The sequence below is a fragment of the Criibacterium bergeronii genome (assembly GCF_001693775.2).
Taxonomy (GTDB): Bacteria; Bacillota; Clostridia; order Peptostreptococcales; family Filifactoraceae; genus Peptoanaerobacter; species Peptoanaerobacter bergeronii.
The window spans coordinates 1-115,343 of the sequence record NZ_MBEW02000004.1; the positions used below are offsets into that span (position 1 = coordinate 1).

At 34.0% G+C, this 115,343-nt stretch carries 110 protein-coding genes, 2 tRNA genes, 1 other RNA gene, 1 pseudogene and 1 riboswitch (1 of these 115 running past the window's edge); of the genes and pseudogenes, 78 read left to right on the forward strand and 36 right to left on the reverse strand.

Annotated features, from left to right (window positions below; translation table 11 throughout):
- Window positions 1–220: 220 nt before the first annotated feature.
- Window positions 221–336: riboswitch (FMN riboswitch) on the reverse strand.
- 185 nt (window positions 337–521) lie between these two features.
- The 6 genes and pseudogenes from BBG48_RS02605 to BBG48_RS02630 all read left to right on the forward strand — a co-directional run bounded on the left by BBG48_RS02605 (window position 522) and on the right by BBG48_RS02630 (window position 6,793).
- Window positions 522–1,787 (forward strand): RNA-binding domain-containing protein, encoded by a 1,266-nt coding sequence (locus BBG48_RS02605; RefSeq protein ID WP_068912508.1) that lies wholly within the window; start codon window positions 522–524, stop codon window positions 1,785–1,787.
- Window positions 1,788–2,002: 215 nt separating this feature from the next.
- On the forward strand, window positions 2,003–3,433 hold the full coding sequence (locus tag BBG48_RS02610; RefSeq protein WP_158527894.1) for an MATE family efflux transporter: 1,431 nt from the start codon (window positions 2,003–2,005) through the stop codon (window positions 3,431–3,433).
- Window positions 3,434–3,459: 26 nt separating this feature from the next.
- Window positions 3,460–4,356, forward strand: a complete 897-nt coding sequence (locus BBG48_RS02615) for an alpha/beta hydrolase (RefSeq protein ID WP_068912510.1) — start codon at window positions 3,460–3,462, stop codon at window positions 4,354–4,356.
- A gap of 64 nt (window positions 4,357–4,420) precedes the next feature.
- Window positions 4,421–4,638, forward strand: a pseudogene (locus tag BBG48_RS11560) ((4Fe-4S)-binding protein).
- Between the two features lie 198 nt (window positions 4,639–4,836).
- On the forward strand, window positions 4,837–5,151 hold the full coding sequence (locus BBG48_RS02625) for a TIGR04076 family protein (RefSeq protein WP_068912511.1): 315 nt from the start codon (window positions 4,837–4,839) through the stop codon (window positions 5,149–5,151).
- Window positions 5,152–5,332: 181 nt separating this feature from the next.
- Window positions 5,333–6,793 carry an alanine/glycine:cation symporter family protein gene (locus tag BBG48_RS02630; protein WP_330410063.1) on the forward strand — a complete coding sequence of 487 codons (1,461 nt, stop codon included), beginning with the start codon at window positions 5,333–5,335 and terminating at the stop codon, window positions 6,791–6,793.
- Between the two features lie 88 nt (window positions 6,794–6,881).
- Here BBG48_RS02630 and BBG48_RS02635 read toward each other — a convergent pair whose 3' ends face one another.
- From BBG48_RS02635 to BBG48_RS02670, 8 genes are all read right to left on the reverse strand, one after another.
- The gene (locus tag BBG48_RS02635; protein WP_068912513.1) at window positions 6,882–7,826 is read right to left on the reverse strand and encodes a transketolase family protein; all 945 of its coding nucleotides are present in this window, start codon (window positions 7,824–7,826) and stop codon (window positions 6,882–6,884) included.
- On the reverse strand, window positions 7,819–8,664 hold the full coding sequence (locus BBG48_RS02640; protein WP_068912515.1) for a transketolase: 846 nt from the start codon (window positions 8,662–8,664) through the stop codon (window positions 7,819–7,821). The genes BBG48_RS02635 and BBG48_RS02640 overlap by 8 nt, the downstream gene beginning before the upstream one ends.
- A gap of 14 nt (window positions 8,665–8,678) precedes the next feature.
- Window positions 8,679–10,169: a xylulokinase gene (gene xylB / locus BBG48_RS02645; protein ID WP_068912517.1), complete on the reverse strand. Its 1,491-nt coding sequence runs from the start codon at window positions 10,167–10,169 to the stop codon at window positions 8,679–8,681.
- Window positions 10,170–10,171: 2 nt separating this feature from the next.
- Window positions 10,172–10,576 carry a VOC family protein gene (locus BBG48_RS02650; RefSeq protein WP_068912518.1) on the reverse strand — a complete coding sequence of 135 codons (405 nt, stop codon included), beginning with the start codon at window positions 10,574–10,576 and terminating at the stop codon, window positions 10,172–10,174.
- Window positions 10,577–10,583: 7 nt separating this feature from the next.
- Window positions 10,584–11,546 carry an ABC transporter permease gene (locus tag BBG48_RS02655; protein ID WP_068912520.1) on the reverse strand — a complete coding sequence of 321 codons (963 nt, stop codon included), beginning with the start codon at window positions 11,544–11,546 and terminating at the stop codon, window positions 10,584–10,586.
- A gap of 11 nt (window positions 11,547–11,557) precedes the next feature.
- On the reverse strand, window positions 11,558–13,084 hold the full coding sequence (locus tag BBG48_RS02660; RefSeq protein WP_068912522.1) for a sugar ABC transporter ATP-binding protein: 1,527 nt from the start codon (window positions 13,082–13,084) through the stop codon (window positions 11,558–11,560).
- A 9-nt stretch (window positions 13,085–13,093) separates the two neighbouring features.
- Window positions 13,094–14,125, reverse strand: coding sequence for an ABC transporter permease (locus BBG48_RS02665; RefSeq protein ID WP_068912523.1), 1,032 nt, complete (start codon window positions 14,123–14,125; stop codon window positions 13,094–13,096).
- Between the two features lie 70 nt (window positions 14,126–14,195).
- Window positions 14,196–15,311 (reverse strand): sugar ABC transporter substrate-binding protein, encoded by a 1,116-nt coding sequence (locus BBG48_RS02670; RefSeq protein WP_068912525.1) that lies wholly within the window; start codon window positions 15,309–15,311, stop codon window positions 14,196–14,198.
- Window positions 15,312–15,627: 316 nt separating this feature from the next.
- Here BBG48_RS02670 and BBG48_RS02675 point away from each other — a divergent pair, with 316 nt between their 5' ends.
- The 32 genes from BBG48_RS02675 (at window position 15,628) to rplQ (ending at window position 32,350) form a co-directional block, all read left to right on the forward strand.
- Window positions 15,628–16,818, forward strand: a complete 1,191-nt coding sequence (locus tag BBG48_RS02675) for an ROK family transcriptional regulator (protein WP_068912527.1) — start codon at window positions 15,628–15,630, stop codon at window positions 16,816–16,818.
- 646 nt (window positions 16,819–17,464) lie between these two features.
- Window positions 17,465–17,776 (forward strand): 30S ribosomal protein S10, encoded by a 312-nt coding sequence (gene rpsJ, locus BBG48_RS02680; RefSeq protein WP_068912529.1) that lies wholly within the window; start codon window positions 17,465–17,467, stop codon window positions 17,774–17,776.
- A gap of 74 nt (window positions 17,777–17,850) precedes the next feature.
- Window positions 17,851–18,474 carry a 50S ribosomal protein L3 gene (gene rplC, locus BBG48_RS02685; protein WP_068912530.1) on the forward strand — a complete coding sequence of 208 codons (624 nt, stop codon included), beginning with the start codon at window positions 17,851–17,853 and terminating at the stop codon, window positions 18,472–18,474.
- Between the two features lie 18 nt (window positions 18,475–18,492).
- Window positions 18,493–19,119 carry a 50S ribosomal protein L4 gene (gene rplD / locus BBG48_RS02690; RefSeq protein WP_068912532.1) on the forward strand — a complete coding sequence of 209 codons (627 nt, stop codon included), beginning with the start codon at window positions 18,493–18,495 and terminating at the stop codon, window positions 19,117–19,119.
- On the forward strand, window positions 19,119–19,403 hold the full coding sequence (gene rplW / locus BBG48_RS02695; protein ID WP_068912533.1) for a 50S ribosomal protein L23: 285 nt from the start codon (window positions 19,119–19,121) through the stop codon (window positions 19,401–19,403). Before rplD ends, rplW begins: the two co-directional genes overlap by 1 nt.
- A 27-nt stretch (window positions 19,404–19,430) precedes the next feature.
- On the forward strand, window positions 19,431–20,258 hold the full coding sequence (rplB, locus tag BBG48_RS02700; protein WP_068912535.1) for a 50S ribosomal protein L2: 828 nt from the start codon (window positions 19,431–19,433) through the stop codon (window positions 20,256–20,258).
- Between the two features lie 19 nt (window positions 20,259–20,277).
- A complete protein-coding gene (gene rpsS / locus BBG48_RS02705; protein WP_068912537.1) occupies window positions 20,278–20,559 on the forward strand; it encodes a 30S ribosomal protein S19 in 282 nt (93 codons plus the stop codon).
- A 37-nt stretch (window positions 20,560–20,596) separates the two neighbouring features.
- Window positions 20,597–20,941, forward strand: coding sequence for a 50S ribosomal protein L22 (gene rplV / locus BBG48_RS02710; protein WP_068912539.1), 345 nt, complete (start codon window positions 20,597–20,599; stop codon window positions 20,939–20,941).
- A gap of 19 nt (window positions 20,942–20,960) precedes the next feature.
- Complete coding sequence (gene rpsC, locus BBG48_RS02715; RefSeq protein WP_068912541.1) at window positions 20,961–21,788, forward strand: 30S ribosomal protein S3; 828 nt, start codon at window positions 20,961–20,963, stop codon at window positions 21,786–21,788.
- A 27-nt stretch (window positions 21,789–21,815) separates the two neighbouring features.
- Window positions 21,816–22,253: a 50S ribosomal protein L16 gene (rplP, locus tag BBG48_RS02720; RefSeq protein ID WP_068912542.1), complete on the forward strand. Its 438-nt coding sequence runs from the start codon at window positions 21,816–21,818 to the stop codon at window positions 22,251–22,253.
- Entirely contained in the window at window positions 22,243–22,437 is a 195-nt protein-coding gene (gene rpmC / locus BBG48_RS02725; RefSeq protein ID WP_068912544.1) for a 50S ribosomal protein L29, read from the forward strand. The genes rplP and rpmC overlap by 11 nt, the downstream gene beginning before the upstream one ends.
- Window positions 22,438–22,454: 17 nt before the next feature.
- A complete protein-coding gene (gene rpsQ, locus BBG48_RS02730; protein WP_068912545.1) occupies window positions 22,455–22,715 on the forward strand; it encodes a 30S ribosomal protein S17 in 261 nt (86 codons plus the stop codon).
- A 34-nt stretch (window positions 22,716–22,749) separates the two neighbouring features.
- The gene (gene rplN / locus BBG48_RS02735; RefSeq protein ID WP_068912547.1) at window positions 22,750–23,118 is read left to right on the forward strand and encodes a 50S ribosomal protein L14; all 369 of its coding nucleotides are present in this window, start codon (window positions 22,750–22,752) and stop codon (window positions 23,116–23,118) included.
- Between the two features lie 12 nt (window positions 23,119–23,130).
- Window positions 23,131–23,436 (forward strand): 50S ribosomal protein L24, encoded by a 306-nt coding sequence (gene rplX / locus BBG48_RS02740; protein ID WP_068912549.1) that lies wholly within the window; start codon window positions 23,131–23,133, stop codon window positions 23,434–23,436.
- A 17-nt stretch (window positions 23,437–23,453) separates the two neighbouring features.
- Window positions 23,454–23,996: a 50S ribosomal protein L5 gene (gene rplE, locus BBG48_RS02745; protein WP_068912550.1), complete on the forward strand. Its 543-nt coding sequence runs from the start codon at window positions 23,454–23,456 to the stop codon at window positions 23,994–23,996.
- Window positions 23,997–24,010: 14 nt separating this feature from the next.
- On the forward strand, window positions 24,011–24,196 hold the full coding sequence (locus BBG48_RS02750; RefSeq protein ID WP_068912552.1) for a type Z 30S ribosomal protein S14: 186 nt from the start codon (window positions 24,011–24,013) through the stop codon (window positions 24,194–24,196).
- A 27-nt stretch (window positions 24,197–24,223) separates the two neighbouring features.
- A complete protein-coding gene (gene rpsH / locus BBG48_RS02755) occupies window positions 24,224–24,622 on the forward strand; it encodes a 30S ribosomal protein S8 (RefSeq protein WP_068912554.1) in 399 nt (132 codons plus the stop codon).
- A 24-nt stretch (window positions 24,623–24,646) separates the two neighbouring features.
- The gene (gene rplF / locus BBG48_RS02760; RefSeq protein ID WP_068912555.1) at window positions 24,647–25,189 is read left to right on the forward strand and encodes a 50S ribosomal protein L6; all 543 of its coding nucleotides are present in this window, start codon (window positions 24,647–24,649) and stop codon (window positions 25,187–25,189) included.
- A 17-nt stretch (window positions 25,190–25,206) separates the two neighbouring features.
- Entirely contained in the window at window positions 25,207–25,575 is a 369-nt protein-coding gene (rplR, locus tag BBG48_RS02765; RefSeq protein ID WP_068912557.1) for a 50S ribosomal protein L18, read from the forward strand.
- A gap of 18 nt (window positions 25,576–25,593) precedes the next feature.
- The gene (rpsE, locus tag BBG48_RS02770) at window positions 25,594–26,097 is read left to right on the forward strand and encodes a 30S ribosomal protein S5 (protein WP_068912559.1); all 504 of its coding nucleotides are present in this window, start codon (window positions 25,594–25,596) and stop codon (window positions 26,095–26,097) included.
- A 13-nt stretch (window positions 26,098–26,110) separates the two neighbouring features.
- Window positions 26,111–26,290: a 50S ribosomal protein L30 gene (rpmD, locus tag BBG48_RS02775; RefSeq protein ID WP_068912560.1), complete on the forward strand. Its 180-nt coding sequence runs from the start codon at window positions 26,111–26,113 to the stop codon at window positions 26,288–26,290.
- 16 nt (window positions 26,291–26,306) lie between these two features.
- Window positions 26,307–26,753 (forward strand): 50S ribosomal protein L15, encoded by a 447-nt coding sequence (gene rplO / locus BBG48_RS02780; protein WP_068912562.1) that lies wholly within the window; start codon window positions 26,307–26,309, stop codon window positions 26,751–26,753.
- Window positions 26,753–28,027, forward strand: a complete 1,275-nt coding sequence (gene secY, locus BBG48_RS02785) for a preprotein translocase subunit SecY (RefSeq protein ID WP_068912564.1) — start codon at window positions 26,753–26,755, stop codon at window positions 28,025–28,027. Before rplO ends, secY begins: the two co-directional genes overlap by 1 nt.
- A gap of 97 nt (window positions 28,028–28,124) precedes the next feature.
- Window positions 28,125–28,775 (forward strand): adenylate kinase, encoded by a 651-nt coding sequence (locus BBG48_RS02790; protein WP_068912565.1) that lies wholly within the window; start codon window positions 28,125–28,127, stop codon window positions 28,773–28,775.
- Window positions 28,775–29,524 carry a type I methionyl aminopeptidase gene (gene map, locus BBG48_RS02795; RefSeq protein ID WP_068912567.1) on the forward strand — a complete coding sequence of 250 codons (750 nt, stop codon included), beginning with the start codon at window positions 28,775–28,777 and terminating at the stop codon, window positions 29,522–29,524. The genes BBG48_RS02790 and map overlap by 1 nt, the downstream gene beginning before the upstream one ends.
- Window positions 29,525–29,555: 31 nt before the next feature.
- Entirely contained in the window at window positions 29,556–29,822 is a 267-nt protein-coding gene (locus tag BBG48_RS02800; RefSeq protein WP_068912568.1) for a KOW domain-containing RNA-binding protein, read from the forward strand.
- Window positions 29,823–29,833: 11 nt separating this feature from the next.
- Complete coding sequence (gene infA, locus BBG48_RS02805; RefSeq protein ID WP_068912570.1) at window positions 29,834–30,052, forward strand: translation initiation factor IF-1; 219 nt, start codon at window positions 29,834–29,836, stop codon at window positions 30,050–30,052.
- A 29-nt stretch (window positions 30,053–30,081) separates the two neighbouring features.
- Complete coding sequence (rpmJ, locus tag BBG48_RS02810) at window positions 30,082–30,195, forward strand: 50S ribosomal protein L36 (protein WP_068912571.1); 114 nt, start codon at window positions 30,082–30,084, stop codon at window positions 30,193–30,195.
- Window positions 30,196–30,219: 24 nt separating this feature from the next.
- Window positions 30,220–30,582 carry a 30S ribosomal protein S13 gene (gene rpsM / locus BBG48_RS02815; protein WP_068912573.1) on the forward strand — a complete coding sequence of 121 codons (363 nt, stop codon included), beginning with the start codon at window positions 30,220–30,222 and terminating at the stop codon, window positions 30,580–30,582.
- Window positions 30,583–30,606: 24 nt separating this feature from the next.
- The gene (rpsK, locus tag BBG48_RS02820) at window positions 30,607–31,008 is read left to right on the forward strand and encodes a 30S ribosomal protein S11 (RefSeq protein ID WP_068912575.1); all 402 of its coding nucleotides are present in this window, start codon (window positions 30,607–30,609) and stop codon (window positions 31,006–31,008) included.
- Window positions 31,009–31,049: 41 nt separating this feature from the next.
- A complete protein-coding gene (locus BBG48_RS02825) occupies window positions 31,050–31,991 on the forward strand; it encodes a DNA-directed RNA polymerase subunit alpha (RefSeq protein WP_068912577.1) in 942 nt (313 codons plus the stop codon).
- A gap of 17 nt (window positions 31,992–32,008) precedes the next feature.
- Window positions 32,009–32,350 carry a 50S ribosomal protein L17 gene (gene rplQ / locus BBG48_RS02830; RefSeq protein WP_068912578.1) on the forward strand — a complete coding sequence of 114 codons (342 nt, stop codon included), beginning with the start codon at window positions 32,009–32,011 and terminating at the stop codon, window positions 32,348–32,350.
- Between the two features lie 485 nt (window positions 32,351–32,835).
- Here rplQ and BBG48_RS02835 read toward each other — a convergent pair whose 3' ends face one another.
- The 14 genes from BBG48_RS02835 to BBG48_RS02900 all read right to left on the reverse strand — a co-directional run bounded on the left by BBG48_RS02835 (window position 32,836) and on the right by BBG48_RS02900 (window position 47,336).
- Complete coding sequence (locus tag BBG48_RS02835) at window positions 32,836–33,087, reverse strand: transposase (RefSeq protein ID WP_408608347.1); 252 nt, start codon at window positions 33,085–33,087, stop codon at window positions 32,836–32,838.
- A gap of 226 nt (window positions 33,088–33,313) precedes the next feature.
- Window positions 33,314–33,748: a hypothetical protein gene (locus BBG48_RS02840; protein WP_068912580.1), complete on the reverse strand. Its 435-nt coding sequence runs from the start codon at window positions 33,746–33,748 to the stop codon at window positions 33,314–33,316.
- Between the two features lie 166 nt (window positions 33,749–33,914).
- Complete coding sequence (locus BBG48_RS02845; protein ID WP_199560374.1) at window positions 33,915–34,448, reverse strand: restriction endonuclease subunit S; 534 nt, start codon at window positions 34,446–34,448, stop codon at window positions 33,915–33,917.
- A 389-nt stretch (window positions 34,449–34,837) separates the two neighbouring features.
- On the reverse strand, window positions 34,838–37,174 hold the full coding sequence (locus BBG48_RS02850) for a stalk domain-containing protein (RefSeq protein WP_068912581.1): 2,337 nt from the start codon (window positions 37,172–37,174) through the stop codon (window positions 34,838–34,840).
- Window positions 37,174–37,644, reverse strand: a complete 471-nt coding sequence (locus BBG48_RS02855) for a hemoblobin-interacting domain-containing protein (protein WP_456297785.1) — start codon at window positions 37,642–37,644, stop codon at window positions 37,174–37,176. The genes BBG48_RS02850 and BBG48_RS02855 overlap by 1 nt, the downstream gene beginning before the upstream one ends.
- Before the next feature lie 489 nt (window positions 37,645–38,133).
- Window positions 38,134–39,027, reverse strand: coding sequence for a radical SAM protein (locus tag BBG48_RS02860; RefSeq protein ID WP_068912584.1), 894 nt, complete (start codon window positions 39,025–39,027; stop codon window positions 38,134–38,136).
- Between the two features lie 216 nt (window positions 39,028–39,243).
- Window positions 39,244–40,146: an RnfABCDGE type electron transport complex subunit B gene (locus BBG48_RS02865; RefSeq protein ID WP_068912586.1), complete on the reverse strand. Its 903-nt coding sequence runs from the start codon at window positions 40,144–40,146 to the stop codon at window positions 39,244–39,246.
- A gap of 9 nt (window positions 40,147–40,155) precedes the next feature.
- Window positions 40,156–40,731 carry an electron transport complex subunit RsxA gene (gene rsxA, locus BBG48_RS02870; protein ID WP_068912588.1) on the reverse strand — a complete coding sequence of 192 codons (576 nt, stop codon included), beginning with the start codon at window positions 40,729–40,731 and terminating at the stop codon, window positions 40,156–40,158.
- Window positions 40,732–40,741: 10 nt separating this feature from the next.
- Entirely contained in the window at window positions 40,742–41,347 is a 606-nt protein-coding gene (gene rsxE / locus BBG48_RS02875; protein WP_068912589.1) for an electron transport complex subunit RsxE, read from the reverse strand.
- 18 nt (window positions 41,348–41,365) lie between these two features.
- Window positions 41,366–41,944 carry an RnfABCDGE type electron transport complex subunit G gene (locus BBG48_RS02880; RefSeq protein WP_068912591.1) on the reverse strand — a complete coding sequence of 193 codons (579 nt, stop codon included), beginning with the start codon at window positions 41,942–41,944 and terminating at the stop codon, window positions 41,366–41,368.
- On the reverse strand, window positions 41,934–42,893 hold the full coding sequence (locus BBG48_RS02885) for an RnfABCDGE type electron transport complex subunit D (RefSeq protein ID WP_068912592.1): 960 nt from the start codon (window positions 42,891–42,893) through the stop codon (window positions 41,934–41,936). The genes BBG48_RS02880 and BBG48_RS02885 overlap by 11 nt, the downstream gene beginning before the upstream one ends.
- Before the next feature lie 14 nt (window positions 42,894–42,907).
- Window positions 42,908–44,260 (reverse strand): electron transport complex subunit RsxC, encoded by a 1,353-nt coding sequence (rsxC, locus tag BBG48_RS02890; protein WP_068912594.1) that lies wholly within the window; start codon window positions 44,258–44,260, stop codon window positions 42,908–42,910.
- A gap of 926 nt (window positions 44,261–45,186) precedes the next feature.
- On the reverse strand, window positions 45,187–46,650 hold the full coding sequence (locus tag BBG48_RS02895; protein WP_068912595.1) for a HAMP domain-containing sensor histidine kinase: 1,464 nt from the start codon (window positions 46,648–46,650) through the stop codon (window positions 45,187–45,189).
- Entirely contained in the window at window positions 46,647–47,336 is a 690-nt protein-coding gene (locus BBG48_RS02900) for a response regulator transcription factor (protein WP_068912597.1), read from the reverse strand. The genes BBG48_RS02895 and BBG48_RS02900 overlap by 4 nt, the downstream gene beginning before the upstream one ends.
- Window positions 47,337–47,691: 355 nt before the next feature.
- Here BBG48_RS02900 and BBG48_RS02905 point away from each other — a divergent pair, with 355 nt between their 5' ends.
- The 5 genes from BBG48_RS02905 (at window position 47,692) to BBG48_RS02925 (ending at window position 53,312) form a co-directional block, all read left to right on the forward strand.
- Window positions 47,692–49,233: an ABC transporter substrate-binding protein gene (locus BBG48_RS02905; RefSeq protein ID WP_068912598.1), complete on the forward strand. Its 1,542-nt coding sequence runs from the start codon at window positions 47,692–47,694 to the stop codon at window positions 49,231–49,233.
- A 304-nt stretch (window positions 49,234–49,537) separates the two neighbouring features.
- Window positions 49,538–50,473 carry an ABC transporter permease gene (locus BBG48_RS02910; protein WP_068912600.1) on the forward strand — a complete coding sequence of 312 codons (936 nt, stop codon included), beginning with the start codon at window positions 49,538–49,540 and terminating at the stop codon, window positions 50,471–50,473.
- 10 nt (window positions 50,474–50,483) lie between these two features.
- The gene (locus BBG48_RS02915) at window positions 50,484–51,353 is read left to right on the forward strand and encodes an ABC transporter permease (protein ID WP_068912601.1); all 870 of its coding nucleotides are present in this window, start codon (window positions 50,484–50,486) and stop codon (window positions 51,351–51,353) included.
- Between the two features lie 8 nt (window positions 51,354–51,361).
- The gene (locus tag BBG48_RS02920; RefSeq protein ID WP_068912603.1) at window positions 51,362–52,363 is read left to right on the forward strand and encodes an ABC transporter ATP-binding protein; all 1,002 of its coding nucleotides are present in this window, start codon (window positions 51,362–51,364) and stop codon (window positions 52,361–52,363) included.
- Window positions 52,356–53,312 (forward strand): ABC transporter ATP-binding protein, encoded by a 957-nt coding sequence (locus tag BBG48_RS02925; protein WP_094754394.1) that lies wholly within the window; start codon window positions 52,356–52,358, stop codon window positions 53,310–53,312. Before BBG48_RS02920 ends, BBG48_RS02925 begins: the two co-directional genes overlap by 8 nt.
- A 391-nt stretch (window positions 53,313–53,703) precedes the next feature.
- Here BBG48_RS02925 and nifJ read toward each other — a convergent pair whose 3' ends face one another.
- Window positions 53,704–57,252 (reverse strand): pyruvate:ferredoxin (flavodoxin) oxidoreductase, encoded by a 3,549-nt coding sequence (gene nifJ / locus BBG48_RS02930; protein ID WP_068912606.1) that lies wholly within the window; start codon window positions 57,250–57,252, stop codon window positions 53,704–53,706.
- 312 nt (window positions 57,253–57,564) lie between these two features.
- Here nifJ and glmL point away from each other — a divergent pair, with 312 nt between their 5' ends.
- On the forward strand, window positions 57,565–58,923 hold the full coding sequence (gene glmL, locus BBG48_RS02935) for a methylaspartate mutase accessory protein GlmL (protein WP_068912608.1): 1,359 nt from the start codon (window positions 57,565–57,567) through the stop codon (window positions 58,921–58,923).
- Between the two features lie 175 nt (window positions 58,924–59,098).
- Window positions 59,099–59,686, forward strand: a complete 588-nt coding sequence (locus BBG48_RS02940) for a HutD family protein (RefSeq protein ID WP_068912610.1) — start codon at window positions 59,099–59,101, stop codon at window positions 59,684–59,686.
- A 382-nt stretch (window positions 59,687–60,068) separates the two neighbouring features.
- Here the strand turns inward: BBG48_RS02940 and murC are convergent, their stop codons facing one another.
- Window positions 60,069–61,433, reverse strand: a complete 1,365-nt coding sequence (gene murC / locus BBG48_RS02945; protein WP_068912611.1) for a UDP-N-acetylmuramate--L-alanine ligase — start codon at window positions 61,431–61,433, stop codon at window positions 60,069–60,071.
- Between the two features lie 277 nt (window positions 61,434–61,710).
- Here murC and BBG48_RS02950 point away from each other — a divergent pair, with 277 nt between their 5' ends.
- From BBG48_RS02950 to BBG48_RS02960, 3 genes are read left to right on the forward strand one after another with little or no spacing between them, the layout of a single operon-like run.
- On the forward strand, window positions 61,711–62,949 hold the full coding sequence (locus tag BBG48_RS02950) for an efflux RND transporter periplasmic adaptor subunit (RefSeq protein WP_068912613.1): 1,239 nt from the start codon (window positions 61,711–61,713) through the stop codon (window positions 62,947–62,949).
- A gap of 1 nt (window position 62,950) precedes the next feature.
- Window positions 62,951–66,154, forward strand: coding sequence for an efflux RND transporter permease subunit (locus BBG48_RS02955; protein ID WP_068912615.1), 3,204 nt, complete (start codon window positions 62,951–62,953; stop codon window positions 66,152–66,154).
- A gap of 2 nt (window positions 66,155–66,156) precedes the next feature.
- Entirely contained in the window at window positions 66,157–66,945 is a 789-nt protein-coding gene (locus BBG48_RS02960; protein ID WP_068912616.1) for an MBL fold metallo-hydrolase, read from the forward strand.
- 77 nt (window positions 66,946–67,022) lie between these two features.
- On the opposite strand, the gene BBG48_RS02965 is transcribed toward BBG48_RS02960, so the two are convergent.
- The 3 genes from BBG48_RS02965 to BBG48_RS02975 all read right to left on the reverse strand — a co-directional run bounded on the left by BBG48_RS02965 (window position 67,023) and on the right by BBG48_RS02975 (window position 70,907).
- On the reverse strand, window positions 67,023–68,408 hold the full coding sequence (locus BBG48_RS02965; protein ID WP_068912618.1) for an LCP family protein: 1,386 nt from the start codon (window positions 68,406–68,408) through the stop codon (window positions 67,023–67,025).
- A gap of 317 nt (window positions 68,409–68,725) precedes the next feature.
- A complete protein-coding gene (locus tag BBG48_RS02970) occupies window positions 68,726–69,595 on the reverse strand; it encodes a stalk domain-containing protein (protein WP_068912625.1) in 870 nt (289 codons plus the stop codon).
- A 112-nt stretch (window positions 69,596–69,707) separates the two neighbouring features.
- Window positions 69,708–70,907 carry a metallophosphoesterase family protein gene (locus tag BBG48_RS02975; RefSeq protein ID WP_068912627.1) on the reverse strand — a complete coding sequence of 400 codons (1,200 nt, stop codon included), beginning with the start codon at window positions 70,905–70,907 and terminating at the stop codon, window positions 69,708–69,710.
- A 252-nt stretch (window positions 70,908–71,159) separates the two neighbouring features.
- On the opposite strand from BBG48_RS02975, the gene rbr reads away from it, so the two are divergent.
- From rbr to BBG48_RS02990, 3 genes are all read left to right on the forward strand, one after another.
- Entirely contained in the window at window positions 71,160–71,753 is a 594-nt protein-coding gene (rbr, locus tag BBG48_RS02980) for a rubrerythrin (RefSeq protein ID WP_068912628.1), read from the forward strand.
- A gap of 206 nt (window positions 71,754–71,959) precedes the next feature.
- On the forward strand, window positions 71,960–72,592 hold the full coding sequence (nth, locus tag BBG48_RS02985; protein ID WP_068912629.1) for an endonuclease III: 633 nt from the start codon (window positions 71,960–71,962) through the stop codon (window positions 72,590–72,592).
- A 50-nt stretch (window positions 72,593–72,642) separates the two neighbouring features.
- Complete coding sequence (locus BBG48_RS02990) at window positions 72,643–74,082, forward strand: VanW family protein (protein WP_068912631.1); 1,440 nt, start codon at window positions 72,643–72,645, stop codon at window positions 74,080–74,082.
- 307 nt (window positions 74,083–74,389) lie between these two features.
- Here BBG48_RS02990 and BBG48_RS02995 read toward each other — a convergent pair whose 3' ends face one another.
- A complete protein-coding gene (locus BBG48_RS02995) occupies window positions 74,390–75,700 on the reverse strand; it encodes a DUF1343 domain-containing protein (RefSeq protein WP_068912632.1) in 1,311 nt (436 codons plus the stop codon).
- 217 nt (window positions 75,701–75,917) lie between these two features.
- On the opposite strand from BBG48_RS02995, the gene mnmE reads away from it, so the two are divergent.
- Window positions 75,918–77,300 (forward strand): tRNA uridine-5-carboxymethylaminomethyl(34) synthesis GTPase MnmE, encoded by a 1,383-nt coding sequence (mnmE, locus tag BBG48_RS03000; RefSeq protein WP_068912634.1) that lies wholly within the window; start codon window positions 75,918–75,920, stop codon window positions 77,298–77,300.
- A gap of 61 nt (window positions 77,301–77,361) precedes the next feature.
- Here mnmE and BBG48_RS03005 read toward each other — a convergent pair whose 3' ends face one another.
- Window positions 77,362–79,416, reverse strand: a complete 2,055-nt coding sequence (locus BBG48_RS03005) for an N-acetylmuramoyl-L-alanine amidase (RefSeq protein WP_094754395.1) — start codon at window positions 79,414–79,416, stop codon at window positions 77,362–77,364.
- Between the two features lie 303 nt (window positions 79,417–79,719).
- Between BBG48_RS03005 and BBG48_RS03010 the strand changes: the two genes are divergently transcribed.
- From BBG48_RS03010 to BBG48_RS03060, 11 genes are all read left to right on the forward strand, one after another.
- Window positions 79,720–80,079 (forward strand): OadG family transporter subunit, encoded by a 360-nt coding sequence (locus tag BBG48_RS03010; protein WP_068912637.1) that lies wholly within the window; start codon window positions 79,720–79,722, stop codon window positions 80,077–80,079.
- Between the two features lie 90 nt (window positions 80,080–80,169).
- Entirely contained in the window at window positions 80,170–80,610 is a 441-nt protein-coding gene (locus tag BBG48_RS03015; RefSeq protein ID WP_068912638.1) for a biotin/lipoyl-containing protein, read from the forward strand.
- An 11-nt stretch (window positions 80,611–80,621) separates the two neighbouring features.
- Window positions 80,622–81,755 carry a sodium ion-translocating decarboxylase subunit beta gene (locus tag BBG48_RS03020; protein WP_068912640.1) on the forward strand — a complete coding sequence of 378 codons (1,134 nt, stop codon included), beginning with the start codon at window positions 80,622–80,624 and terminating at the stop codon, window positions 81,753–81,755.
- Window positions 81,756–81,859: 104 nt separating this feature from the next.
- Window positions 81,860–82,810: a glutaconate CoA-transferase subunit A gene (gctA, locus tag BBG48_RS03025; RefSeq protein ID WP_068912641.1), complete on the forward strand. Its 951-nt coding sequence runs from the start codon at window positions 81,860–81,862 to the stop codon at window positions 82,808–82,810.
- A gap of 14 nt (window positions 82,811–82,824) precedes the next feature.
- Complete coding sequence (gene gctB, locus BBG48_RS03030; protein ID WP_068912642.1) at window positions 82,825–83,625, forward strand: glutaconate CoA-transferase subunit B; 801 nt, start codon at window positions 82,825–82,827, stop codon at window positions 83,623–83,625.
- An 83-nt stretch (window positions 83,626–83,708) separates the two neighbouring features.
- A complete protein-coding gene (locus tag BBG48_RS03035; RefSeq protein ID WP_068912644.1) occupies window positions 83,709–85,475 on the forward strand; it encodes an acyl-CoA carboxylase subunit beta in 1,767 nt (588 codons plus the stop codon).
- A 151-nt stretch (window positions 85,476–85,626) separates the two neighbouring features.
- Window positions 85,627–86,325, forward strand: a complete 699-nt coding sequence (locus tag BBG48_RS03040) for an N-acetylmannosamine-6-phosphate 2-epimerase (RefSeq protein WP_068912645.1) — start codon at window positions 85,627–85,629, stop codon at window positions 86,323–86,325.
- Window positions 86,326–86,606: 281 nt separating this feature from the next.
- Window positions 86,607–87,092, forward strand: a complete 486-nt coding sequence (locus BBG48_RS03045) for a PTS sugar transporter subunit IIA (RefSeq protein ID WP_068912647.1) — start codon at window positions 86,607–86,609, stop codon at window positions 87,090–87,092.
- Window positions 87,093–87,096: 4 nt separating this feature from the next.
- Window positions 87,097–87,936: a PRD domain-containing protein gene (locus tag BBG48_RS03050; protein ID WP_068912649.1), complete on the forward strand. Its 840-nt coding sequence runs from the start codon at window positions 87,097–87,099 to the stop codon at window positions 87,934–87,936.
- Between the two features lie 115 nt (window positions 87,937–88,051).
- Window positions 88,052–89,551 (forward strand): PTS transporter subunit EIIC, encoded by a 1,500-nt coding sequence (locus tag BBG48_RS03055; protein ID WP_068912650.1) that lies wholly within the window; start codon window positions 88,052–88,054, stop codon window positions 89,549–89,551.
- 492 nt (window positions 89,552–90,043) lie between these two features.
- Complete coding sequence (locus BBG48_RS03060) at window positions 90,044–90,337, forward strand: hypothetical protein (protein ID WP_274541823.1); 294 nt, start codon at window positions 90,044–90,046, stop codon at window positions 90,335–90,337.
- A 217-nt stretch (window positions 90,338–90,554) separates the two neighbouring features.
- On the opposite strand, the gene BBG48_RS03065 is transcribed toward BBG48_RS03060, so the two are convergent.
- The 4 genes from BBG48_RS03065 to yajC all read right to left on the reverse strand — a co-directional run bounded on the left by BBG48_RS03065 (window position 90,555) and on the right by yajC (window position 94,061).
- Window positions 90,555–90,644: transfer RNA gene (locus BBG48_RS03065), tRNA-Ser, on the reverse strand.
- A gap of 113 nt (window positions 90,645–90,757) precedes the next feature.
- A tRNA-Ser gene (locus BBG48_RS03070) sits at window positions 90,758–90,847 on the reverse strand.
- 599 nt (window positions 90,848–91,446) lie between these two features.
- The gene (locus tag BBG48_RS03080; RefSeq protein WP_068912655.1) at window positions 91,447–93,645 is read right to left on the reverse strand and encodes a protein translocase subunit SecDF; all 2,199 of its coding nucleotides are present in this window, start codon (window positions 93,643–93,645) and stop codon (window positions 91,447–91,449) included.
- Between the two features lie 20 nt (window positions 93,646–93,665).
- Window positions 93,666–94,061 carry a preprotein translocase subunit YajC gene (yajC, locus tag BBG48_RS03085; protein WP_068912657.1) on the reverse strand — a complete coding sequence of 132 codons (396 nt, stop codon included), beginning with the start codon at window positions 94,059–94,061 and terminating at the stop codon, window positions 93,666–93,668.
- A gap of 233 nt (window positions 94,062–94,294) precedes the next feature.
- Here yajC and BBG48_RS03090 point away from each other — a divergent pair, with 233 nt between their 5' ends.
- The 14 genes from BBG48_RS03090 to BBG48_RS03155 all read left to right on the forward strand — a co-directional run bounded on the left by BBG48_RS03090 (window position 94,295) and on the right by BBG48_RS03155 (window position 111,533).
- A complete protein-coding gene (locus BBG48_RS03090; protein WP_068912658.1) occupies window positions 94,295–95,062 on the forward strand; it encodes a ParA family protein in 768 nt (255 codons plus the stop codon).
- On the forward strand, window positions 95,052–95,942 hold the full coding sequence (locus tag BBG48_RS03095; protein ID WP_068912660.1) for a ParB/RepB/Spo0J family partition protein: 891 nt from the start codon (window positions 95,052–95,054) through the stop codon (window positions 95,940–95,942). Before BBG48_RS03090 ends, BBG48_RS03095 begins: the two co-directional genes overlap by 11 nt.
- 227 nt (window positions 95,943–96,169) lie before the next feature.
- Window positions 96,170–97,318, forward strand: coding sequence for a glucose-1-phosphate adenylyltransferase (locus BBG48_RS03100; protein ID WP_068912661.1), 1,149 nt, complete (start codon window positions 96,170–96,172; stop codon window positions 97,316–97,318).
- Window positions 97,311–98,432, forward strand: coding sequence for a glucose-1-phosphate adenylyltransferase subunit GlgD (gene glgD, locus BBG48_RS03105; RefSeq protein ID WP_068912663.1), 1,122 nt, complete (start codon window positions 97,311–97,313; stop codon window positions 98,430–98,432). Before BBG48_RS03100 ends, glgD begins: the two co-directional genes overlap by 8 nt.
- Complete coding sequence (gene glgA, locus BBG48_RS03110) at window positions 98,429–99,838, forward strand: glycogen synthase GlgA (protein WP_068912665.1); 1,410 nt, start codon at window positions 98,429–98,431, stop codon at window positions 99,836–99,838. Before glgD ends, glgA begins: the two co-directional genes overlap by 4 nt.
- A 156-nt stretch (window positions 99,839–99,994) precedes the next feature.
- Window positions 99,995–101,587 (forward strand): copper amine oxidase N-terminal domain-containing protein, encoded by a 1,593-nt coding sequence (locus BBG48_RS03115; protein WP_068912666.1) that lies wholly within the window; start codon window positions 99,995–99,997, stop codon window positions 101,585–101,587.
- Window positions 101,588–101,785: 198 nt separating this feature from the next.
- Complete coding sequence (locus BBG48_RS03120) at window positions 101,786–102,784, forward strand: LacI family DNA-binding transcriptional regulator (protein ID WP_068912668.1); 999 nt, start codon at window positions 101,786–101,788, stop codon at window positions 102,782–102,784.
- A 43-nt stretch (window positions 102,785–102,827) separates the two neighbouring features.
- Window positions 102,828–103,019: non-coding RNA, 6S RNA (ssrS, locus tag BBG48_RS03125), on the forward strand.
- Window positions 103,020–103,330: 311 nt separating this feature from the next.
- A complete protein-coding gene (locus BBG48_RS03130; protein WP_068912669.1) occupies window positions 103,331–104,575 on the forward strand; it encodes a helix-turn-helix domain-containing protein in 1,245 nt (414 codons plus the stop codon).
- A 300-nt stretch (window positions 104,576–104,875) separates the two neighbouring features.
- Window positions 104,876–106,093, forward strand: coding sequence for an arginine deiminase (arcA, locus tag BBG48_RS03135; RefSeq protein ID WP_068912671.1), 1,218 nt, complete (start codon window positions 104,876–104,878; stop codon window positions 106,091–106,093).
- Window positions 106,094–106,205: 112 nt separating this feature from the next.
- Window positions 106,206–107,198, forward strand: coding sequence for an ornithine carbamoyltransferase (gene argF, locus BBG48_RS03140; protein WP_068912672.1), 993 nt, complete (start codon window positions 106,206–106,208; stop codon window positions 107,196–107,198).
- 14 nt (window positions 107,199–107,212) lie between these two features.
- The gene (gene arcC, locus BBG48_RS03145) at window positions 107,213–108,148 is read left to right on the forward strand and encodes a carbamate kinase (protein ID WP_068912674.1); all 936 of its coding nucleotides are present in this window, start codon (window positions 107,213–107,215) and stop codon (window positions 108,146–108,148) included.
- 192 nt (window positions 108,149–108,340) lie between these two features.
- Window positions 108,341–109,843 carry a YfcC family protein gene (locus BBG48_RS03150; RefSeq protein ID WP_068912675.1) on the forward strand — a complete coding sequence of 501 codons (1,503 nt, stop codon included), beginning with the start codon at window positions 108,341–108,343 and terminating at the stop codon, window positions 109,841–109,843.
- A gap of 199 nt (window positions 109,844–110,042) precedes the next feature.
- Complete coding sequence (locus BBG48_RS03155; protein ID WP_068912837.1) at window positions 110,043–111,533, forward strand: C69 family dipeptidase; 1,491 nt, start codon at window positions 110,043–110,045, stop codon at window positions 111,531–111,533.
- Window positions 111,534–111,621: 88 nt separating this feature from the next.
- Here BBG48_RS03155 and BBG48_RS03160 read toward each other — a convergent pair whose 3' ends face one another.
- The 3 genes from BBG48_RS03160 to BBG48_RS03170 all read right to left on the reverse strand — a co-directional run bounded on the left by BBG48_RS03160 (window position 111,622) and on the right by BBG48_RS03170 (window position 113,903).
- Window positions 111,622–112,680, reverse strand: coding sequence for an acyltransferase (locus BBG48_RS03160; RefSeq protein ID WP_068912677.1), 1,059 nt, complete (start codon window positions 112,678–112,680; stop codon window positions 111,622–111,624).
- A 162-nt stretch (window positions 112,681–112,842) separates the two neighbouring features.
- Window positions 112,843–113,247 (reverse strand): large-conductance mechanosensitive channel protein MscL, encoded by a 405-nt coding sequence (gene mscL, locus BBG48_RS03165; RefSeq protein ID WP_068912678.1) that lies wholly within the window; start codon window positions 113,245–113,247, stop codon window positions 112,843–112,845.
- 281 nt (window positions 113,248–113,528) lie between these two features.
- Window positions 113,529–113,903, reverse strand: coding sequence for a rhodanese-like domain-containing protein (locus BBG48_RS03170; protein ID WP_068912679.1), 375 nt, complete (start codon window positions 113,901–113,903; stop codon window positions 113,529–113,531).
- A gap of 260 nt (window positions 113,904–114,163) precedes the next feature.
- Here BBG48_RS03170 and BBG48_RS03175 point away from each other — a divergent pair, with 260 nt between their 5' ends.
- Window positions 114,164–115,343 carry the 5' portion of a helicase HerA-like domain-containing protein gene (locus tag BBG48_RS03175; protein WP_068912681.1) on the forward strand. It continues 260 nt past the right edge of the window, so 1,180 of the gene's 1,440 nt are visible here — the first part of the coding sequence; it begins with the start codon at window positions 114,164–114,166; the stop codon falls past the right edge of the window.

Genomic DNA, 115,343 nt, shown 5'->3' on the forward strand with positions numbered 1-115,343 from the left:
GTACTTCAAAAACATTACCACAGGAATGTTGATAAATACTACCATAATATATGATAGTGCAGAAAGCATAGCAAGCATTACTAATTTTTTAGTTTCGATTTTCATATCTATAATATCCTTAAATTATAAATAAAAAAACACCGGACAAGGAATTTTGTCTGGTGATAAGCAAAATAAAATTTTGCAATGCGAAATAAAGATATTAAAACTTTATCAGTTATAAAATCTTCTTCCGTCCAGACTTTACTGTTGGTTTTGGAATTTCACCAAATCGTGCCGATTAAGGCTCGCGGACTATACCGCCAGTTGGGAATAATACCCACCCTGAAGACTTATTTTTTACAAAGATATTATACCACTTGAGGGACAATATTACAACAATATAATTAAAAATTTAATAAAAACAATATCATAAAATATAAATGCAATTAATAATATATTTTCGCAGCAAAATGCAACGTAAAAAAATACGTTGCATTTTTGCGTTGCATTTGATACAATTTATATGCGGAGGTGAAACGATGAACCTTAGAGAAACATATAATTTAGAATTCAAATCCAAGTTAACTGATACCTTTTTAAAAACTGTAAGTGCATTTGCAAATTACAATGATGGTGCAATTATTTTTGGAGTAAATGATAATGGAGAAACCGCAAACTTACATGATTTAAAAAAAGTTGCGTTAGATATAGAAAATAAGATAAATGATAGCATAGAGCCAAGACCGGATTACAAGATAGATATTGACGAAGAAAATGGTAAAGTTATTTTAAAAGTATTTGAAAGCGAATTTAAACCATATTTATTAAAAAATAAAGCTTATATGAGAAGAGATTCATCAAGTTTACCTGTTGAAGACAGGGATGAATTAAAAAGACTTATATTAAGTGGCACTAGTCAAAGCTTTGAAGAATTGCCTGCAAAAACAGTAAATCTCACCTTTAATGTATTAGAAAATGCTCTAATAAAGAGCTTGAATATTGAGAAATTAAGTATGGACAATTTAAAAACCTTAGGTCTATATACAGACAAAAAAGGATATAATATAGCTGCGGAGTTAGTTGCAGACAAAAATTCTTTCAGATTGATTGACATTGTTAGGTTTGGAAGTGATATAAATGTACTCAAAGAAAGAGTTCAACTAGATGGAATTTCTATTTTATCAGCTTATGAGCAAGCTATTGAAGTGTATAGAAGATATTATCAATACGAAAAAATTGATGGGGTAATTAGGTCTAGGGTTGAAAAAATTCCGGAAGATGCCTTTAGAGAAGCTATAGCTAATGCACTTGTTCATAGAGATTGGAGCATACAAGCTGCTATTAGGATTTCAATGTTTGACGATTATATAGAAATAGCCTCACCTGGTGGTTTGCCTATTGGTATAAGTGAGCAAGAGTATGTAAATGGGCAAGTTTCTATTTTAAAAAATGAGAAAATTGGTAGCTTATTTAACAGATTAGGATTGATTGAAAGATTTGGAACAGGTATAAAAAGAATTAGATACACTTATAGAAATTCATTAAAAAAGCCAATTTTTAAGGTTTATCTCAATTCTATAATGATACATTTGCCAATAATTATGCAAGAAATAAGTGGACTTAGTAAAAACTCTTCATATTTATTAAATTTTATGAAAAATGATGAGCCGCTAACTAGGCTACAACTAGATAAACTGAGTGGATTTGAAAAAACAAAAACCTTGAGAGCTTTAGAAGAACTAATAAATGAAAGTTTTATCAGGAAAATCGGCAAAGGAAAAGGAACGAAATATATTAAGAATTAATTAAAAGTGCAACGTAAAAAAATACGTTGCATTTTTATGAAGCAAATGTATCGAAAAAATTGTTTTTAAAGCTATAAAACAATTACTGCACTTATAAATTAACACTTCATTAAAATTTTGTGCAGTGTTTTTTCTTTATGAAAATTAAAAAATTTAGTATAATAAAAAATCAAAGAGAAATTATAATTAATGTTGGAAAATTTTGGGGATTATATATGCTTTCAAGCTTTAATATAAAAAGTACAAATTTTTTATCACAAAGACCGGATGATTTTGTAGGGGGTCAATTTTTTAGGCAATCATTTCGCTTGATGATACCGGTGGTATTTCAGAACTTGATTTCTAATATGATAAATCTGCTAGACACTTTGATGATTGAGCGTTATGGACATGGACAGGTGACTATTGACGCTTTAGCGGCGGTGGGGTACAGTAACCAGCTATATTTTTTATTTTATATGGTCTGCTTTGGACTTTGCTCAGGGGGCGGAGTTTTTATTGCCCAGTATTATGGGGTAAAGGATATTAAAAGAATTCGTTCAACCTTTGGGTTTGTAAGTGCTATTGCAGTTATTTTGTCGTTAATATTTTTTGTAATTGCATTTTTCTTCCCGATGTCTTTTTTGCATATTTTTTCAGGTAATGATGAGACCTTTCAGATGGCTGAGGGTTATTTAAAAATAGTTGCTTTTTCATATTTGTTTAATGCGGTGTCAATTTCCATGAGTATTTCATCACGTTCGGTACAACAAGCCGCTATTCCTACTGTTGCCAGTTTGGTTGGACTTTTTGCTAATTTTTTCGGTAATTATATTTTTATTTTTGGAAATTTTGGTATGCCAAGTCTTGGTGTAAATGGAGCTGCCATAGCTACGCTAAGTGCAAGGATTTTGGAATTTTTAGTAATGCTTGCACTTGTATATTGGAAAAGGGAAATCCTAGCTGGAACTATTTCAGAGTTTAAAAATTTTACGAAAAATTTTATATCAGAGTATGTAAAAATCTCTGTACCGGTTGTACTAAATGAGTCTATTTGGAGTCTTGGAATGTTTATGTATAGCGTGGCTTACTCAAAACTGGGAGCATCGGCTGTTGCAAGCGTGCAGATTGCAACTGTTGTCACAAATTTATTGGCGATTTTTTTATTTGGGCTGGCTAATGCCTGCGGTGCTATGGTAGGGGAACAGCTTGGACGAAATCACAAGCATATGGCTGCTTATTATGCACTTATATTTGGCAGGCTTTCTTTTGTGACGGGTATAATTGTCAGCGTTTTGCTGGTGATACTATCTTTTTTCTTGGATTATTTTTTGCAGTTGGACGCTGATACGTTGAACTCTATTCAAAAAATATTATGGGCAAAAGCTTTTTGGCTACCACTTGTAGCATGGGATACTACACTAATAGTAGGAATACTTAGGTGTGGAGGAGATACAAGGTTTTCATTAATGCTGGATATAGGTGTGGTATGGATTGTAGGAGTGCCTTTGGCATTTGCAGGAGCGGCATTATTTAAGTTACCTATATACTTAGTTGTAATGATTGTTGGTATTGAGGATTTGTTTAGATTTATAATCGGGGTAAAAAGATTTTATTCTGAAAAATGGATTAAGAAAATCATTTCTAACAATGGAGAGTTTGTATAAAAAAGTTTATTGAACAGGAGGGAAGTTTGACGACGCCTATTCTTAATGACTATTTAAATACAAGGGATGGATTTAAGTTGTCCTATGCTTATTTCCCTAAAGAAAATGCTAAGGCAATAGTACAGCTAATTCCGGGAGCGTTGGAATACAAGGAAAGATACTTTGAGCTGATAGATGTGTTAAATGAAAACGGGTATACATGTATAATTAGTGACACAAGAGGGCATGGTCATTCTGTAAGCGACAAATATCCATTTGGTCATGTAGATAATGCAGGTGAGGTTTTGCAGGATTTGAACCTAGTGACTGATTATGCAAAAAATTTGCAACCAAATTTGCCAGTAGCTCTGCTGGGACATTCTCTTGGTTCGCTGTTGGCTCGTAATTATCTAATGCAAAATGATGATAAAATAGATTTACTACTTTTATTAGGTACAGTTGCTCCAGTTTCTATAATTAACATAGGAATAATTATAAGCAAGCTTGCGATGCTTTTTACAGGGGGAAATTATGGACATTCAAGGATTATCAGTGGACTTTCGCCAATGAATAAGCCACCGGAAAAGTGGATTGCATACAATAAGCAGTATTTATTGGATAGAAATAGTGAATACCTGATGAAATTTAACTTTGATAACGGAGCATGCTACTCAACGCTTGAGCTTGTAAGAAATCTTGCTCAGCCAAAACGTTACCAAGTAAAAAATCCATCTGTGCCTATTTATTCCTTTTCAGGTAAAGACGACCCAATAACAGGAGGAGAAAAGGGTCTTGAAAACACAAAAAATGCTCTTAGCAAAATAGGCTACAAAAATTTTTACAAAAAAGTCTACCCAAACATGATGCACGAAATTATCAAGGAGGAAAATAAAGCGGTGGTATTTCAAGATATAGTCAAGGTGTTGGATGAGCATTTTGTTTAAAATTTTTATTCTTGTATAATAAATGTATTGTAAAGTGATGTAAAAAAATTAAATGAGGTGTGCTATGTCAGACGAAACTAGAGTATATGAAAACGATGAAAGAAAAGTGCTTTGGAAGGCGGCAAAGTGCCAACATTCCGGCAACTGTGTAAATGGTAATCCGAAAGCGTTCAATCCGAAAAAAAGCCATGGATTGCTTTAGATGGCACAAGTGGTGAAAAAATAGCTAAAGTAATAGACAATTGCCAGTCAGGAGTTCTTAGCTACGAAATGAAAAGATAATGTTAATGGGCAAAGAAATTTATTATAAAAATCCAAATAAAAGTACGGCAGTTATAGAGGTAAATCTGTAACAGCCGTATTTTTGCGTAGGCTAAAAACAATTATAAACCTGTACTATATTTGCGTACAACTTTGTATTGAAATTTTAGAACTATAGTGATATAATACAATCTCGTAATATAAAAAATTGGAGACAAAATGAAAAAAGTAAAAATAACAGTAATGAAAAGAGCGGTGCATAAGGATTTAATTGATTTATATGAAAATCCAATAAGTAATCCATGTGATATGCAAATAGGGGCAGAATTTTTTTCAAATGGATATGAAAAACCTGTCGAGCTTTGTGAAAGTGCGTGGGAAAATCTTTCAAAATATGTTTTCGCATTATCTTCTGGCGGGCAAGATTTTTTTGACGGGTGGATGAAAGAACCAAAATCTGCAATGATATCATGTAATGATGGTTTTAGACCGGTATCATTTTTATTGGAAATAATGAACGGTGATTTATACTAACTTACATAAGAAAATGTAGTATTAGTTTTAATTATAAAAATTTTTGCATGAGGTAGTAGCATAAATTTCTTTTTAATATTTATGCTACAATTTTCAAAGTAATTTAGTATTAGATTAGATAATTTTTGTATTAATCAACTTTATATATTTTGATTTGCAGTTTTGCAAATAGGGGGAAATTTTGCAGGAGAAAATTTTAGCTATAGTAAAAAGTATAAATGAGTTGCTTTGGGGACCTCCAATGATGGTAGCATTGGTTGGGTTTGGTCTAGTATCCACTATCTACCTTGGCTTTGCACAGCTAAAACGAATAAAACTAGGCTGGAATGAGTCGTTTGGTAAGATTTTTCATAAAAAAGATAGCAAGGAGGGTTCTCTTTCATCGTTTCAGGCATTAGCTACATCCATTGCTGCCCAAGTGGGTACAGGTAATATTGGCGGTGTAGCTGCAGCTATTTCATCAGGTGGACCTGGTGCAATGTTTTGGATGTGGGTTACAGCACTTGTGGGTATGTCTACGATTTTTGTAGAGGCAACTCTTGCTCAAAAATATAGAAAAAAAGATAAAAACGGTCAACTTGTTGGAGGACCTGCATATTATATAAGCCAAGGTTTTGATAATAAAGGGATGAAAACTTTTGGGAAAGGTCTGGCAAAAATTTATGCAGTTTTAATTGTATTGGCACTTGGTTTTATAGGAAACATGGTTCAGTCTAATTCTATAGCTACTTCTGTAAATACAGCCTTTGGTATTCCAACTATTGCAGTTGGAGTAATTATTGCGATTGTATCTGCACTAATTTTTATTGGCGGAATGCAAAGGATAGGAAAATTTGCAGAATTAGTTGTACCGTTCATGGCTTTATTTTATATAATTGGGTCTTTGGTTGCTATGTTTATATTTAGAAGTCATATTATACCTACAATTTCTTTAATATTTAAAGAGGCTTTTACATTCCACGCTGTCGCAGGTGGAGCAGTGGGATATTCTATAAAAAGTGCTATAAGATATGGTGTTGCAAGAGGATTGTTTTCTAATGAGGCTGGACTTGGCTCTACTCCAAACTCTCACGCAGTAGCAGATGTATCTCACCCTGTAGTCCAAGGCTCAGTTGCCATGGTTGGAGTATTTATTGATACAATAATTATCTGTTCAGCTACAGGCTTGGTAGTAATAGCAACCGGAGCTTATCAATCAGGAGCACAGGGAGTTATGATTACAATGAACGCATTTTCTGAGATGTTTGGAAATTATGGCTCTAAATTCGTTGCGAGTGCATTAGTATTTTTTTCATTGACTACAGTGATTGGCTGGTACTATTTTGCGGAAAATAATATTAAATATTTATTTAAGTCAGACAATGTAGATAAAGTGTTTAAGGTCATGGTGGTAGTATTTATTTTATCAGGTTCAGTGCTAAAAGTGCCTCTTGTATGGGAGCTGGCAGATATGTTTAACGCAGCTATGGCTATACCAAATATAATAGGGCTAGTGGTATTGTTAAATGAAGTCAAGCAAATGAATGAAGATTATGAAAAACAATTAAACTTAGGAAAAATCCCTCAGTATCACTATGTATACGAACAAAAATATAAAAGGGCAAATGGAGTAAATGAAAAAGTTTTTGGAAAGATGATTTAATAATAAAACCTAAAATAACACAATAAAAACCACGCCAATTTGACGTGGTTTTTATCATATTTGTATTGGGAGGATGGTTTTACAAAATTTAATTAGATTTTAACAAATCTTTAACGTTTGAGACTATATTATCACAAGAAATTTGGTATTCCTTTTTTAGATATTCAAGCTTACCAACTTGCCCATATCTATTTTGTATGCCAACTCTTTTCATTTTTACGGGATACTTTTCACTTAGCAGTTCTGCTACTGCTGAACCAAGACCGTTTATAACGCTATGGTTTTCACAAGTCACTATCTTTCCTGTTTTTTTGGCAGAAGATAAAATTATATCTTCATTCAATGGTTTTATTCTAAAGGCATCGATTATTTGTGCATCTATTCCAATTTTTTTTAATAGTGCATGAGCTTTTAATGCCTCATTTACTTCTATACCTGCCGCTATAATTGTGACATCCTTGCCCTCTTTAAGCACCTTAGCTCCTGACTCAAATGTTTCTGTGACTTCATATATATAAGCCTCCGGCTCTTTTCTAGCTGTTCTTATATATGTCAGCTCTTTGTTTTCATAAGCCTTTGTAAGGAGATATTCAAATTGAACTGGGTCGCAGGTGTCATATATTTTCATATTTGGTATAACTCTAAATGTAGATACATCTTCAAATGTCATATGAGTACCGCCGTTATGCTCTGCTGTAACCCCTGCATCAGAGCCGACTAAGCACGCACTAAGCTGAGCGTAGCCAAGAGAAATGAAAACTTGGTCCATCGCTCTTCTTGTGATAAATTGTCCGAAGGAATGTGCAAAGGCATATCCGCCAGCCAAATTTATACCGCCGGCAACTCCAATCATATTTGCTTCCATAATGCCTAGGTCGACATAGTTTTTTCCCATCGTTTGTTTTAATTTTGATGTTGACATAGAGCTGCTCAAGTCAGCCTCTAAAGCGTATACGTTTTTATCTTTTTCGTATAATTTTTCTATGGTTTGGGCGTATACTTTTCTCATTTCAATTTTTTTAAAATTAGTCATTTAATAACCCCTTTTCCATAAGAGCTTGTTCAAGTTTTTTAACTGTTTCGTCCATTATTTTTTTGCCCTCATCGCTTAGTCTGACGTGATGATTGTCAAGCATATTTGCGATGTAGTCAACCTTTGCTCCTTTTATAGTATCAAGTATTATGCAAACCGGTTTGTCTGAGTTTTGTTTTTCGCATAATGCTTTTTTTATTTGCTCAACGTCATTTCCGTTTACTTTGCAGGTGTCAAAGCCAAAAGCTTTAAACTTTTCTTCCAAATCAAGCATATCACATATATCTTTAGTATAGCCGTCCAATTGTTTTTTGTTATCGTCAACAAAAACTGTCACATTATTTAATTTTTGATGAGACGCAAACATAAATGCCTCCCAGCACTGCCCTTCGTTTAGCTCTCCATCTCCTACTACTATATAAACTTTATTTTGCATATTTTTTGATTTTAAGTAATAGGCTACTCCCATGGCAACAGACACGCCTTGACCTAATGAGCCTGTAGTCATGTCAACGCCTTTTACCTTGTTTCTATCAGGATGTGAGGGCAGGTTTGTGCCGTTGGCATTTAGAGTCATCAATTCTTCTTTATCAAAAAATCCGGATAATGCCAATGTAGCATAGTAAGAAGGACCAGCGTGTCCTTTTGATAAGATAAAATAATCTCTGTCTGTACTATGTGGATTTTTAGGGTCGAATTTCATTACTTCACCATAAAGCACTGCTAATACCTCAACTATGGATAATGCTCCGCCGTAATGCCCATAGCCTAGGTTGCCAAGCTCCTTTAAGGTATAATATCTTATTAAATCAGCAAAATCGCTTAATTCTTTTTTCATCGTTGTTCTCCAATTTAGATTTGTAATTTTGGAAAAATATCCTTGTTTGTTTCATATACTTTTTTAAATAGGTTCACATTTTCTTCGTAATATTCAGCATTTTCTTTGATTGGATATACGGGAGAGTCATTGAGCTTGATTAACACCTCGCAAGCTTGTTTTATTGATGAGAAATATCCTTTGCCATATGCACCCATAATTGCAGCACCAAGACAAGCTTGTTCCGATACGTTTGTGGTGTATACAGGTAGATTAAGCATATCTGCTTGGATTTGTTTCCACGTCACTCCCCTAGAGCCGCCCCCTGAAGAAATGATTTTTTTGCAGCCTATATTCATTTCTTTGAAAATTTCCATGGAAAGTTTTAGATTATATATAATCCCTTCCATTACTGCTCTAATCATGTCATTTTTTGAGTGTTTCATACTAAAGCCTATAAACATAGCTCTAGCTGATGGGTTTACAAATGGGGTTCTTTCTCCTGCTAGGTACGGTAGACAAATTAAACCTTGAGAGCCCACTTTTGACAAGCCTGAGAGTTTATCCATTTGTTCATACGATAAACTGTTGTCTAGGATATTTTCTTTTAACCACTTTAAAACATTTCCACCATTTAGTGTGCCCGACTGCATATACCACAAGTCTTTTTCAACGTAGCACCAAGTCTGAAGGACCATATTTTTGTCTACTATGGGCTTTTTTAATGCTGTGGCTAGTTGAGAGGCTGTACCGATGTTGCAGGTAAAAATATATTCATCAATAATACCGTTTCCAAGTAGCTGCATTGCAGAGTCTCCGCCTCCAGCAGCAATGTAGACATTTTGTTTTAATTTGAGCTTATCTGCCAGCTCTTTTTTAAGATTACCGGCATTTTCATAAGGTCTTATTACTTTTGGCATTATTTTTTTTGGAAACTCCAATAGGTCAAGTAATGTTTCACTCCACACTCTATCTTTTATTGAATAGCATAATGTGGCGGATGCGTCAGTTTCATCAGCTAGGGTTTCGCCAGTGAGGTAATATCTTATATAGTCTTTTGGACTGATTACTTTGTTAATTTTATCAAAATTTTCTTTTTCATTTTCTTTCATCCAAAGTAGTGAGCAAACCAACATTCCTGCTGCTGGTTTGTTTAGCAGCTCTTGATATAAATCATTTACTCTAGCGATTTTTTGTATAAATAGACATTCTTGCTTGGTTCTTTGGTCCATCCAAATAATTGCAGGTCTTATTACATCTCCCTTTTCATCTAGGGGTACTAGACCGTGCATTTGACCGGAAAAGCCTATAGAGATAATTTCGTTTATATTACATTTTTTTGATATGTCAAATAGAGCATCTTCAAGGGCGTTGCACCAATCCTTCGGGTCTTGCTCGGCATATCCTATTTTTTCTATATTAACTTTATATTGTCTGTTAGCGACAGCTATTGTATCGCCTAGTTCATTTACAACAAGAACCTTTAGTGACGATGTGCCTAAATCTATTCCTGCAAAAAGTGGCATAGTTATTTCCCCTTTAAAGTCTTACTAAAAAATTCTATTTCTACAAGATTAGGGTCTTGTATAAGCATAGTATAGTATCCTAATTTTTTTACAAAAGAAGGTTGTTTGATTATGCTAATATCATTTTCAGTCAATTTTGATGTTAATTCATACATATTATCTGTCTCAAAACATATATGTCTATATGCTCCAACTTGTTGGTGTTGGTTGGCAAAAGCTATTTTATGTTGATACTCAATAAGCTCTAGTCTTATACCATTTCCCAAGTCGAAGTAAAATAGCTTGTGGTCATCCATGTCAATGAAGTCAAGCTTAGGCAGACCTAATATTTTTTCATAAAACCACAGGCTTTTTTCTATGTCTACCGTATTAATTGTAATGTGATTAATTGATTTTATATAATTCATATTGTGCCTACTTGACTATAATATCTGTATTAATTTTATCAGAGCTCATGAATATAGCTATTATAACTAAGCTGCCAAAGACGATTTGCTGCCAAAATGCACCGACACCAATTACGTTTAATCCGCTTTGTATTACTATAACTAACAAAACACCTATTAAAGATTTTAATACGCTGCCTGAGCCTCCGGCAAGTGATGTGCCACCAAGTGCGACAGCTGCTATACAAAGTAGACCTAGTGGGTCACCTATAGCTGGCAGACTACTTCTCAGTTTAACTGCATAGAAAAATCCTGATAATGCACTTAAAACACCACAAATAACAAAAGCGTACAATTTTGCCTTTTCTATTTTTAATCCCATCATTTTGGCAGCGGGTTCATTTGCACCGCAGGCAAAAATACTTCTTCCAAGCACTGTTCTTTTTTCAATGAAATAACATATAAGAAGTATTATTATGGCTATTATAAAATATATTGGGATTACTCCTAATTTAAATTTTGACCAAGCTAAAACTCCCCATTGTTTAATAGGTATACCTTTAGGTCTACCGCCGGAAAGAATAAGTGCAAAGCACTTAAATATAGCTGAAGTACAAAGTGTGGCAATAAATGAAGGCACTTTTAGTTTTGTAAATACAAGTCCGTTTACTAATCCGGCAAAAAGACCAAAAGCCACGACTGGGATTAAAACCATAAGCCCATAGTCGCCTATGTATAATCCTGTAATTACACAAGTACAAGTACAAATAGAGCCTGTCGATAAGTCTATAGAGCCTAAAAGAAGTACAAAAGTTATACCAATAGCCATTAGCAGCAATGGAGCAGTATCGGTAAGTATATTTGTTATGTTATTCATTGCTAAAAAATTAGGATTTAAAAACAAGAATACAATTATTAATACGATTAAGCTAACTATATTTAGATATTTATTTACACTTCCAAATTTATTTTTTAAGTCATTTGTATTCATACTTTCACCTCCTATAGCATACATTTAACAATATCTACTTGGTCAGGCTTATTATCGGCGGAGCAATCAAATACACCACTAATAAGACCATCTTTAAGAGCAATTATTTTGCTTGAAATGCCGATGCTTTCGTCCAATGTATCACCTAGTAAAATTACTGCCATACCTTTATTGGTGATAGTTCTAATAAGGTCATATATTTCTTCTTTTGAGCCGATATCCACACCACGGGTAGGGTGGTTAAGTATTAGTATCTCTGCCTCTGAATTGATAGCTCTTGCAAATACAACCTTTTGAGCATTTCCACCGCTAAGATGGAGCATCATTTCATTTGCACCGTTTGTTTTAATTGCTAGAGTATCAATCCATTTTTTAGCAACTTCATCTTGAGAGGATTTTGGTAAAATTCCAAATTTTGATATTTTGTTTAAGCTTGACAGCATCATGTTTTCTTTTACACAAAGAGTGCCTATCATACCCTGAGTTCTTCTTTCCTTTGGAATAGATAGGATGCCATTATTTAATGCGATTGACTGATTTTTTATATTGATATTTTGACCTTTTACAAATATTTCTCCGCTAGTGGCATGGTCTTCACCTACTAAGATGTCACACAGCTCCTCTTTTCCTGAGCCTTCTACTCCACATATTCCCAGCACTTCACCTGCGTGAAGAGAAAATGATATATCTTTAAATACTCCAAACTTGGCTAAATTTTCTACTTTTAATAATTCCTTATCCATATCAGGTACAGTCTGTTTGTTAACTTTGTAGTATTCTCCTGTGGTGTTTCTGCCTACCATTTTTTCGTATAGTATAGCTTCATTTGCATCCTTTTTTTCCATCATGCCAACTTGTTTTCCATCTTTGAAAATATAAATTCTGTCGGAGATTTCCATTACTTCGTCCAGTCTGTGAGATACAAATACCACTGAATTACCTTGAGATACAATTTTTCTTATTTGCTCAAAGAGCTGCTTTATTTCCGCATCGTTTAATACTGAGGTTGGTTCGTCCAACAAGATAATTGACTTTCCGGGAGATTTTGATACAATATTGAATATTTTTGCAATCTCAACCATTTGTCTAGCAGCAAAGCTTAAATTCATGACCAGTTCGCTTGGTTTAATATTATTTATACCAATCTCTTCTAAGACAGCCTTTGCATCATGCTCCATTTTTGACCAATTTACTATGCCAATGTGTCTATATTGGTATTCTTTTCCTAAGAAAATATTTTGTGCGACGGTAAGATTTCTTATCAAGGATTGCTCCTGAAAAACCATACCGATACCCATATTGTTTGCTATGACAGGACTGCCCCCTATGTATTGCTGAGAATTTATATACATATTGCCGGCACTGGCACGTTCCACACCTGATATTATCTTTAGCAAGGTAGATTTACCAGCTCCATTTTCGCCAATAAGTCCAATTATTTCTCCGGGATATATTTGCATATCAATGTCTTGTAAAACTGTATTAGTTCCATAGGTTTTGCCTATACCCTTTGTTTCAAACAAAACTTGCTTTTCCATATATCCCCCTTACTTAACTATGAACTTACTATCTCTTGAAATGGAAAGAGATACAGCAATTATAATGATTACACCTTTTACAGCCTCTTGTATAAAAGGATTAACTCCGATTAATATCATACAGTTTTGTATTACAGTGATGCTCAGCACCCCTACTAATGATTGGAACATACCGCCTTTGCCGCCGGATAGTGCTGCACCACCTACAACTAAGGCTGTGATAGTAGTAAATAAATTGTTTACTCCTATGCTAAACTCACCTCTTTGAAGTCTTATTGCTCCAAATATACCTGCAACGGATGCACAAAGAGCACACCAAGCAAATATCTTTATTTTTACCTTATCTATATTAATTCCATTTGCTCTAACTATTGACTCGTTATCACCTATTGCGTATACTGACGCACCAAAGGCAGTATATTTTTGCAAAAATACTCCAATAGCAAACACTACAAAGGCTATCCATGTAAGATATGGGATACCTAGCAAGCTACCGCTGGATAGCTTAGCAAACATTGGGTCGGTGATAGTAGCAGGCTTGCCCATATAAGACATTATTGCAAAACCTGTTGCAACACTACCCATACCAAAAGTTACAATAAATGAAGGAATTCTCATTTTAACGTGTAAAAAACCAGTAAGAGCACCGATTGACGCTCCTAATAAAAGAATAATTATAAAAGCTAAAATACCAAAATTATTTCCATTTTTATTGTTGAGTACCAATAAACTTACTACAGAACCGGCAAGACCCATCACACCCTCTAAGGATAAGTCTATACATCCAATCAATATTACAAAGGTTAAACCGGTCGCTAACACAAGAGGAATTGAAATTTGATTTAAAAGATTTACAACATTAGTTAATGAAAAAAATCCTTTTACAAATATAGAGGCTAAAACTATAATCGTAGCAAGTACAATTAAAGGAGCAGCTTTGGATAGCTTATCCTTTTTTTGCTGGCTCTTTATTTTCTCAGCAAACTCTTCAGCTATACTAAGATTTGAATTATTCTGTTTGTTAGTCTTTAGAGTATCCATTTGTATTTGCCCTTTCTATTTATAAAAAATCCGCTATAAATAGCGGATTTTTTATAATAATTGTAAATTACTATTTTATCTCCATAGGTCTTGCTACTACAAAGTCTAGGTCGTTAAAGTCGTAAGTTGGAGTGCTATCCACGAATGTAGATTTGAAATCTTTTAAATTTGTAGCATCTACGAAACTGCCATCTGTGTAGAATGCTCTAGTTTTTAATTCATCAACTTTAATTTTTCCAGCGTATGCTTGATATGCAAAAGACGCACCATATCCACCTTGTAGGTATCCATTGTTAGCAACTGTGCATACTATGTCTCCTGCCTCAATAGCATCTAATGCAGCTGAAACACCATCAACACCGCAAAGTTTAACTTTTCCGTTTAGACCCTTTGCCTTTAATGCTTGTAATGCACCTATAGCCATGTCATCATTTGCACACCAAATACCATCGATGTCTTCGCCATATTTTGCAAGCCAAGTTTCCGTTGTTTTAAGAGCCTCTTGAGAACTCCAGTTAGCAACCTGTGTGTCTAATAATTCAATGTCAGGATATTCTGCAAGAGCTTTGTTAAGACCTTCATATCTTTCTACTGCGGAGTCGTTTCCTAATTGACCTTGTAGAGCTAATATTTTACCCTTACCTTTTGTTTCAAAAGTATCGAAGATTGCTTTTGCAATATCATAACCTTGAGCAACACCGTCAACTGATTGGTGAGCTACATAATATTTGTAATCTGCTGGATTAAGACCTTCTGCTAAATGCCATACACTTGTCCAATAAACTCCTGCTTCTTCGCAAACTTCTGCGATAGCTGCGGTATTTGGAGCATTACTTGGGTCTACATAGAATATACAGTTTTTACCATGGCTGGCTATGAAAGCTTTAATACCATTTAATTGTTTTTCGTCATCACCATCGCAAGTTAATACTTCTACCTCCGCTGTGCCTTCAGGTAATGTTTTTGCAAACATTTTTACACCTTCAGCCTCTTGGTTCCAGTATTCGTTGTCTGTGGAGTGAATACAAGCAGCTATGTATAATTTGTCTTTGCTAGCTGTATCTTCTGTCTTTGTTTCTTCTTTTGCAGCATCTTTTGTTTCAGTCTTAGCCGGAGCTTGACCGCCACATGCAGCAAGAGTTGCCATCATTACAATGGCTACCATAATGCCTAAAAATTTTCTCATAGTACCCTCCTATAAAATTAATCTTTCTTAGTAATTCATTCTTGAATTATATAATCAATTAATTCATTGAATGAATTAATTATATTTAAATTATACTCTGTCTTTTTATATTGTCAATCGTTTTCTGCAAAGCTTATAAAATTTTTTAATCATTAATGTAAAATTTATAAAGCAAATCTGCTACAAATAAGCAAATAGTGTATTATTTATGATAATAACACAGTTTTTATGTACTTTTTTAAACTTGTAACGGATATGCTTTTTATGATATAATTTTTTAAAAATATGCGTATGACTTAACAAAGGGGGTGATTATTTGGACTACAAAAGAGGAAAAAACATATTTGATTTGCAATCTATGAACCGCTCATTAATATTAAATATAATTCGAAAATACCAAAATGTAAGTAGGGCACAAATTGCAAAAAAAACCGGGCTAAAACCATCTACAGTTACGAATATTGTCAATGATTTAATAGAAGATACTTTGGTTGTTGAAAAAGGGTATGTAGACAATGGCGTTGGGAGAAAGTCTATACAGTTGTCACTAAACACACAATTATATAGAATATTGGCGGTAAGGCTTACTAGGCATCATATACTATTTGGAATATTCGACCTTAATTTGAACGATTATGAAATCATAAAATATAGGATAGACTTGGACAACGACCCCTTCGCTATTTTAGAAGAATTGAAATTAAAAATTAAAGCTACTTTTGAAAAATATCAAAATTATAAATATATAGGTATAGGAGTGTCTGTGCCCGGACCATTTATAAAGGGTGAAAAAAATCTTATATATTTGTCAAATTTTTCTAAATGGAGAGAAATTGACATACAAGAGTATTTGCGGAAATGTTTTAATTTGCCGGTGAGAATGGTTCACGATGCAAAGGCTGGAGCATTATGCGAATGGTGGCTGGATACACCGTTTTTGGACAAGGGTAGTTTAATTTATTTAGCAGCAGGGCAAGGTATAGGTGCAGGACTGATAGTAGATGGAGAAGTGCTCAACGGAAGTCTGGGAATATTAGGGGAGATAGGGCATACTTCAATAAACTTTGATGGTAAAAAATGTAAGTGCGGTAATGTGGGCTGTTTAGAAACTTATGCGTCAACTATAGCTATTTTAGATAGAAAAGATGAGCTATTAAAAAACGGCAAATACAAAAATACACCTCTTACATTAAATTCAAATATAGATGATTATTTTAATGCTTTACTTTCAAAAGATAGATTGGCTGAGCGTATATTTAAAGAGGCTGTAGGCTATCTTGCTGTTGGCATAGTAAACATAATCAATTCATACAATCCGGATATAATTATTATAGGTGATGAATATTCTAAAGCCGGAGACAAATTGCTGAAACTGTTGTCACCTTTAATCAAGGATAGAGTCATACAGGAGGTGTTTGAAAAAACTCAGATTAGAATAAGTAAATTCAAGATGGATTCAGCATTAATTGGTGCAGCTGCATATTTTTTGGATAATACGGAGAATTGATTTGATATTTTTATCTAATAAAATGCTTAGTATATTCACATTTCGCTGCACGTTTACTTTGTTTACTCTTATGGCTTTCAATCTTCTTTGATGAACACACCTATAGTTATTGATGTTATAATTAGGTGTTAATAATGGCATTTGAATATAGATTGGGAATGTAAAAAGCTTTAGCGATTAAATTCACTAAAGCTTTTTTATTAAAAGATATTTTATAGAAGGTGGTTAGTTATTTATTTCATTATTAAAATATTCGAAAGCCTCTTTATCTGTAAATCCTTCATGAACTATTTTGTGTAAAAAAGTCAAAAATGGTTGACTTTATTACACAAAAAATAAAATTTTACACAAAAAACTATTGCAATTTACTTTAAGATGCTCTATAATATCAGGGTATGTTTAGAAAGAGCTGAAAACAAACGGCTATGAAGCAAAAGGTTGCCCACACCCAGCCAAGGCGTGAGGATATTTTTGTGGAGCAAGTAAACATCGATGAATGTTGCGACGAGGCTATTTTTTTATGCAAAGCAACTACAAAACACACGGGTCAGTTTACACAGAAACTATGTGTTAAAAAAAGTAGTTACAGCACAAAAAAACCTAGGCTCTGTTGTACGAAAAATGTACGATAGGAGGAAAAAAATTAATGGCAGCACAACAAAAAATCAGAATCAAATTAAAATCTTATGACCACTCTATACTTGATATGGCAGCTCAAAAAATAGTAGAAATAGCAAAATCTACTGGTGCAAAAGTAAGCGGACCAGTACCACTACCTACTAAAAAAGAAATCATAACAATAATAAGAGCAACACATAAGTACAAAGATTCTAGAGAGCAGTTCGAAATAAGAACTCACAAAAGACTCATTGATATTTTGGAGCCAAGCCCTAAGACAGTCGATTCTTTAATAAGATTAGACTTACCGGCTGGCATCGAAATAGAAATCAAAAAGTAGAAAATATTTTTATACGGCGTACCTGTTCTTAGGATGATTACAAAAGTAATCCGCTGTAAGTACAAGGAGGAAAAATGAAAGCAATAATGGGTAAAAAACTAGGCATGACCCAAGTCTTCAAAGAAGACGGAAGACTAGTGCCAGTTACAGTAATCGAAGCAGGACCAATGCTCGTTACACAAATCAAGACAAAAGAAACAGATGGTTATGAAGCAGTTCAGTTTGGCTATGGTACAGTCAAAGAACATAACGTAAACAAACCATTAAAAGGACATTTTAAAAAAGCAGGAATCGGTGCTAAAAAATATCTTAGAGAATTCAAAGTATCTGATATAAATGCTTACAAATTAGCAGACGAAGTAGGCGTAGACATATTTGAAGAAGGAACAACAGTAGACGCTACAGCAACTTCAAAAGGTAAGGGATTCCAAGGGCCAATAAAAAGACATGGACAATCAAGAGGACCTGAAACTCACGGCTCACATTATCACAGAGGTCCAGGGTCTATGGGTATGTGTTCAACACCATCTAGAGTATACAAAGGTAAAAAGTTGGCAGGTCACATGGGTGCAGTTCAAGTAACTGTTAAGAACCTTGAAGTTGTTCAAATAGATAAAGAAAACAATCTTATACTTATAAAAGGCTCAGTACCAGGACCTAAAAAAGGACTAGTGCTCATAAAAGAGTCAAATAGATAGTGAAAGGAGGAGTAAGATATGCCAAAAATTGACGTATATGATATAAACGGAAAAGTAATAGAACAAATGGATTTATCAGATGAACTTTTTGCAGCTGAAATAAGCGAATATTGCGTACACTCAGTAGTAAAAAATCATCTTGCAAATAAAAGACAAGGAACACAATCTGCAAAAACAAGAGCTGAAGTAAGCGGCGGAGGAAGAAAACCTTGGAGACAAAAAGGAACTGGTAGAGCAAGACAAGGTTCTACAAGGTCACCGCAATGGGTTGGCGGTGGTGTAGTATTTGCACCAAAACCAAGAGATTACAGCTATAAAATAAACAAAAAAATAAAGAGAATAGCTATAAAGAGCGTTTTAACAGATAAAGTGAACAACCAAAAATTGGTAGTATTAAATGAATTAAAATTTGATGCTCCTAAGACAAAACAGTTTGCTGAAACTATGAAAAACCTTAAAATAAACGACAAAAAGACACTTTTTGTTACAGCTGAAAACGACCAAAACGTAGTACGTTCTGGAAGAAACATCAAAGGCGTATCAATTGCATTTGCAGACGTAATAAACACTTATGACGTAATAAACAACGAAATCCTCGTTATGACTAAAGATGCAGTGTTAAGAGCTCAGGAGGTGTTTATATAATGATAGCATACGACATCATAAAAAGACCTGTAATCTCTGAAAAAAGCATGGGAATGACAGGAGATAAAAAATACACATTCATAGTAGATAAAAACGCTGATAAGTTGCAAATAAAAGCAGCTATCGAAGAAATCTTCGAAGTAGAAGTAGAAAAAGTAAATACTATGAACTATGATGGAAGAAAGAAAAGGGTTGGAAAGTATGTTGGTAAAACAGCATCTTTCAAAAAAGCGATAGTACAATTATCAGAATCAAGCAAAGAAATAGAAATATTTGGAGCGTAAGCTCATAAATAGATAAGGAGTGAAAAAATGGCTATAAAATCATTTAAACCTACTACTCCGTCAAGAAGACACATGACAGTTGTGTCAAGAGAAGGACTATCAAAAGTAGCTCCAGAAAAAAGTCTTCTAACAAATTTGAAAAAGAACGCCGGAAGAAATGCACAAGGTAAAATCACAGTAAGACATAAAGGCGGCGGAGTAAAGAGAAAATATAGAATAATAGACTTCAAAAGAGACAAAGACGGTATAGCTGCAACAGTAGCAACAATAGAGTATGATCCAAACAGAACAGCAAACATCGCACTACTTAACTATAAAGACGGAGAAAAAAGATATATCTTAGCTCCAGAAGGTTTGAAAGTAGGAGATGTAGTTTACTCAGGAGCCGGCTCAGATATAAAAGTAGGAAACTGCTTACAAATGAAAGATATGCCGGTTGGCACTCTTGTACACAACATTGAATTAAGTGTTGGGAAAGGTGCACAGCTAGTAAGGTCAGCAGGAGTATCAGCACAGCTAATGGCTAAAGAAGGCAAATATGTAACACTTAGACTCCCATCAGGAGAAATGAGATATGTAAATGCTAACTGCAAAGCAACAATAGGTGAAGTAGGAAACGAAGAACACCAAAACGTAAACATCGGTAAAGCTGGAAGAAAAAGACATATGGGTATAAGACCTACAGTAAGAGGTTCTGTAATGAACCCTAACGATCACCCACACGGTGGTGGTGAAGGTAGAGCACCTATAGGCAGACCAGGTCCAGTTACACCTTGGGGTAAACCAGCTCTAGGCTACAAGACAAGAGATAAGAAAAAACGTACTAACAAAATGATAGTTAAAGGAAGAAAATAGGAAATCACGGAGGAGATAAATGAGCAGATCATCTAAAAAAGGTGCATTCGTCCATGAAGGGCTATATAAGAAAATCCTCAAGATGAATGAAACGGGCGACAAACAAGTCATAAAGGTTTGGTCAAGATCTTCTACTATATATCCTGAATTTATAGGACACACACTAGCCATCCATGATGGAAGAAAACATGTGCCAGTATATATAACAGAAGATATGGTAGGACATAAACTTGGTGAATTTGTTCCTACAAGAACATTCAAAGGTCACAAGGACGACGATAGAACCTCAAAAACTAAATAGAACCCCCTTATAAAAGGGTAAGGAAAGGAGAATATAGATGGCAGATATAAAAGAAGCAAGAGCCATTGCCAAATATGTTAGGACATCACCTAGAAAAGCCGCAAAAATTTGTGACTTAGTAAGAGGCAAAAATATCGAAGAAGCCTTAGCAATACTAAAGTTTATGCCTAACAACGGAGCTGAAATAATAGCAAAAGTCGTTAAATCAGCAGCAGCAAACGCAGAAAACAACTTTGAAATGGATAAAAATAAACTCTATATATCTAAAGTATGGGCTAATCAAGGACCTACACTAAAAAGATTCATGCCAAGAGCAAGAGGAAGCGCGGCACCAATAAGAAAGAGGACAAGCCATATAGAAGTATTCGTACAAGAAAGATAAATAGAATGGAGGAGACTAAATGGGTCAAAAAGTAAGCCCTCATGGACTTAGAGTCGGTATCAACAAGAACTGGGACTCAAGATGGTTTGCCGGAAAAGACAAACTTGCTGAATATATCAAAGAAGATAACGAAATAAGAAAGTTCATGAAAAAGGAACTAAACCAAGCAGACCTTTCTAGAGTAGAAATCGAAAGAGTTGGCGACAAACTAAAACTTAACCTCTTCACTGCAAAACCAGGAATGGTAATCGGTAAAGGTGGAAAAGGAATAGACGAACTAAAAGAAAAAGTTGAGAAATTCACTCATAAGAATGTATTTATAAACATAGAAGAAATCAAAAACCCGGATGCAGATGCACAATTAGTTGCAGAAAAAATTGCAAACGCACTAGAAAGACGTATCGCATTCAGACGTGCAATGAAACAATCAATGCAAAGAACAATGAGAACAAGAGGCGTAAAAGGAATAAAAGTATCTACATCAGGCAGACTTGGTGGAGCAGAAATAGCTCGTTCAGAAGGATACGCAGAAGGTGTAGTACCACTACACACACTAAGAGCTGATATAGATTACGGATTTGCAGAAGCAGACACAACTTACGGGAAATTAGGCGTAAAAGTTTGGATATGCAAAGGCGAAATCTTAAAAGACAGAAACGGTGAAAAAAGAGACTTTGATGCCCTAATGGGAAATAAAGACGATAAGAAAAAGAAAGCAAGAAGAAGACCAGAAGGCGAAAACGGACAAAGAGAAAATAATCACAACAATAGAAAAAGAAATTACAACAATAACACAAACAATCAAGGAAGAACACAACAAAGAAGAAATCAGCCTAAAGAAGTGTAAAACAATTGGGAAGGAGGCAATATATAAATGTTAATGCCAAAAAGAGTGAAACATCGTAGAGTTCACAGAGGTAAAATGGCAGGCAAAGCAACAAAAGGAAACAAAATTGCTTATGGTGAATTTGGACTAGTTGCACAAGAACCTGCATGGATAACATCAAACCAAATAGAAGCAGCCCGTGTAGCTATAAATAGATCAATAAGAAGAGGCGGAAAAGTTTGGATAAATATATTCCCACACAAATCTGTAACTAAGAAACCAGCAGAAGTCAGAATGGGTTCCGGTAAAGGTGCTCCTGAATATTGGGTAGCAGTAGTTAAACCGGGAAGAGTGTTATTTGAAATGGCGGGAATACCAGAAGAAAGAGCAAGAGAAGCATTAAGACTAGCAATGCATAAATTGCCTATAAAATGCAAATTTGTGAAAAAAGAAGATATAGAAGGCGGTGATGTTGTTGAAGGCTAATGAACTAAGAGAAATGAATCTAACAGATTTAAATAACGCGCTTGTAAACAGCAAAAAAGAGCTTTTTAATCTACGTTTTCAACTTGCGACAGGACAATTAGAAAATCAAGTAAAAATAAGAAGCGTAAGAAGAGACATCGCAAGAATAAACACTATAATTACAGAAAAACAGGCTCTATCTTAGGATGAAAGGGAATAAAAATGCAAAAAGAAAAAAATAGAAAATTTAAAATAGGCTACGTTACATCTGACAAAATGGATAAAACAGTAGTTGTATCTATTGCACAGCTTGTTCGTCACCCTTTGTACTCCAAACCTGTAAAGAAAACAAGGAAATTCAAAGCGCATGACGAAAATAACGAGTGTAAAATAGGATATAAAGTAAGAATAGGCGAAACAAGACCCCTATCAAAAGACAAAAGATGGGAAGTAGTACAAATAATAGAAAAAGTCGAAGAGTAATTTTGACTAGAAAAGTTTTTAAGGAGGCAAAGTCATGATACAGCAAGAAACAAGACTTAAAGTTGCCGATAATTCTGGAGCAAAAGAACTTCTTTGCATAAGAGTACTCGGTGGCACTAATAGAAAAATAGCAAAAATTGGCGACGTAATAGTTTGTGCTGTTAAATCCGCAACACCAGGTGGCGTTGTGAAAAAAGGTAAAGTAGTTAAAGCCGTTGTAGTAAGAACAAAATCTCCATTAAAGAGAAAAGATGGCAGCTACGTTTCATTTGATGAAAATGCAGCAGTAATAATAAAAGACGATAAAACACCAGCAGGCACAAGAATATTTGGACCAGTAGCAAGAGAATTAAGAGATAAACAATTTATGAAAATAATCTCACTTGCTCCAGAAGTTCTGTAAGAGGAGGGTAAAATGCGTATCAAAAGCGGAGATACTGTAATAGTAATCGCAGGAAAAGATAAAGGCAAAAAAGGAAAAGTACTAGAAGCTTACCCTTCAAAAAACAAAGTGCTAGTTGAAGGCGTAAACATGGTAACAAAAAGTGAAAAACCTAGTCGTACAAATATGCAAGGTGGAATCACTCACAAAGAATCACCAATAGACGTATCAAACGTAATGTACTTTGACGCAAAAAGCGGAAAAGGAACAAAAATCGGATATAAAATAGAAGATGGCAAGAAAGTAAGAATCGCTAAAAAGACAGGCGAACAGATATAAAGTAAAGGAGGTAAGACATGAGCGCAAGACTTCAAGAAAAATATAATAATGAAGTTGTCAAAGCCTTAATGGACAAATTCAATTATAAAAATATCATGCAAGTACCAAAGCTTGAAAAAATCGTAATCAACATGGGCGTAGGAGAAGCAAAAGAAAACTCTAAATTCCTTGACTCTGCAGTAAGCGAATTAGAAACTATAACAGGACAAAAGCCAATAGTTACAAAATCAAGAAAATCTGTAGCAAACTTCAAAATAAGAGAAGGAATGCCAATAGGTACAAAAGTAACACTAAGAGGCGACAAAATGTTTTATTTTGCAGATAAGCTCTTCAATATATCACTCCCAAGAGTAAGAGACTTTAAAGGCGTAAACAAAAATTCCTTTGATGGTAGAGGAAACTATGCACTTGGTATAAAAGAGCAGTTGATATTCCCAGAAATAGAATTTGATAAAGTAGACAAAACAAGAGGAATGGACATTATATTTGTTACAACTGCACAAACAGACGAAGAAGCAAGAGAACTACTATCACTAATGGGAATGCCGTTTGCAAAATAAAGGAGGAATACAACGTGGCTAGAAAAGCTATGATTATTAAGCAACAGAGAAAACAAAAGTATCAAACACGTGAATATACAAGATGCTCAATATGCGGAAGACCACACTCAGTTTTGAAAAAATACGGAATTTGCCGTATATGCTTCAGAAACCTGGCTTATAAAGGTCAAATCCCAGGCGTTAAAAAAGCGTCTTGGTAAGAAAAAAAGCAAAAAGGAGGTAAAACAATGTCAATGTCAGATCCAATAGCGGATATGCTAACTAGGATAAGAAATGCAAACATGATAAAACACGATACAGTAGAAATACCAGCATCAAACATGAAAAAAGAAATAGCAAGAATCCTACTAGAACAGGGCTATATTAAAGCTTACAACGTTGTAGAAGATGACAAGCAAGGAATGATAAAAATCCGCTTGAAATACACAAAAGACGGACAAAAAGTAATCTCTGGTCTAAAGAAAATATCTAAACCAGGTATGAGAGTTTACGCAAGCAAAGATAATGTACCAAGAGTTTACAATGGTATAGGTATATCAATAATATCTACATCAAAAGGTATGCTAACAGACAAACAAGCAAGAGAAAATCAAGTAGGCGGAGAGGTAATCTGCTACGTTTGGTAAAATCAGTAAGAAGGAGGTGCTAAAGTGTCAAGAATTGGAAATAAAGAAATAACAGTGCCAGCAGGCGTTACAATAGACGTACAAGAAACAAATCTAGTACAAGTAAAAGGACCTAAAGGAACACTTCAAGAACAAATTTCTCCAGAAATGATTATAGAACAAGAAGCTGGAGTATTAAGAGTTAAAAGACCAAGTGAAGATAAAAAACACAGGTCACTACATGGACTTTCTAGAACACTTATAAATAACATGATAGTTGGCGTAACTGAAGGTTACCAAAAGAAACTAGAAATAGTTGGTGTAGGATATAAAGCTGCAAAACAAGGGAAAAAATTGGTGCTTAGCCTTGGATATTCTCATCCAGTAGAAATGGAAGACCCAGAAGGAATTGAAGTAGAAGTACAAGAAGCTACAAAAATAGTTGTTAAAGGCAACAATAAACAAGCAGTTGGCAACTATGCGGCTAAAATAAGAGACTGGAGAAAACCAGAACCTTACAAGGGTAAAGGAATAAGATACGAAGGCGAACACGTAAGAAGAAAAGAAGGAAAAACAGGTAAAAAGTAAAGGGGTGAGAACAAGTAATGTTTAATAAAACTAACAAAGCTGAAAATAGAAAAGCAAGACACTTGAGAGTCCGCAAAAATGTTTCTGGCACAGCAGCAAGACCTAGACTTTGCGTGTTTAAGAGTGCTAAAAATATGTATGCACAAATAATAGACGACGAGAACAGAGTAACACTTACCTCTGCATCTACCATAGATAAATCTATTGATCTCCAAGGCGAGTATGCAGGAAACAAAGCTGCAGCTAAAAAAGTTGGCGAACTAATCGCACAAAGAGCCCTTGAAAAAGGGATAGAAGAAGTTGTGTTTGATAGAGCTGGATACTTGTATCATGGAAGAGTAAAAGAACTTGCAGAAGGTGCAAGGGAAAAAGGACTTAAATTCTAAGGGAAAAGGAGGATACGCATGATAAATGCCAAGATAGATGCATCTAAGTTAGACATGGAAGAAAGAGTAGTTGAGATAAGAAGAGTAACAAAAGTTGTAAAAGGCGGAAGAAACATGAGATTTGCAGCTCTTGTTATCGTTGGAGATAGAAACGGTCATGTTGGATACGGTGCAGGAAAAGCAATGGAAGTACCAGATGCTATAAGAAAAGCAGTAGAAGCAGCTAAAAAGAACTTAATCACTGTACCTATAGTTGGAACAACAGTACCTCACAGAATAGAAGGCAAACATGGTTCTGGTAGCGTACTTATAATGCCAGCGACAGAAGGTACAGGAGTAATTGCAGGTGGAGCTGCACGTGCTATATTAGAACTAGCAGGATACAAAGACGTAAGGTCAAAATCACTAGGTTCAAAAAATGCCAGAAACGTAGTAAATGCTACAGTAGCTGGACTTGCAAACCTTAGAACAATGGAACAAGTTGCAGAGCTTAGAGAAAAAAAAGTAGAAGACCTTATTTAATAAGGAGGCAAAAGTGGCAAATTTAAAAATTACTCTTGAAAGAGGCGTAATCGGCACTAAACCAAGCCAAAGGGCAACAGTTGCTGCATTAGGACTAAAAAAGAGAGAACATTTCGTAATAAAAGAAGACACACCTCAACTAAGAGGCATGATAAATAAAGTAAAACACTTAGTAAAGGTAGAAGAACAATAATATAGGAGGTGACAAAATGCAACTACATGAATTAAGACCTGCAGAAGGCTCAACACATAAGAAAAAAAGAGTCGGAAGAGGTACAGGTTCAGGCTGGGGAAAAACAGCTGGTAGAGGACAAGATGGTCAAAAATCTAGATCTGGCGGCGGAGTAAGAATAGGCTTCGAAGGTGGTCAGATGCCTCTTTACAGAAGATTACCAAAAAGAGGATTTTCAAATTTTGACTTTGAAAAAAGATACACTTGCATAAATCTTGATAGATTACAAGACTTTGAAGATGGAGCTGAAATAACAGCTGAAATCTTAAAAGATGCAAGAATAATAAGCAAAATTGAAAAAGACGGACTAAAAATACTAGGAAATGGCGAAATCAATAAAAAACTTACAGTCAAGGCAAGTAAATTTACCAAGACTGCTATAGAAAAAATAGAGTCTGCGGGAGGAAAGGCAGAGGTGATCTAATGCTAAAAGCACTTGCAAATGCTTTTAAGATACCGGACCTCAAAAAAAGACTAGTATATACCCTTTTAATGCTTGTAGTATTTAGAGTAGGGACAGCAATACCAGTACCGGGTATAAAAGTTGATGTAATAAAAAGTATGGTACAACAACAAGCTGGGCTATTATCATTTTATGATATAGTTTCAGGGGGAGCACTTAGTAACTTTACAATATTTGCCCTATCAGTTGGACCATACATCACATCATCAATTATCATACAGCTACTAGCAGTAGCCATACCTGCACTAGAAGATATGCAAAAGAGTGGAGAAGAAGGCAGAAAAAAAATCATGCAAATCACAAGATGGACAACAGTAGGTTTAGCACTACTTCAGTCGTCAGCACTTGCAGTTGGATTTTTTAGGTCTGCTCTAGTGTCTCAAGACCCATTAAACGTAATATCAGTGCTGTTAACACTAACAGCCGGCTCAGCATTTTTGATGTGGCTTGGTGAACAAATAACAGAATTTGGTATAGGTAATGGGATATCAATACTAATCTTTGCCGGAATAGTATCAAGAATACCAGGTGGAGCTATAAGAGCCTATGAAATGACTAGAACAGGTGAACTTAATCCAGCTGAAATGATAATATTTTTAGCGGTATCAATAGCAATAATCGTAGGTGTAATAGAAGTATTAGAAGCCGTAAGGAAAGTACCAGTACAACACGCAAAAAGAGTTGTAGGAAGAAAAACTTATGGCGGACAAAGCACACATATACCTATAAAGATAAATCAAGCGGGTGTTATACCAGTAATCTTCGCATCATCAATAATGATGCTACCACAGATGCTCACAATGTTTATTAAAAATCCATCTTATGTGAGTTTCGTAAACAAGTACTTGTCAACTCAAAATCAAACAGGAGTGTATATATATATTCTGTTAGAATTTTTCTTAGTAATAGGATTTACTTACTTTTATGTTTCAATAATATTTAAGCCTGACGAAATAGCAGACAATCTAAAAAATTCAAATGGATTTATCCCAGGAGTTAGACCTGGTAGAAATACAGAAATTTATTTAGATACAGTATCAAATAGACTTACACTTGCAGGTGCAATCTTCCTAGCGATACTAAGTGCTATACCAAGACTTATATTAAGCTTAACACATGTACCATTTTATTTTGGTGGAACATCTCTAATAATCGTAGTTGGGGTTGCTCTAGAAACAATGAAAGCCATAGAAGCACAGATGGTAATGAGACATTATCAAGGATTTTTGAGATAAAAAGCAAGGGTATTTAAAAAAACTACAAAATATGATATAATCTTTGATTGCCAATATTAATTAAAACTTATGTCATATTAGAAGGGTATGGTGAAAAATGAGACTTATAATACTAGGAGCACCAGGAGCTGGTAAGGGTACTCAGGCATCATCAATTTCTGCAAAATACAATGTACCACATATATCCACAGGTGATATATTCAGACAAAACATAAAAGACGGTACAGAGCTTGGAAAAAAAGCAAAGGCTTGTATGGATAAAGGCGAATTAGTACCTGATGACCTAACCTGCGATTTGCTTTTTGACAGAATAGCTAAAGAAGATGCAAAAAATGGATTTTTACTTGATGGATTTCCAAGAAATCTTTATCAAGCAGAAAAACTTAGCGAAAATCTAAAAGCTACGGGTAAAAAACTTGATTTAGCGATAAACGTAGCAGTAGATGAAGATATATTAGTAGATAGAACTACTGGAAGACGTGTATGCAAAAACTGCGGGGCAACATACCATATAAGATATAACAAGCCAAAGCAAGACAGCATATGTGATGTTTGTGTACACGAATTAGTCCAAAGAGACGATGATAAAGAAGAAACAGTTGTAAACAGAATAAAAGTGTACAATGACAGCACAAAACCACTTTTAGACTATTACAAAAAAGAAAATATACTAGTTGACATTGACGGTCAGCAGGATATAGACAAAGTTTTTTCAGATATATCAAAAGCAATTGAAAGCGTAGAATAATGATTACAATAAAATCTGATTCAGAAATACAAAAATTGAGAGATGCCGGCAAAATAGTAGCTGAGACACACGAACTACTAAAAGAACACATAAGAGAAGGCATCTCAACTCATGAGCTTGACAGCATAGCTGAAAAGTTTATAAGAAAAAGTGGAGCAACTCCATCATTTTTGGGTTATGGAGGATTCAAAGGCTCTATATGTGCTTCTATAAATTCAGTAGTAGTACATGGAATACCATCTAAGAATACCATATTAAAAAATGGAGATATAATAAGCTTAGATGTAGGTGCATTTTTCAATGGTTATCATGGTGACGCTGCAAGAACTCATGCGGTAGGGGAAGTTGCTGAAATAGATAAAAAACTAATTGAAGTGACTCAAACCAGCTTTTATAAGGGCATAGAACAAGCGGTTATTGGAAATAGACTTTCTGATATAGGGCACGCAGTGCAAGTATATGTAGAAGAAAATGGATTTTCAGTAATAAGAGATTATGTGGGACACGGAGTAGGTACAAAATTGCACGAGGACCCACAGGTGCCTAATTATGGAGAACCTCATAAAGGACCAAGACTACAAAAAGGTATGGTACTAGCTGTAGAACCTATGGTTGCTCAGGGAACATACAAGATAAAAGTTTTAAAAGATGGCTGGACAGCCGTTATGATAGATAATAAAAACGCCGCTCACTACGAAAACACTTTTGCTATAACTGAAAACGGACCTCAGATATTGACTATTTTGTAATAAATATTTTAGTTTCTTGTAAGGATAGTATATGGATTTTGAAAAAGGACAATTGGTAAAAAGCAAGGCCGGAAGAGATAAAGGGGAGTACTTCCTTATATATGATATAGTAGACGACAAAAATGTGCTTATTGTGGACGGAAAAATAAGAAGACTTGAAAAACCCAAGCTTAAAAAAAAGATTCATTTATCAAAAGTAAACAAAAAATCCAACATTTTAGATACAATAGATAAAAATGATATGCAATCACAAAACAAGAAAATAAAAAGAGAAATAGATTCACTAATACAAGAGTAATAGGAGGTTATATGGCAAAAAGCGACGTCATTGAAATGGAAGGAACTATAGTAGACGCACTTCCTAATGCACGTTTCAAAGTGACTTTAGAAAACGGATTTGAAATTATAGCCCACATATCCGGAAAGCTAAGAATGAACTTTATAAGGATTTTACCTGGAGATAAGGTGACAGTTGAGCTTTCACCGTACGATTTGACCAAGGGAAGAATAACTTGGAGAAAAAAATAGTCTCCATTTTCAGTTAGGAGGTAATATAGATGAAGGTAAGACCATCGGTAAAACCAATGTGTGAAAAATGCAAGGTAATAAAAAGAAAAGGCAGAGTTATGGTCATTTGCGAAAACCCTAAACATAAGCAAAGACAAGGCTAAGCTAAGCATAATTAGGAGGAAAATATGGCACGTATTGCTGGTATAGATTTACCAAGAGACAAAAGAATAGTTATAGGACTAACTTATATCTACGGCATTGGCTCAAAGACTGCAGAAAATATCATTGCAGCCACTGGAATTGATGAAAATACAAGAGTCAAAGATTTGACACCAGAAGAAGAAAACTTACTTAGAAAAGAAATCGAAAACTACACAGTAGAAGGAGACCTTAGAAGAGAAGTTACTTTAAACATTAAAAGACTAAGAGACATCAGATGCTATAGAGGACTTAGACACATGAAAGGACTTCCAGTTAGAGGTCAAAAAACTAAAACAAATGCGAGAACAAGAAAAGGTCCAAAGAGATTAGTTGGTAGAAAGAAATAAAACGAAGGAGGGGAGTAAAAAAATATGGCAAAAGCAGGAGCTAAAAAAGTAGCAAGAGTCAGAAGAAAAGAACGTAAAAATATCGAAAAAGGACAGGCACATATCCAGTCTTCATTTAACAATACAATAGTAACATTATCTGACGTACAAGGTAACGCAATATCTTGGGCTAGTTCAGGACAATTAGGTTTCAAAGGTTCAAGAAAATCTACACCGTTTGCAGCACAACTAGCAGCAGAAACTGCTACAAAAGCAGCAATGGAACATGGATTAAAATCTGTAGATGTTTATGTAAAAGGACCAGGTTCAGGTAGAGAAGCAGCAATAAGAGCTCTTCAAGCAACAGGACTTGAAATAACTATGATAAAGGACGTAACACCAATACCTCATAACGGTTGCAGACCACCTAAGAGAAGAAGAGTCTAAGATAACCCCAAAAATTATTTAACCGCAAGGAGGGTTGTTACTTGTTAGAAATCGAAAAACCAAATGTCGAAGTCTTAACCTTAGAAGAAGATTACGGTAAATTTGTTTTAGCACCTCTAGAAAGAGGCTTTGCTATGACAATAGGTAACTCATTAAGAAGAACACTACTATCCTCATTACCAGGCTGTGCAGTAACAGCAATAAAAATTGATGGAGTAATGCATGAATTTTCAGCTATCAAAGGAGTAAAAGAGGACGTAGTAGAGCTGATATTGACATTTAAAGAATTAGCAATGAAGATGATAAGTGGCACAGAGGCAGTGCTAAAAATAGAAGCCAAAGGTGCTGGAGAAATCACAGCAGGAGACATAATATGTCCGGCTGAAGTTGAAATAGTAAATAAAGACCTTCACATAGCTACTTTAGATGAAGATGCAGACCTAAATATAGAAATATATGTAAATAAAGGCAGAGGCTATATTTCAGCAGACACAAACAAACAAAAAGGTCTGCCGCTAGGAGTATTACCTGTAGACTCAATCTATACACCAATCAAAAAAGTAAACTATACAACAGAAAAAATTGGTGTGATGGAAGACTCAGAAATTGAAAAACTAGAAATAGAAATATGGACTAACAAAGCAATAAACGTAAAAGATGCCTTGTCATTGTCGTCAAAGATTTTAGTAGAACACTTAAATCTGTTCATAGACATGACACAAAGCATAAACTCCATGGAAATCATGGTAGAAAAAGAAGAAGATGTAAAGGGCAAAGCCCTAGAGATGACAATAGAAGAACTCGATTTATCAGTAAGGTCATATAACTGTTTGAAACGTGCAGGAATAAACACACTAGAACAACTTACTGAAAAGACAGAAGATGAAATGATGAAAGTGAGAAACTTGGGAAAAAAATCTCTAGAAGAAGTCACCCAAAAACTCCACGAACTTGGATTTAATCTAAAATCGAGCTACGAATAAAATAATTAGGAGGAAATATGGCAACCTACAGAAAATTAGGCAGAGTGACATCTCATAGAAACCTTATGCTCAGAAACCTCACTACAGAAGTATTGAGACACGGCAAAATAACTACAACAGTTACAAGAGCAAAAGAAACTAGAAGAATGGTAGAAAAGATGATTACTCTTGGTAAAAAGGGTGATTTAGCAGCAAGAAGAAAGGCACTAGCGTATATCATGGATGAGGCAATAGTTTCAAAAGTATTTAACGAAACTGCTACTGAATACAAAGATAGAAACGGTGGCTACACTAGAATAACCAAGCTAGGAAATAGAAGAGGCGATGCAGCTCCAATGGCTATATTAGAATTAGTATAATTCTGATATAGTCCATAGATGCCAAATGGAGTTAAAATCTCATAAAAATTAATTATAACCGGTTAATGAGATTGGGCGTTGATTTTAAATATTTAAAAGCAAAAAAACCGCGAGGGCAACCTGCGGTTTTTTTGTGTATAGTGTAAATGAATAAACTTTTCGTTATTTGTATACAAAAATGGTTCTATAATATTTGTAACAGATATTATAGAACCATTTTAAATTATACCAATTATTTACCATCTTTTTTAGGTTCTTTGTCAATAGCAGGGTGAAAAATAATTAATACTAATATACCTTTAAAATCGTAGTATAATAAATTTATATCTCACTTATCCATTTTCTTAATGTTATACTTTTTACCATTTCATTCGTTAGCTTATTTATTGTTTTACATAATCTGTTAATTACATCTTTTAATGTTTTAAATACTTCATTCTTGAACCCCATAGAACAGATTTATTTCAATATCTGTTCTATGGGGCTCATTTCCGGTGTATATGGTGGTATATGTAGTATACATTATCAGGTATATCTAATCCTTTTGATTTATGCCACAGTGCTTTGTCACAAACCAATATAATCATATCTTCTTCATATTCTGATGATAACCGGTTTATAAATACATTCATACAATCTGTGTTGCAATTTGGCATTACTAAAAAGAAAATTTCTCCTGTCTTTGGTTCTACTGCTGCGTACACATATCTGCAATCTCTTATGTGATGGCATGGCACTGTTGGTCGGATTTACTCGTTACACCAACAATACCTTGGTTTGTTTATTCGTCCAAATCCTGCTTTGTCTTGAAACATTAGCCTTACTCTTTTATTAGGGTAATAGTTTTCTAAATTCTTTACTGTTTTTTTAATTTTTTTGAGGTTTCTATTGCCTCTTCACTTGCTTTGTTTGGATGCTTACTCCTTGGCATTATTTGACTATAAATTTAAAGGTATGTCAGTATTAGTTTCTATCTGCAACCTGTTTCGTTGTTTCTATTTTTTTATCTACCCATATAACAACATCTTTTATTACAAGTTTCTCCACAACCTTTATGAAATCTTCCATAAATCGAAAATCAATCTCACTATCAGCCATAGGCACCTTTATAATAGTATTTTTTAGTCCTATTTTTGTTGCTTTGGCATTATAGTTAAATCTTTCTTTAATTACTTTTTGTATTGCTCCCATAAGGTACAGTGCACTATGTTTATTCATCTTCTTATTTTGCAATACACTCGTTGCACCATGCCCATCTTTCAAGTAAAACAGTGTTTCTAAATAAACGATATTTTGATTATTAGAATGGATAAGAATGGTCGGCAAAGCATTTTGATTATTTAAAACGCTGTCTACTAAAGATATATGGCTAATAATTCCATTGTTTTCAATAGCCATAAAAAGGATACTTAGCACCATTGCAAGAAAGTTTATCTAAATGTAATGGATTAAGTTCTTTAATAGAAGTTTGCCAATCTAAAATATCCTCTAATCTAATCTTGTCTGTCTAAAGAAGCTTCGGACAATCCGTTAAACTTGTCAAGTATATTCTCATCATATTTAGTTAAATGATAATCTTTAAGTCCAGTTGCCACAAGATACGCTTCGAGTTCCCGATAAATTTTTCCATATAGGAAAAATTTATCTTACCCTTTAACAATGGTACTGATATTCTGAAATCCCATTCTTTTAGTTTAGAACTCGATAGTTGATTGCCATATCCAAATTTGTTTGCCAAACTTTTTTTGATAACCGATGCGAAATAAACACCCGTTTTATTATTAAAATCCATATCTTTTAGCTTTAATGTATGAATTTTCATCTCTACACTTGCACAATATGGGTGATAAAATACATCTCCAAAAAAATTAACAGATATAAAATTCTCAAAGTGCCTTGCCCTATCATTTGATTCAGTATCATATTCTCCAATAATACCATTATCAAATGATTTAGCTGAAACTCTTTTTATTTTTCCTGTCTTTAATTCTTCAGAAGATAATAAAGAACCTGTGCCTATTTTAAAAAGTTCTCCAATCCTAAATTCTTTCCATAAAATGGACCCAATGTCAAGGACAAAATAAAAAAACCTATGCACTTAAAAGCTGATTTGTGTATTGAGTAGGAGTCAGCTTTTTCATATTCCACTGACTTCTATGATTTATGTATTCTTTCTTTACCAAGTATTTGGGGATCTAGTCCAGCTTCACTAAATATCTGTGTTGCAGTTTTTCTTATATTTGTATGTTGATTTGCAATAATTATTGCAAATCAACATACAAAAAATGGACACAATTACTGCATCCATTTCCTGTAAAGTTTTAACTTTTTACTCTTTTTTCTTCTTTAAAGGGCTTTCATTTCCATAAAATTATTTGCCGCCAAGAGGGCAATCATGGAGATCGGTTCAACTCTGATAATACTTCCTTCTGGGCTAGAGTCCTTGTCCCCATGTGCCTAAATATTTTTCCTGCCTTTCTTCCAGGATTATTTTAAGATAGCTCTTTTAATGATTACTTCTTTTGTAACCCCATTCCAGATGATGTCCTTGCCATCTACTAGTCCTAGTGCTCTTGCAATGTTTGCGAATGGAAGCATTGTCCTACCGTTTTTAAGGATTGGTTTTACGTCACTTTCGAACACTGAACCATTTACAATTATTTGATTTGTATCCACTGGTATTTTAACTACTGTGTCTTTATCTGTTAAGATTACTGTTCTGTTTGTATTGTCCCATTCTACTTCAAACCCTAAGGCTTCTGCTATAAATCTAACAGGTAGCATAGTTCTATTGTTAGATATAAATGGGTCTACATCCATTACCACTTCTTTTTGAACACCATTTACTGTAACTACAAGAGTCTTTGAACCGATAACTAATTTAGAATCCATCTTTATTTCTACTGGAGCCTTTGTTTCGCTAGTTGGCTTAGATGGCTTAGTCTTCTCAGACCCACCATAGGCACTATATCTTCTATAGGAATTATTGCCAGCACTTGGCCTATCAGGACTTTCTCCACCAGGAGTAGCCGGATCTTCTTTTGGACTCACAAATACTAAGGTTCCATTCTCAAAATAAGTATTGTCTGCCAATTTAGCATAGACAATAGGCTTAATAATTTTCACACCTGCTGGTAGCTTATTTATTTTTATTTCATAGCCACCTTCTACAGACTTAACCTCATAGTCCTCCATAGGCATTTCTTGTTTTTTGTATTTTGGAGTAGGGGTGCTGATAGCATCTAGGCCTGTAGCTTGGTTTGCTGGCTTAAAGTCTTCTTCTTTAACATAATTTAACTTAAAGAAAAACTTGTCATTTTTTCCAATTTTACCTGCACCTTGTAAAGTGCTTGCAATTTTAATTGTATTGTCTTTCAATGCAGTATATTTTTTTCCATTATGAGGATTTACTTGGTCTTTTGTTCCTAAAACTTCATAGTTTACTAGGGCTTTCTTAGTAAAATCTCTAAATAAACCTGATTTTTTACCATTTACTTTTTTATATGGAATTTTTTCCATTTCCTCTAATTCGGCTTGATTTATATCTCCTTTTTTTAATAATTCCTTTGCCCTTGTAATGGCTTTTTTAATATCGCCCTTTACATTTTTATCTTGATATTCAATAGCAGAATTATCAACTACGTCTTCATTAAAAGACTTCATATAGGCATCTAATGCTTCTTTAGCCTTCTTTAGTCTTTCAGAATCCACTTTAGCATTGGCATCTTCCTTTTGTTTTGGATCTTCTGATTTTACAACTGTGTTTATAATTTTATCGCCTTCGTAATTAACCCTAAAAGTATATTTTACACCCTCTGATTCATATTCGAAGGGCTTATCTTGTTCAACGATTGAATCTTTAAATGCCTCTTTTGCAGTATAATTAAATTCAGTTCGATCGATATAATAAGTTGGCAAATCTTTAAACTCAGCAATTTTTGCACCATCTGAAACATTTACAAAATTTTCCTTTTGATCACCATTTGCATAGAGATGAACCTTTACAACTGGTTTTTGTTCCGGAAGCTTTGCATCACCTTCAGCTTTCCATTCGACAGTAAATTGCTTTGTTGTATAATATTTTTTAATATTAGCTTCACCTTCAACCAATTTTAATTTTGGTAATTCAGCCTTTATAACTTTAGTTTCTACAAATGCATCTTTACCAACAACCTCAAGCTTAGGTGCAATTAGAGTGATCTTCTTGTTGTTTGCCAACCCATTCCAACTAATAGCCTTAAGTTCAGGTAATTTAACCTCGCCCTCAATCATGTTGTTTTGGAAAGCATTAGTCTCAATAAGTTCAAGCTTCGGTGCATCAATACCAGTAATTTTGTTACTTTCAAACGCATAGCTATCTACCTTCCACACATTAGGAAGAGAAATTTTGCCAGATATTTCATTGCCTCGAAATGCATTTGATCCAATATATTGCAAGCTATTTGGAAATTTAACATCAGTCAGCCCCATGTTCTCAAAGCTACCGTCCATAATAGCTTCAACACCTTCAGGGATTATAATTTTTTCCGGTTTGTCATATCTGCTATTAAGGCAACTTCCCCTATCTGGACTCAAGGTTTTAAGGTTAACTGTTTCACCATAATTATAATATTTATAAGTCCCGTTCTCTTTCTTTACAAGACGAACCAAATCATATTCTCTATCAATAATAGAGTAATCGGCACCATAATATCCTTCTTTTAAAGTGTAATATCCGTCTTTATCTAGCTGTGGACCACCATATGCCAATACATTTGCGCTTAGTATCACATTGAAAAAAATAAGCGCCGCGACAAGAGTCGCAAAAAAATTCTTTTTATTCATTATTCTCCTCCAAATTCAAATCCAGAAATATCTGTTTCAAAATCTTGAACATATCCTATATTCACACCATCTTTTACATCGAAACTGTATCCCTCTGTTCTAGTTACTGAGCCATTTATATCTGAACATTCAATATAATACTTGTCTGATGAAACCCCATCAAAATTTGAAACAGGTATATCGACATTGTAGTATCCATCAAGTCCAGTTCCTCTATAAAATTTGTAGCCTTTAGATACAATTTCAATAGGATTGTCCTTTAGAACTAGTGCATGGTTTTCAATTATGATCTTTCCATTTTCTGTTCGAAATCTATAATTTTGATCGCCGGTAGTGGTGCCTTCTTTATAGTAATATTGTTTGTTTAATTGTATGGAATTTATATTTTCCATCCATTGTTTTTGTTTCTCAGTAGGCTCATTATTTTTAAATCTTATCTCTAAGTATCCTGATGAAAAATCAAAAGCAATTCCTTGGGTACTTCTTTTTGTCCATTTGCAAAAGCATTCCTAAATGGAATTGATGTAATTAGCAGACAAAATACTAATAGTAACGCCAAATGTATTTACATTTATTTTTCCTCCTTTATATTATATAACGCTAAACGATAGCGACTATCATTATTAGTATAGATAAATAGATAAGATTTGTCAATTTATTTTAAAATTTATTTTTGTTAATCAGGGTTAACCTTCTGGCCAAAATTACAATATTTTAAACTTTAAGCCTAGTTATCTTTATATAAATTTCAGTAAAAATTTACAAAGTATAAAATTTATATAAGGTTTTTTCATTATCTTAAATGATTTTTTATCTGCAGTAATATTTATTTTATTTAATTACAATATGTAAAGCACAAAATGTTGGTTTTTATTTTTGCATGATATGTTGTAAAATATATTTAACAAAGGGCTATATAAAAAATATATAACCCTTGATAATGTCACATATACATTTAATTAAAGACCGGTTTCTACAGCGTACATATCTCTTATTCGTTTGCTATATGCAAAATCATGTCTTTTTAAAGCGGCGTCAATTTGATTTAAAATTGATTTTTTATCTTTATTCAAAACACCTTTTATGTGGGCATAATTTGAAACGTGGTTGCTCCTAACAATTGTATTTTTAAGCTCCAGCTTTTCTATCAGTGCCTTTGTTTCAAAAAGTATTTCTATTGGAGTAAGCTCTTCAAATTCTTTATTTTGTACCTGTTCATATATTTCAGTGCCGGTTTTTACTAGTAGTGTCATTAGCCCAAGGTAAGTTGGGTTAATTTTATTTAAAACTTCTGCTGTAGCATTTATATGTTCTTTGCTATCATTTATCCCGCCAAGACCCATTATAACTGTAACAGATAGGTCAAAACCGGCATCTGTTAGCATATTACAGGCTTTTACTATCTGCTGAGAGGTAGCGTGCTTTTTGATGTCTTTTAAAACTTTATCTGAGCCTGACTCTATTCCTAGGTAGGCTAATTTCGCTCCATGGGTGACAAGATTTTTTAGCTGCTCAGGTGTTTTAGTCATAACTGATGCAGGTGAGGCATAAAAAGAAACTCTGTCTAATCTTGGAAATAATTTTTCAATATATAAAAGAATTTCCATTAAATCATCATATTTCATCACCAGTGCATCGCCATCGGCTAAAAATATTCTTTGCACCTGATTGCCGTAGTGATTTTTGCCATAGAGCAAATCTTCTTTAATTTCTTTGACAGATCTTATGCGGAATTTTTGCTCCTTATACATAGCACAAAAAGTGCATTCATTTTGTGAACAGCCGACTGTCGCCTGCACTATCAGACTATATGCCTCACTAGGTGGTCTATATACAGTTCCTTCGTATTTCATGTGTTCTCCTTTGATTTTTATAAAAAATGGAATGATTTTAAGTTTTGTATTAGTTCAAAATCTAAAAAAATATAATTAAAATTTTTAAAAGTTACAGTTGAACGAAGCTCGCCCCTACTATTTGTAAAAAATATAAATACATTATACATTAAAATATCTTTTTTATAAAGAAAAACGGATAAATCCTTTTGGGTTTATCCGTTTTTAAAAGTATAATTACATTTCTTTTTCTGCTACTGGTTCAGTTGCATCTGCTTTTGTTTCAGCAGCTATTACTTTATCTTCAGCAGTTGGCTTTTCGACAGCTACCGGCTGTTTTTTCTTTATTTCTTTACCTTTGATAGCGTGAGTTGGGCATTTATTTACACAGATGTTGCATTGTTTACATTTTTCGTAATCAATTACAGGTAAATTATTGAGCATTTCTATTGCACCAAATGGGCAACTTTTAGCACATATACCGCAACCTATGCAGCCTACTTTACAAAGAGAAGTTACATCTTTTCCTCTGTCATGAGAGCTACAGTTTATATATACCTTTTGAGTTTCAGGTTTAAGAGAAATTATTGCCTTAGGGCAAGCCTCTATACATTTTTTACATGATGTACATTTTGCCTCATCCACATGAGCTATGCCATCAGTACCAATGTATATAGCGTCAAATTTACATACTTTTGTACAAGTGCCAAGACCCATACATCCGTATCTGCAGCCTTTTGAGCCACCTTGAGCAATTACTGCGGCTCTACAGTCTGCTATACCGATATAGCTTGCTTTTTCGACTGCATTTTCACTTGTACCGTTACAATGTACAACAGCTACATTTCGCACTCCTGCTCCTGCCTCTACACCCATAATTGCAGCTACTTTTGCAGCTACTGCTGCACCACCTACGGGGCATCCGTTTACAGGAGCTTTGCCCTCTACTACGGCTGCTGCCAAACCGGCACATCCAGGAAAACCACACCCACCGCAGTTAGCTCCGGGTAATACTTCTGTAATTTTTTCTTGTCTTTCATCGATTTCTACAGCGAATTTTTTTGATGCAATAGCTAGACCGGCTGCAAATACAAATCCCATTAATGAAAGGCTCACTACAGAGTTTATAATTATGTCCATTTTATCCTCCTATTTGCCTAATCCGCTAAATCCTAAAAACGCTATTGCCATTAATGCCGCTGAAATCATTGCTATAGGGAAACCTTGGAACGACTTTGGTATGTCAGAAAGCTCCAATCTTTCTCTTATACCTGCAAAAAGCACTATAGCAAGGGTGAAACCTAGAGCACCACCTAGTCCGTTAAATATTGTTTCTATAAGATTATAGCCGTTAGAAATATTTAATATAGCAACACCAAGCACTGCACAGTTTGTAGTAATCAGTGGTAGATATACACCTAGTGACTGATAAAGTGTAGGCGAAGATTTTTGAATTACCATTTCAACAAACTGAACAAGTGCAGCTATAACTAGGATAAATGCAATTGTTTGTGTGAACTCTATATGTAGCTTAACAAGTAATAATTGAACAAGCCAAGTTATTATAGATGCTAATACCATAACGAATGTAACTGCCATACCCATTCCCAGTGCAGTTTCAACTTTTTTAGAGACACCTAAGAAAGGACATATTCCCAAAAACTTAGACATACAAAAGTTATCTACTAGGATTGAGATAAGCAGAATTGACATTATTTTTGCCATTTAGTCCTCCTTATGCTCTTTTTGTAATTTTGTTAAATGCTGCTATAAGACCACCAAAGACAAGGAATGCTCCTGGTGGAAGTATTGCTATTAAAGCAGGCTGATAACCAAATTGATTTAATATATCATGATTAAATATTGTACCGTTTCCGATTAATTCTCTGATTGAACCCATTATAGTAAGGGCAATTGTAAAGCCTATACCATTACCGATACCATCACCAAAAGATGGAAGAGGGGGATTTTTGTAAGCGTAGCCCTCAGCTCTTGCCAGTATGATACAGTTAACAACTATAAGTGGGATAAATAAGCCAAGGGCATCGTAGAGAGATGGCACAAAGGCTTGCAAGCAAAATTGAACTACAGTAACTAGTGATGCGATTAGTACAACGAAGATAGGTATTCTTATTTTACTTGGGATTATTTTTCTAAGAATAGATGTAAGTAGGTTTGCGAAAGCAAGTACAAATGTTGCTGACAATCCCATACCAAGACCATTTATAGCTGATGTAGTAGTAGCAAGCGTTGGGCAAGTACCAAGTACCTGGACAAAGGTTGGGTTTTCATCTATTATCCCATTTTTCAGGGCACCAAAGAAACTCTTCTTTTCTTCCATTAGTTCCTCCTTATTAGATTATTTAAGTTTGCTGTAAGTGTCTATAGCGATGTTAACGCCTTTTGTTACAGCATTAGATGTAATTGTTGCACCGGATATTGCTACTATGCTATTATCAGCAGTAGCAGTATTTTTTTCTACTTTCAGTTCTTCAGTTTTTTTGTCTGTATATTGACCATAAAATGGTTCTAAAGCGGCTTTTGCTCCAAGACCTGGGGTTTCACTCATAGAACCCATTCTTATACCGGCTATTTTGTCATCAGTTGCTATACCTGTAGTAACTTCTACGTCACCGCCGTAACCCTTTGTAGCAGTTTTTATTGTATAGCCGATTGTATTGCCGGAAGCATCTACAGCCTCATAGATTTCTTTTATAGCAGGGTCATATTTTTCATCAGCACCATTTGCTGCCTTGTATACTTCTTTAAAGTCTTTTGCTCCTGTAAGAAGAGCTTGTCTTGCCTCATTATCCTTTTGGATTTGCTGCTGTTTGATAATTGGGTCAGTAAGGGTAAATACATAAGCTACCAATGCAGTACATACTGCCGTTATAGCAAAAAGTATAAATCCAAATTTTACAACTTCATTATTTTTCATTTTTCTTTACCTCCCCAAAAACTCTAGGTCTTACTTGTCTTTCGATAAGAGGAGTACATACGTTCATAAGTAGGATTGAGTAAGAAACACCTTCAGGATATCCACCAAAGTACCTGATAACTGAGGTGAGCAGTCCACATCCAAATGCGTAAATAATCTGTCCTTTAACTGTAAGTGGTGAAGTAGCATAATCTGTAGCCATAAAAAATGCCCCAAGCATTAAGCCGCCACCAAATACGTTATACATTATCATGGAGGAATCAAATCCTGAGAACGCATAAGCTAATATTGCAACTGTAAGTATATATACAGCAGGTATTACATATGTTATAACGCCTCTATAAATTAGGTAAATTCCGCCTAATATTAGAAGTAAAGCACTTGTTTCTCCCAAGCTGCCAGGTATGTTTCCAAGGAACATATCCATGATACCGGTTCTTTGTACAACATCAGATTGTTTTATAAAAGCTAGTGGAGTAGATGTAGAAACTATATCTACAGATTTTGTAATAGGTAGTGTCCAAGCTGTCATTTGTACTGGCCAAGAAGCGAGTAATAATGCTCTTGCAACTAGTGCAGGGTTCATAAAATTCATACCCAAGCCGCCAAATAATTGCTTAGCTACAGCTATTGCAAAAAATCCGCCAACAAATGTCATCCACCATGGAGCAGATGCAGGTACGTTAAATGCAAGTAATAGACCTGTAACTACTGCTGATAAATCATTGATAGTAATCGGTTTTTTTAAAATTTTTTGCATTAAATACTCAGCTAAAACTGCACCAACAATACTAGATATAATATTTATGATTGCACCAGTTCTAAAAAAGTAAATGCTTGCAATTGCCGCAGGGGCAAGAGCAATAAGCACATCTCTCATTACGGACTGCACACTTTCACTAGACCTTATATGAGGAGATGAGGCTATGGTTAAATTTGGTTTTTCCATATTTTCCCCCTTATTTATTTTGCCTGAGCGGCTTGTTGTTTAGCTTGCTCTCTTCTGCGAGCTGCTTGTATCTGAGCCTTTGCTACTCTTATTGATTGTAATAAAGGTCTTTTTGATGGACATATAAATGAGCAAGAGCCACATTCTATACAGTCGATAGCATGATATTCTTCAGCTTTTTCAAAATTTTCTCTTAAAGAATATGCACTGATATATAATGGCTCTAAAGAAACAGGACATACACTAACACACTTTGCACATCTCATGCAGTTTTGTGTTTCTCCAATTTTTGCCTCTTCTGATGTGAAACATAGTATTCCTGATGTACCTTTATTAGCAGGAACATCAGTTCTAGCTAGAGCTACGCCCATCATCGGACCACCTGAAATTACTTTTGCTAAATCGTCTTTAAATCCGCCGGTCATTTCTACTATGTCACTATACAAAGTGCCAATTCTAAATCTAAAGTTTCCCGGATTGTTTACTCCGCCACCGGTAACTGTACATACTCTGTCTATAAGAGGCATACCTGTACGAAGAGATTTTGCAATCTGAGCGGCAGTTGCTACGTTATCCACAACAACACCTGCATCTGCTGGCAAGCCGCCTGATGGCACTTCCTTGCCGGTACATACATTGATAAGCTGTTTTTCTGCACCTTGAGGGTATTTAGTTTTTAGAGTGATGACCTTGATGTTTGGATATTTTTTCACCGCATCCGTCATTTTTGATATACATTCAGGCTTGTTGTCCTCAATACCTATGTAACCGTTTTGTATGCCTAGAATTTTTAATATAGCTCTTAGACCATCTACAACGTCCTGAGTTTCTTCTAGCATTAACCTATGGTCACAGGTTAAATATGGTTCACATTCTGCACCATTTAATATGGCTGTATCAACTGTCTTTCCTTCAGGAATTTTTAGCTTTACATGAGTAGGGAAAGTTGCCCCACCCATACCAACAAGACCAATTTCCTTTACAACCTCTAACAGTTTTTCAGCAGAAAGTTCATCGACAGTACCGTATGGCTTAATACTAGGGTCGACTTCGTAATTACCATCGTTTTCAATTACTACACATACAGCTCTATTTCCAGTGTTAACTACCATTTCCTTGACATCAATTACTTTGCCGGAAACTGATGAATGGATTGGTGCAGAAACAAACCCTAAAGGTTCGCCTATCCTTTGACCAACCTTGACAAAATCTCCTTTAGCTACTAGAGATTTGCATGGAGCACCAATATTTTGGATAAGTGGTATGTAAACAGTGGCAGGAGCATCGATAGTAACAACTTGTAAATTTTCTGTCTTTTCTTTGTTATGCTTTGGATGTATACCACCCTTAAAAGTTGTTAATTGCATGATTACCTCCGTGAATAAAAAAGTGTCGGTACAATTTATCTTTGCACTGTTTAGTAAAAATCCAGTAAAACAGTGTGAATAAAATGTCAAACAATACTAATACATTCTATATCAAAAGAGGAAAAAAAACAACAAATTTTGTAACTTTAAGCATTTTTTATTCAATTTTAATTGAAAATGATGTCGGAATGCAAAAATACTAAATTAAGACAAAAATAAAATAGACAAAATCTACCGTAGTCTTACAGTAAATTTTGTCTATTTTATTTTTATGATATCAATGTATAAATTTTAAAAATAAATATCTAAAATTCTTGAGTAATAAAATTATCTAGCAGATTTTGAGTCTTTAGCTATAGAGTAAACACCTGCAAATAATACTACATTTACAATAGCAGTAGCTAACATGATACGCCTCCAAAAAAATTTAAATTTAAAAATTTGATAAACTATTTAGAAAATTTTGAATTTTTTACTATAGAATAAATTCCAACAAACAATACTACATTTATAAGAGCTGTTAATAACATAATCAACCTCCAAAATTTCTTCAATTATTTCAAATTGATAATATATATAAAATGTGTTAAACAAACTAATTTTAAAACTGTACTTATTAAGTGCTGTTTTATATTGTATATATACACATTGATTTTAATAATAAACGAAAAAATATAAAAAAATGAAATTTTTCTGTCAAAATTTGATTATAACGTTGAAATATAAAAGAAAAAATTTTTTAAATTATGAAATATAAATTTCATTTTTGCTAAAATTTTTAAAAATTAAAATAAGTTATAGTGAAAATTTAAAAGCCCAATCCTAGTATTTAAATGATACGGATGGGCTTTTGAATTAAAAATTTTGGTTATAGATTTTTAATTTTTAAAATCCTTATGAACACTTTTTATAATTTTGTTCAATATTTATTTTTTAAATTCAAAATAAAAACTGGTTTTATCATTTTTATTGGACTTGGCGTAAATGTTTATGTCATGTTTTTTGGCTATATAGCTACATATTGCTAGACCAAGTCCAGTACCGGTAGAGTTTTGCCTATCTAGGCTCATATAGTATTCGTTAAATACATAGGGCAGGTCTTTTTCGTCTATTCCATCGCCGTAGTTTGTTATGCTGACTTTTATTATATCACTTAAATTTTGAGTTTTTATTGTTATGTCTGTATTTTCGTAGGAAAATTTTATTGCATTATCTAGTACGGTGATAAACATTTGTCTTATTCTGCTATAGTCAGCGTTTATTTCAAAATAGGCTATATCTTCTTCTAATTTAATAGTTCTATTTAGTTTTTTGGCTAGTGGTCTGCACATTCTAGCGGCGTCTTGTACCACTTGGCATAGGTCTATTTTATCTTTTACTATTTTATAATCAGGGCTTTGTAATCTTGACAGCTCCAGCAGGTCGTTGACCATGCTTTCCAAATGTATGCTCTCGTTTAGTGCGATTTGTTGATATTCTTCTATATTTTTTGGGTCTGTAATTACTTTGTCGCAAAGGGTTTCTAAGCTACCTCTTATAACAGATACCGGCGTTCTAAGCTCGTGGGATATATTTGTGATGTATCTTTTTCTCGTTAATTCTGCCTGATTTGAGTCATTTTGAGCCTGCAATAGTATATAGGAGAGTTCATCAATATTTTTTGCAAGTACGCCCACTTCATTTTGTTGCTCTACGCCCGTTGTCGCACTATAGTCTCCATCAATAATGGTATCAGTTGCTTTTTTTATTTTTTTCAGTGGTAATACTATTATATTTGAGAAAAATAGCGATGGTATCAAGGCGATGGGTAGTGAACCGCAGATTGCAAGTAATAGTATGGCTGAGGACTCTTTTATATAGCTGTTTATTGATACTGCTCTTTTGAATACTAAGGTTACTCCGTATATTGTCTGATTTGTGTCTTTTATAGGCGATGCAATGACTAGGCTTTCTTGAAAAATGGATTGACTATGTTTTTCTAAAAATTCTGTTTTGCCGTCTTTATAGCATTTATCTATGAGCTGTCTTAAATCTTTTGGTATAGAGGAATAGGAAATGTTAAATTTTCCAAATTCTACATGGATTGTCTTGTTGTAATCGTCTACTATCCAAATGTTGCTAAGAGGGATTTCTTCTATAAATTTTACATATTTGCCCAAGCCTAGGTTTTCTTCGTAGGTCAGATGGTCATTTTCTCCTGAACGCAGATTTCTAAAAAAAGGCAATAGGGTGTAGGAAATGGCGTCAGCCTTTTGTATGAAATGCCTTCTGCTGGCATCTCTTGAGTTTTTGTCATAAATGACAATAAACATCATGTATAGCACCAAGGAAAATATTATCAATATTATATAAATTCTAGTAAATATTTGGTAAAAAAGGCTTTTTTTCATTTTAACTCCTCAAATTTATAACCCTTTCCCCATACGGTGCTTATCTGCCAGCTTGGGTGTGGTACAGCGTCAAGCTTGGAACGTAGCCTTTTTATATGAGAGTCGATTATCCTCATATCTCCAAAATATTCAGAGCCCCAAATCAAGTCAAGTAGATTATCCCTAGTAAATACTCTGCCGGCTCTGCTTGCCATTACATATAAAAGCTCTATTTCTTTTTTTGTAAGATTTATATTTGTGTCATTGATTTTTACGCTGAATTTTTTGATGGAAATTTTTAAATCATCATGTATAAAATCTTTTTGTGACTCAAATTCTTTGTTGGAGTCAAGTCTCCTCAGTACAGCTCTTACTCTTGCCATAACCTCTGCTGGCGAAAATGGTTTTACTATATAATCGTCAGCACCCAAGTCCAAGCCCATAATCTTTTCAAAATCTTCGCCTTTGGCTGTAATCATAATTATTGGTATGTTGGAGTGTTGTCTAATGAGTTTACAGACTTGGAAACCGTCTTTTTTTGGCATTGCAATATCCAAGAGTATCACACTTATATCGTTGTTTTCAAATATATCAAGAGCCTGTTGACCTTCAAAGGCTTTATATACTTTGTAACCCTCTTTGCAAGAGTATTCGCTTAATATATTTACTAATTGTAAATTGTCGTCTGCTATTAATATGGATGTCATTTTCCCTCCTTGGCAAAATTTTTCGCAGTTTTAATTATATTATATAGAATAGAAAAATATTTACAATAAAATATGGCAATATTAACCATAATATGAAAAAAAACTCAAAGCAAAATTCAAAAAAATTTATAAACAAAGTAATTGTATATCTCTAAATAGCCTTATAAAGAAATTATAATTTATTTATGTTTTAGCACAACTAATTCATACTGAATTAAAATTTTACAAGAAATTCAAAATGTATTTACAAAAAATTGTAAAAAAAGACATACTTTTGACATAATTTTATATTATCATTTAATTAAGCTTATGAAAAGGATATCATAAACCTAATTTTTAATCTAGGAGGTTCAGTATGAAAAAATTTTTAATGCTGGCACTTTCTGCAACCCTATTATTGACTGGTTGCTTTGGTGCAGGAGAAAAAAAGGACAGCGGTACAAAAGACTCTTCAAAAACAGAAACTACAGCCACATCCGGCGGTCACAAAGAAGAACTTATCATAGGTACATCTGCCGACATCAACAACTTAGACCTACAAAAACAGCAAGACGCAGTAAACAACATAGTGTTAAAACTTACACACGAAACCTTGGTATTTTTCACAAATGAAGGTACATTTGAGCCAAGACTATGTACATCTTGGGAGTTTGAAGACGACACACACATTGTATTTAAATTACACGATGGCATGAAATTCTCTGATGGGTCACCACTTACAGCAGAAGATATCAAATTTACATACGATATGGGACTCAAAAACGAATTAAGCGTATTAAAAGGACTAAAACAAGTAGACGTAGTAGACCCACTTACAATTAAACTTACAATAGACAGCTACTCTAACGAATTTGTTCAATCACTATCCTCAGTACCAGTAAGCATCCAATCTAAAAAAGCTTACGAATCCGGTATGAAAGAGCCTTACCTAATCGGCTCAGGACCATACAAACTTGAAAAATGGGAACCTGACGAATATGTTACATTCGTTAAAAACGAAAATTATTGGGGCGATAAACCTGGCGTTAGCGAAAGAATTACATTCAAACCTATAAAAGAGGCATCCACAAGAGCAATTGCACTTCAAAATGGCGAAATAGATGTATGTATTGACCCATCAATGGACAACCTACCTGATTTGGAAAAGGACGAAAACGTAACAGTATTCACAAAACCGGGTACAAGATTATTCTACCTAGGCTTTAACGTTACAAAAGCACCTTGGGACAACCTAAAACTAAGACAAGCAGTAGCTCACGCAATAGACAGAAAAGGTATAATCGATGTAGTATTACAGGGCAAAGGCTTACCACAGACAACTGTATTAAATAGAGGACTATGGAGTTTCTACGATGATATGCCTGGTTTCCCTTACGATGTTGAAAAAGCAAAAGCAGCATTAAAAGAGTCAGGATATACACCAGGAGAAAAACTTCCTCTATTAATAAGCAACGAAACTGATTACTCACAAGTAGCACAATTTATCCAAGCTAACCTAAAAGAAATAGGCTTAGATATAGAAATTCAGACAGTAGAACCTGCTACACTTAAAACCGAATGTGTAAACTTAACTCAAGGCTTATACCTATGGAGATGGAACGAAGACAGTAAAGTAGACTTTGTATTCAGAGATTTATTCTACACAGGCTCTAAGAGTAACTACAGTCATTTCTCTGACCCTAAAGCAGATGAGCTTACAGATTTAGTTCTTACAGAAAAAGACTCTCAAAAACGTCTTGAGGACTCTAAACAATTACAAGAATACTTGGTAGAACAAGTGCCACAAGTACCACTTTATATCAAAGATTTGTTAATAGCTTACAACAAAAATCTAAAAGGCACTTACCTATATGGCGGAGGAAATCACGACTGGAGATTTGCTTACGTAGAACAGTAAAACTTAATAGATAAATTTTGCTAAATAAAATAAATTATAACAACCATCCTATCTTAATAAATTTAAAAAAGTGGCATTTAAAACTAAATATAAATTTAAGTTTTAAATGCTGCTTTTAATTTTAAAATTAAATTAATCCATTTCTAATTAATTAAGAAATTGCAAAAGCAAAGCTTATATATTAGGCTTGATTTTAAACAAAATAAAATACGAAAATAATGAAATTTTTGAATATAATTACATTAATTTGATAATTCACGATAAAAACGTTTATAAATAGACGATTGCGAATAGAGGTTTGACAATGGGACGCTATTTTTTAAAAAGATTACTTTTAATGATACCGGTTATCTTTGTAACGTCTTTTTTGATATACGCTGCAATGAATATGACCAGCGGAGATGTAGCACTATCTCTTGCACCTGAAAATGCCAGCGATGCTCAAATAGAGCTTATTAGAAAAGACTTAGGCTTGGACCAGCCATTTATTGTGAGATATGTAAAATATATGACCGGTATGCTAAAAGGGGATTTGGGCGTATCATACATAACTGGTAAGGATGTTTTCAAAACATATATGCAAAGATTGCCAGCTACTATGGAGCTTGCGATTACATCTGTATTGGTTTCTGTATTTATTGCTATACCCCTTGGTATTTATACAGCTATACATCAAAATACTTGGAAAGATAACTTAGGTATGGTATTTGCACTTTTTGGAGTATCAATGCCAAACTTTTGGCTAGGGCTTATGCTTATGCTGTTTTTTTCACTTAACCTCGGCTGGCTTCCGTCCAGCGGTAGACATGGGTTTACATCTGTAATCCTGCCTGCACTCACAGTTGGTTTAGGCTTAGCTGCCTTAATCACTAGGACAACACGTTCTTCGATGCTGGATGTGCTTAGACAAGACTATATGACCACAGCAAGAGCTAAGGGAGCAAATGAAAAAAGAGTAATTTTTAACCATGGACTAAAAAATGCACTTATACCTATAATTACAGTTATAGGAATGCAGCTTAGTAATGTACTTACTGGTTCAGTATTGGCAGAAACAGTATTTTCTTGGCCGGGTGTAGGCAGACTAATTTTTGACTCAATATCAAAAAGGGATACACCTATGGTAACCGGTGCTATTATAATGTCTTGTGTACTTATGAGCATAGTAAATCTATTGGTTGATTTTGTGTATGCCTTTTTTGACCCTAGAATAAAAGCTCAATACGTTAAGAAGAAATAGGGAGGAATATATGGAAACTAAAAAAATTAAAAGCCGTTCCCAGCTTCAAGAGGTATGGAGAAGATTAAAGAAAAATAAAGGTGCTATGCTTGGACTATTCTTTTTGATAGCACTTGCCTTGATAGCTATTAGTGGAGGCATTGTATTTGATTATGAAACAGATGTCATAGGCATAAATCCTGCACAAAAGTTGCAAGGACCATCTATGCAGCATCTATTTGGTACAGATAATTTGGGCAGAGATATATTTGCAAGAGTTATGTATGGCTCAAGATATTCTCTAGCTATTGGTATAGGAAGTGTGTTTATTGGTTTAGTAATCGGCATAATTTGTGGCAGCTTAGCAGGGTACTATGGCGGAGTTGTTGACCAGTTCATAATGAGAACAAACGACATTTTATATGCTATACCAAATATAATGATAGCAGTAGTAATAGTATCACTTTTTGGTACAAGTACAGTAAACCTACTTCTTGCACTTTGTGTAACAGTAGCAACAGCCTTTACTAGGATAGCAAGGGCGGCAGTTATGACAGTAAAAGGGCAAGAATATGTTGAGGCAGCCTTTGCTATGGGACTTCCAACTTGGAAAGTTATACTAAAACACATTTTACCAAACTGTCTATCTCCAATAATAGTGCAAGTAACACTATCAATAGGAACTACAATAATTGCAGCTTCATCACTTAGCTTTTTGGGCATAGGTATACCATCGCCTGCACCTGAATGGGGAGCAATGCTTTCTGAGGGTAGAAACTACATCAGAAACTCTGCTTATATCTGCGTAATACCGGGCTTGGCAATAATGTTTACAGTGCTGGCTCTTAATTTACTTGGAGACGGACTAAGAGATGCCCTTGACCCAAAACTTAAAAAGTAGGTGAAAACATGAATAAAGAAATAATATTAGATATAAAAGATTTGGTTGTATACTATGAGACAGACGATGGAGTAGTAAAAGCAATCAATGGACTTGATTTACAAATAGAGAAAAAATCCACCTTGGGGCTAGTGGGAGAAACAGGAGCAGGAAAAACAACTACAGCTTTATCAATTTTAAATCTTGTGCCTAATCCTCCGGGAGTAATAAAAAGTGGAGAAATATTTTTGGACGGTGAAGATGTACTAAAAAAATCCAAGGAAGAGCTGGAGAAAATGCGTGGCAACGAGGTTGCTATGATTTTCCAAGACCCTATGACAGCACTAAATCCGGTTATGACTGTAGGAGAGCAAATAGCAGAAAGCTTACTTCTTCACAATGAAATATCCAAAGAAGAGGCAATGACTAGAGCAAAAAAAATGCTAAACCTAGTCGGTATAGCAGATAGCAGAGCCAATGACTATCCTCACCAGTTTTCAGGCGGTATGAGACAAAGAGTAGTAATAGCTATAGCTCTTGCCTGTAGTCCAAAGCTGCTAATAGCTGATGAACCTACAACAGCACTTGATGTTACTATACAAGCTCAGGTACTTGAGCTTATGAAGGAATTAATAGTAGATACAGATATGTCAATGTTATTAATCACTCACGACCTTGGAGTAGTGGCGGAGGTATGTGATGATGTGGCAGTAATCTATTCAGGCAAAGTAGTAGAAATAGGCACAAGCGATGATATTTTTAATCATACTCTTCACCCATACACAGAAGGACTATTTAACTCAATGCCTAATTTAAAACAGCAAGGAGAGGACTTAGAGCCTATCAAAGGTATGATGCCTGACCCAATGTTTTTACCTGAAGGCTGCTGTTTTGAGCCAAGATGTCCTTATGCCTTTGAAAGATGTAAAAGAGAAATGCCACAGCTAAAAAAATATTCTGAAACGCATCATTGTGCGTGCTTTGCCTATGAAAATCCGGACTTTAAACTAAGGAGGGGAAATAATGAGTAAAACTTTATTAGAAGTCGAAAATTTAACAAAATATTTCAACACACCCTCAGGCTTACTACACGCTGTTGACAAAATCAGTTTCACCCTACAAGAGGGTAAAACACTTGGTATAGTAGGAGAGTCCGGCTGCGGAAAATCTACCACTGGACGCACAATATTAAAATTAATTGAGCCTACCGGTGGCAAAATAGTCTTTGACGGAGAGGACATCACAAACTATTCACCAGCTAAGATGAGAAAATATAGAACACAAATGCAGATGATTTTCCAAGACCCATTTTCGTCTTTAAATCCACGTCAAAGTATAATGCAGCTAATAAGTGAACCAATTATAGAGCACAAAATTCTAAGAGATAAAAAAGAAATAGAAAAAAGAACCCTAGAGCTTATGGAGACAGTAGGGCTTGCTCAAAGATATGTAAACTCTTACCCTCACGAACTAGATGGTGGTAGGAGACAAAGAATAGGTATAGCTAGAGCTTTAGCAGTAAATCCAAAGCTAATAGTATGTGACGAACCGGTCTCAGCACTAGATGTATCTATACAAGCACAGATATTAAATCTTCTTAAAAAACTGCAAAAGGAAAGAGGCTTTTCCTATATATTTATCACTCACGATTTATCAGTAGTAAAATATTTCTCTGACGATATAGCGGTTATGTACCTAGGTGAGATGGTGGAAAAGGCAAGTGCAACAGATTTATTTAAAAATCCTATCCACCCATATACAAAGGCACTGCTTGAGGCAGTACCAAAGCCTGTAGTTACAAAAGACAAACCAAAAAGGAAACTTATAAAAGGAGAAATAACATCTCCGGTAAATCTGCCTGATGAATGTAGATTTGCCTCAAGATGTGAGCTGACCAGTGACATATGCAAAGCTGCAAATCCAAAACTAAGGGAAATAGACCCAAACCATTTTGTGGCTTGCTCAAGGGTAGGGGAGTAGTATAGTAAAACTTTAATAAGGCTGGATATATTAATCTTAGAGCACTATCAAAGTAAAAAGCACTCTGAGATTAATGTACCCAGCCTTTTATTAGAAAATAGTATTATACAAAATTTCTTTTCAATATGTATGCTAAAACTTTCAAAGGGAGTAAGTATTAGCAGAGATAAAAAGTAGGGGAGAACTTTGTTCGCCCACATTAATACTAATACTAAATTACATAAGAAAATGTAGCATTAGTTTTCATTGTAAAAATTTTTGCATAAGGTAGTAGCATAAATTTCTTTTCAAGATATATGCTACAATTTTCAAAGTAATATAGTATTAGAAAGTATTTTAAAAGAGTCGCGGATATTCTGCGACTCTTTTAATTTATTGATTATTTTGAAAATTATATATTTTCATTTCCTACTTCTGCAAGATGTTTATATTTTTCATATTTTTCTTTAGCATCTTGTTCTGACCTAGCATAAAGCTCTTCTGCTATTTCAGGGAAAGACCTCTTTAATGAAGAAAATCTTGTTTGTTTATCTATAAATTCTCTAAATGATGCTTTTGGCTCTTTGCTGTCTAGTGTGAATGGGTTTTTGCCTTCTTGAGCAAGTAGAGGGTTGTATCTGTATAAGTGCCAGTAACCGGCATCTACTGCTTTTCCTTCGTTAGCTATACTTCTTCCCATACCTTCTTTTAATCCATGGCTTATACATGGAGCGTAAGCAATGATTAGAGATGGTCCATGATAGCTTTCAGCCTCTTTTAATACTTTTAAGAAGTGGTTTTTGTTAGCACCGATAGCTACTTGAGCTACATATACATAGCCATAAGTTGCCGCCATCATACCTAAGTCTTTTTTCTTAACTCTCTTGCCTGATGCAGCGAATTTTGCTACTGCAGATGTAGGAGTAGATTTTGAAGATTGTCCACCTGTGTTGGAGTAGATTTCTGTATCGAATACCATTACGTTGATGTCTTCACCTGATGCAAGTACATGGTCAAGACCACCGTAACCTATATCATATGCCCAGCCGTCACCGCCGAATATCCATACAGATTTTTTATCAAGGTAATCTTTGTGGTCAAGTATGCTTTGTGCAAGCTCTTTGCCTTCGCCGGAAATTTTTTCTGCTGCAGCTATAACTGCATCTTTCTTAGCAAATGTATCTTCAGCACTGTTCATGCCATCTATCCAAGCGTTGAATGCGTCTTTAGCGTCTTGAGCGATATCCATATCAAGAAGCTGTTTCATTTCAGATGCAATTCTGTTTCTCATAGCTTTTACGCCCATAGCCATACCATATCCGTATTCAGCGTTGTCTTCAAATAGGGAGTTAGCCCATGCCGGACCTCTGCCGTCTTTGTTCTTAGTGTATACAGATACAGGAGCAGAACCACCCCAAATTGATGAGCAGCCTGTAGCGTTAGCTATCATCATTCTGTCACCAAATAATTGAGTGATTGTCTTAGCATAAGGAGTTTCTCCGCAACCTGCACAAGCTCCTGAGAACTCAAGAAGTGGTTGCATGAACTGGCTGCCTTTTACAGAGAACCTATCCATTATATCATCCTTGTATCCGATAACGTCATTACCATACTGGAATAATGGAGTGTATTCGTCTTTCACTTTTTCAAATGAAGTCATTACTACTGCTTTTTGGTCTTTCTTTCCTGGACATACATCTGCGCAGTTTCCACAACCTGTACAATCCATAGGGCTTACTTGTATTCTGTATTCCATGCCTTCTAAGCCTTTACCGATAGCTTTTAATGTAGTAAAGTCAGCAGGTGCATTTTTCTTTTCTTCTTCTGTTAATAAGAATGGTCTAATTGCAGCATGAGGACATACGAATGAACATTGGTTACATTGGATACAGTTTTCATCAACCCAAACTGGAACGTGAACAGCTATACCACGTTTTTCGTAAGCAGATGCACCTGATGGTACTGCACCGTCTTCTCTACCTACAAAGGTTGATACTGGAAGTGAGTCTCCTTCTTGAGCATTTACAGGTCTTAATATATTTTTGATGTATTCAGGGTCGTCAGCTTTTGTTGTATCAATTTTTAAATCTTCAAGACTTGCCCAAGCAGCAGGTACGTCTACTTTGTGTAGTCCATCAGAACCCATGTCAACAGCTTTGTAGTTCATGTCTACAACGCTTTGACCTTTTTTACCGTATGATTTTACAATAGACTCTTTTAAATATTTAACTGCATCGTCATATGGGATTACGTCAGCTAATTTGAAAAATCCTGACTGCATTATCATGTTTATTCTTGAGCCAAGACCTATTTCATCAGCTAATTTGTTAGCACTGATAGTATAGAAATCTATATCATTTTCTGCAATATATTTTTTAAGATGTGCAGGTAATTCTTCTTCTAATTGAGCGTCTGACCAAGGGCAGTTAAGCACAAATTTTCCGCCTTTTTTAAGACCTTTTATAACATCGTACTGTTTTACATAAGATGGAACGTGACACGCGATAAAGTCAGCCTCATCTATTAGGTAAGTTGATTTTATTGGAGTAGAACCAAATCTAAGGTGAGAAGTTGTTACACCACCGGATTTTTTGGAGTCATAAGCAAAATATCCTTGAGCATACATATCTGTATGGTCGCCGATTATTTTTATAGCCTGTTTGTTAGCACCAACTGTACCATCTGAACCAAGTCCCCAGAATTTGCATCTGATAGTGCCTTCTTGACCTACAGATATTCTATGTTTAACCGGTAATGATAGGTTAGTTACGTCATCTTTTATAGAAATTGTAAAGTTGTTCTTTGGTTTGTCTAATTCTAAGTTTTCAAATACTGTAAGGATATCAGTAGGAGTAACGTCCTTAGAACCAAGACCATATCTACCGCCAACTATTACAGGTTGTTTTTCTTCATCGTAGAATACTGATTGAACATCTAAGTGAAGTGGTTCTGCTGGAGCACCAGGTTCTTTAGTTCTGTCTAGTACAGCAATCTTTTTAACAGTCTTAGGCATAGCATCTAAGAAGTATTCTTTTACCCAAGGTCTGTATAGATGTACCTTTATGATACCTACTTTTTTACCTTGTTTTGTCAAGTAATCTATAACTTCTTCAGTAGCCTCTGTTACAGAACCCATAGCTACGATTATGTTTTCAGCATCAGGAGCACCATAGTAGTTGAATGGGTGATATTCTCTGCCGGTAATATTTGAGATTTCTTTCATGTAATCTACAACTATTTGCGGTACAGCATTGTAGAATTTATTTGATGCCTCTCTCATTTGGAAGAATATATCAGGGTTTTGAGCAGTACCCTTTGTGATTGGCTTGTTAGGGTCAAGAGCTCTACTTCTGAAATCTGCTAGGGCATCCTTGTCAAGTAATTTTCCAAGAACATCGAAATCAAGAACTTCTATTTTTTGTATTTCGTGAGATGTTCTGAAACCATCAAAGAAATGTAGGAAAGGAACTTTTGATTTTATAGCTGCTAAGTGAGCTATACCACCTAAATCCATAACTTCTTGTACTGAGCCGGAGCAAAGTAGAGCAAAACCGGTTTGTCTTGCTGACATTACATCTGAGTGATCGCCAAATATTGAAAGAGCGTGTGATGCTAGTGCTCTTGCAGATACATGGAATACTCCAGGTAATAATTCTCCGGAAATTTTGTACATATTAGGAATCATAAGTAAAAGACCTTGTGACGCTGTGTAAGTAGTAGTAAGTATACCTGCAGATAGTGAACCGTGAACTGCACCGGATGCTCCACCTTCAGATTGTAATTCCGTAACTGTTACTTTTTGTCCAAAAATATTTTTTAGACCATTTGCAGACCATTCGTCAACAACTTCTGCCATAGGTGAAGATGGTGTGATAGGGAATATCGCAGCAACTTCGGTAAAAGCATATGATACGTGGGCAGCAGCAGTGTTACCGTCCATAGTTTTCATGTGTTTGGTCATGAATTACCCTCCATAAAATATATAAAATATAAAATTAATAAATTATAACAGCCATTTTTGTAAGTTTTATTAAAAAAGGACTGATGATCCATTTCACTTCAAAACAGTATTTCCATGTCAATTAACAAAAACTTACAATTAATATTATAACAAAATACCCATTTATTATCAATTAAAATATGAAAAATTATTGACGATTTGTAGTCTCAAGGTGCGTATGTTTGATTTATGCAAATAAAAAAACAAATGGTTAAATAAATATAAGAAATTGATCAGTAAAAATTTGAAATTATTTAGAAGGGAAATGTCAAAATGAAATATTTATTGGTCGATGTGGGTTCAACATATACAAAATTAAATTTGGTAGATTTGGATAAGCTTGAGCTAATTGGTTCAGCAGCATCTTATACAACAGTGGATACAGATGTAATGCTTGGGTTTAACAACGCATTAAATGCTCTATCAAAAAAATGTGATGCAAGCTATGATAAGATGCTGGGTTGCTCCTCAGCATCAGGCGGATTAAAAGTTGTAGCAATAGGATTTAGCGAAACGCTGACTACAAAGGCTGCGAAACTAGCATCACTAAATTCAGGTGCAAGAGTGATAAACACCTATTCCTATGAAATGACAGAAAAAGACTTGCAGGAGCTCAATCACACAAATGCTGATATGATAGTGCTTTGTGGAGGTACAGATGGAGGAAATGAGCTAAATATCTTACACAACGCAAAAATAATCTCCAATATGACAAATGACATACCTGTAGTGATTTGTGGAAATACCTTCGCCAATGAAAAAGTCAAAAAAATATTAGACGAAAAAAATATAAGCTCAGTTATAACTGAAAATGTTATGCCAAATACAAATGTAGTAAATTACAAGCCACTTAGAAAAGTAATCAGCGACATATTTATAAAGCAAATAGCTTATGCAAAAGGCATAAATAAGCTCAGCGAACAAGTTGACATTTTTATACCAACACCGGTATCGGTGCAGTATGCAGTCTCTGCCTTTGCAAAATTTGAGGACAAATATGCAATGTCAATCGATATAGGAGGGGCGACTACTGACATATTTTCAGTGTCTAAATCATATCTAGGCAAGGAAAATATCTTGCCACCTGTTTTGGAAGAACCCTATGAAAAAAGAACAGTTGAGGGTGATATGGGCATGAGGTATTCCGCTATGTCATTATATGAAAGTGTAGGGCAAGAGGAATTTGATAAATATGACATTAAAGACGCTATACAAAAATGTGAGCATAGATTTAACCATACGGATTATCTGCCTGATAATGACGAAGAAAAGAATTTTGATAAAACATTGGCGATAATAGCTGCAAAAACAGCTCAAAATCGTCACATAGGCTATCTTAAAAAAGAACTCACTAAAACAAGATACATATACAGACAAACAGGCAAAGACCTGACAGAAGTAAAATATGTAATAGCAACAGGAGGTGTGCTGGTAAATAGTCCATATACCAAGGATATACTGGAAAAATCCTTGGAGCTTGATGAGATGTACCTAGCTCCAAAAAATCCGACATTATTGCTGGATAAGGCATATATATTATCAGCCTCGGGATTACTATCCAAGGTTGACGAAGAAAAAGCATATAAATTTATGAAAAAATATTTGCAGGAGATTAAAGTGGGAAATAAATAAGATATATTAATTTTAAGTAAAATAAAGTATAATTTAATTAAATATTTCTAATGTATTTTTTTGCTATATTGTAGGGGCGAACTTTGTTTGCCTAGAAATTTTCAAGATTAATCGTATTTTAATCAAAGCATTTTATGAGGAGTTAGCATTAATTAAATTTTTAATAGGAGGACTAATGAAAATTACAATTATAGAACCAAAAGCTTTTGTCAAAAATGAATGGTCAGGCGGAGCTACTACCCAGCTATATATCTATCCTAAGAATTCAGAACTTGCAAAAAGAAATTTTAAGTTCAGGATTTCATCAGCTACATTCACCGATACATCTTCCACATTTAGTGATTTTACCGAATATCAAAGATTTTTATTGCCATTAAAAGGGCATATCTACTTATCCCATAAGCAAAAGTACGAAACCACAATCCAGCCTTATGAAGTAGAATATTTTAAGGGCGATTGGTCAACCTATTCCGAAAATACTCTTGATACAGTTGATTTTAATTTAATTGTAAAGGAAAATATACAGTGTAATTTGTCGGTGCTGAATGTAGGAGAGGTCTACATACCAAAAAGAGCCGGCAAACTGATGATATTTAGCACATCTGATTGCACTATAGAGGCGTATGCATCTGAAAAAGAAGAGGTGCAGTTAAAAGGCTGGAGTTTGCTGGTAATAGATGAGGAAGAACAACTATTTAAGCTTACTGTAAAAAAATCAGAAAAAGCAGGTGAAAAAGTGATTTTTTGCGAAGTGAATGAATAGAAAATCTTAGATAAAAAATGTGGGCGTGAATGACAAAAAATGTCAATAACGCCTGGTGCTACACTATAAAAGTAGACAAATAATAAGACAAGATGTATCATAAAAATAAACACAAAAACAAGGAGGTTTTATGCCAAACAAAGGAATAAGATATGACGAAGATTTAAAAAAAACTATTGTAGATTTGCACCAAAATGGAAAAACACAAGCTTCTTTGTCCACATGAGCAAAAACAGCTCAATTTGAAAAAAATTCAAATGGAGCTGTTTTTGGTTTGTAAATTAGTTATTATTGTTAGAGTTTTTGGAGTATATATCTTTTTTAAAAGGGTTATATTTTTTACCAAAAATAATGAACAGGCTATTACTTGTTAATTTGCACATTATTTTTCCTCAGGCAGTCCTAGATAATTTCTGCCTATTTTATATGCTAGACCTGCTCCTAGTGTTAATACTAGGTCGCCTGAGGTTGCGTTTTTGTCCAAAAATTCTTTTGCGGCGTCAAAGCTTGGCATATAATGAGCGTCTTTGCCACTCTCGTTTATTGAATTTGCAAGCATTTTTGAGCTGACAGTGCCGTCGTCTATTTCTCTAGCGGCGTAAATGTCAACTAATAAAATAATATCTGCATTTTTTAGTGCCTCAACGAAGTCGTTATAAAGGCTTTTTGTCCTGCTGTAGGTATGGGGCTGGAACACTGCTATTAATCTATTTTTTGCAACTTTTTTTGCAGTTTGTAGCACTGCTCTTACTTCTGTCGGATGGTGTCCGTAGTCGTCATAGACTTTTACACCGTTTTTTTCACCTAAATATTCAAATCTTCTGTCAACACCGCCAAAGCTTTCTATGGCGGATTTTATTTTTTCTGTAGGCACATTGGATAAATATGCACAACAAATCGATGCGACTGCATTGTATACATTGTATTCGCCTTTGACTTGCAATTTATATTCACCAATTAGTTTTTCGCCTTGATAAACGCTAAAGCTTGGTGCGGCATCGTTATCGTATGAAATATTTTTTATTACAAAGTCATTGTCAGTATTAAATCCATAGTAATAAACTTTTCTATCCAAATCTTTTAAAGCGTCTTTTACATTTTCATAGTCACCGCAGGCGATTATATATCCACCATATTTTACTTGTGTGGCAAATTTTCTAAAGGATTGTTTTATTTGTGCCAAGTCTTTGAAATAGTCGGGGTGGTCGTGCTCTAAATTAGTAATTATACCAATTTTAGGATAAAATCTCAAAAAGCTGTCCACATATTCGCAAGCCTCTGCTATAAAGACTTGAGAGTCGCCCAGCTCAACATTACCGCCGATACTGTTAAATTTACCTCCTATTAACGCTGTAGGTTTATCATCGGAGGCGTTAAAAATCTGAGTAATCATAGCTGTAGTTGTAGTTTTACCATGAGTACCTGCGATTGCTATGGAATGTTCATACTTTTTCATTAATTCGCCTAAATAATCAGCTCTTTCCAGTATTTTTAGACCTAGATTTTGTGCCTCTACCAGCTCTTCATTGTCCTTTGATATAGCGGCTGTATATACGACAAGGTCTAAATCCTTTGTTATGTGCTCTTTTTTATGTCCTTTATATACTTTAATGTCTTTATTGATAAGGCTATGTATCAAAGGGGTTTCATCTTTGTCTGAACCGCTTACTGTATATCCTAAATTTTTACATATTATAGCAAGTCCGCTCATGGATATGCCGCCAATACCGATAAAAAATACGTTCATTTAATCACCCTTCACAATTTATAAAAAAGTTAAGCTAATGTCTATAAAATTCAAAAATTTATATAACTATAATTATGTAATATCAAGGATAATTTACACAAATTTTAGTTAGACAAACATTTATATAAGATATATAATACTATCGTATATATTAACACAACCATGTTTTGTAGTAAATAATTAATTTTTGTGCAAATTTGTTATTTATGAATAATTTTGAATAAATGTATTTACAATTATTTTCATGTTGAAATAGTATTTATTAGGAAGGTATAAATTGAAAACAAAATCCAAAATATTAGCGATGGCACTAATAACGTCAATAATTTTATCGGGTTGTCTAGGCAAAGAGCAAGAACAAAAACAGGAAGAACCGAAGGTTGCAGTACAGACAATTAAAATAGAAACATCTTCTATAAAAAAATATTCAGATGTTTCATCAAAAATAATTTCACAAAATAATGTCAATGTTACGCCAAAGGCATCCGGCACAATCAAAAAATTATATGTAAAAATCGGACAAAAAGTAAATAAGGGAGATATAATTGCAAAAATCGATGATACAGATTTAACAGTGCAATTACAGCAGGCAGATGCAGCGATAGAGCTTGCAAAAGCAAATGCGTCATTAAGTACAAATGGTAGTTTACAAAACAGTATAAATCAAATGAAAGCACAAGTGGACAGCCTACAGATACAATTAAATGACGCTCAGACAAATTTAAATAGAATGAAAGAGCTTTTTGCTGCGGGAGCAGTAGCTCAAGCAGATTTGGAAAAAGCACAAATGGGAGTTGATACTCTCACAACACAGCTACAAAATGCTCAAAGCACACTTAATCTAAATCAAACAACAGTAACTCAGGCTACGCAAAGTGTGGGAGAGTCAGCCATAAAACAGGCAGAGGCGGCAAGAGCAAATATAAAAAATATGATAAATAACACTACAGTAAAAGCAGAAGGAAATGGTACTATTACAAATTTAATGGTTTCTGAGGGAAATGCGGTAGGAGCAGGCACACCGATTGCGACAATAGCAGATGGAGAAAATTTAAAAGTATCATTACAGGTTAGCCAAGAGCTGATTGACAAAATTGGTGTTGGCACACCGGTAGAAATAATATTAGATGGGCAAGGTACTAGCGTAAATGCAGTAGTAAGCAATTTATCAAAATCTGCTGACGCTCAGACAGCACTTTATCCGGTAGAAATAAACCTAAGAAATGATACAGGCAATTTATACTCAGGAATGTTTGTTACAGCAAGAATTATATCCGACAGCAAGGATTTAGTTATAACCCTGCCACTTAATTCAGTTTTAGAGGATAATGACAAAAAATATGTATATGTCATAAAGGGCGATGGAGTAGTAAAGACAACAGTTGCTACAGGAATACAAAATGTAGAAAAAATTGAAATTATAGATGGACTTAAAATAGGTGATGAAGTAGTAGTAAAAGGTCAAGATTTCTTATCAGAGACTTCCAAGATAAATATTGTAAACGAGGTAAAATAAGATGGATATAGTAAAGACCTCTATAAAACGCCCCATTACTATAATTATGGGTATGCTTATAATATTAATCCTTGGCGGTGTGTCAGTTAGCAAAATGAAAATGTCTTTGATGCCGGAGTTTAAACTGCCTTATGTGATTGTATACTCAACCTATGAGGGAGCAGGACCTAACGAAGTCGAAAATTTACTGTCAAAGCCACTTGAGCAGGCGGTGTCAAGTGTGCATGGTGTAAATAAAATCACATCTCAAAGCTCTAATGGTATGAGCCTTTTGGAGATAGAATTATCCTATGGTACGAATATGGATAAGGCTGTTAGCGATATTGGCGAAGCCATTAACATGATACAGGATTTCTTGCCTGATGAAGCATCAAAGCCGCTGGCTATGAAGTTAAACCTAGATATGATGCCAATTGCCTTTGTGGTAGCATCATCAGGCAAGATGGACGATTACCAGCTAAGAGATTTTGTAGACAGGAATATAAAAAATAGGATAGAAAGGCTGGACGGGGTAGCCTCTGTCACAATTTCAGGGGGTACGGAAAAGGAGATTAGAGTTTTTCTGGATGAAAATAAATTAAACGGGTTAAAGTTAGATGTAAATACAATCTCTCAGCTAATTATGTCAGAAAATACTGACCTTGCCGGAGGTAATATTGATTTTGGCGAAAAAAGTTTTTCGGTAAGCTCAAAATTGCAGATGGACAGCGTTGAAGATATCAAAAACACACCAATAATTTTGCGTACCGGTAACGTCATAAAGCTGCAAGAAATAGCAGATGTAGCTTTAGTAGATAAAAAGCTTACAACAAAGAGCAGATACAACAAAAACAGTGCTGTAATGCTGACAATCAGTAAGTCAAGTGATGGAAATACTGTAGATACGGTAAAAAATTTAAGAGAAGAAATAAAAAATATAAATAAGTCCTATGATAATTTAAATGTGGTAATATCTCAAGAGTCTGCAAAGCTTATTGAAAATTCAATCAGCTCAGTTGTGCAAAATATTTTTGTCGGAGCATTTTTATCAATATTGATCTTGATGGTATTTTTGAAAAATATAGGCTTGACTACCATAATTGCTCTGTCAATGCCATTTTCAATCATAGGCACGTTTGTATTTTTATATTTTTCCGGCACAACGTTAAACATGGTTTCCCTTGGAGGACTTTCCATTGGGGTTGGTATGCTTGTTGATAACTCTATAGTTGTGCTTGAAAACATATACAGATATAGAACCACGCTTAAATTTGACAAGGTAAGAGGCACATATCTTGCCACAAGTGAGGTAAAAACAGCTATAATCGCATCTACATTGACGACCTTGGTCGTGTTTTTACCATTTGTATTTGCAACAGGTATAGTAATACAGCTAATGAAGGATTTGGCGTTGGCGGTAGTGTTTTCGCTTACAATGTCATTAATAACGGCACTAACGATAGTACCAATGATGTCGGCAAACTATGTAAACAGCGTGCATAGAAATAAAGCGAAAAAATTATTATTTATAAATAAATTACTTGACGCATTTGACAGATTTATAAAGTGGCTAACATTTAAATATGACAAAGTGTTAGCTTGGTGCTTAGACAGAAAGAAAAGGACTTTATTATTTGCACTTGGATTTTTTATATTCTCTTTATTTTTAACACCATTTATTGGTAAAGAATTTTTACCGGGCACTGACGAAGGTGAGTTTTCAATCACAATAGAGCCTCCAAAGGGTAGCAATATTGAGTATATTGATAATGTAGCAAAACAAGTGGAGGACATACTTTATAGCTACAAAGAGGTAGTAAATGTAAACACTACAGTGTCCGCAGGGCAGTCCAGCCTAGCAAGTATATTTTCAGGAGGCTCAGGCATTGGCACTATAAAGGTTACATTGGTAAATAAAAATAAAAGAGCAAAAGGCATAGACGATATTATTGAAGAAATAAGACAAAAAACAAATAATATTGCCGGTGCAAAAATCAAAGCACAAAAAAGTCAAAGTATTATGGGCGGAGCAACTGCAAATTCATACGATATTTCTATGTATATACACGGAGATGACCAGCAAATTTTACAGCAGTTGTCGGACGAAATAACAGGAAAACTAAAAAAAGTAAATGGACTTAGACAAGTGACCAGCTCTTTGGATGCTAAGGAAAGTCAGGTATCGGTAAAAATAAACAAAGAAAAAACTAGATTTTATGGCTTGACTGGTGTGCAGGTAGCAAATCAAGTCAGGAATAACGTATCAGGAACGGTAGCTACAAAACTTAAACACTCCGGCACTGAAACAGATGTAAGGCTGGCACTGCCTATGACTACTAAGGCGAATTTTGACTCACTGTCAAACATAAAAATTACAACTCCTATTGGCACGACTATTCCTCTTGTTGAAGTTTCAGATATTACTACAGAAAAAGTTCCGTCTGATGTATTTAGAGCTGACTCCACAAGATTTACACTGATAAGTGCGGGTATATATGGTATTGATTTTGGTACAGCGACAGCTGAGTTTCAAAAGGTAATAGACGATACAAAGTTTCCAAGTGGATATTATGCTACAATGGGAGAAGAAACTAAAATGATGACTGATACATTTTCATCATTGGCGTTAGTTGTTTTATTAGCTATAGTATTGGTATATATGGTTATGGCATCTCAGTTTGAGTCTTTAATAAATCCATTTGTGATTATGTTTACAGTACCACTTGCCTTTAGTGGTGGTATAATATTACTGTTCTTGTTTAGAGCGACCATGTCGGTTATGAGTATAATCGGAGGCTTGGTATTAGTCGGAATAGTTGTAAACAACGGTATAGTGCTGATAGATTACATCAATACACTCAGGTTTAGAGATGGACTTGATATAAAAACAGCAGTACAAAAAGCCTGCCCTACAAGGCTAAGACCGATACTTATGACAGCCTTAACCACTATACTTGGACAAGTGCCACTAGTTTTTTCAAACAGTGCAAATAGCGAAACTATGAAGGGGATGGGGTTGGTAATAGCCGGAGGACTTGCCACTTCAACTGTTCTAACGCTAGTAATAGTACCAATAATATATATGATTTTTGACAATATAACTGAGAAATTTAAATCCAAATTTAACCTCAGGGGAAGAGAAAATTCTTTTGAAATAGAAGAACTTGTTAGACCGATAACTAAAGAGGAAATAGATAAGATGGAAGGCAGAGGAAAGGAAGTATAAATTTGAAGTATGTATCACTGGCATCAGGTAGCAAAGGGAATTGCCATTTTGTAAAAGAAAAACACACATCAGTGATTGTAGATGCTGGTATAGCACTTAAAAATATCAATAAGCACCTAGAGTCTCACGACATAGATTTAAAAAGTATAAACGCAATCTTAGTAACCCATGAGCATACAGACCATGCAAAATCTGTCGGAGCATTGTCTAGAAAATTAGATATACCTATTTATGCTACAGAAGGAACTTTTATTGGAATGGAAAAGTCTCTTGGTAAAGTGAGCGATAAAAATATAAAAATAATAAAAGCTGAGGATGAGTTTGGTATAGGAGATATCATAGTAAAAAGTCATGGAGTAGACCACGATGCAAAAGACCCGGTGTGCTACAGGCTGGAGGCGAATAGAAAAAATATATCTTTTTTGACGGACTTGGGTGTAATCAGAAGAAGTATTTTGGATTTTATCGTAGGCTCTAATGCTGTAATATTGGAGTCAAATCACGATATAAATATGCTGGATGCCGGACCGTACCCTTATGAGCTAAAAATGAGAATAAAGTCAAATTTTGGTCATATAAGTAACGATACAGCCGGTAAAATGGCGTCTGAACTTGTAAAGACCGGCACTACGAAAATTATGCTTGCACATATATCAGAGCAAAATAATATGCCGATATTAGCATATCAAAGCGTTGCAAGTATACTAAAAAAGAATGAGATTGAAATTGGTTGTGATTTAGAGCTTAAAGTATTAGAACAACATTTTGCATCAGAGAGCATGGAAATATAGTAAACAAATTTAAAATAAAAAGTTCCAAGTATATCAGCTTTTGGCGATATACTTGGAACTTTTTTAATTGATATTTTTTAGAAAATAGGTGAACCTTCTGTATTTGTAGGAGGTTCTTGAGGCTCAGGAGCAGGGACAGGCTCTGTAACAACAGGAGCAGGTGTCGGTGCAGGCTCTTGAGTCTCAGGAGCAATTACTGTGCTTGGGTCAGGCTGAGGAGTATTTGTCTGAGGTGTATCCTGATTTGAAGAATTATTTGAGGAGTCAGGTGAACCGTTTGTGACAGAGTTATTTATTTGTTCATCTGTAGGGGCACTGTTTTTAGGGTTATTATTGAAAATCACGTCATTATTAGAATTATTTTTTGTAGTACCGCTAACGTCATTGATTTTTATAGTAGTATCATCATAGTATGAGGAGTTATTTTGAGATTTAGTAGTTTTAGTGCTGTTATAACTTCTTTTTAGCTTTATTTCTGCAAGGAAATTAGTAGATGGTTTTAAATCTTCTTCTGTAATAGTCATATCGTTAATAGCTTTTTGGAACAAAGCTCTGTTGGACTCTTTATCAGACATGAAGTATGACAAACTATGGAAATAAGTTGCCTCTCCTATTTGACTGTAAAAATGCACATTTGTTTTATCCATAGTAGCAGCGTTTGTGCCAAGGGCTACTGCTGAATTAAAGTCTACACTGGTTTTTACGTTTTTAAGTGCAACGTCAATAACCTTAGGCAATATTACAGGGTCAATGGCTTTATCCAATAGCTTTTGCATAAATTCATGCTGTCTTTTAACTCTGCCTAAATCTCCCTCTTGTCCGTGAGCACCGCCGTTATTTTGTCTCCAACGAAGATATTTTACAGCATTTTCACCATTTAGGTGATTAAGACCTTTAGGAATATGGATATGAGTTGCAGGCTTAGACCATACATCATCGTAGTTCATAGCAAATGGCAAGTCTACATCTACGCCACCGACAGCGTCTACTATTTTTGCGACTGCATCATAATCTACCATGATGTATTCGTTTATAGGTAGACCTGTGATGGAGGATGCCTCTTTTGCAACTCTTTTCACCCCGTCATCTTCAGACGGATAAGAATACAAAGAGTTTAATTTATATAGAGCGGGGTCTTTATATAGACCTTCTCTGCTGGATACATAGGTGTCTCTGTGAAGTGACATTACATCAAGTCTTTTTATTTGAGTGTCATAGGTTGCTACCATTATAGCATCTGAACGGGAATGCTCCATGCCTAGGATTAAAAAGTTTATCTTTGTTTTATCTATTTTTACATCTTTATTTTCATCGGACGTTATGGTATCAAATTCTTTGTAAACTGTATCGTTGTACGCTTTGCTAAATTTGAAATAAACTACTCCAAAGAGCACTAGCAATAATGCGAGTACGATTAAAAAAATATACCTTTTTTTTAATCGTTTTTTATTATTATTTTGCAACTAAAATCCTCCTGAATTGCCAAGTATAAATTTTTGGCATATAAACAAATATGTGTAACTTTTTTGTGATATATAAAAGGTCTAAAGCTTTTAAAATGGTAAATATATCATTATAAAGTTTATTTTAATTTAAAATAATGTAATTAAGCTTAAATAGTTTTTAATTATGTATTTATTATTAAAATTTATTTTTCATTGAAAAATATCGCTTAGGTTTTACATTTTAGCACATTTAAACTATAATTACAACAAAAAAAAGTTTTGCATATGTGCCATACATCAGTGCGCATATGCAAAACTTTTATATTAAGATTTTATTATAATTGTACCGCCATGGTAACTCTTGTGATGTTTTTTTCGTCTCCAACTTTATAATAGTTGAAAGTCAACACACCCTTTTTAGCATCTTCAGGAATTTGGTCTAAAGCCATATAAAATCTATCGTCAAAATCCGCAGGGAAACTTGATAAAACTGCCTTGCCTTGCTCTGATAATAATACATTATCGTGACCAAGCTGTCTAGTATTTCCTCTAGCATCTACATAAGTAAATACTGCAGAAAATACATCTATCATTATAGGTGATTGAGTTTGATTTTTTAGATAGATATAGAAGTTGCTATTACTATTGGCATCTTTTCTAACTATTTGATTTAATTCTAAAGATAAACCATCCTTAGTAAAATATATTGGGAGCTGTTTGTAAGCGACATCACCGATTTTCACATCTTCTTTTCTTGCGTCTGTTGGGTTGTCTGAGCTTAGTTTAGTAGCACTTGCAGACGAAAGAGCGGTAGAATTGTCTTTTGCTTTTAAATTAGCCTCTTTTGCAGCTTTTAATTGAGCAATAGTATCCTCTAATTCCTTCTTGGTCTGCTCTTGCTGTTTTTTAAGAGCCTCTATTTGCTCTTTTAAATCTTTGACTTGAGCATTTTTTACATCAATGGTTCTGTAGCTTTTGTCATAATCTATAGACAATCCCATATTTTCACTTACAAATCTAAGTGGTACATATACTCTGTTTTCGTAGTTTATAAGGTCGGCATCTTTTCTTGTACCATCTAAGAAAATTTTGTGAGTGTTGTCCTTTATAGCAGTGATATTTAGGTTTGCAGCCAACGAATTTGCAGCAAGCCCTAAAGTTAGTCCAAGTGCTATAAGAGATGCGTTTTTAACTATTTTTTTCATACATCCTCCAAATATATTTTAATAATATTACTAACCAATTTGCCTTTGGCTATTTACAATATCATTATAACATATTATTTTTTTGAGACTAGAGTTTTGATAAAAAGTAATTTTAATGTAACAAAATCTCCATATACCTTTTTATCAAATTATCATCAGGCTCGGTGTTATATCTGTCTTTGTAAAACTCGATAAATTTTTGCTCTTCAGTTTTTTCCAGCATATTATCCTTGATGGAAATAAACTTTTTTGTGCTCAAAATTGGTCGTATTTCAACAATATCTTTTTTGTAGCTTTTTATTTGTCTGATATCTAAAGAACTTAGCGGGGTGTCGGTCTTTACATTTAAATACACAAAGCTTTCCTCGTCTTTTTTATCTTTGCTCATTTGGATAGCCTCTGCCGGAGAGTTGGCATACCAAATGTCAATTTTTTTAAATACGGGGATATTAACTTTTTGGACAGACAATTTTTTTTCTTCGTCTATATCTACACATAAAAAAGATTTTTCTTCGGTTTTTGTTTCACTCTTGTTGTAATGTATAGGAGAGCCACTATAAAATATTTTACCTGTATCTCCAGCAGCTTGATGTTTGTGTAGATGACCTAGGGCGATGTAATCCAATTTATCGGCAGGCAAGATTGAGCAGTTTACAATGTATGCTCCGCCTAGGCTGTAGCCGGTTTTGGAGTCATCAATTTTTGAGTTGAGAGTAAACAGGTGAGCAATTAAAATGTTATATTCATTATTAGAAATATATGAAAGTTTGGGGTTTATTATGCTGGATAATTTTTCTTCAAAGGACAAGGCATTTTTGTCATCGCCCTGTGAAAGGTTAAATATGGATTTATTTAGACGTACTTCGCTTATATAGGGTAGAGCGATTATATTTACAACATTATTATTAATTTTAAGTTTTATAACTCCGTTTTCAGAAGATAAAATTTCAACATTTTTATAAAAACCAGTGGTAAAAGAGTCATCATGGTTTTCATATATTATTATTCCGTGGGATTTGACAAGTGGTCTTATACCGGCAAGTCTTTTTGGACTGTCGTGGTTTCCGGGGATAATGATGATTGCAGAGTTGGTCTTATCAGATAAATTTTTTAAAAAATCGTAAAAATATTCTTCTGCAATGGCAGGGGGATTTGGGCTGTCGTAAATATCTCCTGCGATTATGATTATGTCAGCGAACATCTTAGATGCCTTGGATATAAAAAAGTCTAAAAATTTTTTTTGCTCGTCTAATCTTGAAAAGCCTTCAAGTGATTTTCCAAGGTGAAAATCTGAAGTATGTAAAATTTTCATTCATAAAGCTCCAAATAATTTTGTGTTTAATAATTAAATCAGTATTATTATATCTAATATATTTAAAAATTGGAATGTCAAAAAATATTTATACAAAATTTAAAATTTTTTATATAAAAAATAAAATATGGATATATTTATATATATAGTGTCATGATAAAAATTATTTAAATGGTTTGTTTTAGTTTTTTCATTATGCTATAATATTGTAACACTAAATTAATATTAATTATATTATTATTGGGAGGCAATATGGCTAATTCTTTAAAAGGTACACAAACTCTAAAAAATCTTATGGGTTCATTTGCTGGGGAATCTCAGGCTAGAGGAAGATATACAATGTTCGCAAAAATCGCTAAAAAAGAAGGATTTGAACATATAGCAGCAATATTCCAAGAAACTGCAGACAATGAATATGAACATAGCTCAGTTTTCTATAAGTATGTAGTAGAAAAAATGCAAGGCGAAAAAATGCCTGTACTAACAGAAATTTCAGGTACATTCCCAGCAATCAAATCAACTACTTATGACAACCTTATGGCAGCAGCAGCAGGCGAAAATGAAGAATGGACTTTACTTTACAAAGAAGCTGCTGATGTAGCTGAAAAAGAAGGTTTCTCAGATATTGCAGCATCTTTTAGAAATATAGCTAAAGTTGAAAAAGCTCACGAAGAAAGATATCTTCAGTTAGCTAAAGATGTTAAAGAAGGAACAGTATTTAAGAAAGACGAAGTGGTAGTATGGAAATGTAGAAACTGCGGATTTCTAATCGAAGCTAAAGAAGCTCCAAAGATGTGCCCAGCATGTAAACATCCACAAGCTTACTTCGAAATTAAAGAAGGTTAGTTTATATAAAGTAATATTTTGTCGATAAATAAAGGTAGAGCATTCTACCTTTATTTTTTTGGGTTTAAATGCCTGCCTAAAATGGTATAAATTATAAAATAATAATTTTTTTAAAATAAAGTCTAGACTTCGTTATTAAATTTTAATATGCAATTTTATGTAAATTGATATATAATATTTTTTGTAATTTAAATGAGGAAATTGCAATGACGCTTTACCAAAAAATAATAAATAAATTAAAACAGATGTATCCTGAGGCACACTGTGAGCTAGATTTTTCTTCAGAATATGAGTTACTGGTAGCTACAATTTTATCTGCACAATCTACAGATAAAAGGGTAAATATAGTTACAAAGGAATTATTTAAAGTTGCGAATTCTCCTCAAAAAATGCTTGAGCTTGGGGAAGAAAAATTAAAAGAATATATTAGGACAATTGGATTTTACAATGCCAAGTCAAAAAATATAATAAAAATGTCTGAGCAATTGGTTGAAGATTTTAATTCCAAAGTACCCTCTACAATGGAGGAGCTGACAACACTTGCCGGAGTAGGCAGAAAAACAGCAAATGTGGTATTGTCAAATTGCTTTGGAGTGCAGGCGATTGCTGTAGATACACACGTATTTAGGCTAGCCCATAGGCTTGGATTTAGCGATGAAAATGATGTGTATAAGGTAGAGCTTGATTTAAACTCCAAAATTAAAAAATCTGAGTGGTCATTGGCTCACCATCTATTAATTTTTCATGGCAGGAGAGTTTGTAAAGCGAAAAATCCGCTTTGTGAACAATGTGGAGTGAATATGTACTGTAGGTATTATAAAAGTAGCGTGCAACAATAAATGTGTAGCTATTATTTTAATTATATATATCTTACTTAAGAGGTGATTTCTTGAATAAAAAAACACGAAAAAAAAATCGCTTGCAGATTTTGCCTATAATTATTTTGGTTTTGCTTGCATTAGTATCACTACCTTTTATATATATGAACAATATAGTAAAAGGTGATAAAATATTAAACAATGTAAGCATAGGCAAAATGAATGTATCTAACCTCACTAAAGAAGAGGCAAAGCAAGCGTTAGGACAAAAATTTTCTTTTGGTAATGTAACCTTAAATGATGCAGGGGTAACTTACGACTACAATCTAAGCGAAAATGGATTTAATTATGATATAGATAAATCCGTAGAGGACGCTTTTAATGTGGGAAGAGACGGCAACGTAATTCAAAATGCCTTAGTTGCATTTGGGCATAGTACAGGTAAAAAAACAGATATTCCTTTAGATTATAATGATGACTATGCCGGCTTAGAAAATTGGTTTAACGAAATAGCACAAAAAGCCAATATAGACCCGGTCAATCCTACTATAAGTGTTAGCGGTGCAGGAATAGTGGTAGTGCCTGGTGTTAAGGGCAAGATAGTAGACGTTGAGGCATTAAAAGCTAATGTTAAGCAAGAAATAGAAAAAAACAGCGATGGTCAAGATATACTGTTGGATTTACCTGTAAAGACAGTTGAACCATATATAAAGGAAGAACAATTATCTAAGATAAATGGTATTATTGGAAAATATTCTACAAAATATCCAACTACAGATGTAGCTAGGTCTATGAACGTAGCAGTAACAGCTAAAAAGATGAATGGAATACTCCTTATGCCGGGAGACCAAGGCAGTTTTATGTCACATCTAGGTCCGGTAAATGAAAAAGCTGGTTTTAAAGCTGCAAAAATTATAATAAATAACGAATATGTAGATGGTATTGGCGGCGGAGTATGTCAAGTAAGCTCGACCATGTATAATGCACTTTTAAGGTCAGGACTTGATATCACTGCAAGAAGTAATCATACATTTCCGATAGGTTATGTACCGCTTGGACTTGATGCTACAGTGGCAGACCCGGCACCTGATATGAAATATAAAAATAATTATCCATTCCCTATATATATAACAAATTCTGCCGGCGGTGGATATATGACCACAACTATTTATGGAAACAGAGAACTTGCTAAAAAAGTTGACATAACAACAGAAGTGCTCGAAACAATACCGTCAGATGTAGTATATAAAGACGACCCAACACTACCTGAGGGCAAAGAAGTAGTTGATGACAATGGGCATATAGGCTACAAAGTAGTAAGCTATAAAACTATTGACGGCAAAAAAACAGTGATTGCTCGTTCAAACTATAAAATGACACCAAAAATCATTCTTCGAGGAACTAAAAAAGCAGAACCTGGTACAGAACAGGCGCAACAACCTCAAGCAATGCAGGCAACTTCAAATGACCCTAACTCTGAATTGCATCAAAGTGCTCTACCAATTTTCTAGAAATTTGATAAATATAAAAGACTTATTCCGTTTGGGATAAGTCTTTTTGAATAGGATTAAATTTTTAATATTAAATAGAAATATTAAAACACTTATAATTAATGTATTTTGTCATATCATAGGGGTGAACCTTGTTCTCTTAAAGTTTTTGAGGATTAATTGTATTTTATACTAAAAACTAATTGAAAGTGCAGTTGCATTTTCCTTTTGTCACTTTTGTTCGCTCCGCTCACAGCGTTAGAAATAGCACTCACCAAGCACAAATGCACTTTTTTAAATATAGTGATTTTTTAAATAGATAATAGCATTAATTATATAAATGATACCTTTGAGTTTCAGCTTTAAAATTTTCGCAGGCTTGTCTATACATCGACTCTATTTCCATAGGAGATTTAAATTGTAGTAGTGCATTTGCAAGAGCCTTATCACCGCTAATTTTATAAAACATGGTTGGCTTACCCTTAGCCGTGTATACTTGAAAACGAAGAGTTTTAAGCTTATTTGCAGTAGCCATTAGATAATATCCGGTTCTTGCTGGATTAAATGTATGATAATCGGTTACGTTTAGTCTTACACCGCCTCTTGTGCCTTTATTTTCTGGGATAAATCTAACTCCCGGCAGATTGTATAAATTCATTTGCTCAGCAAAAGCCTTTGAGTTAAGTCCTGACATACCACTCCAAGAAAAATAATCAGCCATACCAAGACCAGTGCCATCGCTCATACCGGTTGCCATATATCCAAAAGCAGCCTCTATAGTTGGTATGTTTGGAGAAGTCTGCATGAAAGTAAGTCCCGTATCTTGCCAAATCATATCTCTTGTATAATTTTTCATAGGAACAACAGCTAAATCGCAACCGATTTTGCGATTGAAAAATTGTGCCAGCTCTCCAGCTGTAAGTCCATGAGCCATCGGAGTGTTGTCTATACCTACAAAAGAAAGTGCCTCGTCAGTATTTATAAACCCTTGTGTATATTTACAAGACACAGGGTTAGGTCTGTCTAACACAACCATTTTCACACCGTACTTTTTGCAGGCTATCATACATTTGTTCATTGTCGAAGTGTAGGTATAAGTACGAGAGCCGATGTCTTGTAGGTCAAACAACATTACATCTATATTTTTCATCATATCGTATGACGGCTCACGAGTGGCTTGATACAGGGAATATATTGTCTTACCGGTGGCAGTATCCTTTGTGCTTGAAATATATGCACCGGCTTTTATAGTGCCGTCTATGCCATGCTCAGGTGCGTATAGAGCCACAAGGTTTGCCTTTTTATAATTATTTAATGTGACCTTTAGATTTTCCCCTAGAGAATTTACAGAGGTTTGATTTACAACAGCACCTACATTTTTTCCATCTATAAGATAACTAAATTCACTTGTAAAAATCCTCTCATCACCTAAGATTACTTGACCATTGTCCTTCGTAGCATTTATTAAATCAGGCTTGTAGCTAATATTTTGAGTAACCGGCGTGTGTTGAACAGCAGCCGGATTTTTAAAATTTATAAAGCTATCAAGCACAGAAAAATCTGCAGCAAAAGTGGGTGAGGCTGATAAAAATAGTAAAAATGAAAATTCTAGAGTAAATAAAAATAGATTTTTTTTCATTTTGTATCCTTATATATTTAGAAATTTAAAAAAATATTCAATTATGATAAAATACCTTTGAGTAAATTATAATATAAAAAATTTTAATTTGCCATAAAATCAAATAGAAAACAGAATATTTAATATAAAAGTAATGTATAAACCACTTACTTGTAAAAAATTATAATACTAGTATAATTTAAGCTAAACAACCAAAAGATATAAAAACGGAGGAACAATGCAAATAACAGATACAATCGTAGCACCTGCAACAGCTACAGGCAAATCAAGCGTAAGCATAATAAGAATAAGCGGAGCAGATGCACTTAATATAGCCAAGCAAATATTTGTGCCAAAGACAGAGGGCAAAAAAATACAAGACAGCAAAAGAACACTAATATACGGACACATAGTTGAAGACGGGCAAATAGTGGATGAAGTCTTGCTATCATATATGAAAGCACCACACACCTTTACCTGCGAGGACATAATAGAGATAAACTGTCATGGAGGAAATAAGAGTACAGAAAAAATAATCTCCCTTGTGCTGTCAAAAGGAGCAAGAGTAGCAGAAAAAGGAGAATTTACCAAAAGAGCTTTTTTAAATGGCAGGATAGACTTATCACAGGCAGAGTCGGTTATGGATATAATAAATGCCAAAACCTCAAAATCCTTTGAAAATGCTCAAAAACAATTATCAGGTAAGCTTGGAAAAACAGTGGACGAAATGTATAAAAAAATAGAAATGTCCCTTGCACAAATAACAGTGGCTATAGATTTCCCTGATGAAATAGACGAGGAAGTGACAAAAAAAGAGTTAATAACTGACCTAGAAGAGATAATATCAAATCTAACTAAAATAAAAGCTACATTTAAAAGTGGAAAAATTTTGACAGACGGCATAAACATAGCCATAGTCGGAAAACCAAACGTGGGCAAATCTTCGCTGTTAAACGAGCTTTTAGAAGAAAATAGAGCCATAGTCACAGATGTAGCAGGCACTACAAGAGACGTTATTACAGAAAGTCTTGATATTAACGGACTTATTGTAAATATAATGGATACAGCAGGTATAAGAGAAACAGAAGATACCGTTGAAAAAATAGGTATAGAAAGGTCAATTTCTTCCATAGAAAATTCCGACATGGCATTATTTATGGTGGACGCATCATCAGCACTTGAAAAAGAGGATATGGAGCTTTATTCAAGGGTAAAAGATAAGGAACACATAGTTATAATAAATAAAACTGACCTAGATAATAAATTATATTTAGAAGATATACTAAAAAATGAAGATAGTAAAAACATCATTTATGTATCAGTAAAAAACAAACAAGGCATAGAAAATATAAAAAATCGAATATATGAACAGGCACTTTCATACGAAACAGGAGACAGTGTAGATAGCGTAATCATAACAAATGCTAGACACGACTCCTTGCTTGCAAAAACTATAAAGAGTTTGCAAGATGCAAAAACAGCTCTAGAAGGCTTAGTACCATTTGAAATACTTGAGACAGATTATTATGACGCTTTACAATACCTAGGAGAAATCACAGGCAAAAGCGTTACAGAAAATCTTTTGGACACAGTATTTGATAAGTTCTGTATAGGCAAGTAGTATAAAAAAAGATGCAAATAAGTTTTAGAATTTAACTTAGTTTGCATCTTTTTTTTATTGCTTATCTATTAAAGTAATTATCTACACCATCTGCAATGGCATTTGTTAAAATTTCTTGGTAAGAATCAGTTGCAAGTTTTGGTGCCTCAGCATAATTAGAAATAAATCCAACTTCAATCAGTATAGCAGGGGAAGAACTATGCTTAATGACAACAAAAGGTGCTGTTCTTACCCCTCTGTCAAAAGCTCCGGATTGGCTAATCAATTTGGTGTGTATAGACTTTGCTAAAGGTTGACTATCGTTTGATGGCTTGTAGTAATAGGTTTCAAGTCCATAAGGAGTAGAGGTTTTTGCTGAATTTTGGTGTATAGAAATAAATATATCAGGGTCATACGAATTACCTATCCTTGGTATTTCCATCAGCTCAAGGAAATTATCCTCAGTCCTAGTGTATTGCACATTATATCCCCTTTGAGAAAGCTTTGCACCAAGCTTTAAAATCATTTGAAGATTTAAATCCTTCTCTCTAAGACCAAGCGTGCTGTTTACTGCACCGGCATCCTTACCGCCATGCCCTGCATCCAGCACAATGATAGGAGTTGTTCTTGCGACTTTGTTGAGGGAAATTATGGTGCTAGAAGAAGTTTTAGAAACATTGTAGGTAACTCTGTCGTTAAGCTCTATAGTGACAACGTAGTTAGTCGCATCTTGCTCAACATAAGCGGATTTTACAACAGAGCCACTCACATTCATATATCCAGTTGATAGAGTTAAATCGGATTTTGGTATTTTAAGCTTAATACGGTTGGAGCTTGAAGTGTCGGCTTTTACATTTTTTGAATTAATATTAATTGTACCGGTTTTACGGTCTATGTTAAAGCTGAAAGATTTATTGGATACGTTGCCGTTATTTGAGGTAACTCCGGCTTTTTCGTTAACTGATAAAGTGTTTTTAGTTGTAGTAATGTTTAGGTTATCAGTGTTTACATCTTTTTTTATAAATAAGTTCAAGGTTACTGTTTGCTCACTTTGACTGACAGAAAGAAAATCAAAATATTTTGAATTAATTAGTCTGTTCCTTTTAGAAAATTCCTGCTCGTCCTCCGGCTTTAGCTTAGCATATTTTGCTTTTATGACAAGTCTTTTTGGGTCGGAAAGATAATAATATTCGTAGTTCATTTCACCTGAAGAAGATAGCTCAATCTTATCAGAACCATCAGATGTAGCTATATTTAGTAAATATATTGTTATGTTTTCAGGCTTAGTAGCTGATGGAGTATTATTTTTTGTTGAAGAACTGCTGTCTGTAGTGGTATTTTTTACCTCAGGTATTTTAACCTTTTCCACTTTTGGTACTGTAGGTACAGTAGGAGCTGTAGGCTTAGAAATTACAGGAGTATTTGCATTATTGGAGTTAGTAGTGCTTGTAAATTGTTCGACATCTACAGGTTCCCAAGGGTTAGCAGGCGATTGGGTGCTGGATGTGGGTATATTATCCAAAATCGGTGAATGTGCAGTCGGATTAGAAGGTGAATTATTTGTTTCATTATTTAAAATGGTTTGGTCGGTGCTGTTAAATAACAAATTATCAATGGAGTTTGATTTAGCTACACTTGTGCTGTCTAAAGAGTTTAGAGTTGTTTTATTCAGTTTAGCGTTGTAAGAAATGTTAAGACCTAAATTTTCGGTTACAAATCTGATTGGAACATAAGTTGAGGAGTTTATAATTCTTGCAGGTACAGCATCGGTAATAGCGGTCGGTCTGTCATTGATGTATGCAATTTTTGAGCCAATCACCAATTCAATTTTTTTATCATTGGACTCAATTTTGACTTTTTGAGCTGCATCAAGCCATGAGACTTTATAGCCAAGCTTTTCCGATAAGGCTCTTACCGGCACTAAAGTGCGTGAGTTTATAGTGACAGGGTCTACTCCGGCTGTAGATTTATTTATAGGAGTACCGTTTATTTCGACCTCAGCTATTGCAAGCCTTTGAGTTTTGCCGTTTATTGTAAAGTTATCATATTGTATTGGTAATTTTGCGTATGAATTTCCAAAAGAAATTGCAAAAATTGCAGTAGCTGAGATAAATATCTTGTTGAGATTTTTGAGCATAATATTAATCCTATTTTAAAATTTAAAATTCATTTTAGGCTATTATTATATGCAAGGTGAGAAAAATTATCAAGTTTTCATAAAAAAATGTAATTGATTTGTATTATCTAAAAATGAAAAAAAACTTTCATAATTATGAATTACATCTTGAAAAAATATATTATATCTGATAAAATTAATTCAATTCGTTAGAAAAACGTTATTATTTATTCACGAAAAGTGTTTCATTTAAGATGACAATATATTTTATACAAAAAATGAAATATTTTATTCAATTCTATTTTTAAAGTAGGAGGTGTAAATATGCAACATCAGGCTATTTGGCCAGCAGACAAGGTTATGACAGTTCCAGATGCTCTAATTGTTTCATTATCTGGGATGGCTACAGTATTTGTAACCTTAATAGTATTAGCTTTATTGATTGTGTTGTTAGGCAAGGTGTTAAATGCACTTGGTGTAGGCGAAAAGAGTACTAAAAAAGCTCCAGCTAAGGCTCAGACTTCTCAGGCAGCCAAGACAGCTTCAGGGGGAAGTGCTGCTGTACAGGCTAAACCACAACAAAGTGAAGAAGAAATAGCTGCAATAATTGCAGCAGTTAGTGATTTTTCTAGAGTACCAATTGAAAGACTAAAAATTAATTCAATTACAGAAATAAAAAAATAAATATCAAACCTAATCTATAACATAATAGTATCTTAATGATTTAATTATTAATTTTATTTAATCATACGAAAATGAAAGGAAGAAATGATAATGAGATATGTGGTAAATGTGAACGGCAAACAGTATGACGTTGAGGTTGAAAAATTAGGCGGTACATATCAATCTTTAACTAGAACTACTTCTTATATGCAGCAAGTAGCTCCAGTAGCTCCAGTAGCTCCAGCAGCTCCTGCACCTGCACCAGTAGCGGCAGCTCCAGTAGCGCCTGCACCTGCACCTGCACCAGCTCCTGCTCCAGCGGCAGCAGCACCAGCTGGAGATTCTGACGTTGTTTCTCCAATGCCAGGAAAAATATTTAAAATTTTAGTTAACCCTGGTGATGCAGTAACAGAAGCACAACCGGTTATTATATTAGAAGCTATGAAGATGGAAAACGAAATAGTAGCTCCATCAGCCGGCACAATAGACAAAATATTAGTAAATATCGGTGATATGGTAAATACAGACGACGTCCTCGTTACAATGAAATAAGGGGGAAAGATATGTTTTTTGAAGTTATCCAGCAGACAATTCAGCAGTCTGGATTCATGGCACTTGATTGGAGAAATGCAACGATGATTGTGATTTCTTTTGTGCTCATGTATATGGCTGTTGCTAAAGGATTTGAACCACTTTTGTTATTACCTATTGCCTTTGGTATGTTCTTAGCTAATATACCACTTGCAGGTTTAATGACAGAATCCGAACCTTGGTATACATCTGGGATATTGCGTATAATTTATAGCGGGGTTAAAAGCTCACTGTTCCCATGCTTGATATTTATGGGCGTTGGAGCAATGACAGACTTTGGCCCACTTATTGCCAACCCAGCAAGCTTGCTTCTTGGAGCAGCAGCTCAGTTTGGTATATTTGTTGCATTTACAGTAGCTATAGCTATGGGATTCACTCCTCAAGAAGCAGCGTCTATAGGTATAATAGGCGGAGCAGACGGCCCTACAGCAATATATACTGCTAACAACTTAGCTCAGCATCTTACAGCACCTATAGCAGTAGCAGCGTATTCATATATGGCGTTGATACCACTTATTCAACCACCTATAATGAAAGCATTAACTACTCCTGAAGAAAGAAAAGTAAAAATGGGTCAGCTTAGAAAAGTAAGCAAAGCTGAAAAGGTTATATTCCCAGCAATGGTTGTACTTTTCTGCGCTCTTTTATTACCATCTGTTGCACCGCTACTTGGTATGTTGATGCTTGGTAATATATTTAAAGAGTCCGGAGTTACAGACAGATTATCCAGTACAGCTCAAAATGAACTATGTAATATAGTTACAATAATGCTTGGTACTACAGTTGGTGCTACAGCAAATGGAGAAATATTCCTTAGTCCTCAAACATTAATGATAGTAGCTCTTGGTCTTACAGCATTTGCATTTGCAACAGCAGGCGGTGTTATTTTAGGTAAGATTATGTATAGAGTTACAGGAGGAAAGATTAACCCACTTATAGGTTCAGCAGGTGTGTCAGCAGTACCTATGGCAGCTAGAGTATCTCAGGTTGAAGGGGCAAAATACAACCCTACAAACTTCCTATTAATGCACGCCATGGGACCAAACGTTGCAGGGGTTATAGGTTCAGCAGTAGCAGCAGGGTTCTTCCTGTTGATGTTTAAATAAGTTTATTTATAAATTTTAAAAATTTATTATTTATAATTATTTTAGATTATGTGGCGTTTATAAACTCCACATAATCCACCCAATTTAATAAGGAGGTAATTATTTTGAGTAAAGTAATGAGCTTACAAGAAGCTGTATCACAATTTGTCAAAGATGGAGATGCTATATCCTTTGGCGGATTCACAACTAATAGAAAGCCTTATGCTGCAGTGCATGAAATTTTACGTCAAGGTCAAAAAGATTTTATAGCTTATGCAGGTCCAGCAGGTGGTGACTGGGATATGTTAATAGGTGAAGGCAGAGTAAAAGCGTACATAAACTGCTACACAGCTAACTCCGGTTACACTAATGTATCAAGAAGATTCAGAAAAAAAATTGAAGCAGGAGAATTAATATTCGAAGATTATTCTCAAGATGCTATAATGCTTATGCTACACGCTGCATCTCTTGGACTTCCATTTTTACCAGTAAGATTGATGCTTGGTTCTGACGTTGCTGATAAATGGGGTATCACTAAAGAAGTAAGAGCAACTATAGATAAATTACCTAACGATAAATTAGTTGAAATTGACAATCCTCTAAAACCAGGCGAAAAAGTATTGGCACTTCCAGTTCCAGAGCTTGATTGTGCAGTTATTCACGTTCAAAAAGCATCTCCTGATGGCACTTGCTCAATAGAAGGGGACGAATTCCATGATGTAGATATAGCTGTAGCTGCAAAGAGAGTAATAGTTACTTGTGAAGAGTTAGTTACTGATGAACAAATTAGACTTGACCCTGCTAAAAACTCTATTCCTGGTTTTTGCGTAAACGCAGTTGTGCATTGCCCTCATGGTGCACATCCATCTCAGGTTTATAACTATTATGATTACGATAAAGAATGGTATATAAACTATGATAAGGTAAGTAAAACTGAAGAAGACTTTAAAGCCTTCCTTGATGAATGGGTATATGGTACTAAAACACATGAAGAGTATCTTGACAAACTTGGTGTAGCACGTTTGTTAAAATATAAAAATGTTATTGGTTACGGATACGCAACTGAAGTTAAATAAGGGAGGAGAGTAAAATGGCTAATTATAAAAATTATACTAACAAAGAAATGCAGGCTATAACAATAGCTAAAATTATAGAAGATGGACAAATAGTTATAGTTGGAACTGGTTTGCCGCTTATAGGTGCATCTCTTGCAAAAAGAGTTTTTGCTCCTAACTGTAGACTTATAGTTGAAAGTGGATTAATAGATTGCTCTCCAATAGAAGTTCCAAGGTCAGTTGGGGACAACAGATTTATGGCTCATTGTGCCGTACAATGGCCTAATATTAGATTTATAGGCTTTGAAAGCAACGAATGGCTACATGATGAAAATAGAATGATAGCTTTCATTGGCGGAGCTGAAATCGACCCATATGGTAACGTAAACTCTACAAGCATGGGAGATTACAACAATCCTAAGACTAGATTTACAGGCTCAGGTGGTGCAAATGGTATCGCTACATTTGTTAACACAGTAATCATGATGCAGCATGAAAAAAGAAGATTTACAGACAAAATAGATTATATAACAAGCCCAGGCTGGATAGATGGACCAGATGGCAGAGCTAAAAAAGGACTTCCTACAAATAGAGGACCAATAGCTGTTGTTACAGACAGAGGCGTTCTTAAATTTGATGAAAAGACTAAGAGAATGTATCTATGGGGATATTATCCAACATCTTCTCCAGAAGATATCAAAGAAAATACAGGCTTTGACATTGATGTATCAAAAGCTATAGCTCTTGAAGCACCAAATGAAGAAGTAATAAGAATAATAAGAGAAGAAGTTGACCCAGGTCAAGCCTTCATCAAAGTTCCTAAAGAAGAAGAATAATAAAAATAATAAATACGGTTGATTATTTAGTTAATATCAAGTTTCGTATTTATAAAAAGAACCAATATATATAAGGAGAAAACATGGGCAATTACTCAATGAAATCATATTTTCAGAATATGCCTCAAATCGGTAAACCTGTAAAAGCACCTAATGCTGAAAACAGACAATTACTGCAAGAAATGGAGCAACAAATCCATGCTACAATTGAAGCAGCTGTAAAATATGGTAAATCTGATGAAGACGTAAATAAATCAGGACAATTAACAGCACAACAAAGAATAGAAGAATTAATAGACGAAGGCACTTGGTGTCCGCTAAACACTATTTTCAACCCTGAAAATAATAAAGATGGAGACACTGGTATATTAAAAGGACTTGCTAAAATCGAAGGCAAATGGGCAGTAGTTATCGCGTCTGATAACAAAAAGCTTGCTGGAGCATGGATACCAGGACAAGCGGAAAATCTATTAAGAGGCTCTGATACAGCTAAAAGGTTAGGAATACCACTAGTGTATCTATTAAACTGCTCAGGTGTTAAGCTTGATGTGCAAGATAAAGTATACCCTAACAGACGTGGTGGCGGTACACCATTTTACAGAAATGCTGAACTAGAACAACTAGGTATACCGGTAATAGTTGGTATCTATGGTACTAACCCAGCTGGTGGTGGGTATCACTCAATTTCGCCAACAATACTAATAGCTCACAAAGATGCCAACATGGCAGTTGGCGGAGCAGGTATCCTTGGCGGTATGAACCCAAAAGGATTTATAGACGAAGAGTCAGCAGAAGAAATAATCCAAGCTAATCTAAACGCTAAAAATAATCATATAGCTCCTCCAGGCTCAGTAGGTGTTCACTATGAACAGACAGGTTTCTTCAGAGAAGTATATGAAAGTGAAGAAGGCGTTATAGAGGCGATGAGAAAATATATAAGCTTTTTACCAGCTTATAACCTTGAATTCTTCAGAGTAGACGAACCAAAACTACCAGCAATGCTACAAGATGAATTATATGACATAGTTCCTATGAATAAAAAGAGAAGCTATGATATGTATGAAGTTATAGCAAGATTATTTGACAATTCTGAATTCATGGAATATAAAAAATCTTATGGTCCTGAAATGATTACAGGTCTTGCAAAAGTTAATGGACTTCTTGTAGGTGTAGTAGCAAACGCTCAAGGTATATTAATGAAATACCCTGAATACATCGAAAACGGCATAGGTGTAGGCGGAAAACTTTATAGACAAGGTCTAATAAAAATGAACGAATTTGTTACACTTTGTGCTAGAGATAGAATACCAATGGTTTGGATACAGGATACTACAGGTATAGACGTTGGTGACCCTGCTGAAAAAGCAGAACTTTTAGGTCTTGGACAATCACTGATTTATTCTATCCAAAATTCTAATATTCCACAAATGGAAATCACACTAAGAAAAGGTACAGCAGCAGCTCACTATGTACTTGGTGGACCTCAAGGAAATGATACAAATGTCTTCTCAATAGGTACAGCAGCTACAGAAATCAACGTTATGACTGGTGAAACAGCAGCGGTTGCTATGTACTCCCGTAGATTGGTTAAAGATAAAAAAGCGGGAGAAAGCCTACAACCTACAATAGATAAAATGAACAAGCTTATCGATGACTACAATGACAAATCACTTCCTCAAGGTTGTGCAAAATATGGTTTTGTAGATGAAATAGTAGATATGATAGCGCTTAGAAATTATGTAGAAGCATTTACAGAAAGCTCATATCAAAATCCTAAGTCATTCTGCCCATTCCATCAAATGCTTACACCAAGAGTATTAAGAGATTTTGATAATCTTTACAGAAAATAAAAATGATTTAATATTAAAAGAGACCGCAAGGTCTCTTTTAAGTTTTTATACTAAACTTGACAAAAACTATTTGTGTGTGATATTTTTATGTTACACGTTTAAAGCTTTATTTTTTTGATTTTTAATTTTTAAAATTAAAAGGGATGCAAAATTGAAAAAAGAAGATTTTATAAACAAAATAAAGGGTGGATTGATTGTTTCATGTCAAGCTTTGCCGGGAGAACCTCTATATTCTGAAAAAGGGGGCATTATGCCACTTATGGCATTGGCTGCTCAGCAGGCGGGAGCAGTAGGCATTAGAGCAAACACTGTAAGGGATATTACTGAAATAAGACAAGTGACGGATTTACCGATTATTGGTATAATCAAAAGAGACTATCCACCGGAAGAACCATATATTACTCCTACTATCAGAGAAGTGGATGAGTTGGTTGAGATAGGAACAGACGTAATAGCTCTTGACCTTACTTATAGAAAAAGGCACGATGGATTAAGTGTGAATGATTTTATAAAAAAAATTAAAGAAAAATATCCTAATCAACTTTATATGGCTGACATCAGCACGTTAGAAGAGGGATTGAACGCTTTTAACAAAGGGATTGATTTTGTGGGGACTACTTTATCCGGCTATACATCTTATAGTAATAAATTTGATGGACCTGATTTTGAATTGATAAAAGAATTAGTGGACGCTGGAGTTAGTGTAATAGCTGAGGGAAAAATTCACAGTCCACAGCAGGCTGTAGAGGTTTTAAAATTAAATCCTGTTGGTATAGTTGTAGGTGGTGCAATTACAAGACCAAAGGAAATAGCACAAAGATTTATTAAGAGTATGAATGAGGCTAGATAAATAGTATTTTATTTTAAAAAACACAATTAAAGTAGCTCTTGTATCTTAATTACAAATTTTAAAATCCTTGTTGACAACGATATATTTTTATATTAATATGATAGTAATAAAAGCGTGTAACTGGAAACAGGCATTAGCTCATTTAAGTAGATTACTTAGTGAGCTTTTTTTGTGCAAATTTTTTAAAAATCAAAAATAATCTATGTAAGCTTTATTATATTAATTGTTTGTTTGTTGTAAATATTTCAAAAATTTTGGATTTTAAGGTATAGGGGGTAAGAATGTTATTTGATTTTTTAAAAAAATCTAATAAAATTAGTGTCAATTCACCGGTTTCAGGTACGGTAAAAAATCTTAGTGCTGTTAAGGATGAGGCTTTTTCAAAAGGACTATTAGGAAATGGCTTGGCTGTTATACCAAGCTCAGGTGAAATTTATTGTCCGGTAGATGGTACGCTCGTATCAGTTTTTTCCACTGGGCACGCATTTGGTATTAGGCAAGAAAATGGAGTGGAATTAATATTGCATATTGGGGTTGACACAGTAAGGTTAAAAGGAAAGGGATTTAATTCCAAGGTTAAGCAAGACCAAAGCGTAAAAAAAGGTGACCTTTTAACAATATGTGATTTTCAGCTAATTAGAGATAGTGGCTATGAAACGGATGTGATTTTAGTGGTATCTAATTGTTCAGAGGATAAAATGAATTTCTTAGTTTCTGAAAATGATAAAGTTGATAAAACTACTGATATTCTTGAAATAAGTGAGTAAAAAAATGAATGTTTATGTTATTAAAAAGGCACTAAACAACAATATAGTTCTTTGCAGTGATGAAAAAAATGAAAATGAATTTATAGTTTTAGGCAAAGGCATTGGCTTTAATAAAAAGCCAAATGAAACAGTAGAAGAGGATAAGGTCGAAAAGATTTATTTTAATAAAAATACAGAGCATATAAATCAGTACCAAAAGCTATTACCTAAGTGCAGTGATGAAATTATCACTGTTGTTGAAGAGGTAATAGATATGATTGAGAAGAAGTTTAATACGGACTATGATGAGTATATTCATATAGCTTTACTTGACCATCTAAACTTTTCAGTTTATAGGTATGAAAATAATATAAATATTAGCAATATATTTTTAGAAGAAATAAATGTTATGTATGATAAAATATATGACTTTTCTAAAACTCTGTTGACTTATATTAACAAAAGGCTGAATGTAAATCTTCCTGAAACAGAGATTGCGTTTATAACCCTTCATATTCACAGTGCATTAAACAAACAAAGCTCACAAAAGTCTGTAGCTTATGCTCAAATAATTAATCAAAGTATTAATTACATAGAGCAGGAGCTTAATTTTAAAATCAAGGATAAAAGTATTGAAAAAATAAGGCTGATAACCCATTTGAAGTTTGCATTGAAAAGAGCGGAGGAAAAAATCCAAATTAGTGATGAGGTTATAGGAGTTTTATCTCAAAAGTATCCGGTAGCCCATAATATAGCCAAGGGTATAGCGAAGATAGTCAACGATAACTATAAAATTAAAATTGAAAAAGGTGAAGTAAGTTATCTTACAATTCACATTCAAAATATTATAAATTCAGTGCAATAATGAAATGCTATGAGTTTTCAAATATTTTATCAGTGTATTTAAAAGTGACTATAAATTTATCTAATATAGTCATCAGTTTATATTAAATTTTTTATATTTTATGTGGAGGGGACAAATGTTTAAAACTTTGCAAAAAATTGGTAAAGCATTTATGCTGCCGATTGCGATTTTACCGGCGGCAGGTCTTTTGCTGGGTATAGGGGGAGCACTGTCTAATCCGACAACTGTTGCCACATATCCGGTATTAAATCAGCCTTTTTTACAAGTGATATTCAAGATCATGAGTGGTGCGGGTAACGTAATATTTGGGAACTTGTCATTACTACTTTGTATTGGTCTATGTATTGGGCTTGCAAGAAAAGATAAAGGCACAGCAGCACTAGCTGGTACTGTAGGATACTTCGTAATGACAGGGACTATTGCAACTTTGCTGTCAATATTTAATCCTGAAGGGAAAGCCATAGATACAGGAGTTGTAGGTGCAATAGTTGTAGGAGCTGTAGCAGTAAAATTACACAACAAATATCAAAATATCCAATTACCTCAGGTTTTAGGTTTCTTTGGGGGTTCACGCTTTGTACCGATAGTTACATCTTTTGCAGCTATATTTATAGGCTGTATATTCTATATAATTTGGCCGCCTGTTCAAAATTTACTAGTTAGCTCAGGAGAGCTTATTTCTAAAGCAGGCCCAGTTGGTACATTTTTTTATGGATTTTTGATGAGACTTTGTGGTGCGGTAGGACTACACCATATGATTTACCCTATGTTTTGGTATTCAGCCTTAGGAGGTACGGAAGTAGTTGCAGGGCAGACTATAGAGGGTGCTCAAAAAATATTTTTTGCTCAATTAGCTGACCCTAATCACCAAGGCTTATTTACAGAGGGAACAAGATATTTTGCAGGAAGATTTTCTACCATGATGTTTGGTCTGCCAGCAGCGTGTCTTGCTATGTATCATTGTGTACCAAAAGAAAGAAGAGAAAAATATAAGGGTTTATTTTTAGGTGTTGCCTTGACAAGCTTTATAACCGGTATTACAGAGCCGATAGAGTTTATGTTTTTGTTTGTAGCACCTTGGTTATATGTAATACACGCTTTCTTAGATGGAGTATCATTTTTCATAGCTGATATACTAAATATTTCTATAGGTAACACTTTTTCAGGAGGCGTAATAGACTTTACGCTGTTTGGTATTCTTCAAGGTAATGCAAAAACAAATTGGATGCTAGAAATACCATTTGGTGCGGTATGGGCAGTATTGTATTACTTTGTATTTAGATTTTTAATAGTGAAATTTAATGTAGCAACTCCGGGCAGATTTGAAGAAACAGACGATGATGAAATCAAAGTAACTACGAAATCTTCCTTAAAAGATGAGTCAATTGAAATAATAGATGCTTTAGGCGGACAGGAAAATATAGAAGACGTAGACGCTTGTATAACTAGATTGAGAGTATCGGTAAAAGACACTCAAAAGGTTAATAAAGAAAAGCTTAAAAAAATAGGAGCAACAGAAGTGCTTGAAGTAAGCGGAGGAGTGCAGGCAATCTACGGGGCAAAGGCAGTGCTGTATAAGAATAATATAAATGATATATTAGGTATTGATGATTAATGCCATAATTGATGGACGTGAATTGTTTTAAGATAAAGCTGTAAGATACGTTATATATCATTATGACTAAAATATAATCAACTTTTAAAAGGTTCGTTAATAAGTATTGAATAAAAGTAAAGACCTATATTCGATAGCTTATTATAGAGCCTTTTTTATTGTCTATTTCCATACAAAATGAAATTAATTATTAATTACTGTTTTTATTAAAAAATTGGTATAAAAATCCTGTATAAAATTGGAGAAAATATTATGAACAAATAAGTAAAAAATATAATTATAGGATTTGGTAAAGCTGGCAAAACATTAGCAGGATTTTTTGCAAGCAAATGGGAACAAACAGTATTAATAGAAAGAGCTAAAAAGATGTATGGTGGCACTTGCATAATTGTGGCTTGCATACCTACAAAAAAAGCTTACAGTTTTGGCAGAAAATAGAAAATATAGCAGCTTGAGTGACGAAGAATACTACATCACAAGTAGGACTTACACATAAAAAAAGCAAAAGAGCAAGGCTATTACGTGAAAGTAGCAAGTATGCCGGCAGCATCCGTGCCAAAATCCAAGGTGTTAGGTCGTCCGGTTGGACTATATAAGGCAATAGTCGACTCCAAAACTGATAAAATATTGGGAGCAACCCTGTATGGCGAGCAGTCACATGAAGTTATAAATATAATTTCACTTGCGATTGATATGGGGGCGACTTATCAGGTATTAAGAGATAAAATCTATACTCACCCTACCATGGCAGAGGGATTAAATGATTTGTTTGGAATGATTAAGTAAATATTTCAAAAATATTGATGTAAAAGCTTAATATTATAGAAATATATAAATATTTTGCAATTTTAAAATAAAAAACTGATTTATTTACTAGGATTTTTCTAAATTTGCGAAAATAAACTTTGACAAATTATTGCATATGTTAACTTTTTATAGCAGATTATGAATAAATAAAAGTGCTGATTTCAATTATCTTACATGAAATCAGCACTTTATGTATTGGCGGAAAATGTGGGATTTGAACCCACGAAGCCTTAGTAGGCTTACCGGTTTTCGAGACCGGCTCCTTCAACCACTCGGACAATTTTCCTTAGAGTTTAGACGATAAAAAATATACAAAAAAATTGAGCCATAACGATAAGCTCATAGTATAGAAAAATTTATTTTTACAAAGAAATAAATTATAAAGTCAAGTATTTTAAATGGCGGAGAGAGGGGGATTTGAACCCCCGATAGGGAAAACCCTATACACGCTTTCCAGGCGTGCTCCTTAAACCGCTCGGACATCTCTCCACAGCTTTTATATTATAATAAATATAGCGTTTGTAGTCAAGCTAAAATCAAAAAAATCTAAAAATAAATTTACAATTAAAAATCACTAGTAAATGTAATAGTATACTTATAAAATCAAGTTAAATAAAAAAGTAATTTAATATTATTTTAATCTATTAATGGGTATAAAATAATTAATTTAATTACAAACGTAATAGCTTGGAGATGAAGTAGATGCAGATGTTACAAAAGAAAGATAAGGACTCAATTTTTATAGTCGCAACGTATTTACTCTTTATAATTCCGATTTTGTATCTTATAATAACAGATTTTTTATATTCCAAATCCCGCAGCGATATATTCTATACATTTACTATACTTTTTGTAATTTTTTTAAATGTTGCAACAAAATCAACTCCTAGATTGAAATATGCTGACTATGCAAGGTATTTATGTAATTTCTTATATTTTGGATATGCAATGTTTTATATTTATAAAGTTTCTTTAATATAAGGACAAATGAAAAATAGTTGCATAGCATAAAAGAGGCGGAAATTTTTTAAAATTTCCGCCTCTTTGTCATATTTTGACTGCTAAAATACTAATTTATTGTCATAGACTTATTTTTGAATAGCTTTTACATTTTTACCTGACAAATTTTTCTTGTCAGCGTTCTTTTTATCTCTCATTTTTTCAAACATTACCCATAGCGGGCTGGCTATACAAATTGATGAGTATGTGCCTGAGGCAATACCTACTAGTAGTGGTAATGTGAACTCTTTGATTGAGTCTACTCCTAGTAAATATAGGCAAACTATAGAAAGCAGTGTAGTAATTGATGTATTTATTGACCTAGTAAGAGTTTGTCTGATTGACAAGTCAGCGACTTCTTCATTACTCATTTTTCTAAAGCCTTTTAGATTTTCTCTTATTCTGTCAAATACAACTATGGTATCATTTATAGAATAACCAACCACTGTCAAAACGGCAGCTACGAATGGTGAATTTACTGGTACTCTAAATAGTGCATACACTGCAAGTAATACAAATACATCGTGTAGTAATGAGATTATAGCTGCAATACCAAAGTTCAATTTAAATCTAAAAGTTATATATATTAACATACATATACTAGCAATAATAATAGATATTACTGCATTTCGCTGGATTTCTTGACCTACAGATGCACCGAAATAGCCGGACTGTACTAAGTCGTTAGGTTGCAGAGTGTATTTTTTTTGGAATTTTGAAAATACATCTTTTCTTTGACCCTCGTCAAGATTTTTTGTAGTCTTTATCTGTATTCTGCTCTTATCATCACCAAGATAATCAATTGAGGCAGATGGGTCGACTTCGTGTACCAAAGGCATGATTTCTTCTGTTGGGATAAATTTGTGCATATTCATTTCGATAAGTGTACCACCGGAGAAATCTATACCAAGGTTAAATCCCTTGCCTACTCCAAATCCAAGACCTATAACTATGACAAGCAGTGAAACTATGAAAAATGCCTTAGTATTTTTTATAAAACTAAAACCGGTGTTGGAATCTTTTTTTACTTTAGGCACACCTAGAAGTGAATAGTCTTTTATATCTACAAAATTAACAAGGTGAGTGTATAAGAATTTTGTTACAACTATAGCGGTAAATAAGGAAACCATTATACCTAGAATAAGTGTAACCGCAAAGCCTCTAACTGAACCTGTACCAAAAGCATATAGCACAATACCGGCTATGATAGTAGTTATCTGAGAGTCCATAATAGTGCTGAATGCCTTTGAAAAACCATTTTTTATAGAGGTCTTAATACCATGACTTTCTTCAAGCTCTTCTTTAATTCTTTCAAATATTATTACATTTGCATCTACCGCCATACCAACAGACAGTATCAGTGCGGCTATGCCAGGGAGTGTTAAAGTAGCACCTAGTAAAGTGTATAAGAATAAGAATATTATTATATAAAAGCCCAGTGCGATATCTGCAAGTATACCCGGGATTTTATAGAAAATTGCCATATATAGCATTACTAATAATATGCCTATGCCAGCACCTTGTAAGCTCTTCATTAAAGCCTCATCGCCAAGCTGAGCTGATTTTGTAGAGCTTTCTATTTCCTTAAAGTTTACAGGTAATGCACCGGCTCTTATAAGAGATGCAAGCTCACTTGCACTTTTTGCTGTAAAATTACCTGATATTTCTGCTGTACCACCTGATATAGCTGTTTGGACAGATGGAGCTGATATTATTTTATCGTCCAGCATGATATATATAGGTGCATGTGTTGGAGCTGCCTTTGCTGTAGCATCTGCAAAAAGCTTAGTGCCCTCATCGTTAAATTGTAATGTGACTACATATTGCCCCTTGTTGTCGTTTGCGACAGCACTATCTTTAATATTAGAACCATTTAAAATCTCAACGCCATCTTTATCAAAGAATTTTAGCTGAGCTGTCTTACCTATGGCTTGAATGGCAGAATTGACATCCTTTACGCCGGGCAATTCTACTCTTATTCTATTTGTGCCCTCTTTGATTATAAGAGGTTCTGTAAGACCCATACCGTCTATTCTTTTACGAAAAACCTCTATGGTCTGTTTAATAATTTTTGATAATTCTTCGCCTGTTGCGTCAGTTTCTGCCTCATATACTACATAAACCCCACCCTTTAGGTCTAGACCTTGATTTACCTTTGTATATAATGGGGCAACTAAATATTTATCACCTGATTTAATGCCAAATACACTAATAAATCCCAAGGCAATCAGCAGAATAATGACAAAAATAAAACTTCTTTTGCTGTTTTTGCTATTTTTTGATTTCATAAAACTCCTCCAGTTTAAGACTACTGTTCTTTGTCGTCTTTATTGTCCTCTTCTCCGAATAGTTGCCTTTCAAATTCTTTATCTTCTTCTGTCTCTTCATATAAAGTCTCTTCTTTAGATGTAACTCTAGCTACAGCGTAAGATTGGAAATTTAATCTTACCTTGTCAGGGTCACATTCTATAGTTATTATTTCGCCATCTACAGCGACTATAGTGCCTACTAGACCACTGTATAGTATAACCGTATCGCCGGCTTTTAAAGAATTTTTCAATTGAATTGCCTCTTGTTGTTTTTTCTTTTGAGGTTTAATCATAAGAAAATAAGAAAGTGCAAACATTAAGACTAATGGCAGTAATAAACCACCTATACCACCGCCTGCTGAGCCTGCACCGGATGTTGCGTATGCTTTAATCATTATTCCTCCTATTTATTGTTACACAAAATTATATCAAATAATTATATCAATATATTTATTTAATTACAAGTTTTGCATGAAATTTTGCTACATATTTATCATAAAAAAATAAAAAATACAAAAATATTAAACAAAACCACACTATTTATAGACTAATCTGTTTGTACTAAACCCGAAATTTTGATATAATAAACTCATTAATAATTTAGTTAAAAGTAATTAGTGGAGAAAAAATGAAGACTACGGTCATATCTGTTTCAAATAACAAAGGCGGTTCAGGAAAAACCACATTGTCAGGTAACTTGGCATTTTGCCTTGCCAAAATGGAAAAAAAAGTGCTTATGATAGATGCGGATATGCAAATGAACCTTACACGCTCTTATGATTTTTCACAAGAGCAAGATAAAAATTTGTATAATGCGATAATAAAAGAAGAAGACTTGTCAAATTACATAAAAAAAACCAATTATGAAAATTTGGATTTAATAATATCAGATTATATGCTTTCAGCCTTGGATATGAAAATAATAAATAAACACAACAGAGAATTTATTTTCAAGACGATTTTGCAGCCGATAATCGATAGCGAAAAATATGATTATGTAATAATTGATACCTGTCCGTTTTTAGGGTTACTTAATTATAACATATTAGTAGCGTCAGATTATGTATTGATACCGGTTGAGCTATCAGCGTTTGGCATAGAAGGACTTGAGCCATTATCCAACTTTATAGACGAGGTAAAAATAAACAACGATAAATTAGAAATACTTGGAATAGTGGAGACAAAAGTAGACAACAGAGAGTCCACAACCGAAGAGACAAGAAGTCTATTAAGAGAGCTTTTCTCATCAAAAATAATGAAATCTTCCATACCGGTGGATATAAATATAAAAAAGAGCCAATTTGTAGGACAGCCGATATGTGACTTTGCACCATCATCAAGAGCCGCACTTTGGTATTTAGAGCTGGCAAAGGAGGTAGATTTAATTGTCGACTAAAAAACCGATAATTGACAAGTCAAGATTTGCAGGATTAAAAAAAATATCAGAAAAACCACAAGAAACTGCAAAATCAAGATTTGATGAAGATGAAAAAGTGCTATCCGTAGTAGAACTTGACCTAGATGATTTGTACGATGCACCAAGTGAGTGGAATTTTTACAAGCCACTACCTGAAGATAAATTTATTGAACTGCTGGAGTCAATTGTAAAAAATGGCTTACTGCATCCAATCGTGGTGTGGGAGCAAGATAAAGGATATATGGTTTTGGCTGGACACAACAGATTAAGAGCATTTAAAGCACTAAGAGATAACACCGAAACTGACCAATATTCAAAAATCCCGGCAATAATAAAAACAAAAAACCAAATTAACGAAAATACAGCTCAGGAGATAATAATAGATACCAACTGGGTTGCTAGACAATTAAGCAGTAGCGAAAAAACAGACTCAATACTAAAAAAATATGTATATTTAAAAAAAGATGCAACTACAAAAGGAAAGCTTAGAGATATAATAGGTCAAAGCCTAGGAATAACAGGCAGAATGGTTCAAAACTATCTTTCGCTTAAAAATCTAAAGCCGGAATATTTTGACATGATAGACGACAACGTAATTGGCTTAAATCAGGCTATAACATTGTCAAGGCTGGACAAAAATCTACAAGATTACATTTATGATATGTCTACTAGACAAGAACTGAATTTTGATTTTTTAAAAAAAATTAAAAATAACACATCAATACAAGAGCTTAAAGATATAATTAAAAAATCTCAATCAGAGGTAGAAGAAATGATTTCCATTACAGTGAAGATACCTAAAAATGCAAAAAAAGATTTTTTGAAAATTTACAGAGAATACATGGAAAATTTTAAATAAAAAATGAATATTTTGTATAATAAAAATGCAAAAAAATATTAAAGAAAATATATTTAACCATATTTAAATGCCTTGTATACCTTGACTTTACAATGAAAGAGTATTATAATTTATATACGTAATGCTTTTTCATTTTTTTTTGAAAACAAAAACAACGTTTTCATCGAATGGATACTCCAAGCTTTATGTTCTTTCATACAAACGATAGAAAAACAAGGAGGTATTTTATGAAAAAAAAGGAAATGCTGGCAATGATTTTAGCTGGTGGACAAGGTAGTAGACTGAAGATGTTCACACAAAATCTTGCAAAACCTGCAGTGCCATACGGTGGAAAGTATAGAGTAATAGATTTTGTCATATCCAATTGTGCCAACTCCGGCTTGGATACGGTAGGCGTACTCACGCAGTACAAACCATTTGAGTTACATAATCATATAGGCATAGGTGCGTCATGGGCTTTAAATAGACGAGATGGCGGAGCTTTTATATTGCCACCATATATGAGCGAAAAAGAGCAAAATTTTTATAAGGGCACTGCACACGCAATAGAACAAAATATAGAGTTCATTGACCTTTTTGACCCACAATACCTATTGGTATTATCAGGTGACCACATTTACAAGATGAACTATCAAAAAATGTTGGACGTTCACAAAAAAAATAACGCTGATATAACCATAGCAGTAATAGAAGTGCCATGGGAGGAAGCTCCAAGATTTGGAATAATGAATACTGATGAAGATGGTAAAATATATGAGTTTGAAGAAAAACCTGAGCATCCAAAGAGCAATTTAGCGTCTATGGGAATATATATATTTAACTGGCAGGCATTAAGAGAAGAATTTAAAAATGCTGAACTGGAAGCAAGAGGCAAAGAAGATTTTGGTAAAGACATAATTCCATCATTCCTAGCTCAGGATAAAAAATTATATTCTTATAAATTTTCAGGATATTGGAAAGACGTTGGTACATTAGAGTCCTATTGGGAGTCCAACATGGATTTATTAGACATAGATAACCCGCTCAATCTATTTGATACATCATGGCAGATAAGGTCTCACAATAAATCACTTCCACCTATGTATATATCAAAGGATGCACAGGTGGTTCATTCCATGATAGCTGATGGAGCTAGGATTAAAGGCACAGTCAAAAATTCAATAATATTCTCAGAGGTAAAAGTAGAAGAGGGAGCAATAGTAGAGGACTCAGTAATAATGGGAGAAACCACCATAAAAAAAGACGCTCATGTAAAAAAAGCTATAATAGGTGAACACGTTATTATAGGAGAAAAAGTGCAGGCATATAGTGAGGACGGCAAGCTATATTCCATAGGAAGTAATGCAACATTGGACGGAGGTGAAGAAGATGTTTAGAAATCCGATAATGGCAATTATTAATCTAAACGAAGACCACATAAGAAAAAATGACCTCATACTAAACAGACCTCTAGCTACACTGCCTATAGCAGGAAGATATCGCTTGATAGACTTTATCTTATCGAATATAACTGCGGCAGGCATTACTAATGTCGGTATATTTGCCCAAAGAAAGATACGTTCACTAAATGACCACATCGGCGATGGCTCAACTTGGGATTTAGATAGATTAGTAGATGGACTGTATATATTTTCAAACCGCTATGAATTAAATGAGAAACAAGCGGTTGGAGATATACAAAATGTATTTGAAAACATTGACTTTATAGAAAGGTCAAACCAAGAGTATATATTGGTAACAAATCCATACTTTATCTTTACGATTAACTTTGACGAGGTACTTGATGCACATATAAGCTCTCAGGCTGATATCACAGCTTTATACAAGACTGTAGAAAATGCGGATGTAGATTTTTATAAAAGCACAGTATACAATGTCAATAATGGAAAAATCAGCAGCATTGGCAAAAATATGTGCTCCTCAAAGGAAAGAAATATCTCCATGGGGTGCTATTTACTAAACAGAGAAAAGTTCCTAGAGCTGATGTATTCAGCTATAGAAACAGGACAGTATAATTACTTAGACAATATGCTACAAAGCTATATGCTTGAGAGCGAATGTAATTTATACAGATATAACGGATTTTTAAAAGCAGTAACTGACATAAAAAGCTACAGAGAGTTTAATAACGCATTGCTTGATGAAAATATTGGTGATGAAATTTTTCAAAATCCTAATGTTCAGATTTACACAAAGACTAAAGATGAGGCACCAACATTTTTTGACAGCACATCAGATGTAAAAAATTCCATAGTTGCCTCAGGGTGCATCATACAGGGGAAGGTGAAAAATTCTATAATAGCTAGAAAAGTTATTATAGGAAAAGATGCAGTGGTTGAAAACTCTATACTTTTGCAAAACACAGTAATTGGTGAGGGAGCTTATATAAACAACGTAATAACTGACAAAAACGTAACTATACAGGAAAAGAAAAAATTGATTGGTGACATAAATATGCCTATAATTATTAAAAAAGGAGAAACGATATGAAGGTACTTTTTGCATCTTCAGAAAGTCAAGCCTTTATGAAGGTTGGAGGTCTAGGAGATGTAGTTGCATCTTTGCCTAAAGCTCTTAGCAAGATGGCAGTGGAATGTTCAGTTATCATTCCTCTTTATAAGGGGATAAAGCAAAAATATCCCGATTTAAAAAAGATTGACGATTTTTATATTTCTCTTGGCTTTAGACATCAATACGTAGGACTTCATCAAAAAAAAGTTGGCGATGTAATGTATTACTTTGTAGATAATGAGCAGTATTTCGACAGAGATACAATATATGGACATTTTGACGATGGAGAAAGATTTACATTCTTTTCAAAAGCTATTGTAGAAGTAATCGCAAGGCATTTTAGAGACTACGACATAGTACATTGCCACGACTGGGAAACAGCAATGGTAATACCTCTACTTCGTGAGTATCAATTGACACAAAAAACGGTATTTACAATTCACAACCTGAGATTTCAAGGCGTATTTGATTTTGATATGGTATTTGATATGCTAGGATTGCCATATTATTACAACTCCGAAGATAAAATGGCATATTATGGCAAAGCTAATTATGTCAAAGCAGGCATAGTCTTTGCAGACAAGGTTACGACAGTTAGTCCAACATATGCTAATGAAATACAAAATGACTACTTTGGTGAAAATCTTGATGGCTTGATTAGAAAGTACAACAATAAAATAGTCGGAATATTAAATGGAATAGACTACGATGTCTATGACCCGAAAAAGGATAAGTACCTATCATCATCATATGATAAAAATAATTTGGGAAATAAATACAAAAATAAACTTGCTTTCCAAAAGGAAATGGCACTTCCACAAGACAAAGACACTATTATGGTCGGTATGGTCTCAAGGCTTACTGACCAAAAGGGACTTGATTTAATCAATGCGGTATTGGGTGAAATACTGCAAATGAGATTACAGCTGGTAATTCTTGGCACAGGCGACCCTATCTACGAAGACAGCTTTAGAAACAGTGAATATGCTAATCACGATAAAATGAGAGCGATAATAAAATATGACGACAGGATAGCCTCAGAGATTTATGCAGCAAGCGATATATACCTTATGCCATCTCAGTTTGAGCCATGCGGTTTGTCACAGATGATTGCGATGAGGTATGGGTCAATCCCTCTAGTTAGAAAAACAGGCGGTTTGAATGACAGCGTAGTGCCATACAACAAATTTACAGGAGAGGGCAGCGGATTTGCATTTGGCAATTACAATGCACATGAAATGTTATTTACCTTGCAAGATGCTGTCAGAATTTATTATGATGAAAAAGATGTTTTCAATAATTTAATAAAAAATGCTATGCAGCAGGATTTTAGCTGGAAGGTTTCAAGTCAAAAGTATCTTGATGTATATAAATCATTATTATAAAAACAAAATAGTCTCCAATTAAAACGGAGACTATTTTTTGTAACGTTTATTTAATATAAAATCACTTTATATTTTATCGTCTCGGGTATTATAATAGTACATGAGATTTAAAATAAAAATCTGAAACAAAATAAAAATTGAAAGGATGATTATTAAATGAAAAGATTTTTTATAGGAGCATCAGCACTAAGCTTATCACTAGCAATGTTCATGGGCTCTGCTTATGCAGCTCAAACAATGAAAATTGATACTGTAGTACCTGCGACAGTAGGAGCATTGGAAGAACAAAAGGGAACATTAATTAATGTAAGAGAAGAAAAAGCGGACGCTTGGGGCGAAGAACAAACTTTTGAATTAAAATTATCATCAGGAATAAAATGGAATAGCAAAACACTAGTTAATGGAAGAGCTGCTCAAATAGATGGTAGTTCTCTTAAATTTAAGATTAAAACAGACTTAAAAGAAAGAGACATGTTTTATGTAGTACCTTATTTTGATATTGAAAGAGGTACAAAACCAGGCGATTTGACAGTATTAGTAGATGTAGTCGGCAAAAATGACAGCGAAGTAGCAAAAGTTGCTACAATCAGTGACTACGCAGTTAATATTTCATCATCATATCAAAGAGCAACAGAAAATACAAAAATACCAGTAGAAATAACAATAACAGAGGCAGTAGAAAACTCTATGATAAGTGGCTCACCATTTGATTTAGTTTTTGATAACGCTGATATAGTAAAAGACTCAGTTAAAATCAAAAATGTTAAAGGTGAAGATACACTAACAGTTAGAAATCAAAAAGGCGATTATGTAAGCCTCGACTTAAATGAAAAAGCAGCTACACCTAATAAATGGACAATAAATCTTGATATAATGCCAAAGAACGGCTATAAAGGCGACATAACAGCTACGTTTGAAGGTAAAGGTTTCGACACAGTTAAGACAGTTGTAGCCAATGTAGTAGAAGGACTTAGCGTTGCTGAAAGAAAAGCTGACGTAATAGAGCTTGGCAAAATGGACCAAAAATTATCTGATATAATAATATCTGAAACTCAAGCCGGAGCATTACAAGAAGGCGAATATTTACTAAAATTAGACCCAGCATATAAAGGACTACAATTTGGTAAAGACTTTAAAGTAGAAGCTACAAGAGGAGACATCAGAGTAGGTAATGAAAAACTTGACGGAACAACTATTGGATTTTCAGTAAGAGGAGAATCTATAAAACCATCTACAATTACAGTTTCTAATCTTATGGTTACACTAGACAAATTTGGCTATGATGGTAGCTACAAATTTAATCTAGTAAATGCAAAGATGCCTGACCAAACAATCAAAACTATTGAATTATTTGTAGTAAACCCAGCACCAAAACAAAGAGAAGTTGTATTTGCTATAGGAGGCAAAGATTACACAGTAGATGGCAAAGCTATGAGCTTAGACTCTGAGCCATATATATCTAATGGCAGAACCATGCTACCAGTAAGAGCACTTTCTGAAGCACTAGATAGCAAGGTTGATTGGGATGCGGCAACAAGAACAGCTACACTTACAACTAAAGACAACAAAATAGTAACTATAACTCTAGGACAAAGCAGCATGACAGTAGATGGCAAGAGTGTTACACTTGATGCACCAGCTGAAATAAAAGATGGAAGAACATTTTTACCAATGAGAGCTATAGCTGAATCTCTAGGTGCTGAAGTTAAATGGTCTGCTTCAAGCAAAACAGCAACAGTTATTAAATAGTAAATTATTTTTATAAATAATATTAAACAAAAAAGTGCCAACTCAAACTTAAAGTGGGCACTTTTTTAAATTATATTTTTTTATAAAGTAGCAGTTGTAGTAATTTTAATATTATATTACAAAATGTTTTAAGCTTGAAATAGTTTTCCTAAAGATGTATAATTAACACAATTGAATATTAAATAAAGGAGTTATTTTATGCCAGTTACAATTAAAGATGTAGCAAGGATGTCAGGCGTATCTATTTCAACAGTTTCTAGGGTTATAAATGAATCAAAGCCTGTAAGTGAAGCTATTAAAGAAAGAGTTTTAAAAATTATTGAAGAAACCGGTTATGTTCCAAATCCGGTAGCACGTTCGTTAGTAATGAAAAAAAGTCAGTTAATAGGTGTCATCGCTCCTGACTTGTCAGACTCAATGGTAGGAACATTTCTTAACGGTATTGAAGAAATAGCTAGAATGTACGAATATGACTCACTTGTATGCACGACGTACAATGATGATAAAAAGCTGGATTATTATATAAATTTACTAGTGTCAAAACAGGTTGCCGGGATAATCATGATTACCTCTGAGATAAATGAACAGGTTAATCAAAAACTGGTTATGCAAAAAATCCCGACAGTGTACTATTCAAAAACGCTAGGGAAAATGCAAGCTGTTAACTTTGTTGATATAGACAAAAATAAAGCGTTTGAAATGCTGATTGAAGAGGTTAAGACTACCGGTAAACTAGCATTTTTAGCTAAAGAGTCAGATAAAACAGACCAAGCAGATGTTGATGATGAAAAGCTGATTAAAAAGATACTGGACGAAAAAAATATTAGCTATGAAATACTTAGAGTATCTAATGACAGAGACAAATGCTATAAGGAATTACTAAAAAAATTTAAAAAAGAAAAATTTGCCAGTGTAATATCAACTACTGATGAAAAGACGCTTGCTGCGGTTTTTGTAGCAGAAGACCTTAGTATAGCAATTCCTAAGCAAATGAAGATAGCTCAGCTATATGACACAAAAACCATAAGCTTAATCAGACCAATGGTTACAAGCTTGGAAATGCCATATTATGACATTGGAGCAGTGTGTGCTAGAATGGTTGTAAAACAAATCGGTTCTAAGGATAAAAAACCATCTACAAACTATTCAAACATGATACTTGATGCAAAAATAATTAAAAGAGAAAGTACAAAATAAAAATTTATACCATTTTACAAATTTATATAAATGTATTATAATAATATTACTGGAGTATTCGTCAATCATTATTAAATTCAACCGACAATATTTATACGGGAGACCGTTGTTCAGACTACAAAAATATGCCTTGGCGTCACGGACGTATCCTGGTAATTAGCGTAGCTTGACAGGTCACCCACCTGGGATTCATCTCGGGAGTGAATTTATGTGATAACGGTACCCCGGTTTTTTATGCAAATTTTTGCATTTAAATATTAAATAATCAAAACCACTGTATACAATAAATAATGCAAATAAAATGAAATTCACCGATTTATTTTAGCTTTTATGTAGATATACTACATCAAAATTACTAAGATAGTTGGTGAATTTTTTTGGCATTTACTAAATAAAATTTTGAAATCTAATCAGTTTTATGGTATATTTTATATGTATAAATTAAATATTTATTAGTGATAATTTCGAACTAATTATTTTATAATTAGTTAAATTTTATACAATCTACTAACTCAAAATTTTAAATTACAACTCGGGAATAAAATTATGAGAAATTATGAAATTCAAACAGCTTTCACCTCAAGCTATGACAAGCGTAAGCTTTGTTCGTATGATATAGAGGTTATTAATGAGCCAACTACACCACTAATCCATCAGCAGAGCCGTTTTTTGGTATTTTTTACAGGCATTGGCAAAATAAAGATTGACGACAAGATTGTAAATATATTGCCACACGCAATAATCAGCATATTTCCTTGGCAAATAACTGAGGTAATAGAAGTTGGCCAGCCATTGCAATACATTAAGCTGGTTTATAATATGGACTTTATAAATCAGAACATGAAAATACAGTATAATTATTTAAAAGAGCAATTTTCCTTTGAAAAAGAAATGACAGAGCATCCGGTAATCTATCCATCTTTGCAGGAATGGGAGACATTTATAAAAACCTTTGATGATATAAAATCCGAAGTGGGAGTGGAGTCTATTTTGGATGTCAAAGAGGAAAAGCTCCTTGCCAGTGTGTATGTCACGAATAAACTGATGGAAGTAATTATATGGTATTTGCGGATAGCACATAAGGTTGATGTAAAAATAAAAGAGGTTGAAAATCCAGACTTTGATGAAAGAGCCGAAATATTCAAGTATTTGTATTCACATCTTGGAGCAAAGCTTACACTAAGCTCAGTTTCAAAACAATTTTTTATGAGTGAGTCCTCGCTGGCAAAATACTGTATGGATGTTACAGGATATACCTTTAACGACTTGGTAAACCAAATGAGGATAGTAAAAACCACAGAATTTCTTATATATACAGATGTTACACTTAATGATATCGCAGAATTAGTAGGTTTCACAGATGCATCCCATCTTTCAAAGACCTTTTCAAAAAAAATTGGTGTCACACCAAATCACTACAGAAAAATAAATCAAAACCTTTCTATTGAGCTAAAAAACAACGAAAGAAGTGTAACCTACGACATGATATCGTACATTTACTCAAGATTTACAGGAGATATCACAGAAGAGGATGTTTGTAAAAAATTCAATATGAGCATTAACGAATTAAATAGAGTGTTGCTCTATGTGGTAGAGCGTAATTTTAATGACTTTGTAAATTATTTGAGGATAAATTATTCATGTGAGCTTTTGCTTTCAACAGACGATACAATAGTAGATATAGCTATTGCAGTGGGATTTAACAACGCACGCACCTTTACTAATCAATTCCAAAAACAAAAATTTATGAAACCGACACAATTTAGAAAAAATATAGAATGTAATATATAAAAAATAAATATTGGAATTGCATAACTTTATAAGAATATAAAACAATTTAAAAATAAATGAGTGAAAAATTAAACTATTTTTACAAAAAAATAACGTTTTTTTTTCACTCATTTTATTTTTATTTGTTATATTATTATTTTGCAACAAGGAAATATATTCTTATCACAAAATATATTTTTTGGTGTTTTGAAAAACGTTTTTTTAAAATAATCTATGTGTCTACTAACAGACATAATAATTTTAAACAATGCTTTAAAATTATGAATATTTGTCTCACAATTTTAACTTAGGAGGTTGTAAATGTCAGTTATTAACGTAACTAGTGAAATTAAACCTTTGAAAAAAGTTTTACTTCACAGACCAGGAAATGAATTACTAAATCTTACTCCAGACACTTTACAGGAACTACTTTTTGATGATATCCCATTCTTAAAGGTAGCTCAACAAGAGCATGACGCATTTGCAAAAATATTAAAAGATGAAGGTGTAGAAGTTGTATATCTTGAAGATTTAATGGCTGAAACACTAAAAGCTAATCCAGGACTTAGAGAGCAATTCTTAAAACAGTTCATAGAAGAAGCCGGAATAGCTACAGAAAAATATACAAACCTAATATATGATTATCTTAATGCTATTAAAGACGATAAAGAATTAGTGCTTAAAACTATGGAGGGTGTAAACCTTAACGAAGTACAAAACGGCAACAAATCTTTGATAGACTATGTATCTGAGTCTAGTAAAATGATAGTAGCTCCAATGCCTAACCTTTACTTCACAAGAGACCCGTTTGCATCTGTTGGTGATGGTGTAGTGCTAAACAGAATGTATTCAGTTACTCGTAACAGAGAAACTATATACGCATCTTACATCTTCAATTATCACCCAGAATACAAGGGTAAAGTTGAAATGCTTTATGACAGAAAGAACGACTTCCATACAGAAGGTGGAGACGTGCTTAACCTTAACGATAAAGTACTAGCAGTTGGTATATCTCAAAGAACAGAACCTGATGCAATAGAGCTACTTGCTAGAAACATCTTCTTCAAATCTAACTGCAAAATCGAAACAATATTAGCATTTGATATACCGGTATCAAGAGCATTTATGCACCTTGACACAGTATTTACTCAAATAGACGTTGATAAATTCACAGTACATCCAAATATTCTTGGACCACTTAAAGTATTTGAAATCACAAAAGGCAGTGATGATATAAAAATCACTCCTCTAACTGATGAATTAGATCACATCTTAGCTAAATATCTAGGACTTCCAAAGGTAGAATTAATTCTTTGCGGTGGCGGAGACAAGATAGTAGCAGAAAGAGAACAGTGGAATGACGGCTCAAATACACTTTGCATAAGACCAGGAACTATTGTAGTTTACGAAAGAAACGATGTGACTAACGCAGTTCTTCGTAAAAAAGGACTTAATGTACTTGAAATGCCATCTGCCGAATTGTCAAGAGGTAGAGGCGGCCCACGTTGCATGAGTATGCCTTTAGTAAGAGAAGACTAATTTTATTAGTAATTTGATAAAAGTTTTTACTAATAGCGTTTGGTGTATCGATTTATGCCAAACGCTATTAGTAAATAATATAGACCTATATAATTAAAAAGGGAGAAAATATATGCCAATAAATTTACAAGGAAGAAGCTTTTTAAAACTATTAGATTTTTCAACAGCTGAAATAGAATATCTTTTAGATTTATCAGCACAACTTAAAAAATTAAAATTAACAAGAACACCTCACAGATATCTTGAAGGAAAAAATATAGTTCTATTATTTGAAAAAACATCTACAAGAACACGTTGCTCTTTTGAAGTAGCAGGCTATGACCTAGGTATGGGAGTAACTTATCTTGACCCAGGTAGCTCACAGATGGGCAAAAAAGAGTCTATAGAAGATACAGCAAGAGTGCTTGGCAGATTTTATGACGGTATAGAATACAGAGGTTTCAGCCAACCACTAGTAGAAGAAATAGCTGAAAAAGCTGGAGTACCAGTATGGAATGGACTTACTGATGACTTCCACCCAACTCAAATGCTTGCAGATATACTTACAATGAAAGAAGAATTTGGTGACGTTAGAGGCAGAACACTTACATTCATGGGCGATGCAAGAAACAACGTTGCAAACTCTTTAATGGTTGTTTGTGCTAAATTAGGTATAAACTTCAGAGCTTGCGGACCAAAGGAATTGATGCCAAAAGACGAGCTAGTTCAAACCTGCAGAAAAATTGCAGAAGAAAACAGATGCACAATAACTTTAACTGATGATGTTAAAGAAGGTGCTACAGGTGCAGATGTTATCTATACAGATATATGGGTATCCATGGGAGAACCTGACTCAGTATGGACAGAAAGAATAAAATTGCTTGAAAAATACAGAGTAACAAAAGAAGTAATGAAGATGGCTGGAGAAACATCTATATTCCTACACTGCCTACCTTCTTTCCATGACACTCAGACTACAATAGGCGAAGACATAGCTAAAAAATTTGGTGTTACAGAAATGGAAGTTGCAGACGAAGTATTTGAATCAAAACAGTCAAAAGTATTTGATGAAGCAGAAAACAGAATGCACACAATCAAAGCTGTTATGTATGCTACATTAAAATAACATCGGAGGAGTTAATGTCAAAAATAGTTATAGCCTTAGGTGGTAATGCTCTTGGCAACACACCTGAAGAACAATTACAGTTAGTAAAAAATACAGCGAAATCAATAGTCGATTTAGCTAAGCAAGGTCATCAAATAATGATTGGTCATGGAAATGGACCACAAGTAGGAATGATAAACCTAGCAATGGAGTTTGCTGCAAATAACGGAGCAAACACCCCATCTATGCCATTTCCTGAATGTGGAGCTATGAGCCAAGGTTATATAGGCTATCATTTACAACAAGCAATTGGTGATGAGCTTAAAAAAGCAGGCATCGACAAACAAGTAGTGTCTATAGTTACACAGGTAGTTGTAGACGAACACGACAAAGCGTTTACAAATCTTTCTAAACCTATTGGAGCTTTTTACAGCAAAGAGGATGCAGAAAAAATCCAAAAAGAAAAAGGATATACATTCGTAGAAGATGCAGGAAGAGGTTACAGAAGAGTTGTAGCATCTCCTATCCCTCAAAAAATAGTTGAGGCAAAGGTTATCGAACAATTAGCCGCAAATGGTACATTAGTCATAACAGTCGGTGGCGGAGGAATACCAGTAGTTGAAACTGCTGGAGGACTTAAAGGTGTACCTGCTGTTATAGATAAAGACCGTTCAAGTGCAAAGCTTGCAACAGATATTAAAGCTGATAAGCTTGTAATATTAACAGCAGTTGAAAAAGTATTTGTAAACTTTAACAAGCCTGACCAAAAAGCTCTTGATACTCTTACACTACAAGAGGCTCAAAAATATATAGAAGAAGGACAATTTGCCAAAGGCTCAATGCTACCAAAGGTAGAAGCGTGTATGGAATTTATCAAAAATGCACCTGCCGGTGCTGAGGCAATAATAACTTCTCTTGAAAAAGCAAAAGATGCTCTTGATGGAGCTACAGGTACAATAATAAAAAAATAATTGATGGCAAAATCACAGTATGACTTAAATTGTATATCACTACAACTTAAGTCTTACATAGCATTTATAGAAAAAGTATGTTATACTTTAACTTAAATAAAGGTTTATTTAAGATTGGTTGAGGAATTTTAATTAACCGATATTTGTGTACACATATTTTTACTATAATCCTTACAAAGGAGGAACTTAAAAATGGAAGAAAATAACAAAAATGTAGTTGATACTCAAAAAGCTCCTGCAACAAACAAAAAAAAGAAATCCTCACTTTCGGCTTTCAGTATATTGTTTTTAATCCTTATTGTTATTTATATTATTTCCAAATTCACTGCCGGTCTTACATTTGAACCAACACTTTACAAAGGTGCTGAAGAACCGGTAACTGAAACTATAGCCGCTAAATTATCAGATTTAGTAATGTCACCATACCTTGGTTTTAATGATGCAATAGACATTTCAATATTCGTACTTATACTTGGCGGATATCTTGGAATAGTTACTAAAACCGGTGCTCTTGAAGCAGGTATCAATCACTTAGTAACAAAAATGAAGGGCAGTGAATTGGTACTTATCGGCATATTAATGTTCTTATTCTCTGTTGGTGGTACTACTTATGGTATGGCAGAAGAAACTATAGCTTTTTATGGACTTATGAGTATGGCAATGGTATCTGCCGGATTTGATACAATAGTTGCATCTGCAACCATCTTACTTGGAGCTGGTGCAGGGGTTTTAGGTTCTACCATTAACCCATTTGCAGTAGGTGTTGCTGCTGACGCATTAGTAGCAAAAGGTATCGAAGTTAACCAAACAATAATCATTGGTCTTGGTGCAGCTCTTTGGTTAGTAACTACAGCTATTTGTATGTTCTTTGTGTTTAAATATGCTTTAAAAGTAAAACATGATAAGGGCTCTACTATTTTATCATTACAAGAACAACAAGATATGGTAGATAACTTCTCAGATAAGGGAACAGAAAAATTAGAATTTACTCCTAAACACAAATTAATACTTACAATATTTGCGTTTGTATTCGTAATAATGATAATATCATTGATGCCTTGGTATTCATTTGGAGCAGATGGGGTTCATGTATTTGATGGCTGGACATCATTACTTACTGGTATGCAGTTTGGTGACTGGTACTTTGGCGATTTAGCTATGTGGTTCTTCTTATTCTCAATCGTAATGGCATTAATTGCCGGCTTTAGCGAAAAAGAAACAGTTGACACATTTATAGCAGGCTCTGCTGATATGCTTTCAGTTGTATTAATCATAGTTGTATCTAGGGGTGTTTCAATGCTTATGCAAATCACTCACATAGATGCACTTATACTTGACAGAGCATCTATTGCACTACAAGGAGCAAACCCTGTAGTATTTGTAATAGGTTCATATATACTTTATATACTATTATCATTCTTAATCCCATCTACATCAGGTCTTGCAACAGTTTCTATGCCAGTTATGGGTGGCTTGGCTGCCAAATTAGGATTTAGTCCTGAATTAATGATAATAATATTCTGTGCAGGCTCAGGTATAGTAAACTTAATCACTCCTACAAGTGGTGTAGTTATGGGTGGTTTACAGGTTGCAAAGGTAGAGTATTCAACATGGCTTAAATTTATGAGAGTACCTCTGCTTGTAATATTTGCAGCCTCAGTAATAATACTTTGTGTAGCAGGCATGGCTCTATAAAATTAAATAGAAAAACAACTCCTAAAAATGGGGTTGTTTTTTTATAAAAAGAGGTTATAATACTGTACTAATAAATTAAATTTAATCTTTTAGTGTATATATGAAATTTGGTGATACTATTATCAAAATATTTGCACAAATATTTTTTCAAATTAAATTTATTTTAATTATGTTACAAAAATATATAATGGAGGATAAGATGAAAAAAAGAATTACTAGTTTTCTTTTAAGCTTGGCGTGTGTCTTTTCTTTAGCCGGTGGTTCATACGCTTGTACAGGATTTGTAGCAGGTAAAAACGCTACAGACGATGGTAGCTTGATAATCGCTAGAACAGAGGATTTAAGCGGAGCAAAAAATAAAAATTTCAAAGTTTATCCAAGAAAAGTTAATCAAGCTCCTGTTAAATTCAAAGATGCAATCGGCTTTGAAATAGAGCTACCAAAGGTAAGTGCTAAATATACTGCTATAGCTGATTCTGAGCAATCAGAAGGCATATATGATGAAGTTGGATTTAATGAATACGGTGTATCTATGTCAGCGACAGTGTCTGCCGGTGAAAATGAACTTGTAGATAAATTTGACCCACTAGTAGAAAATGGCTTATCTGAAGCATCTATAACAACTGTAGTATTACCATATATAAAAAGTGCTAAGGAAGGCGTACAAAAAGTAGCATCAATAGTAGATAAGCAAGGCTCAGCAGAAGGAAATATTTTATACTTTGCTGACGACAAGGAAATTTGGTATATGGAAATATATTCAGGACATCAATACGCAGCAGTAAAAGTGCCTGATGATAAGTATGCAGTAATGGGCAACCATTTTATGCTTGGATATGTTGACCCAAAAGGCAAGGACTCAATTGCGTCTAAAGATTTAATCAACCTACCTCAACAAAAAGGATTTTTAAAACAAAACGATGGCAAATTTCATGCAGCGTTAACCTATGGCGAAGAAATGGGAGATTATGACAGAGTGCGTGTTTGGGGCGGACAAAATAAATTATCACCTTCTAACAAAGTAGACTACAACAAACCTGTATTTGAATTATTCAGAAAAGCTGACAAAAAAATATCTGTAAAAGACGTTATGGAATTACAACGCTATAGATATGAAGACACTGCAAAAAATGCAAATTTGCCTGAAAATAGTAAAGTAAGAGCAATAGGTGCAACAACATCTATGGAATGTCATGTAATCCAAATGAAAAAAGACCTACCAAAGGAAGTAGGCGGAGTAATGTGGCTTGCTATTGCAAATGCTGAACATTCAGTATATCTACCATTTTTTGGCAACATAAATAGCACAATTGAACAATATACAAATGACGCTCAACAGTTTGACCAAAATTCATTCTACTGGCTAATGAGAGGAATTAACGTACTAAGTGCACAAGACAGAGCAAAATTTGGTAAAAATGTAAGAGCTTATTGGAGCGATTACGAAAATAAATTAATTGCTAATCAGAAAGCTGTCGATGCAGAGCTTGTAAAAGTATACAAGGAAAAAGGAAAAGACGCAGCAGCAAAATATGCTACAGAAATATCTGAAAAAACATCTAAAGAAACCTTTGATATAGCAACAAATATTTACAGCGAATTAATGACATATGTAGCTAAAAATGATGGAAAAGTGCAAAAGGACCCATTTATGCCATCATATATGAAAAAAGACGCAAAAACTAAATAGTTGTTGTATAAAAGCTATACTCTCAAGTATATAAAATATAATAACCAAAAAAATAAGTCCGCAACTTGTGGACTTATTTTTTTGGCTATTATATCAAATATTTATTAACTATCGGAATAAATTTCAAAATCAAATATAATATATAGCTTAGTAAGACTACGATAAAAGTAAATAATGGCAGGCTATAGAGGATATTCATAGAAAAATTATTTAAATTAAAGCTATAAAATTTTGCAAATTTCAAAAAAATATCATGGGTTAAAAATATGCTAAATGACGCAAGAGAAATTTTTTCAAAAAACTTTAATCCAAATAGCTTTAGGTCAAGGCTATAAACCAGCTCAAAAAAACCTTTAGAAATTAGTAGTACGCTAAATGACATTCCACCCCAAAAAGTTATGATTACTTGATTTTGCTCCATACTAAGTCTTTTTGTCATAATTAAGGCTAATAAAAAGCCGGCTAATACAGATAGTAAGGCTGAGGCTTTGTTAATAGATTTTGTTTTACTTTTTTGAGAAATGTAATGCCCTAATATGCCGTAGCCTACAGCCGCATAACCCATGGGCATATATACATATTTTGTAAAACCTGCATATTCCTTTAAGAAAGTTATTCTAGAAAATGTAGGTAGACATATACCAAATATTGCCCAAATAACTAAAAATAATTTGATTTCACTTATCTTAGCGTGGTCTAAAAATACCTTGGCTATAGGTGTCAAAAGATAATACAAAATCATTATATGTAAATAATACATTTGATGGTTGTGCCTAAAAAATATTAAATTTTGTATAGCTTTTTCAATTGCAGTTTTTTTTATGACGCTGGGCTGATTATGTAATAGGTAAAGATTTTGAACCTCATAAATTGCAGACCAAAAAAACAGGGCGATTAGTATCCTTGGCAAATATTTTTTAAAAATACTTTCAACAGTGATGTTTTTATTCTCATCAAAAAGTAATACCCCACTGCACATAAAAAATAAGGGGACAGACGGAGATACGATAGTTCTGTAAATTAACAATATATTCCAATCAGGACTTGCAATTGGATATTTATCAATAATAGGTGCAATAGAGTGTATAAAAACTACATATATAATGGCAATTGCTTTGATAAAATCTATTTTATGATTTCTTTGCATATTTGCTCCATTTTTACAAATAATTAGAGTAAAAACAAATTGTTATCTTTTATTAAAGTATAACTAATTATTGGTAAAAAAATCAACTGTATTAACTAAACTTTTACAATATACATAAAAAACCTTAGGTGAAGTTGACCTAAAGTTTTTTGAATTTTGATACTATTTATTTTTTAATAAATCTCTAATTTCAGTAAGTAACAGCTCTTCATTAGATGGAGTATCCTCTGCGACTTCCTCTTGCTTAGTCTTTTTAAGAGAATTCATAGCCTTTATCATTGTAAAAATGCAAAGAGCTATTATTAGAAAATCAAAGACATTTTGGATAAAATTCCCATAATTAACTGCAACCTCTGCAATCTCTTTTTCCGGTATGGCAGGAGATATCACATATTTAAGCTCCTTAAAGTTAACCCCACCGGTTATTACAGAAATCAAAGGCATGATTATATCGTTTACCAAAGATGTGACAATCTTACCAAATGCTCCACCTATGATAACACCGACAGCCATGTCAACAACATTGCCCTTCATTGCAAATTCTTTAAATTCTTTTACAAAACTCATAAAAACTCCCTTCGGTTTACTACGCTATAATTGCTAAAAAATAAATGATAGCATTATTGTAAAGAACATACATTACAATCATTTAAGATACCCACACGCTGAGTTGGCAAACAATCAAAATTATAATAAAAATATTGTGATGTATAAATAAATATTGTCTAAGATACGGGATATAGCACTTATAAGCTACTTAAAATAATTTTATATATGAAAAGATATGGTTTTTGCACCATATCTTTTGTGAAATACAGATTTACTTAAATTTATCAGCTTTAATTACATCATCGTATAACCAGTTCTCCAAATTCATCATTGTAGTCAGATAACCCGCCTGCATTGTATACATACTTAAAGCCGAATTTATTCAGACCATCGACTGCATTTGAGGCTCTTGCTCCGGTTTTACAATAAACTACGATTTCGTCATCCTTTTCGTAGTTTTCATTAATAAAGGATATGTTTTTTACAGGAACATTTATTGCACCGCTCAAGTGTCCCTTATTGAACTCCTCAGGACTTCTTACATCTACAAGCACAACCATTGCGTTTTTATCAAGCATTTTTTTAGCATCTGAAAAAGTTATTGTGTTATCTGACTTTGTGCATCCAGTCATTACAAGCATTAAGGACATTAAAAATAAAAGTAATTTTTTCATAACAAAATCCTTAGTTTTATAATATTAAAATTTGCTCAATTTACAAAAATTAAATCAAGTCAAAATACACTTCATAAATTATAGCTTTTAACTTTTCATTCTATTTTTTGTATATATACCTAAAAATTGGTAAATGAAACCTCTTTCTAAAAGTTTTTGACAAATTTTTGGGTATAAAACATTATATCTAGTTTAATTTTTAATTAAATTGTATAATAAATTGATGTATAAATATTAAAATGTTTATTAGGAGAAATATTATGCAAAAAATCCTATTAGGAAAAGGCGAACAGCCTTGCTACATAAATCTAAATATGTTAAACAGACACGGAATAATAGCCGGAGCTACAGGTACAGGTAAAACAGTCACACTAAAGGTACTGTCTGAAAGCCTAGCACAAAATGGAGTACCTGTATTTTTATCAGATATAAAAGGCGATTTATCAAACCTGATTCAGGCTGGACAAGCAAACGAAAAAATAATAGAACGTGCTAAAAATGTCGGGATAGAAAACTTTGAGCCTAAGGGATTTAATGCAGAGTTTTTTGATGTACTAGGAAAAGCTGGAGTACCAATTAGAGCCAGCATATCCGACATGGGACCGGTTATGATATCAAAGCTACTTGGACTTAATGATGTTCAAAGCGGTATATTAAACATCACATTTAAAATAGCTGACGATAACGGTATGCTACTTGAGGATTTAAAAGATTTAAGAGCTATGCTAAATTATGTAGTAGAGCATAAAGCTGAATACACAAGCACCTACGGTAACATAAGCACTCAGTCAACAGGAGCAATATTAAGAAGTTTACTAGTGCTAGAAGAGCAAGGAGCAAACAACTTTTTTGGAGAGCCGTCCTTTGACATAAGAGATTTTTTTAATCAAGACGAAAATTCCAACGGGATTATAAATATTCTTAATGCAACAAAGCCGTTTCAAAACCAAGGCTTGTATGCTACATTTTTGTTTTGGCTATTATCTGAGCTATATGAAAATTTACCTGAGGTGGGTGATTTAGACAAGCCAAAGATAGTATTTTTCTTTGATGAAGCACATACATTATTTAAAAATAATTCGCCGGCACTGCTGGAAAAAATAGAGCTGATTGTAAGACTAATCCGCTCAAAAGGAGTAGGAATATTTTTTGTAACTCAAAATCCAACAGATATACCCGATGCCATATCCTCTCAGCTAGGCACTAGAATTCAGCATGGACTTAGAGCCTTTAGTCCAAAAGAGCTTAAAGCAGTAAAAAGCATCGCCCAAAGTCTTAGAAGTGACGATGAAGAAAAAATCAAGCAGCTAATCACTAACCTAGGTGTAGGCGAGGCGGTAGTATCTACCTTGAATGATGAGGGCATACCAACCTTTGCACAAAAAATTACCATAAGACCGCCACAAAGTAGCTTTGAAAATGTGGATATATCCGATTTAC

Excerpts from the sequence above, each read along its gene's own strand:
- BBG48_RS03115 (WP_068912666.1), top strand. The coding sequence starts at position 99,995 with ATGAAAAGATTTTTTATAGGAGCATCAGCACTAAGCTTATCACTAGCA.
- BBG48_RS02905 (WP_068912598.1), top strand. The coding sequence starts at position 47,692 with ATGAAAAAATTTTTAATGCTGGCACTTTCTGCAACCCTATTATTGACT.
- yajC (WP_068912657.1), bottom strand. The coding sequence starts at position 94,061 with ATGATTAAAGCATACGCAACATCCGGTGCAGGCTCAGCAGGCGGTGGT.
- murC (WP_068912611.1), bottom strand. The coding sequence starts at position 61,433 with ATGAACGTATTTTTTATCGGTATTGGCGGCATATCCATGAGCGGACTT.
- rplQ (WP_068912578.1), top strand. The coding sequence starts at position 32,009 with ATGGCAACCTACAGAAAATTAGGCAGAGTGACATCTCATAGAAACCTT.
- BBG48_RS02655 (WP_068912520.1), bottom strand. The coding sequence starts at position 11,546 with ATGAATACAAATGACTTAAAAAATAAATTTGGAAGTGTAAATAAATAT.
- BBG48_RS02970 (WP_068912625.1), bottom strand. The coding sequence starts at position 69,595 with ATGAAAAAAATAGTTAAAAACGCATCTCTTATAGCACTTGGACTAACT.
- BBG48_RS03050 (WP_068912649.1), top strand. The coding sequence starts at position 87,097 with ATGAATGTTTATGTTATTAAAAAGGCACTAAACAACAATATAGTTCTT.
- BBG48_RS02840 (WP_068912580.1), bottom strand. The coding sequence starts at position 33,748 with ATGGCTATTGAAAACAATGGAATTATTAGCCATATATCTTTAGTAGAC.
- BBG48_RS02900 (WP_068912597.1), bottom strand. The coding sequence starts at position 47,336 with ATGACATCCATATTAATAGCAGACGACAATTTACAATTAGTAAATATA.
- rplC (WP_068912530.1), top strand. The coding sequence starts at position 17,851 with ATGAAAGCAATAATGGGTAAAAAACTAGGCATGACCCAAGTCTTCAAA.
- BBG48_RS03015 (WP_068912638.1), top strand. The coding sequence starts at position 80,170 with ATGAGATATGTGGTAAATGTGAACGGCAAACAGTATGACGTTGAGGTT.
- BBG48_RS02670 (WP_068912525.1), bottom strand. The coding sequence starts at position 15,311 with ATGAGAAAATTTTTAGGCATTATGGTAGCCATTGTAATGATGGCAACT.
- BBG48_RS03005 (WP_094754395.1), bottom strand. The coding sequence starts at position 79,416 with ATGCTCAAAAATCTCAACAAGATATTTATCTCAGCTACTGCAATTTTT.
- BBG48_RS03090 (WP_068912658.1), top strand. The coding sequence starts at position 94,295 with ATGAAGACTACGGTCATATCTGTTTCAAATAACAAAGGCGGTTCAGGA.
- rplP (WP_068912542.1), top strand. The coding sequence starts at position 21,816 with ATGTTAATGCCAAAAAGAGTGAAACATCGTAGAGTTCACAGAGGTAAA.
- mscL (WP_068912678.1), bottom strand. The coding sequence starts at position 113,247 with ATGAGTTTTGTAAAAGAATTTAAAGAATTTGCAATGAAGGGCAATGTT.
- rsxC (WP_068912594.1), bottom strand. The coding sequence starts at position 44,260 with ATGCAATTAACAACTTTTAAGGGTGGTATACATCCAAAGCATAACAAA.
- rsxE (WP_068912589.1), bottom strand. The coding sequence starts at position 41,347 with ATGGAAGAAAAGAAGAGTTTCTTTGGTGCCCTGAAAAATGGGATAATA.
- BBG48_RS03045 (WP_068912647.1), top strand. The coding sequence starts at position 86,607 with ATGTTATTTGATTTTTTAAAAAAATCTAATAAAATTAGTGTCAATTCA.
- arcA (WP_068912671.1), top strand. The coding sequence starts at position 104,876 with ATGTCAGTTATTAACGTAACTAGTGAAATTAAACCTTTGAAAAAAGTT.
- BBG48_RS02865 (WP_068912586.1), bottom strand. The coding sequence starts at position 40,146 with ATGGACATAATTATAAACTCTGTAGTGAGCCTTTCATTAATGGGATTT.
- BBG48_RS02925 (WP_094754394.1), top strand. The coding sequence starts at position 52,356 with ATGAGTAAAACTTTATTAGAAGTCGAAAATTTAACAAAATATTTCAAC.
- rplB (WP_068912535.1), top strand. The coding sequence starts at position 19,431 with ATGGCTATAAAATCATTTAAACCTACTACTCCGTCAAGAAGACACATG.
- BBG48_RS02665 (WP_068912523.1), bottom strand. The coding sequence starts at position 14,125 with ATGGATACTCTAAAGACTAACAAACAGAATAATTCAAATCTTAGTATA.
- BBG48_RS02660 (WP_068912522.1), bottom strand. The coding sequence starts at position 13,084 with ATGGAAAAGCAAGTTTTGTTTGAAACAAAGGGTATAGGCAAAACCTAT.
- nifJ (WP_068912606.1), bottom strand. The coding sequence starts at position 57,252 with ATGACCAAACACATGAAAACTATGGACGGTAACACTGCTGCTGCCCAC.
- rpsK (WP_068912575.1), top strand. The coding sequence starts at position 30,607 with ATGGCAAAAGCAGGAGCTAAAAAAGTAGCAAGAGTCAGAAGAAAAGAA.
- BBG48_RS02975 (WP_068912627.1), bottom strand. The coding sequence starts at position 70,907 with ATGAAAATTTTACATACTTCAGATTTTCACCTTGGAAAATCACTTGAA.
- BBG48_RS03150 (WP_068912675.1), top strand. The coding sequence starts at position 108,341 with ATGGAAGAAAATAACAAAAATGTAGTTGATACTCAAAAAGCTCCTGCA.
- rpsE (WP_068912559.1), top strand. The coding sequence starts at position 25,594 with ATGATAAATGCCAAGATAGATGCATCTAAGTTAGACATGGAAGAAAGA.
- BBG48_RS02920 (WP_068912603.1), top strand. The coding sequence starts at position 51,362 with ATGAATAAAGAAATAATATTAGATATAAAAGATTTGGTTGTATACTAT.
- BBG48_RS02625 (WP_068912511.1), top strand. The coding sequence starts at position 4,837 with ATGAAAAAAGTAAAAATAACAGTAATGAAAAGAGCGGTGCATAAGGAT.
- nth (WP_068912629.1), top strand. The coding sequence starts at position 71,960 with ATGACGCTTTACCAAAAAATAATAAATAAATTAAAACAGATGTATCCT.
- BBG48_RS02635 (WP_068912513.1), bottom strand. The coding sequence starts at position 7,826 with ATGACTAATTTTAAAAAAATTGAAATGAGAAAAGTATACGCCCAAACC.
- BBG48_RS02940 (WP_068912610.1), top strand. The coding sequence starts at position 59,099 with ATGAAAATTACAATTATAGAACCAAAAGCTTTTGTCAAAAATGAATGG.
- BBG48_RS02995 (WP_068912632.1), bottom strand. The coding sequence starts at position 75,700 with ATGAAAAAAAATCTATTTTTATTTACTCTAGAATTTTCATTTTTACTA.
- rplW (WP_068912533.1), top strand. The coding sequence starts at position 19,119 with ATGATAGCATACGACATCATAAAAAGACCTGTAATCTCTGAAAAAAGC.
- rpsC (WP_068912541.1), top strand. The coding sequence starts at position 20,961 with ATGGGTCAAAAAGTAAGCCCTCATGGACTTAGAGTCGGTATCAACAAG.
- rpsS (WP_068912537.1), top strand. The coding sequence starts at position 20,278 with ATGAGCAGATCATCTAAAAAAGGTGCATTCGTCCATGAAGGGCTATAT.
- rplD (WP_068912532.1), top strand. The coding sequence starts at position 18,493 with ATGCCAAAAATTGACGTATATGATATAAACGGAAAAGTAATAGAACAA.
- BBG48_RS02880 (WP_068912591.1), bottom strand. The coding sequence starts at position 41,944 with ATGAAAAATAATGAAGTTGTAAAATTTGGATTTATACTTTTTGCTATA.
- rplR (WP_068912557.1), top strand. The coding sequence starts at position 25,207 with ATGTTTAATAAAACTAACAAAGCTGAAAATAGAAAAGCAAGACACTTG.
- secY (WP_068912564.1), top strand. The coding sequence starts at position 26,753 with ATGCTAAAAGCACTTGCAAATGCTTTTAAGATACCGGACCTCAAAAAA.
- BBG48_RS03055 (WP_068912650.1), top strand. The coding sequence starts at position 88,052 with ATGTTTAAAACTTTGCAAAAAATTGGTAAAGCATTTATGCTGCCGATT.
- BBG48_RS02895 (WP_068912595.1), bottom strand. The coding sequence starts at position 46,650 with ATGAAAAAAAGCCTTTTTTACCAAATATTTACTAGAATTTATATAATA.
- BBG48_RS03020 (WP_068912640.1), top strand. The coding sequence starts at position 80,622 with ATGTTTTTTGAAGTTATCCAGCAGACAATTCAGCAGTCTGGATTCATG.
- rpsM (WP_068912573.1), top strand. The coding sequence starts at position 30,220 with ATGGCACGTATTGCTGGTATAGATTTACCAAGAGACAAAAGAATAGTT.
- rbr (WP_068912628.1), top strand. The coding sequence starts at position 71,160 with ATGGCTAATTCTTTAAAAGGTACACAAACTCTAAAAAATCTTATGGGT.
- BBG48_RS03100 (WP_068912661.1), top strand. The coding sequence starts at position 96,170 with ATGAAAAAAAAGGAAATGCTGGCAATGATTTTAGCTGGTGGACAAGGT.
- BBG48_RS02860 (WP_068912584.1), bottom strand. The coding sequence starts at position 39,027 with ATGAAATACGAAGGAACTGTATATAGACCACCTAGTGAGGCATATAGT.
- rplN (WP_068912547.1), top strand. The coding sequence starts at position 22,750 with ATGATACAGCAAGAAACAAGACTTAAAGTTGCCGATAATTCTGGAGCA.
- map (WP_068912567.1), top strand. The coding sequence starts at position 28,775 with ATGATTACAATAAAATCTGATTCAGAAATACAAAAATTGAGAGATGCC.
- glmL (WP_068912608.1), top strand. The coding sequence starts at position 57,565 with ATGAAATATTTATTGGTCGATGTGGGTTCAACATATACAAAATTAAAT.
- rsxA (WP_068912588.1), bottom strand. The coding sequence starts at position 40,731 with ATGGCAAAAATAATGTCAATTCTGCTTATCTCAATCCTAGTAGATAAC.
- infA (WP_068912570.1), top strand. The coding sequence starts at position 29,834 with ATGGCAAAAAGCGACGTCATTGAAATGGAAGGAACTATAGTAGACGCA.
- arcC (WP_068912674.1), top strand. The coding sequence starts at position 107,213 with ATGTCAAAAATAGTTATAGCCTTAGGTGGTAATGCTCTTGGCAACACA.
- mnmE (WP_068912634.1), top strand. The coding sequence starts at position 75,918 with ATGCAAATAACAGATACAATCGTAGCACCTGCAACAGCTACAGGCAAA.
- BBG48_RS02800 (WP_068912568.1), top strand. The coding sequence starts at position 29,556 with ATGGATTTTGAAAAAGGACAATTGGTAAAAAGCAAGGCCGGAAGAGAT.
- rplE (WP_068912550.1), top strand. The coding sequence starts at position 23,454 with ATGAGCGCAAGACTTCAAGAAAAATATAATAATGAAGTTGTCAAAGCC.
- BBG48_RS02640 (WP_068912515.1), bottom strand. The coding sequence starts at position 8,664 with ATGAAAAAAGAATTAAGCGATTTTGCTGATTTAATAAGATATTATACC.
- BBG48_RS03170 (WP_068912679.1), bottom strand. The coding sequence starts at position 113,903 with ATGAAAAAATTACTTTTATTTTTAATGTCCTTAATGCTTGTAATGACT.
- BBG48_RS02650 (WP_068912518.1), bottom strand. The coding sequence starts at position 10,576 with ATGAATTATATAAAATCAATTAATCACATTACAATTAATACGGTAGAC.
- BBG48_RS02885 (WP_068912592.1), bottom strand. The coding sequence starts at position 42,893 with ATGGAAAAACCAAATTTAACCATAGCCTCATCTCCTCATATAAGGTCT.
- BBG48_RS02915 (WP_068912601.1), top strand. The coding sequence starts at position 50,484 with ATGGAAACTAAAAAAATTAAAAGCCGTTCCCAGCTTCAAGAGGTATGG.
- BBG48_RS03120 (WP_068912668.1), top strand. The coding sequence starts at position 101,786 with ATGCCAGTTACAATTAAAGATGTAGCAAGGATGTCAGGCGTATCTATT.
- BBG48_RS02850 (WP_068912581.1), bottom strand. The coding sequence starts at position 37,174 with ATGAATAAAAAGAATTTTTTTGCGACTCTTGTCGCGGCGCTTATTTTT.
- rplX (WP_068912549.1), top strand. The coding sequence starts at position 23,131 with ATGCGTATCAAAAGCGGAGATACTGTAATAGTAATCGCAGGAAAAGAT.
- BBG48_RS03160 (WP_068912677.1), bottom strand. The coding sequence starts at position 112,680 with ATGCAAAGAAATCATAAAATAGATTTTATCAAAGCAATTGCCATTATA.
- rpsH (WP_068912554.1), top strand. The coding sequence starts at position 24,224 with ATGTCAATGTCAGATCCAATAGCGGATATGCTAACTAGGATAAGAAAT.
- BBG48_RS03010 (WP_068912637.1), top strand. The coding sequence starts at position 79,720 with ATGCAACATCAGGCTATTTGGCCAGCAGACAAGGTTATGACAGTTCCA.
- BBG48_RS03155 (WP_068912837.1), top strand. The coding sequence starts at position 110,043 with ATGAAAAAAAGAATTACTAGTTTTCTTTTAAGCTTGGCGTGTGTCTTT.
- BBG48_RS03035 (WP_068912644.1), top strand. The coding sequence starts at position 83,709 with ATGGGCAATTACTCAATGAAATCATATTTTCAGAATATGCCTCAAATC.
- rplV (WP_068912539.1), top strand. The coding sequence starts at position 20,597 with ATGGCAGATATAAAAGAAGCAAGAGCCATTGCCAAATATGTTAGGACA.
- rpsQ (WP_068912545.1), top strand. The coding sequence starts at position 22,455 with ATGCAAAAAGAAAAAAATAGAAAATTTAAAATAGGCTACGTTACATCT.
- xylB (WP_068912517.1), bottom strand. The coding sequence starts at position 10,169 with ATGCCACTTTTTGCAGGAATAGATTTAGGCACATCGTCACTAAAGGTT.
- BBG48_RS03130 (WP_068912669.1), top strand. The coding sequence starts at position 103,331 with ATGAGAAATTATGAAATTCAAACAGCTTTCACCTCAAGCTATGACAAG.
- glgD (WP_068912663.1), top strand. The coding sequence starts at position 97,311 with ATGTTTAGAAATCCGATAATGGCAATTATTAATCTAAACGAAGACCAC.
- glgA (WP_068912665.1), top strand. The coding sequence starts at position 98,429 with ATGAAGGTACTTTTTGCATCTTCAGAAAGTCAAGCCTTTATGAAGGTT.
- BBG48_RS02790 (WP_068912565.1), top strand. The coding sequence starts at position 28,125 with ATGAGACTTATAATACTAGGAGCACCAGGAGCTGGTAAGGGTACTCAG.
- BBG48_RS02610 (WP_158527894.1), top strand. The coding sequence starts at position 2,003 with ATGCTTTCAAGCTTTAATATAAAAAGTACAAATTTTTTATCACAAAGA.
- rpsJ (WP_068912529.1), top strand. The coding sequence starts at position 17,465 with ATGGCAGCACAACAAAAAATCAGAATCAAATTAAAATCTTATGACCAC.
- rplO (WP_068912562.1), top strand. The coding sequence starts at position 26,307 with ATGCAACTACATGAATTAAGACCTGCAGAAGGCTCAACACATAAGAAA.
- argF (WP_068912672.1), top strand. The coding sequence starts at position 106,206 with ATGCCAATAAATTTACAAGGAAGAAGCTTTTTAAAACTATTAGATTTT.
- BBG48_RS02955 (WP_068912615.1), top strand. The coding sequence starts at position 62,951 with ATGGATATAGTAAAGACCTCTATAAAACGCCCCATTACTATAATTATG.
- rpmJ (WP_068912571.1), top strand. The coding sequence starts at position 30,082 with ATGAAGGTAAGACCATCGGTAAAACCAATGTGTGAAAAATGCAAGGTA.
- BBG48_RS02910 (WP_068912600.1), top strand. The coding sequence starts at position 49,538 with ATGGGACGCTATTTTTTAAAAAGATTACTTTTAATGATACCGGTTATC.
- BBG48_RS02605 (WP_068912508.1), top strand. The coding sequence starts at position 522 with ATGAACCTTAGAGAAACATATAATTTAGAATTCAAATCCAAGTTAACT.
- BBG48_RS03080 (WP_068912655.1), bottom strand. The coding sequence starts at position 93,645 with ATGAAATCAAAAAATAGCAAAAACAGCAAAAGAAGTTTTATTTTTGTC.
- gctB (WP_068912642.1), top strand. The coding sequence starts at position 82,825 with ATGGCTAATTATAAAAATTATACTAACAAAGAAATGCAGGCTATAACA.